The sequence below is a fragment of the Isoptericola sp. BMS4 genome, from assembly GCF_011634835.1.
Lineage (GTDB): Bacteria > Actinomycetota > Actinomycetes > Actinomycetales > Cellulomonadaceae > Isoptericola.
Genome location: NZ_SIRP01000001.1, coordinates 2,990,177 through 3,096,869, shown reverse-complemented (window position 1 = coordinate 3,096,869; position 106,693 = coordinate 2,990,177). Strand labels below are relative to the sequence as shown.

Genomic DNA, 106,693 nt, shown 5'->3' with positions numbered 1-106,693 from the left:
GGTACGCGGTCGACTTCGGGGCGATGTTCGCCGCCGTGGTCATCACCATCGTGCCGGTGCTCGTCGCCTACCTGATCTTCCAGCGCCAGCTCCAGGGCTCCGTCACTCAGGGGACGATGAAGTAGCCATGACCGACAACCCGAACGTCCTCGTGGTGTTCACCGACCAGTGGCGCGGCGACTGCCTGTCCGCCGCGGGCCATCCGGTGGTGGAGACGCCCTTCATCGACCGATGGGCCTCGACCGGGCGGCGCTTCACCCGCGCCTACTCGGCGAACCCGTCCTGCATCCCGGCGCGCGCGTCGCTGATGACCGGGCAGAGCGCGCGGACGCACGGGCGGGTCGGGTATCAGGACGGCGTCCCGTGGGACTACGAGACGACGCTCGCGGGCGAGCTCACCCGGGCGGGCTACCGCACGCACGCCGTGGGCAAGCTCCACACGTACCCGGAACGCCACGACCTGGGGTTCGAGTCGGTGGAGCTGCACGACGGGTACCTGCACTTCGCGCGGCGCCACGCGACCGACCTCGCCGAGGTGGACGACTACGTCCCCTGGCTGCGCGCCGTCACGGGGCGGGACGACGCGGACTACGCCGAGCACGGCGTGGACTGCAACAGCACCGTCGCGCGACCGTGGGACAAGCCCGAGTGGCAGCACCCGACGAACTGGGTCACCCAGCGCGCGGTCGAGTTCCTGCGGACGCGCGACCGCGACCGGCCGTTCTTCCTCTTCGCCTCGTACCACCGCCCGCACCCGCCGTACGACCCGCCGGCCTGGGCGTTCCAGCAGTACCTGGACGCGCCCATGCCCGACCCGCCGGTCGGGGACTGGGCACCGGAGATCTGGGGGTCGGCCGGCGACCCGGCCGACCCCGCCTCCCCGTACCTGGAGCTGCCGCCGCGGCAGTCGCGGCGCACCCGCGCCGGCTACTACGGCCACATGACGCACATCGACCACCAGGTCAACCGGCTGCTGGAGGTGCTGGGCGAGGAGCAGAGGGACGACACGGTCATCGTGTTCGCCTCCGACCACGGCGAGATGATGGGGGACCACCACCTCTACCGGAAGTCGCTGCCGTACGAGGGGTCCGCACGGATCCCGTTCGTCGTGAGCGGGCCCGGCGTCGAGCCGGGCGTCGACGACCGGGTCGTCGAGCTGCGCGACGTCATGCCGACGCTGCTCGGCCTGGCCGGGGTGGAGGTCCCGCCGGGCGTCGAAGGCCTGGACGCGCTCGCCGGGCGGCGGCGGTCCTGGCTGCACGGCGAGCACACGGTGCATGTCCCGGGCATGGGCGGGAGCGTCCAGTGGCTCACCGACGGTCGCTGGAAGTACGTGTGGCGCAGCGAGGACGGCCGCGAGCAGCTCTTCGACCTGGCCACCGACCCCGACGAACTGCACGATCTCGCCGACGGTGGATCCCCGGTGCTCGCCGAGTGCCGGGCCGAACTCACCGCACGGTTGCGCGACCGGCCCGAGGGCTTCGTCGCGGGGGACGAGCTGGTGCCCGGGCGCCCCGTGTCACCCGTCCTTCCCGCCTGACCGGGGCTCCGGCTCCGCGACGATCACCTCGACCTCGGCCGCGGCGAGCTCGTCGGCCACCTCGGCCGGGACGGGCCCGTCCGTGACGAGGGTGTCGACATCCGTCAGCGGGCAGATCCGCGCGAAGGTCGACCGGCCGAGCTTGGTCGCGTCGGCGGCGACGACGACGCGCCGCGCCGCCGCGGCGATCCTCCGGCTGGCCTCGGCCTCGCCGTCGTGGACGGTCGTGGCACCGAAGCGTCCGCCGAGGCCGTCGACGCCGAGGATCGCGAGGTCGAGGGAGACGTCGGCGAGGGTCGCCCCGACGAGAGGCCCTACCAGCTCGTAGGACAGCCGCCGGGGCACGCCGCCCGTGACGACGATCCGCACGTGCTCGCGCACCGAGAGCTCGTAGGCGATGTTCAGCGCGTTGGTCACGATGGTGACGCCGGGGACGTCGCCGGCGCTGGGCAGGTGCTCCGAGCGTCCGATCTCCCGGGCGACCTCGCTGGTCGTGGTGCCGCCGTTGAGCCCGACGGTGCTGCCCGGGGTGACGAGCTCGCAGGCGGCCCGGGCGATGGCGCGCTTGGCGTCCGCCTGGCGCCCGATCTTGTACTGCAGCGGCAGCTCGTACCCGGAGCCGAGCGCGGTCGCCCCGCCGTGGGTGCGGGTGACGAGGCGCTGGTCGGCGAGCGCGTTGAGGTCGCGCCGGGCGGTGGCCACGGAGACGCCGAGGTCGTCGCAGAGCTCGGCGATGGAGACGCTGCCCCGCTCGCTCAGGAGCTCGAGCACCTGGTTGAGACGCTGCTGCTGGGTCATCGTGGGTGTGGCCTCCTCGGGCACGTCCGGCGGTCGGTGCGATCACGGCGCCCGCGCGCGTCGACGCGCGCGGAAGTCCTGATCATCGCCCATCCGCGCGGCCGGCACCAGGCAGCGAGGCCGCGTCGCGCCGCACGAGGCGTTGCATGGAATGATGCGTTAAGCGGAAACACGCTCACTTTCGCTCACCAGTGTGGCAGGATGGGATCTGCGAGACTCACCATGACCCCGAAGGAGAACGATGACTCAGGCACCATCGACCGGGCACGTTCCCGGCGCTCACATGGCGGCCGAGCTGGCCAGCCAGCCCGAGACCTGGGAGCAGGCGGCGGCCATGGTGGCCGCCGGCGGGGCGGCGCCCACGGCGGGCGAACGCGTCGCCGTCGTCGGCTGCGGGACGTCGTGGTTCATGGCGCAGTCGTACGCGGCGGCGCGTGAGACCGCCGGGCAGGGCGTCACGGACGCCTTCGCCGCGTCCGAGGCCGCTCCGGACGCCCTCGTCGGGCGCGGGTACGACGCCGTCGTCGCGATCACCCGCTCGGGAACGACCACCGAGGTGCTCGAGCTGGTCGACCGCCTGCGCGGCCGGGTGCGCACCCTGGGGGTCCTGGGCGCCGTCGGGACCCCGTTCGCGGACCTCGTCGACGACGTCGTCGCCCTGCCGTTCGCCGACGAGCGCTCCGTGGTGCAGACCCGGTTCGCCACGACGGCGCTCGCCTACCTGCGCGCCGCGCTCGGCCAGGATCTCGCCCCGGCCGCCGACGACGCCCGTGCCGTGCTGGGCGAGACCCTGCCGGACGTGCTCGTCGACGCGGAGCAGTACACGTTCCTCGGCTCCGGCTGGACCGTCGGGCTGGCGCACGAGGCCGCGCTGAAGATGCGCGAGTCGTCCCAGTCGTGGACCGAGTCGTACCCGGCGATGGAGTACCGGCACGGGCCCATCGCGATCGCCGCGCCGGGCCGCGTGACGTGGGGCTTCGGAGCGATGCCCGCCGGGATCGACCAGGACACGACGGCCACCGGGGCGCACTTCGAGCACCGCCGGGCCGACCCGCTGGCGGAGCTCGTGCGCGTGCACGCCGTCGCGCTCGAGCGGGCACGTCGCCGCGGCCTCGACCCCGACCGGCCGCGTCACCTGTCCCGGTCGGTCGTGCTCGAGGGATCGTGAGCGACGACGGGGGCGCCGCCGCCCCGGCGCTCGGGCCCGGGCCGGCCGTGCTCGCCGTCGACGTCGGCGGCACCGACACCAAGAGCGCGCTGGTCGACGCCGACGGCGTCGTGCGTGCCGTGGTGCGGCGCCCGACGCCTCGCGACGGGGACCGGACCGGGCAGCGCGTCGTCGAGGAGGCGGCCGCCGTGGCGGCCGAGCTCGCGGAGCGGCACCCCGACGTCGCCCCCGCCGCGCTCGGGCTCGTGGTGCCGGGCGTGGTGGACGACGCCGCCGGGGTGGGCGTCTGGTCGGAGAACCTCGGCTGGCGGGACATGCCGTTCGCGGCGGCGGCCACCGCGCGTCTCGGCCTGCCCGTCGCGGTGGGGCACGACGTCGCCGCCGCCGGGTGGGCCGAGCTCCGCTGCGGCGCGGCCGCCGGGTTCCGCGACGCCCTCGTGGTCACGCTCGGCACCGGGATCGCCGCGGCGGTGCTGCTCGACGGGCGGCCCTACCGCGGCGGCGGGATGGCGGGCGAGATCGGCCACGCGCGCGTGGCCGACGGCCCGGGCTGCGTCTGCGGCGGGCGCGGCTGCCTGGAGGCGGTCGCGTCCGCGGCCGCGATCGCGCGCCGGTACACCGCCCGCACCGGCACGCACGTGCCGGGGGCCCGGGAGGTGCTGGCGGCCGTCGAGGCCGGGGACGCCCCGGCCGCGGCCGTCTGGGACGAGGCGCTGGACGGCCTCGCCCTCGGGCTCTCGCACGCCGTCGCCCTGGTCGCGCCCCAGGTGATCGTCCTCGGCGGCGGGCTGTCGCACGCCGGCGACGCGCTCCTCGTCCCCCTGGGCGAGCGCCTGGACGCCCTGCTGACCTACCACCGGCGGCCCCTCCTCGCCCCCGCGCAGCTCGGCGGCGACGCCGGGGTGCTGGGCGCCGCCCTGCGCGCCCGGGAGCTCCTCACGGAGGACCACGGATGATCGTCACCGTCACGCCGAACCCCGCCGTCGACGTCACCTACGTCGTGCCCGCGCTGACGTCCGGCACCTCGCTGCGCGTCGACGCGCCCGGCATCCGCGCCGGCGGCAAGGGCGTCAACGTCGCCCGGGTGCTGCGGCAGGACGGGCACGACGCCCTGGCCGTGGTCACCGCGGGCGGCACCGCCGGGCGGGACCTGGTCGCCGACCTGGACGCCTCCGGCCTGCCCTACCGCGCCGTCCCGGTGGGCGCCGAGACGCGCCGCAGCGTCGCGATCGTCGACCGCGCGGCCGGCGACACCACGATCCTCAACGAGCACGGCACGGCCCTCGCGCCGGGAGAGCTCGCCGGGCTGCACGCGGCGGTCGCCGCGAGCCTGGACGGCGCGACGTGCCTCGTGGCCTCCGGCAGCCTGCCGCCCGGCGCGCCCGCCGCCTTCTACGGCGACCTCGTCCGCCGTGCGCACGAGGCCGGGGTCCCCGCCCTCGTGGACGCCGTCGGCGAGCCGCTGCTCGCCGCCTGCGCGGCCGGCGCCGACCTCGTCAAGCCCAACCGGGACGAGCTCGCCGCCACCACCGGCACGTCCGACCCGGCTGTCGGCGCGAGGGCCCTGCTCGACGCGGGCGCGCGCCACGTCGTCGTGACCCTCGGCGGCGAGGGGATGCTCGCGGTGCGCGCGGAGCGGCCCGACGCCGTCGTCCGCGCGCGCCTCCGCGACGGTGCTGGACCCCTGAAGGGCAACCCCACGGGCGCCGGCGACGCGGCCGTCGCGGCGGCGGCCGTGACGCTGTCGGCCGCGAGCGGGGCGCCCGGTCCCGACGACATCGGCGACACCGCCGGCGACGCCGCCCTGCGGGCGCTGCTGCGCCGTGCCGTCGCCTGGTCCGCGGCCGCCGTGCTGGCGCCCCTCGCCGGCGAGCTCGCCCCCGGCTACCGCGAGCTGGCCCGCGACGTCGTCCTCGACCCGTCCTGACCCGGCGGCCACCGGGGTCTCCCCGCGTCCCGCCCCCACCACGACCGACCCGAGGAGCCCTCGATGCCCCTGACCCCCACCGCCGACCTCCTGGACGCCGCCGTCGCCGAGGGCACCGGCCTGGGCGCGCTCAACGTCGTCCACCTGGAGACCGCCGAGGCCCTCGTGGCCGCGGCCGAGCAGGCCGGCCGGCCCGTGGTGCTGCAGGTGTCGCAGAACTGCGTGGCCTACCACGGTGCGCTCGAGCCGCTCGCGCTCGCGTGCCTGGAGCTGGCCCGCGGCTCCGCGGCCCCCGTGGCCGTGCACCTGGACCACGCCGAGGACGAGGACCTCGCGCGTGCCGCCGTCGACCTCGGCTTCGGCTCGGTGATGTTCGACGGCTCCACCCTGGACTACGCCGAGAACGTCGCTGCCACCGCCCGCGTCGTCGCGCACGCGCGCACCGCCGGGGTGGCCGTGGAGGCGGAGCTCGGGAGGATCGGCGGCAAGGACGGCGCGCACGCGCCCGGCGTGCGCACGGACCCCGGCGAGGCCGTGCGCTTCGTCGCCGACACGGGCGTGGACGCCCTCGCCGTGGCCGTCGGCTCGTCCCACGCGATGACGGAGCGCACCGCCGCCCTCGACCTCGGCCTCATCGGTGAGCTGCGCGACGCCCTCGACGTCCCGCTGGTCCTGCACGGCTCCTCGGGCGTCCCCGACGACGTGCTCGCGGCCGCGATCCGTGCCGGGATGACCAAGATCAACGTCTCCACGCAGCTCAACAAGACGTTCACCGCGGCCGTGCGCGACCACCTCGCCGCGCACCCCGACGTCGTCGACTCGCGGAAGTACGTGCGCGCCGGCCGCGACGCCGTCGCGGCGGAGGCCGCCCGGCTGCTGCGCCTCTTCGCGGGGGAGTGACGTGCGTGTGCCCCGGGACCGAGCCGGTCCCGGGGCACACGCCGTCGTCACGAGCGCTGGGTCACGAGGCGCTGTGCTCCCACCGCTGCGTGGCGTCGTCGGTGGGCTCGACCTGCACGGCCGCGCCCGACCCGTCGACGCTCAGCACCAGCCCGCTGTGCTTGGCGGCGAGCGTCAGCGCGCCGTCGTCCGCGGTCACGGTCCAGCTCTGGTTCGGGCCGCCCGAGCACGAGTACTGCCCGACGAGAGCGCCCGCCTCGCGCGAGCTCCAGAACACGTCGAGGCACTGCCCGCTGGCCGCGTTGCGCACCTCGTACGAGCCGTCGTCCCGCCGCTCCAGGATCCACTTCTGCGTGGCGTCGGTCGACGCCTCGGCGGTGACCACCTGGGTGCTCTCGTTGCCGGGCGCGGCGAGGGACAGGCCGGTGCCGGCGTTCGTGAGCCGGTACTGGCCGTCCGCGACCGGCGGCGGGGCGAACTCCGTGGTCCCGACGTCGAGCGCGAACACGTGCACCGCCGCGTTGCCCGGCAGGGTGACCGCGACGACCTCCTTGGTCTCGTCGACCTGGATCGCCGAGGTGTACACCCGGTACTCGACGCTCGGGTAGGCCGGGCCGTCGGGGGTGTTCTTGCCCAGCGTGCGGATCACGGTCTGCGACCCGTAGCTGTCCTGCGCCAGGCAGCACCAGTTCGCGAACCCGAGGGTCCCGGTGCTCGTGGAGCCGTCCGCGTAGTGCACCGTGGCGGTGCCGGCGGCGGACCCGCTGGTGCCCGTGCCCAGGAACGCCAGGGCGTTGCCCTGCCCGGAGACCCGCACCGTCTGGCCGGACGACGCGACGTTGTCCGGCGTGCCGGGCGTGACGTCGGGCCAGGTGAAGTCGAACCCGTCGAACGTGAGCTGCGCCCCCGGGGTGGCGCCCTGCTCGGCGAGCCTGCCGGCGAGGAAGCTGGACCCTCCGCCGTCGATGTCGCCCGGCGCGGGGTCGTCGGCGGTCGTGATGCCCACGTTGTCGAACGCGTCGGCGAGCTCGCCGTGCGCGACCGTCGTCGACGTCTTCGCGCCAAGGGTGCGCACCGTGTCGCGCACGACGTAGTCCGCCGTCGCCGCGAGCTCGACGGAGCCGGGTTCGACCTCGTCCGGCGGCGTCACCTGGAACGTGACGGTGGCCGTCCCGCCGTCCGGCACGTCCTCGACGGCGGCGGGCTCGGGGCCCGTCACCGCCCAGCCCTCCGGCGCGGTGAGCGCGGCGCCGGTGACGTCCAGCGGCTTGCCGGTGCCGTTGCCCAGCGTGGCGGTCACGGCCAGCTCCTCGCCGGCCGCGGCGATCGCGGGCGCGTCGAGCCCGAGGTCCACGGCACGCTCGCCCGGGTGCGTGCCGCCGACGGCGGCGGCACCCGTGATCCGGACCGTCGCGGCGGCGGACGTGTCCAGCGCCGGCGTGGTCACGTGCACGACGCCCGTGGCGGCGTCGTACCACCAGCCCGTGCCGTCGCGCTCGGGATCGCCGAGCTCGGGCAGCGCGTCCCGCCCGAGCCGCACCGTGTCCGGCGACTTGTCGGTGTGCACGGTGAGCCCGTAGGTCCGGGCGTCGGGCCGGCCGGCGTAGTCGCCGTCGAGCGCCCCGATCGTCACCTCCACGGGGCCGGCGCCGATCTCCGGCGCGGAGACGTCGAAACGCTGCCGCGCCGACGCGCCGTCCGCGTGCTCCTGGGAGCGGCCGTCGTCCTCGTAGGCCGTGAACGTCGAGTCGCCCTGCGGGTAGACGTCGAGGTCCAGGTGGCCCGACTCCTTGCCCTGCGCCCAGTCGAGCGTGCCCTCGTCGAACATCGGCACGATCGCGCCGGCGCGCACGAACAGGGGCAGCGTGTCGAGCGGCGCGTGGTACCCGTCGAGCGTCTGCTCGCCGTCGTAGACACGTCCGGTCCAGTAGTCGACCCAGCGCCCGGCCGGCAGGTAGATGCCGTCGCGGGTGGTGGAGTCCTCGTAGACGGGGGCGACGAGCAGGTCGTCACCGGCGAGGAACTCGTACTTCACGTCGTCGCCCCAGGTCTTCGGGTCCTCGGGGTAATTCACGTACAGCGGGCGGGTGGCGCCCAGCCCGGTCTTGTGGCCCTCGGCCACGTACGTGTACAGGTAGGGCAGCAGCCGCTCGTGCAGCTGCAGGTACGTGCGGTTGATGGACGTGTACGGCTCGCCGTACCGCCACGGCTGCTTGTCGCTGGCCGCCCAGCCGCTCATCGCGTACGTCATCGGCAGCAGCATCTTCCACTGCAGGTCGCGCACGTACGTCTCGGGGCTGCCGCCGAAGATGCCGTCGACGTCGCCCGTCGACGTGGGCTGGCCCGAGAGCGACGTGCCCGCGTACGTCGGGATCTGCCAGCGGATGTACTCCCACGACCCGGACTGGTCGCCGCTCCACACGGCGCCGCAGCGCTGCGTCCCGGCCCAGCCCTCGACGGTCAGCACGGTGGACCGGTCGGCGCTGAAGTCCGTGATGCCGTCGGACGCCTGCTCGCAGGCGTCGAGCGCGAACCGGTAGCCGGGGCCGACCCAGGCGACGTCCGTCTTGCGCACGCGGACCCCGGCCGCGACCTCGGACTCCTGCTCCGTGAGGTCCGACTCGGTCCACAGGCCGAGCTCGGCGCCGTGGTCGGCGAGCATGTCGCCGGTGGCGCCGAGGTCCTCGTAACCGCAGCCGTAGCCGTCGTTGACGAGCATCCAGCCCAGCGGCATGTCGTGCTCGCGGTAGCCGTCGGCGACGGCGGTGGCGTCGCGCAGGGTCTCGCGCTCGCCGCGGTTGGCGTTGTGCAGGTAGCAGTCGGCGTCGCCCAGCTCCATCGCGTACATCGGCAGCATGGCGGGCCGGCCGGTGAGCGCCGTGAGGTCGTCGAGCACCTCGCGGGTGTCGCCCACGAAGAGGTACGCGTCGTAGCGCTGCTCCTCGTGCGTCGTGCGCACCGGCGCGTCGAAGTCGTAGGTGCCGGGCGCGAACGTGTGCCGCAGCACCCCGTAGCCGTGGCTCGACAGGTAGAACGGCGAGGCGTTCGGGTTGCCGCCGTCGTCCCAGTTGTAGTCGCGGGAGATCGTGATCTCCTCGCCCCGGTGGCTGAACCGGCCGTTCTGCATGCCGCCGCCGAAGAACTGCTCGTCCGCGCCGCGGGCGAGCGACTGGGTCGTGCCGTCGGCGGACCACGACAGCGGCGCCGTCTCGGACAGCAGCGTGGTGCCGTCGGCGTCCGCGAGGTGCAGGGTCGCCGGGTCCTTCGTCACCGTGAGCGTGGCCGCGTCGGTGGCCAGCAGGTACGCGTCGTCGGTCTCGGTGAGCGTGGCCTCGGCGCCCTCGGGCTCGCCGACGACGATGTCGGCGTCGGGCGCGTCCGGGTCCTCAGGGTCGGCGTCGGGGTCGGTGAACTGTCCGTCGGGCGCCATCTCGACGTGCAGCACGTCGTCGGCGGCGACGGTGACGCGCAGCGCGGCGTCCCCGGCGGTGAACGTCCAGGTGTCCCCGTCGGCGGCCACGTCCGTGATCGGGCCGAGCGAGCTCGCGTCGGCGGCGGCCGCGCCGTCCTGGGCGGTGTCCGCCGCGGCCGTGGCGGGGACGGCGAGCGCGGCGGCCACGAGCGCCGCGGCGCCGCCGCCCGCCAGCCGGCGTCGTGCGGGGGGTGACCCGTGACCGGGCCTGCGGTGATCGGATCTCATCGAACTGTGCTCCTTTGCGTCAGTAACGATCAGCCAACGTTCCGCACGCTAGAGCATGGCGCCACCGTGCGCCAGGGGCGGGCGCGGTGGCGTCGAGGGGCTGAGGGCAGGCCGACGGCCCGCCCCGGGTGTCCGGGTCGGGCCCGCGGGGCGTCGTCGGGCCGGTGCCGACGGCGGGGTCAGGCCGTGGGGGAGCCGGGCCAGTCGAAGCCCGTCACCGTGGTGAGCAGGAACGCCGCGTCCGTCAGGGCCCGGACGGCGTGCCGGTCGTGGGTGAGCACCCGCAGCTCGCCGACGCCGACGTCCTCGTCGCCGGCGTCGAGCGCGGTCACCCGCACCCGTCCGTGCAGCACCTGGACCGACGCGGCCGGCGGGGAGTTGTGCTCGCCGAGCTCGACGCCCGCCGCCAGCGCGATGACCGTCTGGCGCAGCGGGCCGTCGTGGACGAGGATCTCGGCGCTGCGGCCGTGCTCGGCCGACCGTGCCGTGGCGAGATGGGTCTCGGTGAGCTGGTCGAGGTTCGCCATGCGTCCTCCTGGTGGGCGTCCGGCCGACGTCGTCGTCGGTGGGTCGGCACGGTGGGTCGGGTCGCGGGTCAGCTGCTCCTGCCGGGGATGCTAGCGGCATCGAGCAGCCCCAGCCGCTCGAAGGCGAGAGCGACGCCGTGACCCGCGGGGCCGGGGACCAGGAGGTCGGCCGAGGCCAGGAGCGCGGGCGGCGCGCCCTCCACGGCGACGGCGTGGCCCGCGTAGGCGAGCATCTCCGTGTCGTTGTGCCCGTCGCCGACGGCGACCACGTCGGCGGCGGTGAGGCCGAGGTGCGTCACGACGGTCTCGACGCCGACTGCCTTGTGCACCCGCGAGAGCTGGATCTCGCCGGCGTGCGCCCCGCCGTCGGCGTACGAGCTCGGGAGCACGTCGACCTCGGGGCCGAGCCGGTCGCGCAGGGCGTCGAGCGTGAGCGGGGCGTCGAAGTAGCTGATCTTCGCGAACTCGACGTCGCTCAGGTCCCCGGGCATGCGCAGGACGTCGAGGATCTCGGACGGGGCCGCGTCGCCGCGGACGACGAGTCGGTCGTCGAGGCCGACGGGTCCGTAGACCGCCTCGGGCGTCTCGAGCAGGTAGGCGATGCCGTGCTCGTCGAGCACACGCACGACGTCGGCCGCGAGGCCCGCCGGGAAGCGCCGGTCGGCGAGCACCTCGCCGTCGAGCCGCACGTAGGCGCCCGCCGACGCCACGACGCCGTCGAAGCCGGCGTCCAGGAGGGGGTCCGGCAGCATCGACGCGGGGCGGCCCGTGCACAGCAGCACCCGGTGCCCGGCGCGGCGTGCGCTGCGCACCGCCTGCACGTGCGCCTCGGGCACCACGCCTCGGTCGGCGTAGGTGCCGTCCACGTCCAGGAAGATCGCCAGCGTCCTCGAGCCAGTCACGTGCGCCAGACCTCCAGTGCTTCGACGGCGCGGGACGCCCAGCCTAGCCGCCGCCGCGGGACGGTCCGGCGGCCGTCCCACCGGCCGGGCTCAGGTGACGGCGCCGAGCTGCCAGGGCACGAACTCGTCGGCGCCGAGGTCGAGCTCCTCGGAGACGGTCTGCTCGCCGGACGCCACGGCGAGGATCATGGCGAAGAGCTCGTCGCCGACCTCCTCCACCGAGGCGCCGGTCTCGACGATCCGGCCCGCGTCGAGGTCCATGTCCTCGCTCATGCGCCGGTAGGTGTCGGAGTTCGTCGCGACCTTGATCGACGGGGTCGGCTTGCAGCCGAGCACCGAGCCGCGCCCGGTGGTGAAGACGACGACGGTCGCGCCGCCGGCGACGATGCCGGTCACGGAGACCGGGTCGTAGCCGGGGGTGTCCATGAACGTCATGCCGCGCTCGGTGACGGGCTCGGCGTACTCGTGCACGGCGACGAGGTCGGCGGTGCCGGCCTTGGCCACGGCCCCGAGGGACTTCTCGAGGATCGTGGTCAGGCCGCCCGCCTTGTTGCCGGGCGACGGGTTGTTGTCGAGCGTGCCGCCGCCGGCCGCCGCGTAGTCCTGCCACCAGTCGAGGCGGTCCAGCAGCCGCCGGCCCACGTCCTCGGACACGGCGCGGCGCAGCAGCAGGTGCTCGGCGCCGAAGACCTCCGGCGTCTCCGCGAGGATCGACGTGCCGCCCTGCGCCACGAGCCGGTCGGACGCGTGCCCGAGCGCCGGGTTCGCCGTGATCCCGGAGAACCCGTCGGAGCCGCCGCAGTTGAGGCCCAGCACCAGCTCGGAGGCCGGAGCCTCGGTCCGCCGCAGGGCGTCGATCTCGGGCAGCATCTCGGTGATCGCGGCCACGCCCGCGCGCACGGTCGCTCGGATGCCCCCGGTCTCCTGGATGGTCAGGGTCCGCACCGGCAGGTCGTCGCGCAGCGCGGCGCCGTCGAGCACGGCGCTGCCCGGCAGCATCTCGCAGCCCAGCCCGACGACGAGCAGCCCCGCCATGTTCGGGTGCGTCGCGTAGCCGCGCAGCGTGCGCAGCGTCACCTGGGCGCCCTCGGACGTCGGCACGAGCCCGCACCCGGTGTCGTGGGTGAGCGCGACGACGCCGTCCACGTGCGGGTATGCGTCGAGCACCGGCCCGCGGAACTGGTCCGCGATCAGCCGGGCGGTGGACGCCGAGCAGTTCACCGAGGTGAGGATGCCGACGTAGTTGCGCGTCCCCCAGCGGCCGTCGGAGCGGCGGTAGCCGGCGAACGTGTCCCGGCGCGCGGGCGCGGGCAGCGTCGTGCGGGTGGTGCCGAACTCGTAGGCGCGCGCGCCGTCGTCCATGCCGAGGTTGTGGGCGTGCACGTGCTCGCCGGGCGCGATGGCGCCCTTCGCCCGCCCGATCGACTGCCCGTACTTGTGCACCTCGCCGCCGCCGGGTACGGCGCGCACGGCCAGCTTGTGGCCGCGGGGCAGCGTGCCCGTCGTCGTCACCGTCGTGCCGTCGCCGAGCCGCACCGCGGTGCCCGCGGGGACCTGCCGGGTCGCCACCGCGACGTCGTCGTCGGGGCGCAGCAGCAGCGCGACCTCGGCGAGGTCCACGACGCCGGGCAGGGGCGCCTCGTCGCCCGCGGCGACCGCCGCGGCGACGGGGCTCAGGGGCAGCAGGGGGCGACTGGGGGTGATGCTCATCGGATCACGACCTCGGGATCGGCGGTGCGGGTGGGGGAGGAGCCGGCGGGCGCGGGTGCCGTCGAGGCGCGGACGACGAGCTCGACGGGCAGTCGGCGGTGCGCGGGCGGCGCGTCCGGTATCGCGCCCGCGCCGAGCAGGTCGACCGCCTCGCGCCCGGCGCGGGCGAGCGGCACGGCCACCGTGGTCAGCGCCGGGGTCACGAGGGCGGCGGTGGCGACGTCGTCGAACCCGACGACGGAGACGTCCTGGGGGGTGCGCGCCCCGCGCGCGTGCAGGCGCGCCAGGACGCCCAGGGCGACCAGGTCGTTGAAGCACAGCACCGCGGTCGCGCCGGCGGCCAGCGCGAGGTCCGCGGCCTGGACGCCTCCGCCGTGGGTGGGCCGGAAGCTGCCCAGGTCCAGCACGTCGCCGGTGCCGCCCCCGGTGACGCCCGCCAGCGCGGTGCGGCGCTCGGCGTCCGACCAGGACGAGCGCGGCCCGCCCGCGTAGGCGACGTCGCGGTGGCCGAGGGCGCGCAGGTGCGCGACGGCCTGGCGGACGCCGTCGGCGATGTCGAAGGAGATCGACGGCGCGCCGGGCGCCTCGCGGTTGACCAGCGCCACCCTGCCGCTCGCGGCGTGCGTCGCGAGCGCGTCGGACGGCATGCGCGGCGAGCAGAGGACGAGCCCGTCGACGCGCGCGCCGAGCCGCCCCACGACGTCCTGCTCGAGCGTGGCGTCCTCGTCCGTGTCGGCGACCAGCACCTCGCGGCCCGTCTCGCGGGCGCGGGCCTGCACGCCCTTGGCGACCGCGGCGAAGAAGGGGTTGGCGAGGTCCGGCACGACGAGCCCGACCGTGGCCGTGCTGCCGGTGGTCAGCGAGCGGGCGGCGTGGTGCGGGCGGTAGCCGAGCTCGTCGGCGGTGCGGAGCACGTGCTCGCGGTTGCCGGCCGAGACGTGCGGGGCGTCGCTCAGCGCCCGGGAGGCCGTGGCCAGGGACACGCCCGCCGCCCGCGCGACGTCGCGCAAGGTGACCATGCGTCCTCCCGAGGCAAAGTCTGGAACCGGTTCCAACTCGTTCCAGACTACCGCACCGTCACGCCGGGTCCTGCGGCAGCCAGGCGAACCACTCCGCCGGCACCTCCTCGTCGAGGCGGCGCACCTCGTGGTCGGCCAGCACGTCCGCGCGGTGCAGCCCGGTGGCCACGATCCGCGCGATCGCGCCGGCACCGGGCGGGTTGAAGTGCGTGTTGTCCTTGCGGCCGTCCGGGGCGTGCAGGAAGTACTCCGCGGTCGTCCGCGGGCCGAGCTCCTGCCACAGGGCGAGCGAGGCGCGCTGGACGTCGACGAGCGGCACGTCGAGGTCGTCCGCCACCGACCGCATCGCGTCCGGGTACTCCCCGTGGGACGGCAGCGCCCAGCCGTCGTCGTCGAAGCTGCGCCGCTCGACGGGCGTCGCCAGGACGGCGACGGCGCCCGCGTCGCGCGCCCGGGCGACGTAGTCGCGCAGGTTCGCGGCGTAGGTCGACCACGGCTCGGTGAAGCGCTCCGGGTCGGACTCCTTGGCGTCGTTGTGCCCGAACTGCACGAGGAAGACGTCGCCCGGCCGCACGGCGTCGAGGGCGGCGTCCAGGAGGCCCTGGGCGGCGAAGCTGCGCGTGCTGCGGCCGTTGCGCGCGTGGTTCGCCACCGCGACGCCGTCGGCGAGGTAGTAGCCGAGGGCCATGCCCCAGCCGGTCTCGGGCGCGGCGCCCGCGCCCTTGGGGGCGGCGGTGGAGTCGCCGACGACGTGGACGCTGCGGGCGGGGGAGTCGGGCACGGTGTTCCTCCTGGGGGGGCGTCGGGAAGCGCTTGCCGTGCACCCTAGCGTCCCGGACGGACTGGCGCGCCGGGACGACGACGCGCGCGCACCCGGCGCCCGGGCGTAGCGTCGGGCTCGTCCGACACCCTCGGCGGGCCCACCGTCCCGCCGCAGGTCACCCCGGCCCGAGGAGGTCCCGTGCCCCGCCCTCCGATCCCCGCCCGCCTCCTGGAGGCGCCGCCCCGGCCCGCCGTCGTCGACGAGGTCCACCGGGAGCGCGCGGAGCACCTGCGGGGCGCGCCGCGCGGGGGCCACGCCGACCCGCTCTGTACGGACGGCTGAGGCCCGCCGTGCGCCTGGGCGCGCCCCGCGCCGCCGGGTCCGACCCCCGGCTCGCCGCCGTCACCCCCGAGGCCGCCGGAACCCTCGCCGACCTCGGCTACGAGGTGCTCGTCGAACGCTCGGCCGCCGGGACCGTGGGCCCGGCGGCCGAGCGCGACGCGTACGACGCCGCCGGGGCACGCCTGGTCGGCCCGGCCGAGGCCTGGGCGGCGGACGTCGTCGTGACGCTCGACCCGCCCGGCGCCGACGAGCTCGACCTGCTGCGGCCGGGCGCCGTCCTCGTCTCCCGGCTCGCCCCGGCGGCCCGCCCCGAGCTGCTCGCCGCGCTCGCCGCGCGCGAGGTCACCGCGCTCGCCCTGGACGCGGTGCCCCGCATCTCCCGGGCCCAGTCGCTGGACGTCCTGTCCGCGCTGTCCAACGTGGCCGGGTACCGGGCCGTCGTCGAGGCCGCCGAGGAGCTCGACAGCATGTTCGCCGGGCAGGTCACCGCCGCCGGGACGACGCCGCCCGCCCGGGTGTTCGTCATCGGTGCCGGCGTGGCCGGGCTGGCGGCGATCGGCACGGCGGTGAGCCTCGGCGCCGAGGTGCGCGCCTTCGACGTCCGGCCCGAGGCCGCCGACCAGATCGAGTCCCTCGGCGCCACGGCCGTGCGGGCCGCCGACGCCACGCAGACGGTCAGCGCCGACGGCTACGCCGCGGCGCTCACCGACGAGCAGGAGGCCGCCGCGCTGCGCGTCTACGCCGACGAGGCGTCCGCGGCCGACGTCGTCGTCACCACCGCGCTCGTGCGCGGCACCGCGCCGACCACCCTCACGCGCGCCGCGGTCGAGGCCATGCGACCGGGGTCCGTGGTCGTGGACCTCGCCGCCCCCGGCGGCGGCAACTGCGAGCTCACCGTGCCCGGGGAGCGCGTCGTCACCGCCGGCGGCGTCGTGGTGCTCGGGTACACCGACCTGCCCGCGCGGCTGGGCCGGCACTCGTCGCGCCTCGTCGGCGGGATCGTCGTCGGGGTGCTCACGCTCCTCACCCCGGGGCGGGACGGGCGGCCCGTCCTGGACGCCGACGACGTCGTCGTCCGCGGCATGACCGTGACCGCCGGCGGCGAGGTGACGTGGCCGCCGCCCCCGGTCACGGTCTCGGCGGCCCCGGCCCCGGCTCCGGCCGCGGAGCACGAGACGCCCGGCACCTCGTCCGCGCCCGCAGCGCCGGCCCCGGCGCCCCTGCGGAGCCGTCGCCGCGCCGTGCTCGCCGGCCTCGGCGCCGTGGCCGTCGCGCTGCTCGCCGCCGCCGCCCCGCCCGACGCCGTCGGGCACCTCACCGTGTTCGCCCTCGCCGTCGTGGTCGGCTTCTACGTGATCTCCCACGTGACGCACGCCCTGCACACGCCCCTGATGTCCCAGACCAACGCGATCAGCGGCATCATCCTGGTCGGCGCGCTGCTGCAGATCGGCGACGACTCGCCCCTCGTCACGACGCTCGCGGTGGTCGCCGCGACGCTCGCGAGCATCAACGTGTTCGGCGGGTTCCTCGTCACCCGGAGGATGCTCGGCATGTTCCGGGCGGGCGGTGACGGGCCGTGACCGCGACGTCCGTCGCCCAGGCGGCCTACCTGGTGGCGGCGCTGCTGTTCGTCGGGTCGCTCGCGGGCCTGTCCGCGCAGACCACGGCCCGCCGCGGGACGGTGCTCGGCATGGTCGGCATGGCGCTCGCGATCGTCGCCACGGTCGCGCTCGCCCTGGAGCGCTCGGCCCGCCCCTGGCCCGTGACCGCCGGCCTGATCCTGCTGGTGCTCGTGGTCGGTGCCGCCGTCGGCACGTGGCGGGCCCGCCGCGTCGAGATGACGCAGATGCCCGAGCTCATCGCGCTGCTGCACTCCTTCGTCGGGCTCTCGGCGGTGCTGGTCGGCTACGGCTCGTACCTCACGGCCCCGGCGGGCGACGTCGTGCACCGGGTCGAGGTGTTCCTCGGCGTGCTCATCGGCGCCGTGACGTTCACCGGGTCGGTGGTGGCGTTCGGCAAGCTCTCCGGGCGGCTGCCCTCGGCACCGCTCACGCTGCCCGCCCGCAACGCCCTCAACCTGCTGGTGCTGGTGCTGTGCGCGGCCCTGCTGGCGTGGTTCGTCGCCGGCGGGGCGGGCGTCGCGCCCCTCGTGGCGATGACGATCCTCGCCCTCGCGCTCGGCTGGCACCTCGTCGCCGCGATCGGCGGCGGCGACATGCCCGTCGTGGTGTCGATGCTTAACTCGTACTCCGGCTGGGCCGCGGCCGCCGCCGGGTTCACGCTCGGCAACGACCTGCTCGTCGTCACCGGGGCCCTCGTCGGCGCGTCCGGCGCCATCCTCAGCTACCTCATGTGCCGGGCCATGAACCGGTCGTTCTGGTCCGTCGTCCTCGGCGGGTTCGGCGCGACGGGCTCCGGCCCCGGAGCGGGCGCCGCCGGCGCCGAGGGCGAGGTGCACGAGACCTCTCCCGACGCCGTCGCGGGCCTGCTCACCGCCGCGCGGTCCGTGGTCGTGGTGCCCGGCTACGGGATGGCGGTGGCCAAGGCCCAGCATCCGGTCGCGGAGCTCGCCGAGCGGCTGCGGGCGCGCGGCGTGGAGGTCCGGTTCGCCGTGCATCCCGTGGCCGGGCGGCTGCCCGGGCACATGAACGTGCTGCTCGCCGAGGCGCGGGTGCCGTACGACGTGGTACTCGGCATGGACGAGATCAACCCGGACCTGCCGACGACCGACGTCGTCCTGGTGGTCGGCGCGAACGACACCGTCAACCCCGCCGCGCAGGACGACCCGGCGTCGCCCATCGCGGGGATGCCGGTGATCGAGGCGTGGAAGGCGCGCGACGTCGTCGTGTTCAAGCGCTCGCTCGCCACCGGCTACGCGGGTGTGGCCAACCCGCTGTTCTTCCGGGAGAACACGGCGATGCTCTTCGGCGACGCGCGCGAGCAGGTGGACAAGATCGTCCAGGCCCTCTGAACCACCAGTTGTCAGACTCAGCGCGAGACATATGCCGCGCTCACTCTGACAACTCCCCAGCAGTGGTAGTTGTCAGGCCGAGCGCGAGGTATACCTGGCGCTCACCCTGACAACTCTGCGGGGCGGTAGGGGTCAGATGCGGGAGGAGGCCTGTGACTCGTACACCGAGGCGTCGAGGACGCCGTCGGCGTGCACGGAGGGCACCTCGGGCGCCGGAGCCGCGTCGAGAGTGCTGGCGTCGGCAGGCACGCCGTCCAGGCTCGGCATGACGCTCGCGAGCTCGGGGCGCCACTTGGTGAACCGCCACGGGAAGCACTTCTCGAGCACGTCCACCATGGCCGACGCCGCGGTCGACGCGCCGGGGGAGGCGCCGAGCAGGCCCGCGATCGAGCCGTCCTCCGCCGAGACGATCTCGGTGCCGAACTGCAGCACGCCCTTGCCGTCCGCGTCGCGCTTGATGACCTGCACGCGCTGGCCGGCGGTGATCTTCTCCCAGTCGCCGGGCTTGGCCGTCGGCATGAACTGCTGCAGCGCGGCGAACTTGGTCTCCGGCGCGGCGGCGAGCTGGCCGACGAGGTACTGGGTGAGGTCGAGGTTCTTCAGCCCCGCGCCGAGCATCGACGTGAGGTTGTGCAGCCGCAGCGACGTGACCAGGCCCAGGTACTTGCCCTTCTTGAGGTACTTGGGGCTGAAGCCGGCGTACGGGCCGAACATGAGGTACTGCCGGCCGTCGATGACGCGGGTGTCCAGGTGCGGCACGGACATCGGCGGGGCGCCGACGTCGGCCTTGCCGTAGACCTTGGCCTGGTGTCGGGCGACGACCTCGGGGTCCGCGGTGCGCAGGAACTCGCCCGAGATGGGGAACCCGCCGAAGCCCTTGATCTCCGGGATCCCGGCCGACTGCAGGAGCGGCAGGGCGCCGCCGCCGGCCCCGACGAACACGAACTTCGCGGTGACGGTGCTGGTGCGCCTCACGGCGTTCCAGGAGCGGTCCTTGACCTTCAGGCGCCAGCGCCCGTCCTTGGTCTTCTTGAGGCTCTTCACCTCGTGCTGCAGCTTCAGCTCGGCGCCCCCTTCGACGAGGCCGTCGACGAGCTGGCGCGTGAGGTTGCCGAAGTCGACGTCGGTGCCCGACGTGGCGCGGGTGGCGGCGATCGGCTCGTCCGGGTCGCGGTCGGTCGTGAGCAGCGGGGCCCAGCCGGCGATCGTGGACGGGTCGGTGCTGAGCTCGAGGTCGCGGAAGAGCGGGTGCGCGCTGAGGGTCTCGTGCCGGCGGCGCAGGTAGTCGACGTTATTCTCGCCGCGCACGAACGTCATGTGCGGGGTGCGGGACAGGAACGAGTCGTCCTTGAGGCGCCCCGTGGCCACGAGGTGCTGCCACAGCTCGCGCGAGGTCTCGAACTGCTCGTTGATCGTCACCGCCTTGCTGATGTCGATCGACCCGTCCGCCTTCTCCGGCGTGTAGTTGAGCTCGCAGAGCGCGGCGTGCCCCGTCCCGGCGTTGTTCCACGGGTTGGAGGACTCCTGGGCGACGTCGTCCAGGCGCTCGTAGATGCGGATCGACCACGACGGCTCCAGCTGCTGGAGCAGCGTGCCGAGCGTGGCGCTCATGATCCCGCCGCCGATGAGGACGACGTCGACGTCGGATCCCAGCGGGGTCCCTGGTGTCGTTTCGCGAGGAGTCACGCCCGCCATGCTACGACGCGCGTGAAAACTGTCACAAACAATGAGAGCAACCTCACACGGCGCGCTGACCTGCAGTGATGTACGTCACAGCTGCTCCGGACGACGGTGCAGGTCAGCGCGTCCGCGTCATCGCGGCGAGGGTGCGGACGGCCACGGGGCGAGGTCGGGCAGCGGGACGGCGGACCCCTCCCTGACGGCCTCGACGGGCCCCGCCGGCTCGCGCCCGGCGAGCCACGCCGCCACGTCGCGCCGGTCGCCGACCAGCTCCAGCCCCGCGCCGTAGTCGGGCAGCCGCACCGCGAGGAAGTCGCGCAGGTGCGCGCAGAACGCGTCGTCCCACGTGTTGAGCCCCAGGCCGACGAGGGCGTCGACGGCGTGGATCCGGGCCTCCCGCCACCAGGCGAGCGCGACGTCGGCCAGGACGCCGTCGCGGTACGCCACCGGCGCGGACCACAGGGCGTCGCCCGGGGCCGGCCACGCCGCGGCCAGCCGCTCGCGCGCCGTCTCCAGCGCGGCGACATGCTCGCCGGTCGCGCGGGTCGCGGCCGCCTCGATCGCGGCGTCACGTCCCGGCCTGCCGCCGTCGTACGGCTCGATCCGCTCGCCGCGGGCGGCGTACTCGGCCTGCCGGGCCAGGGCGGCGGCCACGTTCGCGACGTGCGCGAGCACGTGCCCGCGCGTCCAGCCCGGCAGGGCGGACGGCGCCGCCCCGGCGTCGGCGGGCAGGTCGCGCACGGCCTCGGTCAGCGTGCCGAGCGCGGCGTCCGCGTCGTCCAGCGCGTGCGTGAGAGCGGGGGAGTCGGTCATGGCCACAGGAGCTCCTTGGTCCAGGCGGTCGGGGTGGTGCTCGGGTCCTTGCGGTACCGCAGGCGGGCCTGCCCGCGGTCGTCGCTCGCCTGCCAGAACTCGACCTCCACCGGGTCGAGCGTCCAGGCGGTCCATGCGGGGGCGACGGCGTCGGGGTCGCGCCGGGTGCGGTCCAGCTCGGCGGCGAACGCCGACCAGTACTCCTCGCGCGAGCCCAGCGGCTCGCTCTGGTGGTCCACGAGGCCCGCGGCGCGCGACCCCTCGGGGCGTGCGCGGAAGTCGGCCGCGCTCGCCTCCGGTCCGCCCGAGGTGGCGGTGCCCGCCACCCGGACCTGGCGGCCGAGCTCGCGCCAGAGGAACACGAGCGCGGCGTGCGGGTTGGCGGCGAGGTCGCGCCCCTTGGGGCTGGTCGCGTGCCCGGCGAACCACCATCCCGTGTCCGTGACGTCCTTGAGGACCACGGTGCGCGCGTGCACGGCGCCGTCGGGGCCGGCGGTCGCGAGCGTCGTCGCGTGCGGGGCGAGGAGGGCGGCGGCCAGGGCGTCGTCGAACCACGCGGTGAAGAGCTCCTGGGGTGTCCGCGGTGCGCTGTCGAGGTCGTCGAGGTCGACGCCGAAGGGCGGCAGGCCGGGCGGGAAGCTGGGCAGGGCGCGCAGCCGGTCGCGGAACGTCATGCGGTCTCCTGTCGGTCGGGGGCGAGGCCGGTGGTGAGCACGTGGACGAAGCCGCGCACCGCGGCGCGCATCGCGTCCGGGTCGCCCGTGGCGCGGGCGAGCACGTAGCCGCCCTGCACGATCGCGACGGCGGCGTGCGCGCGGTCCCGGGCGACGTCCTCGGGGAGGTCCGCCTCGCGCAGGGTCGCGGTCACGGCGTCGAGCAGGCGGACGAAGTAGGCGGTGACCACGTCGTGCAGGGTGCCGTCGTCCATGACGGCCTGGTCGCTGGTGAGCCGCCCGATCTTGCAGCCGGCGAGCGCCTCGCGGGGGCGCTCCAGGTAGGCGACGACGCGGGCGACGGGATCGTCGTCGGCGTCCGGGCCGGGGTCCAGGTCGCGCCGGGCGGCGGCGAGCGCGTCGTCCACGGTGGCGCCGACGGCGGCGGCGGCGAGGTCGTGCTTGGTGGGGAAGTGGTGGTAGAGGCTGCCCTGTCCGACGCCGCTGGCCCGTAGCACCTGGCGCGGGCTGGTGGCGCCGACGCCCTGGGCGGCGATGAGCTCGCGCGCCGCGGTGACGAGGCGGGCGCGCGCGTCGGTGTCGGTGGCCATGCGACCACCATACCTACCTCTAGGTATGGTGGCCAGCGCCGGTGCCCGGACGGGCAGGACGTTCAGGGCGCTCAGTCGCGGGGTGGACGGGCGCGTCGTGCGCCCGGGCGCGAGACCGCGCGCAGCACGAGCGCGCCCACCACCGCCCCGAGCGCGGCGCCGCCCGCGCGACCGGACGCGGATCGGGACGCTCGACGGCCGTCAGAAGTAGTCGCGCACGTGCACCTGACGGCCGCCCCACAGGGCGTCCCAGACGGCGTCGTGCCTGGCCGGCCCGGTGAGGTCGCCCGCGAGCCGCAGGTTCGCCGTCGACTGCGCGCCGGCGTACGACTGGGCCAGCCCGGCGGAGGTGAACGTCATCCGGTCTCCCGGCACCGCGCCGTCGTCCGGCGTGACGCCCACCCGGGCCCCGGCGGCCTCCAGCACCCAGGCTCCCTCCAGGTCCGGCGTCCGCGGGTCGACCACGGCGAACGGCACGCGCGCGGTCACCGGCGCGACGACGGCGGCACCGAGGGCTCCCGGCACGTCGAGCAGGCGCAGCATGTACGGGCGAGGCTCCGAGGACGCGGCGTGGTCCGGCAGCACGAGGCGCGCCGGGTCGAGACCCGACCAGCCGCCCGACGTCGAGACCTGCACGGACCCGGCGACGGCGGCGAACGAGCCGAGCAGGCGCCACAGCACCCGGGCGGCGTCCGGCGTCAGGGCGACGAGGTCGTCGACCTCGAGGGCGTTCGTGCGGTCGTAGCCGGCGCCGCGGGACCAGCTCGCGAAGCCGAGCACCCGCTCGTCCGGCCCCGCACCGGTGACCGCCAGCGTGACGCCGGTGTACTCGGCGTCCGGGCCGACCATCTCGTCCGGCTCCATCGTGAAGGGCGCCTCGGCGCGGGACAGCGGCCCGTTCTGCGCCGACGCCCAGTCCTCGTAGACGCGCCGGACCGCGGGCACGTCGGCCGCGGTGGCCCGCCGCGCCCGCACGTCGCCGGTGGGCGGGCGCACGGCGGCGAGCGCCGCCATCGGGAACCGCACGTCCTCGAAGGCGCCGACCACCTCGTATCCGAGCCCGCGGTAGATCCCCGCGGACGACGGGTACAGCGTCGAGACCAGGTCGCCGGCCTCGCGGGCCTCCGCCAGCGCGGTGTCGACGAGCGGGCGCAGCAGGCCGGAGCCGCGCCGCTCGGCCGCCACCGTGACGCCCGCCAGGCCCGCCGTCGGCACCCGGGTGCCGTGCCACCACGACGCGAACGCGCGCACCCCGAGCGCGGCGACGACCTCGCCGTCGTCGAGCGCGACCCACGGCCGGGTGTTCGCCGCCGGCCACGTGTCCGGCTCGGGCTCCGGCGGCGGGGAGTCGGGCACCCCGAACGCCTCGGCGCCGAGGCGGCGGGCGGCCGGGACGTCTGCGAGGCGGGAACGGCGGATCTCCAGGGTCACGGCGCGAGGCTAGCCGGGCAGGTGCCGCGCGGCACCCGGATATTCGCCCGCCGCCGGCGTGCCGACCGGATGGTCGAGCCCCCGGCCGCGCCGTAGCGTGTGGCGGGTGGACACCGTACGGCTGCGGCAGCGGGTGCTGCTCGTCGCGATCCTCGCCTCGTTCGTGTCGTTCCTCGACGGGACGGTGGTCAACGTCGCGTTGCCCGCGATCGCCGACGAGCTGGGCGGGACCGGCGAAGAACGCCTCAGCCTCCAGCAGTGGGTGGTCGACGGGTACCTGATCACGCTCGGGGCGCTGATCCTGCTGGCGGGGTCGCTCTCCGACCTGTACGGGCGGCGCCGCGTGCTCGCGATCGGGCTGGCGGGGTTCGGCGTCGCGTCGGTGCTGTGCGCCCTCGCGCCGACCGGGCCCGTGCTCGTGCTCGCCCGGCTGCTGCAGGGAGTCGCCGGCGCCTTGCTCGTCCCGAGCTCGCTGGCGCTGATCGTCGGGGCGTTCGACGGCGAGGCGCAGGGGCGGGCCATCGGGCGCTGGACCGCCTGGACCGGCACCGCGATGATCGTCGGCCCGTTCGTCGGCGGGGGGCTCGTCGACCTCGTGTCCTGGCGGTGGGTCTTCTGGATCAACGTGCCGGTGATCGTCGTGACGCTCGTGCTCCTGCGCGACATCCCGGGCGGCGCCGTGACGACGGGGCGGCGCCTCGACGTCCCCGGGGCGGCGCTCGCCGCGACGGGCCTCGCGGCGGCCGTGTACGGGCTCATCGAGGCCCAGTGGCTCGTCCTCGTGCTCGGCGTGGTGCTGCTCGGGGCGTTCGTGATGTGCGAGCGCGTCGTGACCGACCCGATGCTCCCGCTGCGGATGTTCGCCGCCCGCAACTTCGCCTGGGGCAACGTCGCCACGGTGGCCGTGTACGGGGCCCTCGCGTTCGGCGGCTTCGTGCTCTCGCTGTTCCTGCAGCAGGTGGCCGGGTACTCCGCCACGGAGGCCGGGGTGGCGCAGCTGCCGGCCACGTTCGCGATGCTCGCGCTGTCGTCCCGGTTCGGCACGCTCGCCGGGAGGTACGGGCCCCGGTGGTTCATGACGCTCGGGCCGGTCGTGGCCGGGTGCGGGTACCTGCTCATGCTCACGATGGACGCGGGCGCCACCTATCTGACCCAGGTGCTCCCGGGGCTGCTGGTGTTCGGACTCGGCCTGTCGATCACGGTCGCGCCGCTGACCGCGGCGATCCTCGGTGCGGTGCCGTCGGCCGACGCCGGGATCGCCTCCGCGACGAACAACGCCGTCTCGCGCGTGGCGGGGTTGGTGACCGTGGCGCTCGCGGGCGTGATCGTCGGCGGGGTGCTCGACGTCGCGTCGTTCCACCGGGCGCTGCTGGTGACGGCGCTGCTGCTCGTCGCCGGTGGCCTGGTGAGCCTGGTGGGGATCCGCGACCCGCGCGGCGCCCGCGGGGCCGCCGTCAGAGAGGCAGCTTGAAGCCCTCGTGCGACTGCGCGTACCCGAGCGAGCGGTAGAACCGGTGCGCGTCCGGGCGCTGCTTGTCGGACGTGAGCTGGGCCAGGGCGCACCCGCGCTCGCGGCCCCGGGCGTGGGCGTGCTCCATCAGCGCGCGGCCGAGCCCCTGGCCCCGCAGTCGCGCGTCGACCCGCACCGCCTCGACCAGCAGGCGGGTGGCGCCGTTCCGCGAGATCCCGGGCACGAACGTGAGCTGCATGGTGCCCACCACCTCGCCGTCCAGCTCGGCGACGACCAGCTCGTCGTTGGCGCTCGCCTCGATGGCCTCGAATCCCGCGAGGTGCGCCGGGCCGTACGAGCCCGTGCGCGCGGCGGCGACGGCGTCGTCGGCGATGAGCTCCACGACGCGGGGAAGGTCGTCGCGGGTGGCGGGCCGGAACGTGACGGGGGCGGGGGAGTCGGGCACGGCGGCGAACCTACCAGCGCGATATTCGCGGGCGGACGGCCTGCGGGCGGTGGTACCTTCGCGGCGCTGTGCAGCACGGCCGCGAGACCGCGGCACGACGAGCACGAGAACCGGGGGAGGTGAGACCGATCAGCACGAAGACAGGTCGGGGCTCCCTTCCTCACACGGCATAGGGAGCGCCCGCGGCACGACCACGAAGGTGGGTCCCCTCATGCGCTTTCACCTCGAACCCGCGACGTCGTCCGACGGCGTCCGCGAGCAGCACTTCTCCCTCGACGAGATCCCCGGCGTGCTGTGGTCGCCGGCATCCGCGTCCGGCCCCCGCCCGCTGATCCTGATGGGCCACGGCGGCGGCCAGCACAAGCGCGCACCGGGCGTCGAGGCCCGAGCGCGCCGGTTCGTCACGGACTGCGGGTTCGCGGCGGTCGCGGTCGACGTGCCCGGCCACGGCGACCGCCCGAAGGACGACGAGCTGGACGCTCTCGCCGCACAGAACCGCGCCCGCGCCGATGCCGGCGCCGACCTCTACCCGCTGATCGCCCGCTTCCAGGCGCTGGTCGCGGAGCGCACCGTCTCCGAGTGGCGGGCGGTGCTGGACGCGGTCCAGCGGCTCGACCACGTCGGCGACGGCCCGGTCGGCTACTGGGGCGTCTCCCTCGGCTGCGGCCTCGGCATCCCGTTCGTCGCGGCCGAGCCGCGCGTCCGGGCCGCGGTGCTCGGGCTCGGCGGTGCGCTGGCCTCGGCGCCGGCCGCCCGCCGGATCACCGTCCCGGTCCGGTTCCTGCTCCAGTGGGACGACGAACGCGTGCCCCGCGACGAAGGACTCGCCCTGTTCGACGCCTTCGGTGCGGCGGACAAGTCGCTGCACGCCCACCCGGGCGCGCACGCGGAGCTGCCGCGGCACGAGATCGGCAGCGCGGTCCGCTTCTTCGCCCGCCATCTCGGCAGGGCCGCCATCGCATGCTGACGTAGCGCCCGCTGTCCTTTCCGAGACGGGATGTGACAGCGAGCGCTACGTCGTCGGGGTCGAGCCGCGGCGACCGGGCGTCGAGCCACGCCTGGTCGCGACCGCCCGCGACGCCGTAGGACGCCTCGCGGAGCCGGGCGTCCTGCGTCGGGCCGGCGTCGAGGGCCGTACCGATCGCGTCCGCCGTCCGGGCGGTCCGTCGCAGGTCCGAGGTGACGACGGCGACGCGACGGTCCTGGTCGACGCGCCGGCGCAGCTCGGCCGCGATGCGGGCCGCGTCGGCGTGGCCGCGCGCGGTCAGGTCGGAGTCGAACTGACCGCCGACCAGGCCGTCGACGTGGTGGGTGGCCTCCGGGTGGGTGACCAGGTGGACCGTGCGGTCACGGGCGGGGACGACGCCGGGCACCGGCGCCGGCGGGTCGGGCTCGTCGGTGGTCATCGGGCGATCCTGCCACCCGCGCACGGCGCCGACCGGCCCGGTCGTGTCACGGTGGACCCATGACCAGCAAGCTCACGGAGATCGAGATCGACTGCGCGGACCCCGACGCGCTGGCGCGGTTCTGGTGCGCCGTCCTCGGCTACGAGGTGCAGGACGTCGAGGACGACGTCGTGACGATCGGGTCCCCGCAGGTGCCCGAGGGCAAGGACCGCCCCGGCCCCGTGCCGCCGGTGCTGACGTTCGCGCGCGTGCCGGAGCCCAAGGCCGTCAAGAACCGGCTCCACGTCGACGTCAACCCCGCCGACGCCGACCAAGCGGACGAGGTGCGCCGCCTGCTCGGCCTCGGGGCCACCCGCGCCGACGTCGGCCAGACCGGCGAGGAGAGCTGGGTCGTGCTCGCCGACCCGGAGGGCAACGAGTTCTGCGTGCTCGCGGGGCGCCGTCCCTGATCGCCGCCTCTGTCAGGGGCGGAAACGCGTGCGGCCGGCGCGGCCGGCACGGCAGGGTGAGCGCATGAGGCTCCTGGTGCTCGGTGGTTCGGTGTTCCTGTCCCACGCCGTCGCGGCGGACGCGGTGGCGCGCGGCCACGAGGTCGTCGCGGCGAACCGCGGCCGCTCCGGCCCGGTGCCCGACGGCGCGCGGCACGTCGTCGTCGACCGCGACGGGCCGTTCCCGGAGGCGCTCGCGGCCGGCGGGTTCGACGCCGTCGTGGACGTCTCCCGCACCCCGTCGCACGTGCGCAAGGCTGTCGCCGCCCTCGGCGACGCGCACTGGGTCTTCGTCTCCACGATCAACGTCTACGCCGACGACGCCGACCCGGCCGGCCCCGGCGCCGGCCGCCTGCGCGAGCCCGAGCCGGACGACGTCCCCCTCGGCACGCCCGAGGCGTACGGCGCGATGAAGGTGGCGTGCGAGCGGATCGTGCTCGACGGTGCGGCCGGCGCGGCCGTCGTCCGGCCCGGGCTGATCGCCGGGCCCGGGGACCCGTCCGGCCGCTTCACGTACTGGCCGTCGCGGATGGCGCGCGTCCGCGACGACGGGACGGCCGACGTGCTCGCCCCGGGGGACCCGGCCGACCCGGTGCAGCTGGTCGACGTGCGCGACCTCGCCACCTGGATCGTGGACCTCGCCGAGCGTCGGGAGGGCGGCGTGCTCGACGGCGTCGGCCCGATCACCCCCGTCGGGGACGTGCTCGACGCCGTCGCGCGCGGTTGCGGCGCCGCGCCGCGCTGGCGCTGGGCGTCGCGCGCCGAGCTCGAGGGCTCCGACGTCCGCCCCTGGGCGGGGGAGCGGTCGCTGCCGCTGTGGCTGCCCCGGCCCGAGTACGACGGGCTGCCCGCGCACGACGCCGGGCCGGCGCTCGCCGCCGGGCTCCGGCCGCGGCCGGTGGAGGACACGGCGCGCGACACGCTCGCGTGGCTGCGCTCGACCCCGGGCGCCGACGTCACGGGACTGACCGCGGACGAGGAGGCGGCGGTGCTGCGCGACCTGCGCGGCTCGGCCGACTCCGGGCCAAAGCCGACCGAGTGAGTGGTTTTCGTCACGATCCCGCGCCGACGGGCCGTGGCGGCGTTACGGTCGAGAGGTCAGCGCCCCGGCCGGCACGGCTCGGGGCGGTCCGTCCGCCGCCGCTCGGGCACGTCGCTCCGCGTCACACTCCGTCCCGCGTCCTCCTGCCCGACAGGGGCGAGGTGCGAAGGAGTGAAGATGGCGTTCGGTGGATTCGACGGCAAGGTGGCGCTCGTGACGGGCGGCGGCTCGGGAATCGGTGAGGCGATCAGCAAGGAGCTGGCCGCGCACGGGGCGAAGGTCGTCGTCACCGACATCCGTCTGGACGCGGCGCAGCGGGTGGTCGACGAGATCACGGCCGCCGGCGGCGAGGCCGCGGCGTTCCAGCAGGACACCGGGGTCAAGGAGGACTCCGTCAAGGCGGTCGAGTTCGCGAAGGCGACGTTCGGCGGGCTGAACTACGCCGTCAACAACGCCGGCATCGGCGGCAAGCAGGCTCCGGCCGGCGAGACGGACCTCGACGACTGGGACCGTGTCATCGGGATCAACCTCAACGGCGTCCTGTACGGGATGCGCGCCCAGATCCCGGCCATGCTCGAGCAGGGCGCGGGGGAGAGCGCCATCGTCAACATGGCCTCGATCCACGGCACGGTCGCGGCGCTCGGCAACGGTGCCTACACCGCCGCCAAGCACGGCGTCGTCGGCATCACCAAGAACGCGGCCGCCGAGTACGGCCCGCAGGGGCTGCGCATCAACGCCGTCGGCCCCGCCTACATCAAGACGCCGCTCGTCGAGTCGAGCCTGCCCGCCGAGGCGCGCGAGGCGCTCGTGGGCAAGCACCCGCTCGGCCGGCTGGGCGAGCCGGAGGAGGTCGCCCGGGTGGTGCGGTTCCTCCTGTCGGACGACGCCTCGTTCGTCACCGGCGCGTACTGGCTCATCGACGGCGGGTACACCGCCGTCTGACCGCCCGCGAACGCCCGACGGCGCCCCCGCCCCGGACACCGGGCGGGGGCGCCGTCGCGCCCGGGTGCGTCAGTCGGCGGTGCCCAGGGTCGCCGCGACCTCGTCCGCCAGGTCGAAGCCTTCCTGCATGCCGGCCTCCATGCCGGAGTCGACCATCGCGTCACGGACCTCCCTGCTCGGGGCGCTCGTGACGAGCGTCAGGGTCGTGCGCCCGTCGTGCTCGGTGAACGTCGAGGTGTTGAGGGTCGCCGCCGACTCCCCGTCCGGCATGCCCTCGAAGACCTCCGTGTGGACCAGCCGGTGCGGGGCGGCGACCTCGCGGAACTCGCCGTGGAACGCGACCTCGAACCCTTCGTTCGCCTGCATGACGTACCGGTAGGCGCCGCCGACGCGGAGGTCGATGTCGATGCTCGTCACGGTGCCCTGCCGGCCCGCCCACCAGCGGGCGACGAGCTCGGGCTCGGTGAACACACGCCACACGTCGGCGGCGGGCGCCGCGAACTCGCGGACGACCTGGATGTCGGTGTCGTTCGGCAGCGTCACGACCGCGCTGCCCTTCTGCGGTGACCGGGTGTTGCTGATCATGGGAACTCTCCTCATCGGTGGGGTGGCTCGTCGAGCCCGCCGGCGAGCAGCTCGTCCACGAGCTCGAACCGCTCCTCCCAGAACCGTTCGTACCGGCCGACCCAGGCGTGGATCTCCCGCAGGGGCCGGGCGTCGGTGCGGTAGAGGCGACGACGACCGTCGTCGCGGACCTCGACCAGCCCGACCTCCCGCAGCACCCGCAGGTGCTTGGAGACGACGGGCTGGGCGACGTGGAGCAGCTCGACGAGCTCACCGACGCTGCGTTCGTCCTGCGCCAGGGCGTCGAGGATCTCGCGGCGCCGGGGCTCGGCCACCGCGTTGAACGCGTCCGTCGTCGTCGCTGCTCGTGCCATGGATCAAACATATACCCATATCGGCATGCGTCAAGGGGTCGGGTTGCAGCGGGCCGCCATCGTCGCGACGAGCCCGACGTCCGGCCGCCACAGCTCGAGGTTCCACGTCGCCTTGTCGGGCGCACCGATCGCGTGGCACTCCAGCTGGTCGCGCATGGTCGCCGTGTCGACGTCCGGGTCGCCGCCGACCAGCTCCGACCAGACGACGTCCGTGCCGGCCTTGCCCGCGCCGCGCGCCCAGCCGGTCGGCTCGACGGCGAGCGAGCGGCCGCCCTCCCGCTCGCCCCAGGCGGTGCTCGCGACGCCGTCGGTGCCGAGCGTGACCGTGACCTCGCCCGGGGCCGTGGCGCCGTCCGCGACGTCCGTGGCGGCGCGGACCTCCAGGTGGGTGTCGTCGACGGCGACGAGCCGTGCGCCGTCCGGCGCGGCCAGCCCGCCGAGCGCCCGGTCACCGTCACGCACCGTCACGCTGCCGTCGCGGTGCACGGCAAGCGCCCCCGCCGACGTCAGGGTGATCCGCGGCGGCCCCGCCCACCCGGGGTCGTCCTCGTCCAGCGCCGCCGGTCCGACGGTCAGGGTGGCGGTGGACGTGGCGGGGTCGGGGGAGGCGTGCACCCGCGGCGCGTCGCTCGCGCCGGGGGCGGACACCTCGAGCGTCACCTCGCCGGCCGTCAGCGGCACCCGCGTCACCGTCGGTGCCGGCGACGTCGCGGCGGTGCGTGACGGCTCTGCCGGTGTCGGCGTGTCCGTGCCCGGTGCCCCGTCCGGCGACGAGCACGCGCCGAGGAGCGCGAGGGCGGCGACCGCGAGCGCCCCCGCGGGGCGGACCGGTGCGGGGCGTGGCGGGCGGCGGTGGGGCACGTGCCCAGTGTCGGCCACGAGGGCGCCGCGGGCGCGAGGGTGCGGCGCCCTGGTCCGCGAGAGGCCTGGCGTTCAAAGGTGAGGTTCGCCTAACCTTAGTCGCGTGAGCACCTACGCCCCTCGCAAGCCGGTCGACCCGCACGTCCTCGTGGCCGAGGTGGTCACCACCAAGCAGGTGGGCCCGCACCTGCGGCGGGTCACCCTCGGCATCGACGACATCGACCGCCTCACGCTGGTGGGCGACGACCAGTGGTTCCGGCTCTTCCTGCCGCGGGCCGGGCAGGACACGCTGCGCCTGCCGACCCGCACGTCCAGCCTGGGCTGGTACGCCCAGTACCTGGCCACCCCGCGGTCCCGCCGCCCGCTCGTGCGCAACTACACGATCCGCGCCGCGCGGCCGGAGCTGCGGGAGATCGACGTGGACTTCGTGCTGCACGGGCACGACGAGGACGACACGGGCGGCACGGTCGCGCCGACCGGCCCCGGCGCCGGCTTCGCCCTCACGGCCCGGCCGGGGGACCAGGTCGGCATCCTCGACCAGGGCGCATACCACCGGCCCCGCCCCGGCTGCGCGTGGACGCTGCTCGTCGCCGACGAGAGCGGCCTGCCCGCCGTCGCCGGCATCTGCGAGTCGCTGCCCGACGACGCCCGCGGGGTCGCCGTCGTCGAGGTGCCGACCGCCGACGACCGGCAGGACTTCCGCGTGCCGGACGGCGTCGACCTGCGCTGGGTGGAGCGCGACCGCGCGGCGTCCGCGGACCCCGCGCTCGGCGGGGTCCCGGGCCGCGCCTCGCTCGCCGTCGTCCGCGACGCCGGGCTGCCCGCCGGCGACGGCTACGCGCTCGTGGCGGGCGAGCAGGCGCTCGCCGCGGGGGTGCGCCGGCACCTCGTGAACGACCGGCGATGGCCCAAGGCGCACGTCGACTTCGTCGGCTACTGGAGGCACGGCAAGGCGTCGCCGAGCTGACGGCCGCCGAGGGTCCGGGAACCGGTAGCATTCCCAGATCGCATCCGCTCGACTCGTGCCACAAGGACGTCACATGTCACAGCCTCGGTCCCGTCTCCTCGCCGCCGGTCTCGGCGTCGCCGCACTGCTCGCCGTTGCCGCCTGCTCCTCGGACGGCGGGACGGGCGACGACGGCGGAAGCGCCGACCAGGCGTCGGTCGGCGTGCTCCAGTTCGTGCAGCACCCGGCGCTGGACGCCGCGACGCAGGGGTTCAAGGACGCCCTCGCCGACGCGGGCGTCGAGGTCGAGTACGACGACCAGAACGCGCAGGGCGAGGTGCCGAACACCAACACCATCGCCACGACGTTCGCGAACGACGACCTCGACCTGGTGCTCACGGTCGCGACGCCGGCGGCGCAGGCGGCCGCGCAGGCGATCACCGACACCCCGGTGCTGTTCACCGCCGTCACCGACGCGGAGGCGGCCGGCCTGGTGGACTCGAACGACAGCCCCGGCGGGAACGTCACGGGCACGAGCGACCTCAACCCGGTGGCGGACCAGCTGGAGCTGCTCGCCGAGATCGCGCCGGACGCCAAGAACGTCGGGATCGTCTACAGCTCGGGCGAGGTGAACTCCGAGGTGCAGGTCGAGCTCGCGAAGGAGGCCGCGGAGGGTCTCGGGATGACGATCTCCGAGGCCACCGTGTCGAACTCCGCCGAGGTGCAGCAGGCGACCCAGTCGCTCGGGGACGTCGACGCGATCTACGTGCCGACCGACAACACCGTCGTCTCCGGGATCGCCGCCCTGATCCAGGTCGCCGAGCAGAAGCAGATCCCCGTGGTCAGCGGCGACGCCGGCCCCGTCGAGGGCGGCGCGATCGCCACCCTCGGGATCGACTACGAGAAGCTCGGGTACCAGACCGGCGAGATGGCCGTGAAGATCCTGCAGGACGGCGCGGACCCCGCCGAGATGCCGGTCGAGACGTCGAACGACGTCGAGCTGATCGTCAACCCGGGCGCGGCGGAGCGCATGGGCGTCGAGCTGCCCGCGTCCGTGACGGACCGCGCCGACCGCACCGTCGAGTGACCTCATGATCGGAGCGGTCGAGCTCGGGCTCCTCTACGGGGTCATGGCGCTGGGCGTCTACCTGACGTTCCGCGTGCTGAGGTTCCCCGACCTCACCGTCGACGGCAGCTTCACGACGGGCGCCGCGGTGGCGGCGTCGATGATCGTGGCGGGGCAGAGCCCGGTGCTGGCGACGCTCGCGGGCGCCGGCGCGGGGCTGGTCGCCGGCGTCGTCACGGGTCTGCTGCACACCAAGGGGCACATCGACGGGCTGCTCGCGGGCATCCTCACGATGATCGCCCTGTGGTCGGTGAACCTGCGCATCATGGGCGGCGCGAACGTGCCGCTGCTGCGCGAGGACACCCTGATGACGCCGCTGCGCGACGCGGACCTGCTGGGCGGCACCTGGCTCGGCGCGCTCGCCTTCCTCGGCGGCGTGCTCGTGCTCAAGCTGCTCGTCGACTGGTTCCTGGCCACCGACCTGGGTCTGGCGATCCAGGCCACGGGGAACAACAAGCAGATGATCAAGAGCCTGGGCGTCGACACCGACTTCACGACGATCCTCACGCTCGCGCTCTCGAACGGCCTGGTCGGGCTGTGCGGCGCGCTCGTCGCGCAGTACCAGGGGTTCGCCGACATCAGCATGGGCATCGGCCTGATCCTCGTCGGGCTGGCCTCCGTGATCCTCGGCCAGGCGGTGCTCGGCCAGCGGGTCATCTTCATGGCCAGCCTCGCCGTGGTGCTCGGCGCGGTCCTCTACCGGATCATCATCTACGTCGCGCTCCAGGTCGGGCTGAACCCGAACGACATGAAGGCCGTCACGGCGGCGCTCGTCGTCGCCGCGCTGCTGCTGCCGCGGTGGGGGCCGCTCAAGCGGGTCCCGTCGTGGCGCGACCTGCGCGGCGGCCGGGCCAACGGTCGTGCCGCGGCCCCGGTGGCCGAGGACGCGCCGGCCCCCGCCCAGAAGGAGGCCTGAGGATGCTCACGATCGACGGCGTCGGCAAGACGTTCTTCCCGGGCTCCGTGAACGAGCGCCGGGCCCTGACCGACCTCGACCTGCGGCTCGACGAGGGCGACTTCGTGACGGTGATCGGGTCGAACGGCGCGGGCAAGTCCACCCTGCTGAACGCGATCGCCGGCCGCATCGGCGTCGACACGGGGCGCATCGACATCGACGGCACGACCGTGAACCGCCTCCCGGAGCACCGCCGGGCGCGGTACGTGGGCCGGGTGTTCCAGGATCCGATGGCGGGCACGGCGCCCGACCTCACGATCGAGCAGAACCTGTCGCTCGCCCTGCTGCGCGGCGAGCGTCGCGGGCTGGGCCGGGGCGTGACGAAGAAGCGGCGCGAGCGGTTCGTGGAGGAGCTCCGCTCCCTCGAGCTCGGGCTGGAGGACCGGCTGAAGGCCAAGGTCGGTCTGCTGTCAGGCGGGCAGCGTCAGGCGCTCTCGCTGCTGATGGCCGGCTTCACGCGGCCCCGCATCCTGCTGCTCGACGAGCACACGGCGGCCCTCGACCCGCAGCGCGCCGCGCTCGTCACGTCGCTCACGGGCAGCATCGTCGCCCAGGGTGGTCTCACGACGCTCATGGTGACGCACAACATGCAGCAGGCGATCGCGCTGGGCAACCGGCTGATCATGATGCACGAGGGGCGCATCGTGTTCGAGGCCGACGACGCCGCCAAGCGCAAGCTCACCGTCGAGGCGCTGATGGCCGAGTTCGGCAAGGTGAAGGGCGCGAGCTTCGACGACCGTGCGATGCTCGGCTGAGGTCACTCCACGACGACGACCTCGTGCGGGGAGGTGTTGAGCCGCATCGCCGCTCCCGGCGCGTCGGCCAGTCCGGGTACGCCGCTCGGGAAGGCGACGACGATGTCCTCGATCCGTACGCCGAGCTCGCCGGGCAAGTAGATCCCGGGCTCGACGGAGAAGCACATGCCCGCCTCGACCGGGGTCTCCTCGCCGGAGACCATGTACGGCGGCTCGTGCGTCGTCAGGCCGATGCCGTGCCCGGTGCGGTGCACGAAGTGCTCGCCGAACCCGGCGTCCTCGATGACGGCCCGGGCGGCGCGGTCCACGTCCTGGCAGGTGGCGCTTGGCCGGACCGCGTCGACGCCCGCCTGCTGCGCGGCGCGCACGACGTCGTGCACGTGCTGCTCGCGGTCGGTGAGCGGACCGACGTGCACGGTGCGGGTGGTGTCGGAGCCGTAGCCGTCCGCCAGCCCGCCGAAGTCCATGACGACCATGTCGCCGGAGCGGATCACGCGGTCGCCCGGCTCGTGGTGCGGGTCGGCGCCGTGCTCGCCCGCGCACACGAGGGTGAAGTCCACCTGCTCGTGCCCGTGCTCGCGCAGCAGAGCGTCGAGGTCCGCGGCGACGTCGCGCTCCCGGCGGCCGGTGAACGGCCGGGGCACGATCTCGTCGAAGACGGCGTCCGCGCCCGCCCCGGCGGCGGCGAGGCGGGCGACCTCCTCGGGCGACTTCACGGCGCGCAGCAGGGGCAGCACGGTGGTGACGGCCGCGTACGACGACGCGGGCAGCGCCCGCTGCAGGCCGAGGACGTGCAGGGCCCAGGCGGCGTCGCTGACGGCGTAGCGTCCCTCCGGTCGGAGCAGCCGCCCGGCCACGGCGTGCTCGTCCTCGCCGTCGGACCAGGCGAGGGTCTCGATGCCGCCGACGGCGCCGAGGTGCATGTCGTGCTCCTCGAGCCGCGGCACGACCGCCACGGGGTCGCCCGCGCCGTCCGCCGCGGCGGGGATCGCCAGCATCGTCAGGCGCTCGGTGTCCGCGGCCGGGGTGTAGCCGAGGAAGTACCGCAGGTCGGGGCCGGGAGTGACGAGGATCCCGTCGAGGCCCGCCGCCGCGGCCTGCGCGGCGGCCCGGCGGCGGCGGTCGGCGTACACGGCGGCGTCGAAGGGCGTCATGTGCCCAGCCTGCCACCGGGGCCGCCCGTCGGGTCGGCAGTCCGTCCCCGGGTCGGCACGGATGTCTGCCGACCCGGGGACGGACTGCCGACCTGGGCGGCTCAGACCCGCACGACGATCTTGCCGCGGACGTGCCCCGTCTCGCTGGCCCGGTGCGCCTCGGCGGCGTCGGCGAGGTCGAAGACCTGCGCGACCTCGACGGCGACCTGGCCGTCGTCGATCAGCGCGCCGAGGGCCTCCAGGTCGGTCGTGGACGGGCGCACCCACACGTACTGGCCGCCGCGCTCGTCGCGGGCGCGCGGGTCCGCGATGGAGGCGATCGTGCCGCCGTCGGCCAGCACCGCCGCGCTGACGTCGACGGCGTCGCCGCCCACGTAGTCCAGCGCGACGTCGACGCCGTCCGGCGCGACCGCGCGCACGCGGTCGGCCAGGCCCTCGCCGTAGGTGACGGGCTCGGCGCCGAGGGAGCGCAGGAAGTCGTGGTTGCCCTCGCTCGCCGTCCCGACGACGCGGGCGCCGAGCGAGCGGGCGATCTGCACGGCGAACGTGCCGACGCCGCCGGCGGCCGCGTGCACGAGCACCGTCTGCCCCGCGCGCACCCCGGCGCGCCGGATCGACTGGTATGCCGTCAGCCCGGTCAGGGGGACGGCCGCGGCCTCGGTGAAGCTCAGCGACGCCGGCTTGCGGGCCAGGGTGCGCACCGGGGCGGCCACGAGCTCCGCGAACGTGCCGCCGTGCACCCAGTCCTTGCGCACGTAGCCGTACACCTCGTCGCCCACGGCGTACTCGGGGGTGTCCAGGCCGACCCGCTCCACGACGCCCGCCACGTCCCAGCCCGGGACCACGGGGAACTGCGTCTCCAGCACGCCGTCGAGGTAGCCCTGCCGGACCTTCCAGTCCACCGGGTTCACGGAGGCGGCCTTGACGCGCACCACGACGACGTCGGCGCCGGGGTGGGGGTCGGGCTGCTCGGTGAGCTCGAGGACGTCGGCGCTGCCGTACCGGCTGTAGGTGATCGCTCGCATGCCTGGGTCAACCAGGGCGGGGCCCCGCTGCTTCCCGGGAACCGGCCCCGACCGGTGTGACGTGGGCGTCAGCCCATCGTGTTGACGATGAGCCCGATGTGGGTGAAGAAGTTCATCGCCCCGAAGAGCAGGAACGCGGCGCCGGCCAGCCCCTAGGCCCAGCCGATGACGGCGCGCAGGCCCCGGGCGGCGCGGTCGCGCAGGGCGAGCGGGAACAGGACCGCGCCCACGCCGACGAGGGCGATGAGCCCGGACATGAAGATCGCCTCGACCAGCGGGTACGCGGCGAAGGCGCCGGAGATGGGCTCCTCGGGCGGGGCGGCGAACAGCTGGTAGGTGACGCCCGCGAACGCGATGGCGATCAGGCCGAGCCCCATGCCGAGCACGAACACCGAGACCGGGCGGGCGACGGCGCGCAGGTGGTCGGTGGCGTCCTCGCGGGCCAGCGCGTCCTTGCCGCGGGTCCACAGGTAGAACGCGGCGGCGAGCAGCAGGACGCCGAACGCGAGGCTGGTCTCACCGAAGACGATGTTGTCGAACGGGAAGCCTCCGGCCGCGAGCGGCCAGGTGAGCGTCATGTGCAGGCCGGTCGCCGTGAGGATCAGCCCGAGCACGCCGAACGCGAGGGACCAGCCCTCGACGACGACGGTCCGCGGGGAGCGCAGCAGCTCTCGCCCCAGCCAGACCAGCAGGATCAGTCCGGCGCCCACGGCGACGGACATCACGGTGTTGTAGGTGGGCATCTGTGCCCAGTCGATCACGAGCCCTTCCGTGGGCATGGTCGGTCATCTCCTCGGTGTCGTGACGCCGTCGGCGTCCTGTCAGTCCTTTAAACCATACGGCAGTATGAATAATTCCCCCGCGGCGGCGGGGACGGCGCCGCATACGATGGGTGCCGTGACCCTGACCGAGCCCGACCCCGGGCGCCACGGGCCCGCCGGGGCCGCGAAGGACGGGCCGCGCCGCCGACGGATGGTCCAGGGACGTGGTGCCGACAAGCAGCGCCGCATGGTGGAGGCCGCCGCCGCCCTCCTCATCGACGACGGCTTCGCCGCGGTCACGCACCGTCGCGTCGCCGAGGCGGCGGGGCTGCCGCAGGGCTCGGCGTCGTACTACTTCCCCAGCAGCGCCGCGCTCGTGGCCGCGGCCGTCGAGGCGGCCGAGGACGTCCGTGCCACGGCAGCGACGGAGCGTGCGGGTGCGCTCGCGCACCGCCACCGCTCGGCGCTGACGGTGGCGCGGCTGCTCATCGAGGTCCTCTACGCACCGCACGTCGACGACACGGTGGTGACCCGGCGGCTCGACCCGATGACGACCGCGATGCGCGACCCGGCGCTGCAGCCGATCATGCGGCGTTCGCGGCCCCGCCTGCTCGCCGCGGTCCGGACGGTGCTGGAGGCGTCCGGGTGCGCGCCGGCGGAGCCGGACGACGTCGACCTGCTGGCCCACCTGGTGGACGCGGCGCTGCTCACGGCGGCGTCCGCGGGTTCCGCACGGGTGCTCGACCGGGCCGCGGCCACCGTGGCCCGGCTGCTCGAACGATGGCGCTGACGGGGAGCGCTTGACCTTGCCCCAGGGGGAGACGGTCGGGTAGGGAGCGACCCGTCCGACACGCGGACGGGGACGGTGCTGAGGGAGGACGACGATGACGGTATTCACGGTCGAGCAGCGGCCCGAGCGGCCCTGGGTGGGCGTGTCGACCACGGGCGAGCTCGCGCACTGGGACCGCGTGAACGCGCACGTCCCGCGGGTCTACGGTGCGCTGGCCGCAGCGGGAGCGGTTCCGCAGGGCGGGCCGATCTATCAGTACCACCGGCTGCGGACCGCCGCCGACCCGATGGACCTCACGGTGGCGGTCCCCGTGGCCGATCGGCTCGATCTCGGCGACGGCTTCGCCACCGGCGCGCTGCCGGCCGGGCGCTACCTGGTCGCGCGTCCCGAGGGCGGCCCCGACGTCCTCGCGCGCACGCACCGGGAGATGTGGGACTGGGCGGGCGTGCAGGGGCTGGAGCTCGCGGTCGACGAGCGGGCCGACGGGATCCACTGGGCGGCGCGGACGGAGCAGTTCCTCACCGACCCGCAGTCGGAGCCGGATCGCAGCAGGTGGGAGGTCGAGGTCGCATACTTGCTGAGGTGAGCGCGACCGACGACCGGCTGTCCATCGGGGAGTTCAGCCGTGTCACGTGGCTGTCGCCCAAGGCCCTGCGCCTGTACGAGCGGCGCGGGCTGCTCCTGCCGGACGTGGTCGACGCGTACACCGGCTACCGGTACTACCGGCCGTCGCAGGCGGAGCGCGCCCGCACGATCGCGCTGCTGCGCCGGGTGGGCATGCCGCTCGAGCGCATCGGTGCGATCCTCGACGCTTCCGAGGGGGAACGGCGGGGGCTCGTCGCCGCCTACCGGACGGAGATGATCCGTGCGCACGACCGCGCGGTGGCGCTGCTCGACGGTCTCGCCGACGGGCCGCCCGCCGCCACGGACGAGGGGCCCCCGGTCCGGGCCCGGGACGTGCCCGCCCGGGCGTTCGTCGCCGGCACGGTCCGCACGACCGCCGCCGACCTGCCCGGGCACGTCGAGCGGGTCGCGGCCGCCCTCGCCCAGCGCGCGGGGGCCGCGACCGACCGGTCGCAGCCGCTGGTCGTGGTGTACCACGGCGAGGTGAGCTGGGAGTCGGACGGGCCGGTCGAGGTGCAGGTCCCGGTCGGGCATGGTGCCGAGAGTGCCGACGCCGCCGACGGCGTCGAGCCCGCCGGGACGGAGCTGTACGTCGACGTCCCGTACGCCGAGGTGCAGTTCCCCACGATCCTGCGCTCGTTCGACGCGGTGCGCCGGGCCGCCGCGGGCCCGGGACGGCGGCCGTCCGGCGCGCCCCGCGAGCTGTACCTCGACGGCGACCCCTTCCGCTGCCAGGTCGCGCAGCGCTACGAGGGGGACGGGCCCGCGGGCTGAGCGGGCCGGGCCTCCGCGGTCAGACGAGCGCCTCGCCCTCGCGCGCGACGACGCGGCCCGCGGCGAGCACGAGCTCGCGCCGCGGGGCACGCACCACGGCGTCGGGCACGTTCTCGGCGTCGACGAGCACGACGTCGGCCGGCGCGCCGGCCACGAGGTCGTGCACGGGCCGGCCCACGAAGTGCGCGGCGTCCGCCGTCGCGACCCGTGCCGCGGTCACCAGCTCCGCGTCGTGCCGGAAGCCGGACAGCCGGGCGAGCTGGGTCGTCAGCGCCAGCAGGTCGCCCGTGCCGTACGGCGACCACAGGTCGCGGATGCCGTCGGTGCCGAGGCCGACGGCCACGCCGGCGTCGCGCAGCGCGTGCACCGGCAGGGGAGCGGCGCCGATCGGGGCCACCGTCGTCATGGTGATCCCGGCCTCGCCCATCGCGGCGACGAGGTCGGTCTGCCGGGAGGCGGGGAGCTGGCCGACGGCGAAGCCGTGCGCCACGTTGACCCTGCCCTGCAGCCCCGCGCGCACGGTGCGGTCGATCATCAGCTCGATCTGGAACGCGCCCAGCTCGCCGCCGTCGTGCAGGTGCACGTCGATCCCGGCGCCGTGCTTCTCCGCGATCGCGAACAGCCCGTCGAGCTGGCCCACGGGGTCGCGGTCGATCGACGCCGGGTCGAGCCCGCCGACGTGCTCCGCGCCCGCCGCGGCGGCCTCCTCCAGCAGGCCGAGCACTCCCGGCCGGCGCAGCACGCCGTCCTGCGGGAACGCGACGATCTCGGCGTGCACGGCGCCGTCGAGCGCGGCGACGGCCTCGCGCACCACCTCGATGCCGCGCAGCCCCAGGCCCAGGTCGACGTCGACGTGCGTGCGCACCGCCGTCGTGCCGGTGCGCACCGACTGACGGAGCACGGCGAGCGTGACCTCGACGCCCGGGATGCCGAGCTCGTCGCGGTGCGCCCGCTCGTGCGCGATGCGTCCCTGCGTGCCGCCCTCGCCGCCGTAGCTGACCCACGGCTTGCCCCACCAGGACTTGTCCACGTGGGCGTGGGCGTTGACCAGGCCGGGCAGCGCGAGCAGGCCTCGGCCGTCGAGGACGCCGGCGGTGGGGGCGTCGGGCACCGCGGCGGGGTCGTGCGGCACGACGGCGGTGATCACACCGTCGGCGAGGTGCAGGTCGCACCGCTCGCCGCCCCAGGGGCGCACGTCGGACAAGACGGAGGGGAGGGCGGCGTCGCTCATGGGCCGAGATGGTATCCCATTTCTGCGAGGTGGAGTCCTGGCAGGATGGCGGTCATGAGCACGTCGTCAGCCCGCGGCGCCCCGGTGCCGGCGACGGCCTTCGAGCCCGAGTCGGCCCGCGTCGCCCGCGTGGTGCGCGAGGAGATCGTCGACGGCACCCGCGAGCCCGGGAGCCGGCTCGTCGAGCGCGACCTCGCCGCGGAGCTCGGCGTGAGCCGCATCCCCGTGCGGGACGCGCTGCGCGTCCTCGTCGCCGAGGGCCTCGTCACCCCGCGCCCGCGGAGCTGGGCGGTGGTGCGCGAGTTCACCCCCGACGACGTCGCGCACCTGCAGGAGGTGCGCGACGCGACCGAGCCGCTGCTCTTCGCGCTCGCGGCCGCCCGCCGGTCCGCGGATCAGCTCGCCGCGCTCGACGAGTGCTGGCGGCGCGAGGACGAGGCGGCCCGCCGCGGCGACGGCGCCGACGCCCGGAGGGCGGCCGCCGACTTCCACGAGCGCGTGCTCGACGCCGCCGGCAACCCGGTGCTCGCCGAGGTGCACGCCGTCATCGCCAGCCGGGTGCGCTGGCTGCTCGGCCGGCACACCGACCTCGTCGCCATGGCGGAAGAGCACCGCGACCTCCTGGACGCCGTGCGGGGCGGCGACGAGGAGCGTGCGACCCGGCTGGCGCGCGCGCACCTGCGCACCAGCCGGGCGGCCGCGTCGGCGACGCGGGGCTGACTCCCGGACCGTCGGACGGGGCCCGCACGGGATCCGACCCATCCGCCGGCGCGCGTGCTCCGAACCCCGGTCAGATCGCGAGTGTCGTGATCTGACGACGAAGGGAACGATCATGAAGGCACGTACCCGTGCAGCGCTCGTCGCGCCCGCCCTGTCCCTGGCCGGCCTGCTGGCCGTGACCGGCTCCGCGGCCGCCGCCGACGGCACCACCTCGGGCGACCTCGCGCCGGTCCCGCTCAACGGCGTCGACGGCGGCGGCGACGCGATGGTGTGGGTGGACGGCACCACCCTCACGGTCGAGTTCGCCGCCTCGGGCCTGCTCGCCGGCAGCCCGCACGCCGCGCACCTGCACTTCGGTGCGGACGCGAAGAACCAGTGCCCGACCGAGGCCGACGACGCCGACGGTTCCGGCACCATCACCACCTCCGAGGGCGTGCCGTCCTACGGTTCCGTCCAGGTGTCGCTGACGACCGAGGGCGACACGTCGGCCGACTCGGCGCTCGCCGTGGACCGCTTCGACGCGGCCGAGGGCGGGAGCATCGACTACCAGCGCGGTGAGATCGAGGTGTCCCAGGACGTGGCCGACGCGGTCAGCGCCGGCGACGTCGCCCTGGTCGTGCACGGCGTCGACTACGACGGCAGCGGCGCCTACGACGGCGACACGAAGTCGGACCTCGACGAGTCGCTGCCCGCCGAGGCCACCGACCCGGCCCTGTGCGGCGTCCTGAGCGCCTCGCAGATGGACGAGATGCCCGCCGGCGGCGTCCAGACCGGCACCGGCACGACCGCCGGGATCGAGAACCCGGGCCTGCTCGCCGGCGGCGGCGTCGCCCTGCTCGCCGGGGCCGGCCTCGGCGCCGGTCTGCTCGCCCGCCGTCGTCGCACCGCCGCGCAGGACTCCTGATGCGACGCCGGCGCGTGGCCGCCGTCCTGTCCGCCGGGCTGGTGCTCGGCGGCGGGACGGCGGTCGCCGTCGGGCTCGGCACGCAGGAACCGGCACCGGTCACGGTCCCGGACCGGAGCGGTGCGGACGTCGGTGCGGTCCCTGGGCCGGCGGTCGACCCCTCGACGTCGTCGCAGCCGTCCTCACAGCCGTCCGCACAGCCGTCCGGGCCGCAGGACGGCACTCCGCCCGCCGACCCTGCCACCCGGGTCGCGCAGCCCGGGCGCGTGCGGATCCCGGCCATCGGCGTGGACTCCGGGCTGCTGCACCTCGGCCTGAACGACGACGGCACGATCGAGGTGCCCGCCGGCGAGGACATCGACAGCGCCGCCTGGTTCGACGGCTCGCCGCGCCCCGGGGCGGACGGGCCGGCGGTGATCGAGGGACACGTCGACAGCCCGAACGGGCCGTCGGTCTTCTACCGGTTGTCCGAGCTGGAGGCGGGGCAGCGGGTCCACGTCGACCGGGAGGACGGCTCGACGGCGACGTTCGTCGTCGAGCGGGTCGAGCAGTACTCCAAGAAGGAGTTCCCCACCCGGGAGGTCTACGCCAACACCGACGGCCCGGAGCTGCGGCTCATCACCTGCGGCGGCGAGTGGGACCCCGAGTGGGGGCACTACGTGGACAACACGGTCGTGTTCGCCCGACTCGCCTGAGCGGCGTCGCGCGGCCGCCGGGTCACTCGACCACCACGTCAGCGGGCGACTTGTCGGCCCGCCAGCCCCGCCAGACGGCGTGCCGCAGGCGCGGCTCGTCGGTGCCGTCGTCGCCCGCGTCGGCCGTCCAGTCGCCGTAGGAGACCTCGGCCACGCGGTCCGGGGCCGTCCACCGGGCGTGGACGGCCTCGGACCGCGGGACGCCGTCGAGCGGCGCGGAGTCCACCGGCGTGAGCGCCGCGACGACGTCCCGGCGCTCCGCCTCCCGGAACCCGGTGCCGACCTTGCCGACGTAGCGCAGCGTCCCGTCGCCGTCCGGGACGGCGAGGAGCAGCGACCCCGCGACCCGGGCGTCCTCGCGCCCGGTGCCGGCGTGCAGCGGCCGCCATCCCACGACGACCACCTCCTGGGTGCGGGCGTGCTTCACCTTGAGCCAGTCCCGTGACCGCCGGCCCGCACGGTACGGGGCGTCGCGGCGCTTGGCGACCACGCCCTCCAGGCGCAGGCGTCGCGACGCCTCCAGGGCCGTGCCCAGGTCGCCCTCGATGGCCGGCGGCACGTGCACCGGGCGCCGGGCCGCCACCGTGCGCCCGAGCGTCTCGCGGCGCTCGGTGTAGGGGCGGTCGGTGACGTCGTCCCCGGCGACCCGCAGCACGTCGAAGAGGACGAGGTCGACCCCGACACGGCGGCGCGCGTTCTCCACGTCGCGCGGCCGGGTGAGGTTGGCGCGCTGCTGCAGCCGCCGGAACTCCGGCCGGCCCTGGGCGTCGAGCGCGACCACCTCGCCGTCGAGCACCAGCGGCAGGTCGGCGGCGTCGACCATCTCTCCCAGCGCCGCCAGCTCGGGGAACGTCGGCGTGAGGTCCTGGCCGGAGCGGGACGTGAGCCGCACCCGCGGCGTCCCGCCGTCGCCGTCCGTCGTCACCTCCGCCAGGGCGCGGAAGCCGTCCCACTTGACCTCGAACGCCCACGCGTCCGGGTCCAGGCGCGCGAGCTCGCCCGGCGCGGCGGTGGTCGCGAGCATCGGGCGCGGGTCGTCGCGGCGACGGCCGCCCGCCGTCGCCCGCGCAGCCGGTGCCGACGGCGCACGCCGTGCCGACGACGGGGTGTCCGGCGCCGGCGTCGTCTCGGGTGCGGGGTGCTCGTCGTCGCCGGGCTGGGCCTTCGTGCGGTGGATGAGCCACGAGCTCTCGCCGCCGCCCGCCCCGCGACCTCCGGTGTGGATCAGCGCGAGGCGGCGCGACCCGCGCCGCTCGCTGTGCAGGGTGACGATGACCTCCGCGCCGTCGCGCCACTTCTCCAGGTCGTAGGTGCCGGCGTCCCAGATGGTCACCTCGCCGCCGCCGTACTCGCCCGCCGGGATGGTGCCCTCGAACGACCCGTACTCCAGCGGGTGGTCCTCCGTCTGCACCGCGAGATGGTTCTGCGCGGGGTCGTCCGGCTCGCCCTTGGGCAGCGCCCAGCTCACCAGCACGCCCTCGTGCTCCAGGCGGAAGTCCCAGTGCAGCCGGCGCGCGTGGTGCTCCTGGATGACGAACGTCGGGGCGTCGTCGTCGCCGGCGGGGGAGCCGGGGCCGAAGGGCTCGGGGGTCCGCTCGGGGTCGCGCTTGGCTCGGTAGGTCTCCAGCCGGTCCGACGGCGTCCGTCCGGGTGCCCGCTCGAACGTGGCCAGGCGCTCCGGCGTCGGCTCCAGCCGGTCGAGGTGCCCGGCGAGCAGGGGCGCCAGCAGGTCGCCGTCGCGCTCCAGCCGCTCCAGCACCTCGGTGTGGTCGAGGTGGCGCAGGCCCGGGTCGTCGAGCTCGGCCCACGTGCGCGGCGCGGCGACCGTCGGGTGGTCCCGGCCGCGCAGCGAGTACGGCGTGATCGTCGTCTTGTTCCCGTTGTTCTGCGACCAGTCCACCAGCACCTTGCCCGCGCGCAGCGAGCGCTTCATGTCCGAGACCACCAGGTCGGGGTGCTCCGACTCGAGGTGGCGGGCCAGCTCCTTGGCGACCGCCGTGACGGCCTCGGAGGTGAGGTCGTCGTGGGGGCGGGTCAGCGGCGCGTACAGGTGGATCCCCTTGGAGCCGCTGGTCACCGGCAGCGGATCGAGGCCCATACCCACGAGCACGTCCCGCGCGAGCCGGGCGACCTCGGCGCACTCGGGCAGCCCGGCCCCCGGCCCCGGGTCGAGGTCCAGCACCAGGCGGTCCGGCGGCAGCGGTGTGCCGGTCCGCCCGAACCGCCACTGCGGCACGTGGATCTCCAGCGTCGCCGTCTGCCCGAGCCACGTGAGCGTCGCCAGGTCGTTGACCAGCACGTAGTCGTTGGTGGAGTGCTTGTGGGCGATGGTGTGGCGCGGCACCCACGACGGGGTGGAGGCGTCGAGGTTCTTCTGGAAGAACGACTGCCCGGCGACGCCGTCCGGCCACCGCTTGCGGGTGGCGGGCCGGTGCGCGGCGTGGGGGAGCAGGGCGTGCGCGACCTGCGCCAGGTAGTGCAGCACCTCGCCCTTGGTGGTGCCGGTGGCGGGGTACAGCACCTTGTCGAGGTTGGTCAGCTGCAGGCGTCGCCCGTCGACGTCGACGATCTGCGGCGGACTCGACCGGGAGCGTGCCATACGTTCCATCGTCCCGCGGCGGGTGCTCGGGCGCGCGGGCGCGCGCCTGGACACCGGGCTCACGAGGGCGCGCCGATGCCCGCGCGTCGTAGGGTCACCGCCATGAGCGCCGCAACGTACCTGACCGACCTGTTCGCGCTGGACGGCCGTGTGGCCGTCGTCACCGGCGGCAGCTCCGGCATCGGCCGGGCGATCGCTGGTGCACTCGCCCGGGCAGGCGCGCGCGTCGTCGTGGTGGCGCGCCGCGAGAGCGAGCTCGCCGCGACGGTGGACGAGCTGACCGCCGACGGCTGCACGGCGGCCTGGGCGAGCGCGGACCTGTCGTCGCGCGACGGCGTCCGCGCGGGGGCGGAGAAGGCGGCGGCGCCCTTCGGCGAGCCCGACGTCCTGGTGAGCTCCGCGGGGATCAACCTGCGCCCGCCGCTGGACGAGCTCGACGAGGCGACCTGGGACGCCACGATGGCCGTGAACCTGGAGGCGCCGTTCCTGCTGGGGCAACGGTTCGGGCCGGGCATGGCCGCGCGCGGCTTCGGCCGGATCGTGCACGTGTCGTCGCAGCAGGCGCACCGGGCCTTCGCCACGTCGGGCGCCTACGGCGTGTCCAAGGGCGGGCTGGAGTCGCTGGCGCGCTCCCAGGCCGAGGCGTGGTCGTCCCGCGGGGTGACGTCGAACACCCTGGTGCCCGGCTTCGTCCCCACGCCGTTGAACACCCGGCTGTCGTCCGACCCGGCACGGGTGGAGGCGCTCGCCGCCCGCACGCTGACCGGCCGCAACGGCCGCCCGGAGGACTTCGCCGGGGCCGCGGTCTTCCTGGCGAGCGACGCGTCGGCGTACGTGACCGGGCAGTCGATCTGCGTGGACGGCGGCTTCTCCGTGCACTGAGCGGCCCCCGGTCCGCGGACGGAGCACTCACCCCCCGGGGGTATGGTGGCGGCCATGACGACGACCGAGGACATCAAGCGGCCGACCACCCTCACGATGTACGGGGCCACGTGGTGCGGCGACTGCCGCCGCGCCAAGCGTGTGCTGGACGCGCGCGGCACGGAGTACGTGAACGTGGACCTGGTGGCCGACCCGACGCGTGCCGACGACGCCGAGGCGATCAGCGGGCGCAAGAACATCCCGGTCGTCGTCTTCCCCGACGGCGAGTTCTTCGTGGAGCCGACCGACGCGGAGCTGACGGCCAAGCTCGACGCCGTCGGCCTCTGAGCCACTACTCCCAGCGGAACAGCCAGGCGGCCAGCGCACCCGGTACGACCGTCGCGAGGCTGAGTCCCAGCCACGACGACGCCGGCACGGCGACGCCTGCCCAAGCGGCGCCCAGGCCGTCGACCGCCGCCCCGAAGGGCAGGTAGCCACCGACCTGGGCGAGCACGTCGGGCAGGTTCTCGCGAGGACCGAACATCCCGCCCACGGCCGCGATCGCGAAGAACGCGACGAGCCCGAGCGCGACCGCTGACTGCGGCGTCGGCGCCACCGCCGCCACGAGCATCCCCACGCCGTACATCGCCGCGACGGTGAGTGCCAGCACCCCGACCGCGAGCCAAGGCGACGCGGGCGCCGTCGCGTCGAACGCCAGCGCGGCGACCACGCACGCCACGGCGATGCCGAGGGCGATCTGCACGACCCCGACCAGCGCCTGGGCGACCAGCACCATGGCGGGGGACGCGGGGGTGACCCCGAGGCGCCGCAGGATCCCGGTGCGCCGGTACGCGGCTAGGAAGCTCGGCATGTTGATCACCCCGACGGTCGCGACGACGAGCGTCAGCGTGAGCGGCAGCACGTACAGGCTGAACGCCGTGGCGCCCCCGGTCCCGGGGACGACCTGGCCGGTGTCGAACGCGACGCCGTTCATCACGAGGATCAGCACGGGCATGCCCAGCGGGACGACGAGCCCGCCCGTGTCCCGCGCGACCATCCGCGCCTCGGCGGCGACCATGGCGCCCCAGGCGCGCGCGGGTGGACGGGCGGGAGCCGGCATGTCGGTCGTCGTGGTGGTGCCCGTCGTCATCGGGTGGCCTCCGGGGCGTGTGCGGCCGCGGACGGGTGCCGGCGTTGCCCTCGGGAGGTCGCGCCCGTCGCGGCGCCCGTGAGGACGAGATAGGCGTCCTCCAGGCGGCCGTCGCGCGGCAGTCCCGCCTCGGCCACGAGGCCGGCGGGCGACCCGGACGCCACCACGCGGCCGGCGTCGAGCACGACGGCGCGGTCGCAGAGCCGCTCCACCTCGTCCATGTGGTGGCTGACGAGCAGGACGGTGACCCCGGCGGCGCGGATCCCCTGGACCATCGAGAGCATGCCGTGGCGCGCCTCCGGGTCGAGCCCGGAGGTCAGCTCGTCCAGGATCACGACCCGTGGGTCGCCGACGAGCGCCGCTGCGACCGAGGTGCGCTGCTGCTGCCCGCCCGACAGCTTCTCGACGCGGGTGTCGCGCGCGTCGGTGAGGCCGACGGCGTCGATGAGCTCGTCGGGGTCCCGGCCCGCGCGGTGGAAGCTGCGGTGCAGCCGCACGAGCTCGCGCACCGTCAGTGCGTCGTGCAGGCGCGGCTCCTGCAGCTGGACGCCCAGGACCCCGCGCACTCGGGCGCGGTCCGCCCTCGGGTCCAGCCCGAGGACGCGTACCTCGCCGCGGTCGGGCGTGCGCAGGCCCGCGACCGTCTCGACCGTCGTGGACTTCCCGGCTCCGTTGCGGCCGAGCAGCCCGACGATCTCGCCCTCGTCCACGGTGAGGCTCACGTCGTCGACCGCCACCGTCGTGCGCCGCCGGCGCCGGTAGGCCTTGTGCAGGTGGGTCACGCTGATCGCCGTCATGTCCTCGACGCTAGGAACGCGGGCCGGCCCGGCGCGCGTGCCGGACGTCACGACCCGCAGCCATGACCTCCGGCACGGGTCGGGTGTGCGGAGGGTGCCATACCGTGGTGACGTGCGACGACCGGGAGCCGAGACGATGGCCGGGATGAGCGTGCTCGTCGTGTGCGTGGCGGTGCTGGCGCTCGTGCCGGTCGTCGTCGAACCGCAGGTGTTCCTCGTCCCCGTCGCGGTGTGGGTGCTCGCCGCACTGGCCTACGTCGTCGTCACCGTCGTCGCCGTGCAGCAGCCGCGCGGCAGCGGCCGTGCGGTCGCGGGGATCGCGGCGCAGACGGCGCTCGCGGCGGTGCTCGTGGTCGGCGTGCCGGGGGCGGGGTGGCTGCCCATCCTGCTCGTCTTCGGCGCGGCGGCGAGCACGTACGTCGTGGCCTGGTGGGTGACGGGACTGGTGGTCCTGGCGAACTCCCTGGTCCTCGCGGCGAGCCAGGTCGTGGCGGCCGGGCAGCGGGGCGACGAGGTCGTCCCGTGGGAGGTGCTGTTCGGCACCGGCCTGTACCTGCTGCTCCAGGTGGGCTCGGCGTTCGTGAGCGCGGCCCTGCAGCGCGAGCAGCGGATGCGCACCGAGCTGACCGTCGCCCACGCCGAGCTCGCCGCGGCGGCGGTGCTGCGCGACGAGGCGAGCCGCGCGTCGGAACGCCTGCGCATCGCCCGCGAGCTCCACGACCTGATCGGCCACCAGCTCACCGTGCTCACGCTCGAGCTCGAGTCCGCCACGCACCGCGCCGGCGAGGACGGCCGGGAGCACGTGGCCCGGGCGCGCGGCGTCGCGCGCGAGCTGCTCGGCGACGTCCGCGCCACGGTGGGGGAGCTGCGCCGCCGTGCGCCGGACCTGCGCGAGGCGCTCGACGCCGTCGCGGCCGCCGTGCCGCAGCCGCGCGTGGAGGTCGCGGTCGACGACGACGTCGCCGCGGACGAGGAGCAGACGGCCGCGCTGGTGCGGGTCGCGCAGGAGGCGGTCACGAACTCCGTCCGGCACGCGCAAGGGGCGAGGGTGCTCCGCCTCGCCGTCACCGCGGCCGACGGCGAGCTGGTGCTGGTCGCCCACGACGACGGGCACGCACCCGGTGAGGTGCGACCGGGCCACGGCCTGCGCGGCATCACGGAACGGCTCGACGCCCTCGGCGGCCGGGTCCGGTACGACGGGCGGGCGGGGTTCCGGCTCGAGGCGACGTTGCCGCGGCGGGCGGCGTCGTGACGGGCGGGCCGGGCGAGGGCGGCGTGCTGCGGGTGGTGCTCGTCGACGACCAGACGCTGGTGCGCGAGGGCATCCGGAGCCTGCTCGAGATCGCCGGCGGCCTCGAGGTGGTCGCCGAGGCGGACGACGGGGAGGCGGGCGTGGAGGAGGTCGTCGCGCACGTCCCCGACGTCGTGCTGCTCGACCTGCGCATGCCCGGCCGTGACGGGCTGTGGGCGCTCGAGGAGCTCCGGGAGCGCGGCTGCCCCGTCCCGGTGCTCGTCCTGACGACGTTCGACGACGACGAGCTCGTGCTCCGTGCCCTGCGCGCGGGAGCGGCGGGCTACCTGCTCAAGGACGTCACCGTGGAGCAGCTGGCCGCCGCCGTGCGCACCCTGGCCGCCGGGGGCACGTACGTCCAGCCGGCCGTCACCGCCCGCCTGCTGCGTGCCGTCCGCGCGGGCGGCGCCCTGCCCGACGACGAGGCGTTCGTCCAGGAGCTCACCGCACGGGAGACCGAGGTGCTGCGACTCGTGGCCCAGGGCTGCTCAAACCGGGAGATCGCCGGGCTGCTGCACCTCGCGGAGGGGACCGTGAAGAACCACGTGTCCCAGGTGCTGCTGAAGCTCGACACCCGCGACCGTACGCGCGCCGTGCTGCGCGCCCTGCACCACGGCCTGCTGTCGTGAGGCACCCGCCCCCGGAGCCGCACTCAGGATCCGTTCAGGTTGCGTTCGTAGGTTCGCCGGTGTGAACGCACGCGCCACCGCGCGACCCGGCGACGGGCCGTCCGTCGCCGTCCCGCGGGACCTGCCCGACGACATGCGGCACGTGATGCTGCTGGCCAAGTTCGGCGTCGACGAGGTCATGACGAAGGTCTCGATCCTGCGTGACGAGCTCTACTTCGACCAGGAGCACAACCCGATCGAGCACATCAGCTCGCGGCTCAAGACGCCGGCGTCGATCCTCGCCAAGGCGGAGCGCAAGCGGATCCCGCTGACCGCCGACGCCATCCGCGAGCAGATGTGCGACCTCGCGGGCGTCCGCGTGACGTGCGGGTTCGTCTCCGACATCTACCGGGTGCGCGAGATGATCCTGCGCCAGCGCGACCTGGAGATCCTCGAGGAGCGCGACTACATCGCCACCCCCAAGCCCAACGGCTACAAGAGCCTGCACCTCATCGTGCGCGTGCCCGTGTTCCTGTCGGACCGCAGCGAGGACGTCGTGGTCGAGATCCAGCTGCGGACGATCGCGATGGACTTCTGGGCGAGCCTCGAGCACAAGATCTACTACAAGTACGACAAGGACGTGCCGCGCCACCTCGTGGACTCCCTCAAGCTCGCGGCCGACGTCGCCTGGTCGCTCGACACGTCGATGGAGCGGATCCACGACGAGGTGCACGCCCTCGACGACCCCGCCCGCTCGGCCGCCGACGGCCGGTACGCCGCGGTGCAGGGGCTCGGTGCCGTCGCCGAGGCGCTGGTCCCGGGCACGGTCGACGGTGCGCGATACTCGGACACGTGGAGCTCGGAATCCTCTGGTCCCTCGTCCTGATCGTCGCCGCCGTCTGGAACCTGGTCGTCTGGCCGCAGTTCTGGCGCCGCGTGACCAAGGACCCGCGTGCGCGCGACGACGCCGGCCGGCCGACGCGCTTCTACACCGTGCACGCCGTGCTGGTCGGCGTCTCGGTGGTGCTCGCGGTCCTCGTGGGCGTCGTGGGGGTGCTCGGACTCGTGGGTTGAGTCACGATGGAGCGATGAGGGCGATCTGGAAGGGTGCCGTGACGTTCGGCCTCGTCAACGTCCCGGTCAAGGTGTACAGCGCCACCGAGGACCACGACGTGCCCCTGCACCAGGTGCACGACGCGGACGGCGGGCGCATCCGCTACCGGCGCGTGTGCGAGCTCGACGGCGACGAGGTGCCGTACGAGCACATCGACCGCGCGTACCACGACGGCGAGCGCACCGTGGTGCTGACCCGCGACGACCTGCGCTCGCTGCCGGCGGAGACGAACCGGGAGATCGAGGTGGTCGAGTTCGTCCCGAGCGACCAGATCGACCCGATCATGTACGACCGCACCTACTACCTCGAGCCCGCGTCCGACAGCCCCAAGGCGTACGTGCTGCTGCGCCGCACGCTCGAGGAGACCGACCGCACCGCCGTCGTGAAGTTCGCGCTGCGTCAGCGCACCCGGCTCGCGGCCCTGCGGGTGCGCGACGAGGTGCTGGTGCTGCAGACGTTGCTGTGGGCCGACGAGGTGCGCGCCGCCGAGTTCGGCTCCCTCGACGGCTCCACGACGGTCTCGGACCGGGAGCTGGCGATGTCCGCGCAGCTCGTGTCGAGCTACGAGGCGGACTTCTCCCCGGAGGAGTACGAGGACGAGTACCAGGTGCAGCTGCGCCAGCTCATCGACGCCAAGCTCGCCGAGGGGGACACGGTCGACACCGCCGACACGTTCGGCGAGCAGCCCGAGTCGTCCGAGGCGGAGGTCATCGACCTCATGGACGCGCTGCGCCGCAGCGTCGAGGGCGCCAAGGGCGACAGGGGCGGCACCGAGGGCAAGGGCTCGTCACGGGGATCGAGATCGTCGTCCTCGAAGTCCGGCTCGAAGTCCGGTTCCAAGTCCGGTTCGACGTCGACGACGTCCGGACGGTCCGGCAAGTCGACGACGTCGTCCGGCAGGTCGTCGTCCCGCAAGAAGGGCGAGGAGAAGAAGACGGGCTGAGCCTGCGGCGGACGGGCGCTCTCAGCCGCGCCGCGGCGCGGGGGCGGCTCGTCGCGTCTCGGCGACCTGGGTGACGAGCGCCAGCAGGTCGTCCATGTCCGTCGGGTCCTGCGTCCCGGCGCCCACCGCGGCGAGGGAGTACAGACCCTCGCCGAGGAGGAAGACGGCGCGGGCCAGCACGGGGTCGTCGATCTCGTCGCGCACGGCCAGGGTCCACGCCTGGTGGGCCTCGTCGAGCACGGCGCGTGCCTGCGGGTACGGGCCCTGCGCGAGCCGGGTGATGGCGAGGTAGGTCAGCCCGAACTCCCCGTCGACGACGGTCGAGGTGCGCAGCAGGTAGTCCACGGCGCCGTCGGGAGCCGCCCGCATGGCGGCGACGTCGGCGGCGGTGAGCTCGCGCAGGTGCTCCATGAGGCCCTCGGCGAGCGCCTCCTTGGAGGGGAAGTGGTAGAGCAGGCCGCCCTTGGAGACACCGGCGAGCTCGGCGACGGCGTCGAGCGTGGCGGAGCGCTCGCCCGAGGACACGAGGAGCTCGGCGTACGCGTGCAGGACCTTGGCGCGGGCCGCGGGGGCGGGAGGCATGTCGACAGCCTAGTGCGACCAGTGTTACTGTACCGGCTGGACGGTTTGGAAGTTCGGCACCTCGTCCTTCGGTGCCGCCCCGGCCGCCCCGCCGTGTGAAAGGGCGCCCCCTGTGACCTCGACCCTCCTGACGACACCTCCCGTCGGCCCGGACGCGCGTCGTACCCCGACCGCCGGGACCCCCGACCGGTCGCCGGCCTGGCGCCGGTGGACGGCGCTCGCCGTCCTCATGCTCCCGGTGCTGCTGATCTCGATCGACAACACCGTGCTGAGCTTCGCGCTGCCGCAGATCTCCGTGGCGCTCGCCCCGTCGGGCACGCAGCTGCTCTGGATCGTCGACGCCTACTCGCTGGTGCTGGCCGGGCTGCTCGTGCCGATGGGCTCCCTCGCCGACCGCCTCGGCCGCCGCCGCATGCTGCTCGTCGGCGCGGTCGGCTTCGCCGCGGTCTCGGCGCTCGCCGCGTTCGCTCCCACGGCGGGCTCCCTCGTGGCCGCCCGCGCCGCGCTCGGCTTCTTCGGCGCGATGCTCATGCCCTCGACCCTGTCGCTGCTGCGCAACGTCTTCACCGACCGCACCGAGCGGCGCCTGGCCATCGCGATCTGGGGCTCCGCGTTCGCCGGGGGCTCCGCCGTCGGCCCGATCGTCGGCGGCGTGCTGCTCGAGCACTTCTGGTGGGGGTCGGTCTTCCTGCTGGCCGTCCCCGTCCTGGTGCTCCTGCTGGTGCTGGCGCCGATCTTCGTGCCCGAGTCCCGTGACCCGGCGCCGGGTCGCCTCGACGTGCTCTCGATCGTGCTGGTCATGGCCGCCATGACCCCCGTCGTGTACGCGATCAAGGAGCTGGCGAAGCACGGCCTCACCGTGGTCGCCGTCGGTTGCCTCGCGGTCGGCGCGCTCGCGGGCGTCGCCTTCGTGCGGCGCCAGCTGCGCCGCCCCGACCCGATGCTCGACGTGCGGCTGTTCGCCGTCCCCGCGTTCACCGGCAGCGTGCTGGTCAACCTGCTGTCCGTGTTCGGGATGATCGGGTTCATCTTCTTCGTCTCCCAGGACCTGCAGCTCGTGGCGGGCCTGTCGCCGGTGCGTGCGGGGCTGGTGCTGCTGCCGGGCACGGTCGCGATGGTCGTCGCCGGCCTCGCCGCCGTGCGCGTCGTGCGGCACGTGCGGCCGGCGCACGTGATCGCGGGCGGGCTCACGCTCTCCACGCTCGGCTACCTGCTCACCGCGGCGGTGGCGGGCCGGGACGAGGCGCTGCTCATCGGGGTGGCGTTCGTCGTGCTCGCGATCGGCGTCGGGGCCGCCGAGACGCTGTCGAACGACCTGGTGGTCTCGACGGTCCCGGCGGAGAAGGCGGGCGCCGCGTCCGCGATCTCCGAGACCGCGTACGAGGTCGGCGCCGTGCTCGGCACGGCAGTGCTCGGCGGCATCCTCACCGCCGCCTACCACGCGGCCGTCGTCGTCCCGGTCGGCGTGCCCGCAGTCGACGCCGTGACCGCCGCCGAGACCCTGGGTGGCGCCACCGAGGTGGCCGCGGGGCTGCCCGACCAGCAGGCGCAGGCCCTGCTGGACTCCGCCCACGCGGCGTTCACCGGCGGTGCCGCCCTCACCTCCGTGATCGGTGCCCTCGTGGTGCTGGCCGCGGCGCTCCTGGCGCTGCGGACGCTGCGCCACGAGCAGGGCTGACGTGCGACGTCGCGGACGCGGCGTCCCGAGGCCCGCCCGGCGAGGATGGTGGCGCCGCCGCGCGCGCTGAGTGAGAGTGGAGCCGATGACCGACTCCTCGACACAGCCCGCCGGCTCCTCGGCACGGCGCGCCCGGCACACCCCGCCCCGGTGGGTGCGCTGGACCCTCGTCGCCGTCACCGGTGCGATCGCGTGCGTCGTCTTCGGGGTGAGCACCGCCACGGCGGAGCTCGGCTTCGGCCCGCACGAGGCCGTCTACACCGTCGACAACGACGGCCTCGTGGTCGCCGACTTCGGCCCGCTCGGCACGCTCGAGATCGACTCGCCGCTCCCGCTGGGGCTCGGGGTCGACGTGATCGTGAAGGAGATCCCGGCCGACCTGTCCGCGGTCAACCCCTCGAGCACGCTCAACGCCCTCGAGGGCGACCTGGAGAGCTACCTGCAGTTCTTCTCCACCCCGGATGTCGCGGTCCGGTCCGTGGCCTGGGCGCTCGCGGTGGACGCGGCACGGCGCACGCTGCTGGCCGCCGTCGTCCTGGTCGTGGGCGGCTTCCTGGTGCGCTGGCTGCTCGGCCCGGGCCGGCGGCGCCAGCTCGCCGCCGCCTGGGCGCCGCGCACCTGGGAGATCACCGCGGGCGTCGCCGTCGTCGCCCTGGTGACCACCACCGTGTCCTCCGGCGGCCTCGCGCCGCCCACCCCGAGCCGCGCCGCGTCCCCGGTGTTCGCCGGCACGGCGCTCGAGGGTGCGCGGATCACCGGGCGGCTCGCCGGCGTGATCGACACCTACGGCGGGCAGCTCGTGGGCCTGTACGAGCAGAACGAGGAGTTCTACGCGGACGCGAACGACAGCCTCGACCGGGCGTGGGAGGCCTGGGAGGTGCGCCAGGCGGTCCGCGACGTGGCCGACGGCGCCGCGGCGGTCGGCCGGGCGCTGCCGTCCGGTCCGGCGGGGGAGCCCGAGCCTCCCGCCTCGGGGACGCCGTCGCCGTCGCCTTCTCCGTCGCCGGCGGACGAGGACCTCGTGACGATGCTCGTGGTGTCGGACCTGCACTGCAACACCGGCATGGCGCCGCTCATCGAGAACGTCGCGAACCGCTCCGGGGCGGATCTCGTGCTGAACGCCGGGGACACCACGATGAACGGCACCGCGGTGGAGAAGGCGTGCGTCGACGCGTTCGCCGACGCCGTGCCCCGCGGCGTGCCGATGGTGGTCTCCGACGGCAACCACGACTCGCAGATCACCTCCGCCCAGGAGGCGGCCCACGGGCAGACGATCCTCGACGGGTCGGTGGTCGAGGTGGCCGGCGTGCGGATCCTCGGCGACCGGGACGCGCTCGAGACGAGGATCGGGTCCGGCACGGCCGTGGCGCGCGAGACGACGCCGGAGGAGCAGGCCGCGCAGCTCGCCCGGACGGCGTGCGACGACGGCGACGTCGACCTGCTGCTGATCCACACCCCGCCGGTGGGCCTGGAGGCGATGGAGTCGGGCTGCGTGCCGTTCCAGGTCTCCGGGCACACGCACAAGCGCTCCGGGCCCGAGCAGGTGGGGCAGGGCATCCGCTACGTCAGCGCCTCGACGGCGGGCGCGGCCCCGAGCCAGCCGACGGTCGGCCCGCTGCGCGGCACCGCCGAGATGACGGTCCTGCGGTTCGACCCGGAGGCGCGCGCGTTCGTCGACTCGCAGGTGGTCGAGGTGGCCCCGTCGGGCGAGGCGACCGTGCGCGACCGAGTGGCCGTGCCCGAGGTCGTCCCGCCGGCCGAGGACGCGCTCTCCTCGTCCGCGGTGGTCCCGTCCGGACCGGCGACGCTAGAGGGGACGCCGTCGCCCGACGGGTCGCCCTCGCCGTAGGCTCGGGGGGTGCCCGACCTGGAACCCCGCGCCGACGCCACCGATCCCGAAGGGCTCGACGGTCTCGACCCCGCCGACCTGACGCCCGTCGCCCAGGACTACCTCAAGGCGGTCTGGTCCGCCCGTGAGTGGTCGGACGACGCCGTGACCACCGGCCTCCTCGCCGACCGGCTGGGCGTCGGGCCCTCGACGGTCTCGGAGACGGTGCGGCGCCTCGCGACCCAGGGGCTGCTGGAGCACGAGCCGTACCGGGGCGTGTGGCTCACGGACCTGGGGCGTCGCTACGCGCTGGTCATGGTGCGCCGCCACCGGCTGCTCGAGAGCTGGCTGGTGGAGGACCTCGGGTACCGGTGGGACGAGGTGCACGACGAGGCCGAGGTGCTGGAGCACGCCGTGTCCGACCGCCTGGTCGAGCGCATCGCCCTGCGGCTCGGGCACCCCGAGCGCGACCCGCACGGCGACCCGATCCCGTTCGCCGACGGCCGGGTGGCGCGTCCCGCCGCGGTCCCGCTGGTGGACCTGGAGGCCGGGTCGTCGGGCGTCGTGGCACGGATCTCGGACGCCGACCCCGACGCGCTGCGGTACCTGGCGGACCTGGGGCTCGAGCTCGACCTGCCGGTGGCCGTGACGCAGCGCCGCGAGTTCGCGGGCACGCTCGGCGTGGCGTGGCGGCGCGGGGGCGAGGATGTCGCGGTCGACCTGGGGCTGCTCGCGGCGTCGCGTATCTGGGTGGTCCCCGCGTAGGCTGTGCGGCGTTCCCGACGACGTGCGCACGCTTCCGTGCCGCGTCGTCGAATCGTTTCGAGCATGTGTCTCGGGGCCGCCGCGCCCCGAGAGCGGAGGCTGCCGTGACCCAGACGACCGAGCCCGCCGTCCCCACCGGGGCGACGTCCCCGGGGCCCCGGACCGCGCACGTGGGGGCGGCTCTGTTCGCGCTCGCCGTCGGCGGCTTCACCATCGGTACCACCGAGTTCGCCACGATGGGCCTGCTCCCGCAGATCGGCACCGACCTGGGCGTGAGCGACCCCGTCGTGGGGCACGCGATCACGGCCTACGCCGTGGGCGTGGTGGTCGGCGCGCCCCTGCTGACCGTCGCGGCGGCGCGGATGTCCCGACGACGGCTGCTGCTGTGCCTCATGGGCTTCTACACGGTGGCCAACGTGCTCTCGGCGGCGGCCCCCGGCATCGAGACCCTGGTCGCGGGGCGGTTCCTCGCCGGGCTGCCGCACGGCGCCTTCTTCGGCGTCGGCGCCGCCGTCGGTGCCGCCGTGGCCGGCCCCGGGCGGCGGGGGCACGCCGTGTCGATGATGATGACCGGGCTGACGATCGCCAACGTCGTGGGCGTGCCTGTCTCCACGGCGGTGGGGCAGCACCTCGGCTGGCGGGTCGCGTTCGTGCTCATGGGGGTGCTGGGCGCCGTCACGCTGCTCGGGATCTGGCGCTTCGTGCCCGAGCACGGGCCGGTGGACTCCAGCGTGCGGGCCGAGCTCGGCACCCTGCGCAACGGCCCGCTGTGGATCTCGTTCGCCGCCGGGGCCATCGGCTTCGGCGGGCTGTTCGCCGTCTACACCTACGTCGCCCCGACCGTCACGAGGGTCTCGGGCATGTCCGAGAGCGCCGTGCCGTGGGTGCTCGCCGTGTTCGGCGTCGGCATGACCGTCGGCACGCTCCTGGGCGGCCGTCTCGTCGACCGGGACGTGCTGCGCACCGTGGTCGGCGGGTTCGTCGCGACGGCCTGCTCGCTGGTGCTGTTCGCGCTGGTGGCCACGTCCCCGGTGCCCGCCGTGCTCGGCCTGTTCCTCCTCGCCGTCACGTCCCAGACGCTCGGCCTGGCGATGCAGACACGGCTCATGGACCTGTCGCCGCGGGCGCAGTCCCTCGGCGCCGCGCTGTGCCACTCCGCGCTGAACATCGGCAACGCGAGCGGGGCCTTCTTCGGCGGGCTCGTCATCGCGGCCGGGTACGGGTACGTCGCTCCCGCGTGGGTCGGGCTGGCCCTCACGCTCGTCGGCCTGGCGATGGTCCTGGCGTTCGGCCGCCAGCAGGTGGCCCGTCCGGCCTGACCGGGACGGCGCGGCTCGGCCACAGGCAGGTGCGGTACGGTCGCGCACGTGAGCCCCAGCGTGCGCGACGAGACCCACGACGACGACACCGACGGCGTCGCGGAGCAGGCCGTGCCCCCGGCCGGTCCGCGCGGCATGTCCGCGCGGACCTACGGGGTGCTGCTGACGGTGCTCGGCGCGATCGGGTTCGGCGGGGCGAGCTGGCTGGCGATCGAGGAGTATCTGAAGCTGCTGAACCCGGACCGGGTGACGAGCTGCAGCTTCAACGTGTTCCTCGACTGCGGTGTCGCGATGATGTCCTGGCAGGGCACGCTGCTCGGCTTCCCGAACCCTTACCTCGGGGTCGCGGCCTTCCCCGTGGTGATCACCACCGGCGTCGTGCTGCTCGCGGGCGCCCGCCTGCCGCGCTGGTACCACCTGAGCCTGCTCACGGTGACCGCGGTGGCGCAGCTGCTGATCTTCTTCCTCATGTGGTCGAGCTTCTACGCGCTCGTCCGCCTCTGCCCCGCCTGCATGGTCGTGTGGACGATCATGTGGCCGCTGCTGTGGTTCCAGGTCGTCCACGCGGTGCAGGAACGACACGTGCGCGTCGGCGAGGGCGTGCGGCGTGCGGTGGTGCGCAACCGCGGGATCGTCCTCGTCATCGGGTACGTCGTCGCCGTCGGCTGGCTGCTCCTCGCGGTCGGCCCGGCGCTGTTCGAGTCGTTCGGGATCTGAGGCGAAAACCGATCCGGTCGCCCGGCCCGACGTCGGTAGACTCTCGCGGGTGAGCACGCCCGAGACCACCTCCGCGCCCAGTCCCGCGTCGGCCACGCCGACCCACCGCTACACGCCCGCCCTCGCCCAGCAGATCGAGGAGCGCTGGCAGGACCGCTGGGAGGAGCGCGGCACGTTCCACGCCGCGAACCCGCAGGGCGCGCTCACCGACGGCGACGGCGCGAACGCCGGGGCCGGGCAGCCGTTCTTCATCATGGACATGTTCCCGTATCCCTCGGGCGCCGGGCTGCACGTCGGGCACCCGCTGGGCTACATCGCCACCGACGTCGTCGGCCGGTTCCGCATGATGTGCGGCGACAACGTGCTGCACGCGCTGGGCTACGACGCGTTCGGGCTGCCCGCGGAGCAGTACGCCGTGCAGACGGGCCAGCACCCGCGCACGACGACCGAGCAGAACATCGTCACCATGAAGCGCCAGCTGCGCCGCATGGGGCTGGCGCACGACGACCGGCGCACGTTCGCCACGATCGACCCTGACTACGTGCGCTGGACGCAGTGGATCTTCCTGCAGATCTTCGACTCCTGGTACGACCCGGACGCCGAGCGCCCGGGCGACACCGTGGGCACCGGGCGCGGTCGCGCCCGCCGCATCTCGGAGCTGCGCGACGAGCTGGCGGCCGGCGCGCGGCCGGTCCCCGGCCACGACGGCGACAACGCGGGCGGCGCGGTGTGGGCGGCGCTGTCCGAGGCCGAGCGGCGCGACGTGCTGGACGCCCAGCGCCTGGCGTACGTCGACTCGTCGCCCGTGAACTGGTGCCCCGGCCTGGGCACCGTGCTGGCCAACGAGGAGGTCACGGCCGACGGCCGGTCCGAGCGCGGCAACTTCCCGGTGTTCACGCGCCACCTGCGCCAGTGGAAGATGCGCATCACCGCCTACGCCGACCGGCTGACGGACGACCTGGCGCTCATCGACTGGCCCGACAAGGTCAAGGCGATGCAGCGCAACTGGATCGGCCGCTCGACGGGCGCCAACGTCCGGTTCGCCGTCGTCGGCACGACAGGCACCGACCCCGCGGGCGCCGGCGAGCAGGTGGAGGTGTTCACCACCCGGCCGGACACCCTGTTCGGCGCGACCTTCATGGTCGTGGCGCCCGAGCACCCGCTGCTGGACGAGGTGCCCGCCGACTGGCCCGACGGCACGCGCGACGCTTGGACCGGCGGGCACAGGAACCCCGCCGAGGCCGTCGCCGCCTACCGCGCCGAGGCCGCCGCGAAGACCGCCGTCGAGCGCCAGGCGGACGCCGGCAAGAAGACGGGCGTGTTCACCGGCCACCTGGCCGTCAACCCCGTCAACGGCGAGACGGTCCCCGTGTTCACTGCCGACTACGTGCTGATGGGCTACGGCACGGGCGCCATCATGGCCGTGCCCGGCGGCGACGAGCGCGACTTCGCGTTCGCCGAGGCGTACGACCTGCCGGTCGTGCACACAGTGGAGCCGGACGGCGGGTTCGCCGACGACTTCGCCGGCGCGTACAGCGGCGAGGGGCGGGCGATCAACTCGTCGAACGACGAGATCTCCCTGGACGGGCTGGGCGTCGCCGAGGCCAAGGAGCGCATCATCGCGTGGCTGGAGGCCAAGGGGGTCGGCGAGGGCACCACCACCTACCGCCTCAACGACTGGCTGTTCAGCCGACAGCGGTACTGGGGCGAGCCGTTCCCCATCCTGTGGGACTCCGAGGACCGCCCGGTGGCGATTCCCGCCGAGTTGCTTCCCGTGGACCTGCCGGACGTGCCCGACTACGCGCCGCGCACCTTCGACCCCGACGACGCGGAGTCGTCCCCGGAGGCGCCGCTGGGCCGCAACGACGACTGGGTGCACGTCACCCTCGACCTGGGCGACGGGCCGAAGACCTACCGCCGCGACACGAACACCATGCCGAACTGGGCCGGGTCGTGCTGGTACTACCTGCGGTACCTGGACCCGACGGATTCCACGGACGGTCCGGCGACCGGCACCGCCGTCGTCGACCCCGGCCTGGAGCGGTACTGGATGGGGCCGCAGCACAACGCCACGTCGGGGCCGGCAGGCGGCGTCGACCTGTACGTCGGCGGCGTCGAGCACGCGGTGCTGCACCTGCTGTACGCGCGGTTCTGGCACAAGGTGCTGTTCGACCTGGGCTACGTCTCGTCCCTGGAGCCGTTCGGCAAGCTGTTCAACCAGGGCTACATCCAGGCCTACGCGTACACCGACGACCGCGGCGCGTACGTGAACGCGGCCGACGTGACCGGCGACGAGCAGACCGGGTTCACGCTGGACGGCGTCCCCGTGCACCGCGAGTACGGCAAGATGGGCAAGTCGCTGAAGAACGTCGTCACGCCGGACGAGATGTACGAGGCGTACGGCGCCGACACGTTCCGCGTGTACGAGATGTCGATGGGCCCGCTGGACCTGTCGCGGCCGTGGGAGACCCGCGCCGTCGTGGGGTCGCAGCGGTTCCTGCAGCGGCTGTGGCGCAACGTCGTGGACGAGGAGACCGGCGCGCTGGTCGTCACCGACGACGCGCCGGACACCGCGACGCTGCGCGCGCTGCACCGCACGATCGCCGACGTGCGCACCGAGATGGAGAGCCTGCGCCCCAACACGGCGATCGCCAAGCTCATCACCTACAACAACCACCTCACGGGCCTGGACCGGGTGCCGCGTGCGGCCGTGGAGCCCCTGGTGCTCATGGTCGCGCCGATCGCGCCGCACCTCGCCGAGGAGCTGTGGGAGCGGCTCGGCCACGACCGGTCCCTGGCGCGCGAGCCGTTCCCGGCGGCCGACGAGCAGTACCTCGTGGAGGACACCGTGACCTGCGTCGTGCAGGTCAAGGGCAAGGTCCGCGGGCGCGTCGAGGTCTCCCCGTCCATCTCCGACGAGGACCTGCAGGCCGCCGCGCTGGCGGAGCCGAACGTCGTGCGGGCGATCGACGGCGCCGAGATCCGCAAGGTGATCGTGCGCGCGCCCAAGCTCGTCAACATCGTCGTGTGACCGCCGCTCGACACAGGGTCCGGGGCGTCCGCGGGGCGTCCCGGACTCCCCGGTCGCCGACCGCCGACAGAAGGGAACCGTGCCGCGGGTGACCTCACCGACCGCACGCCTGGAGGGCGCGCTCGCCCGGAGCGGGCGCGCCTTCGGCACGCCTGCGCTGGCCCTCCTGCACCGCAAGGAGGGCCCGCTCGTCGTCGCGCTGCTCTCGCTCATCTTCACCCCGGGCCGCGCGACGGTCGCCACCGAGCAGATGCACGTCGAGGTGGAGGACCTGCTGGCCGAGGCGCGCGCTGCCGGCCACGAGGTGCCCGACGAGCCGGCCCGCGCCCTCTGCGCTCGCTGGGTCGCGGGCCGCTGGCTGGTGCGCACGCTCGACGGCGACGGCGCGGAGCAGTACCACGTCAGCTCGTACGCGGCCGAGGCGCTGGCCTTCGTGGACCGCACCCAGGGCGGCAGGGCGCTGGTGAGCGAGTCGCGCATCCGCACGCTGCTCGTGGCCCTGGAGGGGCTGGCCCGCGACGCCCGCCCCGACCGGGACTCCCAGCGGGCTGCGCTGCGCGAGCAGATCGCCCGCTCCCGCGACGAGATCGCGGTGGCGGAGGCCGAGCTGGCCCGCCTGGAGGCGGGCGGGCCGGTCGCCGAGGTGCCGCGCGACCGCCTCGTCGAGCAGTTCGACAACGTGTCCGCGCTGGTGCGCGAGCTGCCCGCCGACTTCGCCCGGGTAGCGGAGTCGATCGCCGAGCTGCAGCGCAGCATCGTGACCCGCCTGCGCCAGGACGAGCGGGCGACGGGCGAGGTCCTGGGGGACTACCTGGACGCGTCGGACAGCCTCATGCGGCGCACCGCGGAGGGCCGGGCGTTCTCCGGCGCGATGGCGCTGCTGCGCGACCCGCACCTCCTGGCGCAGGTGGACGAGCGCGTGCGGGCGGTGCTGGCCCACCCGTTCGCCGACGACCTGCCGCCCGAACGGCGCGACGCCGTCCAGGCGCTGTACTCCCAGCTGCTCACGGCGGTGGACGCCGTGCTGGACGCCCAGGCCCGCGCGTCGCGCACCATCACCCAGCAGCTCAAGGTGCACAACCCGCTGCGCGACCGGGAGCTCGACATCGCGCTGCGCGAGGCGACCGCCGCGATGGCGGACTGGTTCCCCGGCTCCGGCCGCACGGCGCGCGTCGAGCCGCTGCGCTGGTTCGAACGGGCGCGCCTCGGCCGGTTCCGCACCCAGCTGCACGACCTGCGGCCCGACACCCCGCCGGAGGCGCTCGACGCGGCCGACGGCTTCGGGGACGACGACGTGGCCGGGGCGCTGGACGGACTGCTCGGCATGGGCGGCCCGCGGTACGCCGAGCAGACGGCGCACGCCGCGCGGGTGCTGCGCGAGCGCGGGGAGGCGACGGCGGACGAGGTGTTCGCCCTCGCCCCGCCGGAGCTGCGCCGGCCGGTGGAGCTCCTCGGCTACCTGGAGCTGGCGTCGCCCGGGGCTCTGGAGGACGTGCTGGGCGACGGCGACGTGCCGGCGTCGCGGCTGGGCCGGGTGACGGCGGTGCGGGCGGACGGCAGCACGCGGGACCTGGTGGTGCCGCGGGTCCCGGTCGAGGTGCCCGGCGATGCGTCCGGCGACGCACCCGGTGACGACGAGGAGGGGGAACGATGACCACGTCGACCGAGGCGACCGAGGCGACCGAGGCGACCGATGCGGTCGCGGCGACCGGGACGGACGCCGAGGAGGCGGGCGGGACCGGCGCGACCGGCACGTTCGTCGACGCCGTGGCGGTGGAGGACGACGACCGGGCGCTGTTCGCGGGCGACACCGGCGTGCTGCCCTACGAGGCGCGGCGCGCCCTGGCCCTGGTGATGCAGCGCCGCTACCTGTCCTCGTCGGCGCACCCGGCCGAGTGGCGGGCGCTGCTCGCGCACCAGACCGTGCTGGCCTCGCGCTGCCACGACCTGTTCGTCGAGCTGGTCGTCGACCGCGACTACGAGATCGCCTACAAGCGCCAGGTGCGCGAGCCCGGCCTGAGCATCCCCGTGCTGCTCAAGGACGAGCCGTACAAGCGGGTCGAGACCCTGCTCATGCTGTTCGCGCGCAACCGCTTCCGCCAGGAGCAGGGCGCGGGGGAGCGGGCCGCGCACGTCGACACCGAGGAGCTGGTGGACTACGCGCTCGGCTTCCTGGCCCCCGGGGAGACCAACCTCGCCGGCCGGCGGCGGGAGATCGACAACGCCGTCGCCACGCTCGTGCGCGAGCGGGTGCTCGTCGAGGTCGCGGCCGGCAGGTTCCGGATCGAGCCGGTGATCGAGGTGCTCCTGCCGGTGGAGCGGCTGCACGCGCTCACCGACTGGCTGCGCGGCGGCGGCACGGTCGCCCCCGACGAGCCGGGCGGCGCCGACGACGACCAGGACGACGACGAGGAGGCGACCGCGTGACCGTCACCGACAGCACGGCCGAGCGCGACGCCGGGCCGCGCATGCAGCAGTCCCTGTTCGGTCTGATCCCCGCGGCCTCCGACGGCCGCCAGTGGACCGCGCGGTCGGTGCAGCTCGTGAACTGGGGCGGGTATCACGGCTACCACGAGGTCCGGTTCGCGGGCACCACGACGCTGCTCACGGGCGCCTCGGGGTCCGGCAAGTCGACCCTCCTCGACGCCTACATCGCGCTGATGATGAGCCACACCACGCCGTTCAACGGGGCGTCGAACGGGGCGACGAGCGGCCGCGCCCGCGGCCAGGAGCAGCGCAACGTCCTCTCGTACGCGCGCGGCAAGCTCGACGAGCAGCGCACCGGGGACGCCGCGGCGTCCACCGACCGCGTGCTGCGCGGCGAGGCCTCGGACACGTGGTCGGCGATCGCGATGACGTGGTCCTCGCAGGCGGGGGAGCGGCTCACCGCGCTGCGCGCCTGGTACGTGCCGCGCGCCGCGACCCGCACCGACGAGACGACGCCGGTGCGCGCCGTCGTCGACGAGGCGTTCGACCTGCGCACGCTGGAGCCGCTCGCGGCGCAGCGCTTCGCCAAGCCGGGCCTCGTGGCCGCGGGGCTGACGACGTTCGACACGGACAAGGCGTTCGCGACCCGGCTGCACGCCGCGCTCGGCATCGGCGCGGCGGGCGACGGCGACAAGGCGATGCAGCTGCTGGGCCGCATCCAGGCCGGCCAGCAGATCACCACCGTCGACTCCCTGTACAAGGCGATGGTGCTCACCGAGCCGGAGACGATCCGGGTGGCGGAGCGTGCCGTCGAGCACTTCGACGAGCTGAGCGAGGTGCGCGCCGAGATGGACCGGGCGCAGCGGCAGGTGGACGTGCTGCGCCCCATGCTGGAGCACCGCACGGCGATCGACGACGCGGTCGCCGCCCGCCGGCTGGTGGACGACCTCGGTCTCGCGGGCGGCCCGGACGGCGCCCCCACCCCGTTCACGGCGTGGCGCGACCGGACGCGCCTCGACCTGCTCCGCGACGCCGAGACGCGGAACCGGGGGCAGCACAAGGCCGCCGCGGAGCGGGTCGCGGTCGCGGACGAGCGCATCGTCGACGCGGAGGCGGAGCTGGAGAGGGTGCGCGCCGACCAGCGCCGCAACGGCGGGGACGCCGTCGAGGCCGCCGAGCGCGAGGTGCGGGAGGCGGAGAAGCGGCTGGCCGAGGTGCGCCGTCTGCGCACCGAGCTGGACGGCCACCTGGCTCCCCTCGAGCGGCAGGTGGCGTCGCGGCGCGACCTGGAGGCGCTGCACGCCGACGCGACGGCGTACCGCGAGGACCGCGACCGCCACACGGACGCGCTGTCCGAGGCCGTCGTCGACGCCAGCACCCGGGAGAAGGAGGCCGGCCGCGCGCTGGCCGAGCTGGAGCGCGAGGAGGCGTCGCTGAAGGCGCGCCGGGGCAACGTCCCCCGCGAGCTGCACGAGGCCCGGGTGAACCTCGCCCGGGCGGCCGGCATGCGCCCCGACGACGTCCCGTTCGTCGGCGAGCTGCTCGAGGTGCGCGGCGAGTACGAGCCGTGGCGGGACGCGATCGGGCTGGCGCTCGGCGGCTTCGCCGTCACGCTGCTCGTCGACGACGCGCGCCTCGACGCGTTCCGCGCGGCGATCGACGAGGTCCGCTCGCCCGTGCGCGTCCGGTTCGAGGGGGTCCCGACGGGGCTGCCCCTGCACGAGGAGACCGACCGCGGCCTGCTGCCCGGGCGCCTGGAGGTCAAGGCCGGCCCGTTCGGCGGCTGGCTCGCCGGCCGGCTCGCGGAGCGCTTCGCCTACGTGTGCGTGGACGACCCGGCCGACCTCGCCCGGCACGACCTCGCGCTGACCCGGTCGGGGCAGACGGCCGAGGGGCGACGCGGTGCCCACGGCGGCGGGGGGCGCGCGTCCGTGCTCGGCTTCAGCAACCACCGGCGTCTGGAGCGGCTCGCCGCCGAGATCGAGGAGGCGCGCGCCGGGCTGCGCCGGGCCGCCGAGGCCCTCGCCGGGGCGCGGCTGCGGCAGAAGGGCGAGGCCGACCACTTCGTCGCGTACAGCCAGGCGCTGCGCGTGGCGTGGGAGGACGTCGACGTGGCGGGCGCCGAGGCCCGCCTCGCCGACCGGCAGGAGCGCCTGGCCACGCTGGTGGCCGGGTCGGACGTGCTGCGCGAGCTCAAGGCGGACGAGGAGAGCTTGCGGACGCGGCTGACGGAGCTGTACCGCGAGCGGGCCGACGCCCAGCACCGGGTGACCGAGCTGGCCGCCGCCTGGGGGGAGATCGGGGACCAGGTCGACCAGGTCACCGACGCCGTCGAGCGGGCCGACGCCGAGGGCGTCGCGCCGGACGGCGCCCAGGAGCGCCGGCTCCTGGAGCTGCTGGCCCAGGTGGGCTGGTCGGGCGCCGTGCCGGGCGGCCAGAGCGGCGGCCTGGTGGACCTCATGACGGCCGTGGCCGCCGTCGTCCGCGAGCTCGAGCACGAGCGGGACGCCGCCGTCGAGGCCGAGCGCAGCGCCCGGGCCGCGCTCGGGGCGCTGTTCGAGCGGTTCAACGACACCTGGCCCGACCCGAACCGGACGGCCGACCCGGACGCCGCGTACGCGGACTTCCTGCGGATCTACGAGGACCTGGAGTTCGCCCAGCTGTACCGGCTGCGGGACAAGTGGTCCGCGCACCTGCGGCAGATGTCCGGCGACCAGCTCACCCGGCTCAACAACGGCATCGCGCAGGCGGTCGCCGAGATCCGCGACCGCATGGAGCCGGTCAACGCGATCCTGGCGACCTTGCCGTTCCGCGACGACGCGCACCGGCTGCGCATCACCGCCACGCCCACGGAGGGCCAGGACGTCGCGTCGTTCCGCCGGCAGCTGCGCGAGCTCGCGACGGCGCCCGTCGGCGACGTGCCGCTGGCGGAGCACGAGCGCCGGTACGCGCGGATGACGAAGCTCATCGACCGCATCCGGCCCGACAGCCCCGAGCGGCGGCGCCTCGTGGACGTGCGCGACCACGTGCGCATCAGCGCCGAGTGCGTGGACCTCGAGGGCAACCACGTGAGCGTCTACGACCACATCGCCGGCAAGTCCGGCGGCGAGTCGCAGGAGCTCGTCGCGTTCATCGTCGGCGCGGCGCTGCGCTACCAGCTCGGCGATGCCGGGGCCGAACGGCCCCGCTACGCGCCGGTGTTCCTCGACGAGGCGTTCATCAAGGCCGACGCCCGGTTCGCCGGCCGCGCCGTCGGCGCCTGGCGCGGGCTGGGCTTCCAGCTGATCGTGGGTGCCCCGCTGGACAAGGTCAGCGCGCTGGAGCCGCACGCGGACGTCGTGCTGCAGACGATCAAGGACGCGACCGGCAGGTCGCGCCTGGTCACGCTGGTGGGGGAGTGACGTCGGCCGGGGCGGTCGCCAGCGGTACCAGGACCTCCTGGTAGAGCCGGTCGACGTCCTCGGGCGCCAGCGTCTGGCCGGCGACGACCTTGCGGTAGGAGATGAGCGCGGGCACGACGGTGCTCACGAGGTCGAGGTCGCGCTCCGGGGGGATCTCGCCGCGCTCGCGCGCCCGGACGAGGATCGCGTGGACCTGGTCGATCTTCGGCTGCACGATGGTCGCGTGGAAGCGTCGGGCGAGGTCGGGGTCGCGGCGCACCTCGGCCATGAGGCCGGGGATCAGATGGTCCGTGGCGGCCGACCGCCGTGAGCGCCGCAGGCGCTCGAGGGCGTGCAGGTCGCCGGCGAGCGAGCCGGTGTCCGGGACGTCGCCCGGGTCGATGGTGCCCATCGCGCACGTGACGGCCTCGACGGCGAGGTCCTCCTTCGACGTCCAGCGCCGGTAGAGGGTGGCCTTGCTCGCGCCGGCGCGAGCGGCGACGGCGTCCATGGTCGTGCCCTCGTAGCCCACCTCGGACAGCAGCTCGCGCGCGGCGTCGAGGATCGCCACGTCGCGCGAGGCGTCGCGCGGGCGCCCGCCCTGGGCGCGGCGGGTGGCGGGCGCAGGCTCGACGGCGGTGTCGGCGGCCTTCATGTCGGGCTCCTCGGGTCGTGCGGTGCGGGCCGGGGCCTGCGTCGGGGGGTGTTCGCCGTGAGCGAACAGGGGCCGTGTTCCGATACTGACCGGTTTCGAAACTGGCCGGTGTCGCCTAGCATCGATCGTACCGCCGGTCACCCGGCCCCGGGCGTGTCCCGCCCGGCGCGCACCTCGCGCCCCCGATCGCACACCGTCGTCCCTGCACCACGTCCTCGCTCCAGGGAGCCGCTATGACCTCGCTCGACCCCGCTGCCTCCGCCGTGCCCGCCGCGGCCGGGCCAGACCCGCGCCGGTGGCTCGTCCTGGCCACGGTGGCCATCGCGCAGCTCATGGTCGTCCTCGACGCCACCATCGTGAACATCGCCCTGCCCTCCGCCCAGGCGGAGCTCGGGTTCAGCGACAACGACCGCCAGTGGGTCGTCACCGCGTACGCGCTGGCGTTCGGCAGCCTCCTGCTGCTCGGCGGCCGGCTCTCCGACCTGCTGGGCCGGCGGCGCACCTTCCTGGTGGGCCTCGTCGGCTTCGCCGTCGCCTCCGCCCTGGGCGGCGCCGCGCCGACGTTCGAGATCCTCGTCGCCGCGCGCGCCCTGCAGGGCGTGTTCGCGGCCGTGCTCGCGCCGTCGGCGCTCGCCGTGCTGACCACCACGTTCACCGACCCCTCCGAGCGCGGGCGCGCGTTCGGGGTCTTCGGGGCGATCGCCGGCGTGGGCGGCGCCGTCGGTCTCCTGCTGGGCGGCTTCCTCACCCAGAACCTCGACTGGCGCTGGAACCTGTACGTCAACCTGTTCTTCGCCGCCGTCGCGCTGGTCGCCGGCCTGGTCCTGCTGCCGCGCAGCGCGGGGACCCGCCAGCACCTCGACGTGCCCGGGGTGCTGCTCGGCTCGGGCGGCCTGTTCCTGCTGGTCTACGGGTTCTCCCAGGCCGAGCCGCAGGGCTGGGACTCGGCGTGGACGTGGGGTCCGCTCGCCGTGTCGGTCGTGCTCCTCGTGGGGTTCGTCCGCCGGCAGCGCCGGGCTCCCGTGCCGGTGCTTCCCCTGTCGATCCTCACCGACCGCGACCGCGCCGGCTCGTTCTCCGGCGTCTTCGTCGCCGGGCTCGGCATGCTGGGCGTCTCCCTCTTCCTCACCTACTACCTGCAGACGACGATGGGCTACGACCCCATGCGCACCGGAGTGGCCTTCCTGCCGATGGTGCTCGCGATCGTCGTGACGGCGCAGGTCTCCACCAACGTGACGCTGCCCCGGTTCGGCCCCAAGGCCCTCGTCCCCGTCGGGCTGACCGTCGGCGCCGTCGCGATGGCCTGGTTCTCCCGCCTCGACGTGGACAGCACCTACGCGGGAGGGGTCCTGCCGGGCCTCCTGATGCTCGGCGTCGCCATGGGCTGCACCATGCCGCCGTCGATCCAGACGGCGACCGTCGGCGTCGAGCGGCGCTACGCGGGCGCCGCCTCCGCGATGGTGCAGACGTCCCAGCAGGTGGGCGGCGCCGTCGGGACGGCCGTGCTCAACACCCTCGCGACGACGGCCGCGACCGCGTACGTCGCCGACCACCAGCCGGCGTCGCCCGACGTCGCGGCGCAGGCGGCCGTGCACAGCTATGACGTGGCCTTCGGCTGGTCCGCGGGGATCTTCCTGCTCGGCGCGGTCCTGACCTTCGCGCTGTTCCGCACCCGGGCGGCGCGGGCGGCGATGCCGACGGCGCCCGCCGCCGTCGCGGGAGCCGTCGCCGCGCACTGACGGTCTGTGTACTGTCGAGGCGTGACCGAGACCACGCCTCTGATCACCAGCCCGGAGCGCTCCGTCGAGGGCTTCGTGCGCGAGTTCCTGCACGAGCTCAACTTCACGCAGGGCACGGTGCTGGAGCGCGCCACGGTGAACGACGAGTACCAGGCGCTCGCCCGCACGGTCCGGCACTACCTCATGTCGCGGTGGATGCAGACCACCGTGGAGCACTACCGGGCCCAGCCCAAGGCGGTGGCGTACCTGTCGGCCGAGTACCTGCTGGGCCGCCAGCTCGACAACGGCCTCGTCGCCACGGACCTGGAGGCGGTCGCCGCCGAGGCGCTGGCGAGCCTGGGCATCGACCTGGTGGATTTGCGCGAGGTCGAGGTCGAGCCGGGGCTGGGCAACGGGGGGCTCGGGCGCCTGGCGGCGTGCTTCGTCGACTCGCTGGCGACCCTCGGCGTGCCCGCCATCGGCTACGGCATCCGCTACGAGTACGGGATCTTCCGGCAGCGGTTCGGCGAGGACGGGCGCCAGGTCGAGGACCCCGACGAGTGGCTCGACCGGGGCTCCCCGTGGGAGTTCGCGCACCCCGAGCACGAGGTCACGGTGAGCTTCGCCGGCCACACCGAGCGGGTCGACGACGGCGGGCGGGAGCGCACGCGGTGGGTGCCCGGCTGGCAGGTGCTCGGCGTCCCGTACAACTACATGGTCCCCGGCTACCGCAACGGCATGGTGAACACGCTGCGGCTGTGGAGCGCCCGGGCGACGCACGCGTTCGACCTGCGGATCTTCAACCACGGCGACTACACCGAGGCGGTGCGCGCCCAGACGTTCGCCGAGAACATCACCAAGGTCCTGTACCCGGAGGACTCCACGCCGCAGGGCAAGGAGCTGCGCCTGCAGCAGCAGTACTTCTTCGTGGCGTGCTCGTTGCGGGACTTCATCGACCGGATGCTGCCGGAGGACTTCGACCTGCACCGGCTGCCCGAGCGGATCTGCTTCCAGCTCAACGACACCCACCCGGTCATCGCGGTGCCGGAGCTGATGCGGATCCTCGTGGACGAGCGCGGCTTCGAGTGGGACGAGGCGTGGGAGGTCACCCGCGGCTGCTTCGCCTACACGTGCCACACGCTGCTGCCCGAGGCGCTGGAGACCTGGCCGGTCGACCTGCTCGGCCGCCTGCTGCCCCGGCACCTGGAGATCATCTTCCGCATCAACGACGAGTTCCTCGCCCAGGTGCGCGAGCGCTCCGGCGACGACGAGCTGCTGGTGCGCCGCACGTCGATCATCGCCGAGCACCCGGTGCGCAGCGTGCGTATGGCGCACCTGGCCACCGTCGCCGCCACCCGGGTCAACGGCGTCGCCGAGCTGCACTCCCGGCTGCTGCGGGACAAGGTGCTGGCCGACTTCGCGCGGCTGTGGCCCGAGAAGTTCACGAACGTCACGAACGGCGTCACGCCGCGCCGGTTCCTCCGCCTCGCGAACCCCGCCCTGTCGGAGCTGATCACCGAGGCGATCGGGGACGGCTGGGTGACGGACCTCGACCGGCTGCGCGAGCTGGAGCCGCTCGCCGACGACGCCGAGTTCCGCCGCCGGTTCCGGGAGGTCAAGGCGGCGAACAAGGACCGGCTCGCCGCGCTGCTGGCCCGCCGCGACGGGATCGAGATCGCCCCGCGCACGATGCTCGACGTCATGGTCAAGCGGCTGCACGAGTACAAGCGGCAGACCCTCAAGGTGCTGCACGTGGTCACGGTGTACGACCGCATCGTCTCGGGGCAGGTGAGGGTCGAGGACGTCGTCCCGCGCACGGTCGTGCTCGGGGCGAAGGCGGCCCCCGGCTACGCGCTGGCCAAGGAGATCATCGCGCTGGTCAACCGCGTCGGGGCCGTGGTCAACGCCCACCCGGAGGTGTCCCGCGTGCTGCGGGTCGCCTTCCCCGCCAACTACAACGTCACCGTCGCGGAGGCCCTGATCCCCGCGGCGGACCTGTCCGAGCAGATCTCCCTGGCGGGCAAGGAGGCCTCGGGCACGGGCAACATGAAGCTGGCCCTCAACGGGGCCCTGACCATCGGTACCGACGACGGCGCGAACGTCGAGATCCGTGGGCTCGTCGGCGACGACCACTTCTTCGGCTTCGGACTGACCGAGCCGGAGGCGGCGGCCGTCGCCGAGGCCGGCTACCGGCCGGCGGCGTACTACGAGGAGAACGCGACGCTGCGCCGCGCGCTCGACCTCGTCGCGCGAGGGGAGTTCTCGGACGGCGACAGGTCGGCCTTCGAGCCCGTCGTGTCCACCCTGCTGGGGGAGGACCGGTTCATGGTGCTCGCCGACTTCCAGTCCTACCTGGACGCCCAGGACCGCGTCGACCAGGCGTACCGCGACCCGGACGCCTGGAGCCGCTCGGCCGTCCTCAACGTGGCCCGCAGCGGGTTCTTCTCGTCCGACCGGTCGGTGCGCGACTACCTCGACCGCGTCTGGCACGCGCGCCCGCTGGCCCGCTGACGGCGGACCGCGGCCGGTCCGTCCGCGTGGGCGTCCCCGCGGCTGTCCGGCCACGCCCTAGTATCTCGGGGTGATGTCCCGCCCCAGGCCCCCGGTCCGGGTGGTCACCGACTCGACCGCCTGCCTGCCCGTCCCGGACGCCACCGACGACGGCGCCGGCCCCGTCGTGGTGCCGTTGCGCGTGCTGGCCGGCGACGACGCGTGGCGCGAGGGCGTCGACGTCGAACCCGAGCAGGTGGCCGCGCGGATCGCGGCGGGCGACGTGCTCACGACGTCCCAGCCGCCGCCCGAGGACTTCGCCGGGGTGTTCCGCGACCTGGCCGCCGACGGCGCGGGCGCGGTCGTGTCCGTGCACCTGTCCGGCGCGCTGTCCGGCACGGTCGCGGCGGCCGAGGGCGCGGCGCAGCGGGCCATGGTGCCCGTGCGTGCCGTGGACTCCGGGACGGTCGCGATGGCGCTCGGCTTCGCGGCGCTGGAGGCCGCCCGGTGCGCGGCGGCCGGTCACGACGCCGCCGCTGTCGCGGACCGGGCCGTGCGGGTCGCGGCGTCGAGCCGGACGGTGTTCCTGGTGGAGTCGCTCGAGCACCTGCGCCGCGGTGGTCGCCTGTCCGCCCCGGCGGCGGCGCTCGGCACCGCCCTGGGGGTGCGCCCGATCCTCGAGGTCCGTGACGGGGGGATCGAGCTCGCCCAGCGTGTGCGCACTCGCCGGGCGGCCACCGACCGCCTGATCGACCTGGGCGTCCGCCACGCCGCGACGTGCGAGCGTCCCGGCGTGGCGGTCCACCACCTGGGCGTGGCGGACCGCGCGGAGGAGGTCGCCGCCCGGTTGCACGAGCGCACCGGGGTGGAACCGGTGGTCACCCCCGTGAGCGCCGTCCTCGGCGCGCACGCGGGCCCCGGGGCCCTCGCGGTCGTGGTGGCCGACCTCGGCGAGCACACGCACCCCGACACCTGGTAGGCGCCGAGCCTGCACCCAGGCGGTGGCCGTCCCCAGGGCGGGCGGAATCGGCGCACGCTCGTCGCGCCGGACCCTAGCGTCCACCGAGTGACCTCCCCGCCCCACGAACCGACCGCACCGGACCGCGCCCCGGCCGCCACGGGCACCGACGCAACCGCGGACCTCGACGCCGCCGCGGCGCGCCTGCACGCGTGGCACGCCGTCGAACGCACGGCCCCGCCGCGCGACCACCCGGCGGTCGCCGCCGGGCCCGGCGCGGGCGCCGCCGACGAGCTCGCCGCGCGGCTGCGCGAGCGCCGCTCGGCCCGCCACGTCGCCGCGGCGTACTCGGCGGTGCACGGTCACCCGCTCACCGCGGCGGACGACTCCGTCCCCGAGGGGCGGCGGCGCTGGGGTCTCGGCCTGCGCGCGGCCGCCGCGGCCGGTGCCGCCGTCCTCCTCGTGGCCGTCGGCGCCGCCGTCGTCGCGCTCGGCGGCGCCGGCGACGTCGTCTCCCTCGGGTCCGCCGGCGTGGCGGCGTCCGCAGGCCCCGGCGCGGTGCCCGGGCCCGGCGCCGACGGGGACCCGGGGGCCTCCGCGCGGAACTCGGCGCCGGCGACGACCGAGCCCGCGCAGGACGCGCCCCGGTCCGACCTGGCGGCGGCCGGGGCGACGCTCCCCGGTCAGGACGGCGGGGCCGCGGCGACCGGGGTCGGCGTCGCGGGCGCCGTGGTGGTGCACGTGGTCGGCGAGGTGCGGCGCCCCGGGCTGGTCTCGGTGCCCCCGGACGCCCGCGTGGCCGACGCTGTGCAGGAGGCCGGCGGGCCCACCGAGGACGCCGACACCGCCGGCCTCAACCTGGCTCGCGCCGTCGTGGACGGCGAGCAGATCCGCGTGCCCGCGCCCGGCGAGGACGTCCCGCCGCCGTCCACGGGCGGCGTCGGCGAGCCCGGCGGCGCCGAGGTCGTCGACCTCAATGCGGCGACGGCCGACGGGCTCGAGGCGCTGCCCGGCGTCGGCCCGGTGCTCGCCGAGCGGATCGTCGCCCACCGCGACGAGCACGGACCGTTCACCAGCGTGGACGAGCTCGCCGAGATCTCCGGGATCGGCCCGTCCGTGCTGGAGCAGGTGCGCGACCTGGCCCGCGTGTGAGCGGCGAGGGTGCGGCGCCCGGCCCGGGGGCAGACCTGCGGCTCGTCCCGGCCGCGCTCGCCGCGGTGGCGGCCGCGTGGTTGGTCACGGCCGGCCCGTCGGCCCCCTGGTCCGGCCCGCCGGCTGTCGCCGGGGCGGCCCTGCTCCTGGTGGTCGGCGCCGTCGGAGCCGTCCTGCTGGGTGCGCGCTCCTCCCGGGGCGGCCGGGCCCGGGGAGCCGCGGGGCACCTGGTCCTCGTGCCCGTGTGCGTCCTCGCGGTGTGCGCCGGGGCCTGGATCCAGTCCGCACGTCAGGCGCCGGTCCTGGAGCTGGCGACCGACGGCGCGCTCGTGCGCCTCGCCGGCCAGGTGGCGTCGCAGCCGCGGCCCGCGACGTTCGGCGACGGCCACCGCTGGGCGCTCGCCGTCGGGTCGGTGGACGGCCGCGGCGCGTCGTCGGCCGCCGCGGGGCTGGTCGAGGTGACCTCCCCGGGCCCCGCCCCGCGCTACGGCGCCACCGTCGAGATCTCCGGCGTGCTGCGTGCCGTCCCGGCCGGTGACGGCGTCGTCGCACGCGTCGCGTCGGCCGAGACGGTCCGCGAGCGCGCCGCGCCCGGCGCAGTGCTGCGCGCCACCCACACGCTGCGGTCGGCCCTCGCGGACGTCAGCGGGACGCTGTCTCCGCAGGCGCGCGCCCTGGTGCCCGGGGTCGCGGTGGGCGACACGTCGCGGATGCCCGACGACCTGGACACGGCCATGCGCACCACGAGCCTCACGCACGTCACCGCGGTCTCCGGGGGCCACTTCGCCATCGTGGTCGCGACCCTCACCGCGCTGTGCGCCGTCCTGCGCGCGCCGCGGGCGGTCCGCATCGGCGTGCTGGTGGTGGCCGCCCTCGGGTTCGTCGCCCTGGTGCGCCCCGAGCCGAGCGTGCTGCGCGCCGCCTGGACCTGCGCCCTCGGCCTCCTCGGCCTGGCCCTGGGGCGCCCGTCCGCGGGCCTCCCGGCGCTCGCCGCCGCGGCGACCGGCCTGCTCGTGGTCGACCCGTGGCTCGCGCGGTCGTACGGGTTCGCGCTGTCGTGCGCGGCGACGGCCGGGCTCGTGCTGCTGTCCGGGCCGCTGGCGCGCCGGCTCGCCCCCTGGACCGGCCGGCCGCTCGCGTTCGCGCTCGCCGTGCCGTGGGCGGCGCAGGCCGCGTGCGGCCCGGTGCTGGTGCTCCTCGACCCGCGCGTGTCCCTCGTGGCCGTCCCGGCGAACCTGCTCGCCGCCCCCGCCCTGGTGCCGGCGACCGTCCTCGGGCTGGTCGCCACCCTGCTCGCCCCGTGGGCGCCGGGCGCCGCCCACGTCGTGGCCTGGACCGCTGGGCTCGCGACGTCGTGGATCGCGGCGCTCGCCCGCTGGTTCGCCGCACTGCCCGGGGCGACGGTGCCGTGGCCGGGTGGCGTGGGCGGCGCGCTGGCGCTGGCGGCGCTGACCGCGGTCGCGCTGGCGCTCGTCCTGCGCCGTCCGCCCGGTGACGGGTGGGCGCGCACCTGGCGAGGCACCGGGCCCGGGCTCCGGTGGCCGGCCCTGCGCGGGCGGCCCGGGCCCGTGGTCGTCGGCGGCGTCGCGGGCGCGGGGGCCGTCGTCGTGGTGCTCGTCGCGTGGACGACCGGGCTGCCCGGGCCGCCCGGCATGGGCGGAGGCGGAGTACCGCCGGACTGGCGGGTCGTGGCGTGCGACGTCGGCCAGGGCGACGCCCTGGTCGTGCGCAGCGGGCCCGAGGCGGCCGTCGTCGTCGACGTGGGGCCGCCCGGCGGCGGCGCGGGAGCCTGCCTCGACCGCCTGGGGGTGGCGACGGTCGACCTGCTCGTGCTGAGCCACTTCCACGCCGACCACGTGGGCGGCCTCGGGCCGGTGCTCGCCGGCCGGCACGTGGCCGGGGCGCTGGTCTCCCCGCTCGATGCCCCGGCCGACGGCGCGGGCGCCGTCCGCGCGCGGCTCGCGGAGACGGGCGTGCCGGTGCGCGCGGCGTCGGCCGGTGACCGGGGCACAGCGGGGTCCGTGGGCTGGGAGGTGCTCGCCGCCGACCCGAGCGGCGGCGGCCGGGCGGGCGCCGCGAGCGACGAGGGCGACGGCGCGAACGAGGCGAGCGTCGCGGTGCGCCTGCGGACGGCGGGCGGTCTGGACCTGGTGGCGCTCGGCGACCTGGAGACGGGTGGGCAGGAGGCGCTGCTCCGATCGCTCGCCGGCACCGCGACCGCCGCGGACGTCGACGTGGTGAAGATGTCCCACCACGGCTCCCGGGCGCAGTCGGCGGCGCTGGCGCGGTGGCTGTCGCCCCGCGTGACCCTGGTCAGCGTGGGGGAGGGCAACACCTACGGCCACCCCACCGACGCTGCCCTGGACCTGTACGCGGGCGTGGGGTCGGCGGTCGTGCGCACCGACGAGTGCGGCACGGCGGCGCTGGTGCTGCGCGACAGCGAGATCGGGCTGTCCTGCGCCCGGGCCGGTCCGTGAGCGCGGTGCGCCCGCCGGCCCGTGCCCGGCCACGGCGACGGCGTGCACGAGGGCCGGCGCACGGTGTGGGCGGGCCGTGGCAGGCTGGTGCCCGTGCCCGCCGCGTCGTCCTCCCGTCAGTCCCGGTCCCAGGCGTCCCGCCGCGGCAGGTCCGCGGCCCACAGCAGGCCGTGGCACGACCCCACGCTCGCGCCCGTCGTCCTGGTGCGCGGCCCGGAGGGCCTGCTCGCCGAGCGGGCCGTGGACGGCGTCGTGGCTCTCGCACGCGAGCGGGACGCGTCGGTGGAGAAGACGGAGCTCGACGGGTCGACGTACGCGGCCGGCCAGCTCGCGGTCGCGGCGAGCCCCTCGCTCTTCGGCGAGGCGTCCGTCGTGGTGGTGCGCGGGGCCGAGGCCGCCACGGAGGACCTCGTGGCCGACGTCGTGGCCTACGTCGCCGCGCCGGACCCCGAGACCGTGGTCGTCGTGGTGCACGGCGGCGGGCAGCGCGGCAAGAAGATGCTCGACGCGATCGTGGCGAGCGGCTCCCCGGTGCTGGAGTGCGACGCGATCACCAAGGACGCCGACAAGGTCCAGTTCGTCACCGGGGAGTTCCGCGCGGCGCGCCGGCGCGCGGACGCCGCCGCCGTCCGGGCGCTCGTCGACGCGCTGGGCAACGACCTGCGCGAGCTCGCGTCGGCGTGCGCGCAGCTCGTCGCCGACACCACGGGGACGATCGGCACGGACGTCGTCGACCGCTACTACGGCGGCCGGGTCGAGGCGACGGGGTTCAAGGTCGCGGACGCCGCGGTCGCCGGCGACGTCGGGGGAGCGGTGGCGCTGCTGCGGCACGCGCTGGCGACCGGCGCGGACCCGGTGCCGATCGTCGCCGCCCTGGCGCTGCGCCTGCGCACGCTCGCGCGCGTCGCGGCGATCCGCGGCGGCACCGTCACGGCCCGTCAGCTCGGGCTGCAGGACTGGCAGGTCCGCAACGCGCAGCGTGACCTGTCGCGATGGACCCCGGAGGGGCTCGCCACCGCGATCGTCGCGGTCGCGCAGGCCGACGCCGACGTCAAGGGCGGCGGGCGCGACCCGGTCTACGCGGTCGAGAAGGCCGTGCTGACGATCGCCCGGGCCCGCGGGCGGTGACGGGCGGCCGGGGCACGGCTGCCGGCGGCCTGATACGCGGAACGCCCCTCCACGCCGTGGCGTGAAGGGGCGTTCGGTCGGCTCGGGCGGGTGCCCGCGCCGGACGACTCAGAGAGGACTCAGAGCGCGTCGACGGCCTTGGCCAGCGCCGACTTGCGGTTCGCGGCCTGGTTCGTGTGGATGACGCCCTTCGAGACGGCCTTGTCGAGCTTGCGCGACGCGGCCTGCAGCGCGGTGGTCGCGGCGTCCTTGTCGCCCGCGGCGACGGCCTCGCGCACCTTGCGCACGTAGGTCTTCAGCTCGGACTTGACGGACTTGTTGCGCAGGCGCGCCTTCTCGTTCGTCTTGATGCGCTTGATCTGGGACTTGATGTTTGCCACTGGTGGACTTCCTGGTGTGTTCGCCTGATGGCGAGCGGATAGGTCGTAGAGGGCGGCCACAGCTCCGGGACTGGGGTGGGGAACCCGTGGAGAGGAACTGTGGCTGTGCCCGCCGACCTGGGCGGACACGCAGCGCACCACTTTACCAGAGGACATGCTGGGAACGGCGCGGCCTGGCACGATGTCGGGGGGGGCGCCCGGACCGGGGGCGCCGATCGTCGCGAGGAGGCCCACCCGATGCTGGCCGTCAACGGCCCCGAGGTCGTGATGCTGACGCTCTGGGTGCTCGGAGTCGTGGGCGCCGTGTACGGGGCCGCCGACCCCCGGGGGAGCACGGTGCGAAGGGCCGTCGTGGTCCTCGTCGCCGTCCTCGTCCCGGTGGTCGGGTCGCTGGTCGGCCTGGCGTCGGCCGTGGTGCGGTCCCGGCGAGGGCATCGGGCCGGCTCCGATGACGGTTGGACGGTCCGCTGACGGGCTGACGGTCCGTGTGGCTACCGGGTCTGCGGCATCGCGGCGACCACACGGTCGAAGCGCGCCCTGTCGAGCACGGCTCCCTCGCGGCGGACCTTCGCCGGGTCGACGCGGACGACGCGGTTGAGGCGCACCTCGCTGGGGCGGCCGCGGGAGTCCCAGGGGCCGGACCCGATGTCCATCCAGAGGCGCCCGTGGCGGGCCTCCTGCGCGGCGTCGAGGTCGTGGTCCTTGCTCGTGAGCTGGAGCGCGAGGAGCCAGGGGCCGTCGCGGCCGACGAGCAGCACGGGGCGGTCCTTGCCCTGGGCGTGGTCCTCCTCGTAGGGGACCCAGGTCCACACGACCTCGCCCGGGTCCGGGTCGCCGTCCAGGCGCGGGGAGTACGCCGGGACGACGGTGCCGGTGAAGTCGCCCGGGTAGCCGCCGGGCGCCGTCCTGCCGCGCGGACGGGGCGGGGCCGTGCGACGGGCCCCGCCCCCCGAGGTCGCCGCGCGCAGCACGTCCCGGATCAGTCTCAGCCAACGGTTCGCCACGGCGACACCCTATGCGCGAGGCGCGCCCGGGACGCGGCGTCCGCCCCGCTCAGGTCGTGAGGAACGTCGCGAGCCGCCGCGCCATCGACTCGGGCTCCCACGTGTGCCCGGCGCCGGGGAGCTGCTCGGCGGTCCCGTCGGGCACCACGGAGGCGATCCGCTCGGCGGCCTCGGGCATCCCGGGGAACGTCTCGGCGCCGTAGGTCGCGAGCACCGGGACGGGCGGCGCGAGCGCGGCGTCGTCCAGCGCGCGCTGCGCCCAGGCGAGCGCCTGCGCGTCCGCGCGCTGGCTGACGACCGAGGCGGCGATCCGGCCCCAGTCGGGGGACGCCTTGGCCCCCGCGAGCCACTCGGGCGGCATGTCCTTCATGAAGTGCTCGGTGGCACCCGCCAGGTCACAGGCGTCGATGCGGCGCTCGATCTCGTCCGCCCAGTCCTGGGTCTCCTCCGCGGTGGACTCCAGCGGCGCCTCCCACAGGGCGAGCGCCGACACGCGCTCGCCCGCCGCGCCGGGCCGGGTGGCGGCGCGCAGGGAGATGGCGCAGCCCGACGAGTGGCCGCAGAGCGCGGCCTTCCCGCCGACGACGTCGATCGCCGCGTCGACGGCCGCGAGCTCGCGGTCGAGGTCGAGGCGGCCGGTCGCGGGCGACTCGCCGCGGCCGAGGCGGTCGAAGACGAGGGTGGTCACCCCCAGGGCCGCGGCGCGCTCGGCGGTCTCGGTGGTCACGGGGTCGGTGGCGCGGAACGGGCCGGCGCCCGCGACGAAGACCAGGGCGGTGCCGCCGGCCGTGCCGGAGGGGTACAGGTCGTAGGCGACGCGGTCGCCGGTGGCTGTGGTCACGAAGTCGGTCATGCGCGTCAGACGCCGGCGGGTCGTCGAACTCATCGGCCCCCGGGCGGACGGGTCATGGCACGATCGGCGACGCGAGCACCTCCGCGACGACATCGGCGTCGCCGTCGACCTCCAGGCCGGCCTCCCGCGTCGTCAGCCGGCCCCAGAGCACGAGGGCGAGGTCCCGGGCGGGCCCGGCCACGGCGGCGGCGGGCCGTGCGGCGGCGCGGCCGTCCTCGTGCGCGCCGAGCACCCGCCGGTCGCCGGTGTCCGTGGCGTCGAGGGCGACGGTCGCGGGCAGCGGCGCGAGCCTGCCGAGCCGCACCTGGCGGGGCTGGAACAGGGTGACGACCTCGTCCACGGCGTCGGCCCACACGGCGGCCGGGACGTCGACCGGTCGACGCCGGGCGACGGCGGGCCCGGAGCCGAGCCCGGCGACCCGCAGGTCGTGCAGGTGCACGAGCGTCTCGTGCACCTGGCGCCGGTGCCAGAACTCCGCGGTCCCGTCGCCCAGGAGCGTCCACGCCGCGGCGGACAGCGGCGTCGACCCGAGGGTCTCCCGCAGCTCGGCCGCGGCGGCCGTGTAGGTGTCGTGCAGCTCGTGGTCCGGCGCCTCGACGGCGTCGGGCACACGTTCCCGTCGTGCCATGCCGGCGGCCCAGCGGTGGACGCCCGCCAGGTGCACGACGAGGTCGCGGACCCGCCAGTCCCCGCAGGCGGGGACCCGTGCGTCGGGGGCCGTGCCGAGCACGTCCTGGGCGAACGTCTCCTGCAGCCGCTCGAGCAGCGGCAGGAACGCGGGGAGGTCGGGGCTCTGGCCGGCGGGCCGGTCGGTGGCGGTCACGGTGCGCAGGCTAGCGCCCGGGCCCGACGGCGGGGCGGGCGCCCTCAGCCGACCAGCGCCGCTTCGACCTCACGCAGGAAGTCGTGCAGGTCGTCGGGGGTGCGCGAGGTCACCAGCGGGAACCCGGCGCCCGAGTCGCGCACCACGGCACGGTCCACCCAGGTGCCGCCGGCGTTGCGCACGTCGGTGGCCAGCGACGGGTACGACGTGAGGGTCGCGCCGGCCACCCGGCCGGCCTCGACGAGCGCCCACGGCCCGTGGCAGATGGCGGCCACGGGGCGCGCGCCGGCGGCGAACTCGTCGACGATGCGGATCGCGGCGGCCTGCAGGCGCAGGGAGTCGGCGTTGAGGGTGCCGCCCGGCACGAGCAGCAGGTCCGCGGCCGCCGTGTCGGCCTCGTCGTAGGTGGTGTCCACGGGGACGGTGCGCCCCGGGTCCTTGTCGCCGACGAGCGTGCGGACGTCGCCCGGCCCGTCCGACGCCACCGTCACCGTGGCGCCGGCGGCGCGCAGGTGCTCGAGCGGGACCACCAGCTCGTCCTGCTCGACGCCGTACCCCGTCACGATCACCAGCACTCGCTTGCCCGTCAGGTCCGTCATGGTCCGGCTCCTCTCGTCGCGTGCGGTGGTGGACGACGTCGTCCGCACCGACCGTACGCAGGCGGCGCCGGGGCACGCACGCGGGAGCGGGCCCCGGTCGTGGGAGAATGACGGCGCCCTGGCCGAGAGCCCCAACGACCCTGACGGAGCGAGATCGAGTGCCCATCCCCGGACCCGCGCTGACCGCGCGCATCGAGCCCAACGCCACGGCGCCCGAGCTGATCCGCAACTTCTGCATCATCGCGCACATCGACCACGGCAAGTCGACGCTCGCGGACCGCATGCTGCAGCTCACCGGCGTCGTGCAGTCGCGGGACATGCGCGCCCAGTACCTCGACCGGATGGACATCGAGCGCGAGCGCGGCATCACGGTCAAGTCGCAGGCCGTGCGCATGCCGTGGGCGACCGCCGACTCCGACGGCGTCGAGACGCCGCACGCGCTGAACATGATCGACACCCCGGGGCACGTCGACTTCACCTACGAGGTCTCCCGGTCGCTCGCCGCGTGCGAGGGCGCCGTGCTCCTCGTCGACGCGGCGCAGGGCATCGAGGCGCAGACCCTCGCCAACCTGTACCTGGCGATGGAGAACGACCTGGAGATCATCCCGGTCCTCAACAAGATCGACCTGCCGGCCGCCCAGCCGGAGAAGTACGCCGAGGAGCTCGCGAACCTCGTCGGCGGCGACCCGGCGGACGTGCTGAAGGTGTCCGGCAAGACGGGCGAGGGCGTCGAGGCGCTGCTCGACCGCATCGTCGAGCGGGTCCCCGCGCCCGTCGGTGACGCCGACGCCCAGCCGCGCGCCATGATCTTCGACTCCGTGTACGACACGTACCGCGGCGTCGTGACGTACGTGCGCGTCGTGGACGGCGACCTGAGCCCCCGCGAGCGCATCCAGATGATGTCCACCCGGGCGACGCACGAGCTGCTGGAGATCGGCGTCATCTCCCCGGAGCCGTACAAGACGAAGGGCCTGGGCGTCGGCGAGGTCGGCTACCTCATCACCGGCGTGAAGGACGTGCGCCAGTCCAAGGTCGGCGACACGGTCACCAACGCCGCCAAGCCCGCCGACGAGCCCCTCGGCGGCTACGACGACCCCAAGCCGATGGTGTTCTCCGGGCTCTACCCGATCGACGGGTCCGACTACCCGACGCTGCGCGACGCGCTCGACAAGCTCAAGCTCAACGACGCCGCCCTGAACTACGAGCCGGAGACGTCGGTCGCCCTCGGCTTCGGGTTCCGCGTCGGGTTCCTCGGGCTGCTGCACCTGGAGATCGTGCGCGAGCGCCTGGAGCGGGAGTTCGACCTCGACCTCATCTCGACCGCCCCGAACGTCGTCTACGACGTGACCCTGGAGGACGGCACCGAGGTCAAGGTCACCAACCCGAGCGAGTTCCCCGGCGGCAAGATCCGCGAGGTGCGCGAGCCGGTCGTCAAGGCCACGGTCCTGACCCCGAGCGAGTTCGTCGGCGCCGTGATGGGTCTGTGCACCGACCGGCGCGGGCAGATGGAGGGCATGGACTACCTGTCCGAGGACCGCGTCGAGCTGCGCTACACCCTGCCGCTCGCGGAGATCGTGTTCGACTTCTTCGACAACCTCAAGTCCCGCACCCGCGGGTACGCGTCGCTCGACTACGACGCCACCGGCGACCAGGCCGCCGACCTCGTCAAGGTCGACATCCTGCTGCAGGGCGAGCAGGTCGACGCCTTCAGCGCGATCGTGCACAAGGACGCCGCCTACGAGTACGGCGTGCGGATGACCGCCAAGCTCAAGGAGATCATCCCGCGCCAGCAGTTCGAGGTGCCGATCCAGGCCGCCGTCGGCGCGCGCGTCATCGCGCGCGAGACCGTGCGCGCCATCCGCAAGGACGTGCTCGCCAAGTGCTACGGCGGCGACATCAGCCGCAAGCGCAAGCTGCTGGAGAAGCAGAAGGAGGGCAAGAAGCGCATGAAGAACATCGGGTCGGTCGAGGTGCCGAAGGAGGCGTTCATCTCGGCGCTGTCCTCGGACGCCGGCGGCGCCAAGGAGTCCAAGGACAAGAAGAAGTAGTGCCCGCGCTGCCTGACGGCGAGCCGGTTCCCGACGACGGGACGCTGCCGGCCTGGGTGGCACCCGCCGCGGCCGACGCCGCCGGCGAGCGCCCCTTCGGCGTGTACGTGCACGTCCCGTTCTGCTCGGTGCGCTGCGGCTACTGCGACTTCAACACGTACACGGCCGCGGAGCTCGGCGGGGGCGCGTCGCAGTCGCAGTACGCGTCGACGGCGCTGGACGAGGTGGCGCTCGCGGCCCGCGTGCTCGACGGCGCCGGGCTCGGCTCGCGGCCCGTGTCCACCGTGTTCTTCGGCGGTGGGACGCCGACGATGCTCCCGGCCGAGGACCTCGCGCGGGTGGTGCGCGGGATCGAGCGGACGTGGGGCCTGGCCGACGGCGCGGAGGTGACCACCGAGGCCAACCCGGACTCGGTGACGCCCGAGTCGCTGCGGGTGCTGGCCGACGCGGGGTTCACGCGCGTGTCGTTCGGCATGCAGTCGGCGGTGCCGCACGTGCTCGCCACCCTGGAGCGCACCCACGACCCGCGCCGGATCCCCGACGTCGTCGCCTGGGCGCGCGACGCGGGGCTGGGCGTGTCGCTGGACCTCATCTACGGCACCCCGGGCGAGTCGCCGGCCGACTGGCGGGCGTCGGTCGAGTCGGCCCTGGCGACGGGCGTGGACCACGTGTCCGCGTACGCGCTCGTCGTCGAGCCGGGCACCAAGATGCACGCCCAGGTACGCCGCGGCCAGCTCACCCTGCCGGACGAGGACGACCAGGCGGCGAAGTACGAGCTGGCGGACGACCTGCTGACGGCCGCCGGCCTGGGCTGGTACGAGGTGAGCAACTGGGCGCGTGGCCCGGAGCACGCCTGCCGGCACAACCTGGCCTACTGGCGCGGCGACGACTGGTGGGGGATCGGCCCCGGGGCCCACTCGTACGTGTCGGCGGGCCGTGGGGCGGCCGGGGAGCACGCGGGGGTGCGCTGGTGGAACGTCAAGCACCCGCGGCGCTACGCCGCGCTGCTCGCCGAGGGCCGGTCGCCCGGCGCGGGCCGCGAGCTGCTGACCGCCGAGGAGGCACACCTGGAGCGGGTGATGCTCGGGGTGCGGCTGCGCGAGGGGCTCGACCTCGCGGTGCTCGACGACGCGGGTCGCCGCGCCGTGGCGGGCCTGGTCGCCCGCGAGCTGCTGGACGGCGTCGCCGCCCTGCGGGGGCGTGCGGTGCTGACCCGGCGCGGCCGACTGCTGGCGGACGCCGTCGTGCGCGAGCTCACTGCCTGAGGGACGTCGTGGGCGCGATCTCGGCCCTGTCTCGTCGGAGACGGCGCCGAGAGCGCGCCCACCACGCTCGAGGGGTCAGCTGATCATGCGGATGTTGACCGGGTACCGGTACGGCTCGTGCCGGTTGACGGCGACGGCGGCGAGGATGCCGAAGACCAGGGCCGCGATCCACACGACCGGCAGGATCACGAGCCCGATGAGGACGAAGATCGTGATCCAGCCGATGGCATAGCCGATGAGCAACGTGATCTGGAAGTTGAGCGACTCCTTGGCCTGCTCGCCGACGTACGCGCTGCGGTCGCGCAACGCGAGCCACACGATCAGCGGGGTGAGGAAGCCCAGGACGCCGAAGCTCAGGAGGGACAGCACCGGGGGGCCCAGGTGGGCGACGATCGCCCACGTCCGCTCGTCCGACGGGGACAGCGGCCGCGGGCCGTAGGCCGGCGGCGGGTACGGCGGCTCGCCGCCATAGGGAGGCTGGCCGCCGTAGGGAGGCTGGCCACCGTAGGGCGGCTGCTGGGGCGGAGGTCCGCCAGGTGGGGCACTCATGTCTCCATCTTGGCGCATCATCGGTCGTCACGGCAGGTCGTGCCGTCCGTCACCGGCGTGTGGGGTGGCGCCGCCCCGGCGGCCGCACGAGAGTGGAAGCCTCGGGCGCCCCGCGTCCGGGGACGCGGAGAGGGAGCAGATGGACGACAGCACGCCGGGCCCGCAGGAACGCGACGCCGACCGGCCGCCGGCGTACGGGCAGTACGCGGGCGAGGGGTACCGCCCGCCGACGCCACCGCCCGGCCCGCGGCCGGCCGCGGGTCCCGGCCCGGGGCCCTCCGGTGACCGGGTCTCGGTGGGGCGGGCGCTCGGGTGGGCGTGGGCGAGCTTCGCCCGGGGCGCCGGCGCCTGGATCGGCGCGATGCTCGTGGTGCTGATGATCGGCGTCGCCGCGACAGTGCTGCTCACGCCCGACCTGCGCGTCGTGCTGGAGAGCTACGACGACCCGGACGCCGTCCTCGACCTCGTGCAGGCGGGCGCCACGGTCACCGACATCCTCCTGACCTCGCTGCTGGCGGTCGTCGAGATCGTGCTGGGCGCGGTGCTCGCCCACGGCGCGCTCGCCGCCACCCGGTCCGGGCGGGCCGCGTTCGGCGACTTCTTCGCGCTGCGCAACGTCGGGGGGATCGTCGCCCTGGGTGTGGTGAACGGGCTCCTGACCCTGCTGCTGGCGTTCGTGCCGCTGCTCGGCCCGCTGCTCCGCCTCGTGATCGCGTTCTTCCTGTCCGCGGCGCTGTTCTACGTGATCGACGCCGAGCAGGACGCCGTCACCGCGATGCGCTCCAGCGTCGACCTCGTGCGCCGCAACCTGGGCGTCGCGGTGGCGACGGTCGTGACGGTGGTGCTCCTCGGCCTGGCCGGCTTCCTGCTGTTCGTCGTCGGCGCCTTCGTCACCGTGCCGGTCGCCGTGCTGACGGGCGCCTTCGTGTACCGACGCCTCGTCGGACAACAGGTCGCGCCGCCCGGCTGACAGCGTCCCGACGTCGTGGCCCCACCGCCCGCCACCCATCCCAGGGAGGAACGATGAGCGAGAACCCGCAGCAGCCGCCGCAGGACGGCCCCGACGGGCCGCCCGGTCAGCAGCCCGGTCAGCAGCCTGGTCAGCAGCACGGGCACCAGCCGTATGGTCAGCGGCCGCCCCCGCAGCACGGGCACCAGCCGTACGGTCAGCAGCCCTACGCCCACCAGCCGTACGCCCAGCACCCCGGAGGCCAGGACCCGTACGGCGCCCGGCCCGGACGGCAGCAGGACCCGGGGCTGCAGGACCCGGGCCTGTACCCCGGGGTCGAGCAGCCGCCGAGCCGCGTCGCCGCACTGCCGACCCGCGGCGGGGAGAGCTTCTTCTCGGCGCTCTTCGACTACTCGTTCCACCGGTACATCACGCCCACCATCGTCAAGGTGGTGTACGTGGTGATCACGATCCTCGTGGCGCTGGGCTGGCTCGGCGCGCTCATCGCCGCCTTCCAGGGTGGCTGGCTGCCGGGCGTGCTGTTCCTGCTCTTCGGCTGGATCGTCGCGCTCGTGTACCTGGCGGTCGCCCGGATCGCCCTGGAGTTCGTCCTGGCCGTGATCTCGATGTCGCAGCAGGTCAATCGCTACGCGGAGCGCGACGGGCTCGCGTGAGGCGCCCGGCTCAGGCGGTGACGAAGTCGATCAGCTCCTCGACCCGGCCCAGCAGGGCCGGGTCGAGGTCGCGATAGTCCCGCACGCGGCCCAGGATCCGTTGCCACGCGCGGCCGACGTCCTCGGTGGACGAGGCCGGCCAGCCGAGCTCGCGCAGGATGCCGCGCTTCCACTCCGTGCCGCGCTCGATCGTGGGCCACGCCGCCAGGCCCAGCCGCTCGGCCTTGACCGCCTGCCAGACGTCGACGTACGGGTGCCCGAGCACCAGGACCGTGCCCCGGGGCACCGTGCGCAGGGCGGCGTCGGCGAGCCGCTGCTCCTTGGCGCCGGGGACCAGGTGGTCCACCAGCACGCCGACGCGGCGCTCCGGCGAGGGCTCGAACTCGGCGAGGGCGTCGGCGAGGTTGTCGACGCCGTCCAGCATCTCCACGACGACGCCCTCGACGCGCAGGTCGTCGCCCCAGACCTTCTCGACGAGCTCGGCGTCGTGCTTGCCCTCCACCCAGATGCGACTGCCGCGCGCCACCCGGGCGCGCTGCCCTCGCACCGCCACCGACCCGGAGGCCGTGCGGGTCGGTGCCGCGGGCGCGCGGGACGTGACCGGCGCGGTGAGCTCCACCGGCTGCCCGTCGACCCAGAAGCCCGGCCCGAGCGGGAACGACCGGGTGCGCCCGCGCCGGTCCTCCAGCACCACGAGGTGCACGCCGCCGGACTTCTCGATCCGGACGACGGCGCCCACCCAGCCGGTGGTGACCTCCTCGACGACCAGGCCCCGCTCGGCGGGCCGGGGCGCGGAGACGGGCCGGCGCCGGTGGTGCGCGGAGCCGTCGGGCGCGCCGGGGCGGCGGGCGGAGGCGGGGGCGAGGACGTCGGAGCCGTAGCGGTCGTGCACGACGGCGAGCCTACGGCCGCCGTCGCTCGCGTGGTCGAGCCGACACGCGCGCTGCCCGGGGCAGGTTTCACTCGGCAGTCCGGTACTCGGTCGGCACCTGCCGGGACCGAACGAGTACCGGACTGCCGAACGAGACCGGCCAGCGCGTGGTCAGCGGGGGAGGTGGGCGGCCTGGACGGCGGCCTCGGTGCGGCTGGTCACCCCGAGCTTGCGCAGGATCGCCGAGACGTGCACCGACGCCGTCTTGCGGGAGATGAACAGGCGCTCGGCGATCTGCCCGTTCGTCAGCCCCTCCGCGACGAGGTCGAGCACCTGGCGCTCGCGGTCGGTGAGGCCCGCGGCCGGGCTGCGGCGGCGCGTCCCGGCCAGCCCCGCACCGGAGAGCAGCTCCGTCGCCCAGGCGGACACGAGCCCGGCTCCGATCGCCTCGGCGGCGTCGACCGCGGCCGCCAGCCGGTCGCGCGCGGCGGCGCGGTCGCCCGCGGCCAGGAGCGCCCGCCCGTCGCGGAACAGGGCGTAGGGGCGCAGGTGGGCGGGTCCGCCGGCCTCCACGACGGCGGACCAGGGGCCGTCGCCGAGCTCCGCGGCGACGACGGCGGCCCACGCCGGGTAGGTGGGCCAGTCGGCGCAGCGGGCGAGCGCCGCGCGGTAGGGCGCGTCGTCGACGGGCCTGCCGAGGTCGCGCGCGTGCGCGAGCACCCGCGCCGCGACCCCGAGGAGGGGGAGCAGGTAGGACGGCGCGAGGTCGTCCGGGTCGGTGGCGAGCCGCACCTGGTCGAGCGCGTCGTCGACGTCGTCGCGCTCGAGGGCGAGCTCGGCGAGCGTCGGCGCGACCCGCGCGCGGATCTGCGCCTCGAGGCGACCGAACCGCAGCCAGGTCTCGCGCTGCGCCCGACCTACGCGCTGCGCCTCGTCGACGCGTCCTCGCCACAGCATCAGCCAGGCCCGCCGCTCGCCCAGGTACACCGCGTAGTCGCTGGGGTCGACCAGCGGGACGGAGCGCTCGTACCAGGCCTCGGCCTCCGCCCAGCGGCCCAGCCCGACGAGCGCCTCGGCGACGTTGCCCTCGAGCATGGCGCGGCTGGCCCACCCGGCACCGCGCTCGCGGGCGCGCGCCGCACCGACCTCGGCGATCTCCCGGGCGGCGTCGAACTCCCCGAGCTTGATGTGCAGGTCGGAGGCGTTGGTGTAGTAGTGGCTCAGCGGGTACCAGTCGTCTCCCGCGAGCTCGCGGGCCCGCTCCATGTCGGCGAGCCCGTCGCGGTCGCCTCCGTCGACGCGGCCGATCGCGCGCATGTTCAGGCACACCGACGCGTTCGCGGTGTCGCCCGCGGCCACGGCCGTCTCGTAGCCCCGGGTGGCGGTCTCGACGGTCTCGGCGTCCCGGCCGTCGATCATGGCGTTGCGGGCCTTGACGCGCAGCAGGACGGCGCGGCCCGCCAGGTCGTCGTCGGGGACCGTGGCGAGCGCCTCGTCGGTGATGGCCTCCGCCTCGGGGCTGCCGGCCTTGGCGACCACGTTGGCGAGGGTGGCCAGGGCGCGTGCCTTGCCCGACGGGTCGTCGGCGGGCCACAGGGCGACGGCCTCGCGGGCGAGCGCCTCGGCGCGGTCGAGGCGTGTGGCCTGCTGCAGGGCCGCGGCGACCCGCCGCGTCATCTCGGCCCGGCCCACCCCGGTCAGGCCCTCGGCGTCGGGCACGAGGTCCCACAGCTCGAGCGCACGCTCGCCGAGCGCGACCACCGTGGACGTCGCTCCCGTGGCGTCGTCGGCGGTGACGGCGGCGGACGCCGCGACGAGGGCGCGGTCCGGCACGCGGGCGCGCCACCAGTGGTCGGCCGCGGCGGCGCGGTCGGCCAGGGTGCGCCCCGTGCTCTCCAGGGTCTCGGCGTAGGCCGCGTGCAACCGCCGCGCCTCGCCGGGCAACAGCTCGTCGGCGACGGCCTCCTGCATCAGGGCGTGCCGGAACCGGTAGCCGTCGACGTTCGCGAGCAGCACGTGCGCCTCGACCGCCTCGCGGGCGGCGGTCTCGGCCTCCGCGAGGTGCTCGTCGCCCAGGACCGCGCGCAGCAGCTCGTGCGGCGCGTGCTGGCCCGCCGCGGCGACCGCGCGGCAGAACGCCTGCGCGCCGGGGGACAGGGCGCCGTAGCGCAGCAGCAGCACGTCGCGCAGGGTCTCCGGCAGTCGGGTGCCGGCCGACCCGCCGACGAACTCGGCCAGCTCCTCGACGTAGAACGGCACCCCCTCGCTGCGCTCGACCAGGTCCTGCAGCACGCCGCCGGGCAGGGGCGAGGGCGCCGCGCCCGGGCGCAGCAGGGTCCCGGTCAGCTCGACGACCTCGCCGGGCTCGAGCCGAGGCACCTCCACGGTGGTCACCAGGCGGGCGCGGGCGAGCTCCGTCAGCACGCCCCGCAGCGGGTGGCGTCGCCCGACCTCGTCGCTCCGGTAGCTCACGACCACCAGGACGGGCGCGCCGGGCACGCTGCGCGCGAGGCGGGACACGACCGTGCGGGTCACGTCGTCCGACCAGTGCAGGTCCTCGACGACCACGACGACCGGCCGGCGCCGCGACAGGGCGAGCACCAGGTCGGACAGCACCTCGGGCAGGCGGCCCGTGTCCACGTCGCGGCGTTGCGAGACCAGCCCGGGCGCGATCGCGCCGAGGGCGTCGGCGGCGGGCCCGGCGGCCTCCAGGGTCGCCTCCGCGCCGATCTGCGCCACGGCGTCCGCCACGAGGCCCGCGAGGCCCGCGTACGGGACCGGGCCGGACCCCGAGTCGGCGCACTGTCCCCGCAGGACCAGCGGGGCCGCGCCCGGGGAGCCGTGCTCGGCCGCGAGCGTCTCCTCGACGAGGCGGGTCTTGCCGATGCCCGCCTCGCCCGCCACGACGACCGCGCGGCCGCGGCCCACGCGGGCGTCCGCGACGGCGTCGCGCAGCAGCGCGAGCTCGTGGGAGCGGCCCACGAGCGGGGTCGGTGCAGGGGTCGAGACGCTCACGTCGTCATCGTGCCAGGACAGGGCGGGTCCTGCCGGTGCCCGACCGGTGGGCGGGCGGTCCGCGACGACGAGGGTGGCGTCCCCGCTCACGCGGAGGCGTGGGGCGTGCCGGCGGGCACGCCCCACGCGCCGGCCCCGCCGGTGCGGGACCGACGGTCGCGGCGGGCCCGGCGGCTCGCCGCCGGGGCGGTGGCGTGCCGCGCGTCCGCCCGGCGCTCGGCGACCTCGCGGCGGCGGCCGGCGTCGCGCGCCAGCTCCTCGGTGCGCAGGCGGTGCAGGTCCAGGTGGAGGTTCGCGTCCATGGCGGTCTCCTTCGTCGGGGCCGGTTCGCTCGCGGCCCGGTGGGCCCGGTGCGGCCCGATACGTCTCAGCCTGCGCGTCTGAGGTACCCCGGCGGATCGGTCGACCGCCCTATCTTTCGCGCCCTCCGTCGGGCAGATGTCGGGCAAGGCGTCGGGACGGGCGCCCAGGCCGACGTGGCGGCCCGTCCGCACGCCGGGGCCCGGCCGGGGGTGACGTGGACGACCCCGGCGGGGTGCCGTCGTCGTCCGCCGCGCCGCGTAGGATGGCACTCAGAGCACGAGAGTGCTAAGGATGGGTCGCCCCTCCCGGGCGACCTCGCAGGCACGGGAGGACCGACGCGACGAGGGGAGGACCCGTGAGCGACGAGCGTCGCCTGGCGGTGCTGCGCGCGATCGTGGAGGACTATGTCCAGACGCGCGAGCCGGTCGGGTCGCGCATGCTCACCGAGCGGCACGGCCTCGGCGTCTCGCCCGCCACCATCCGCAACGACATGGCCGCCCTCGAGGACGCCGGCTACATCGCCCAGCCCCACACGTCGGCGGGCCGCGTCCCGACCGACAAGGGCTACCGGCTGTTCGTGGACCGCCTCGCCGAGGTGCGCCCGCTGACGAGCCCGCAGCGGCGCGCCATCGAGACGTTCCTGTCCGAGGCGGTCGACCTGGACGACGTCCTCGGGCGGGCGGGGCGGCTGATCGCCCAGCTCACCGGGCAGGTCGCGGTCGTGCAGTACCCGTCCCTGCGGCTGTCCGGGCTGCGGCACCTCGAGCTGGTCCCGGTCGGCGGCTGCCGCCTCCTCGTCGTCGTCATCACGGACACCGGCCGGGTCGAGCAGCGCTACCTCGACGTCACCGACGCCCCCGGCGAGGAACCCGCGGTCGCGACGGTCGAGGCCCCCGAGGACGGCGCGGCGGCCCCGGTGCTCGACGAGGGATCCCTCGGGGAGCTGCGGGCGCGCCTCAACGCCGCCGCCGCCGGCAAGCGCCTCTCCGAGCTGCCGGCCGCGTTCGCCCGCGTGGTCGCGGGGGTGGCGCCCGACCTGGCTCCGCTGGCCCGCGGGGTGGCCGACCTGGTGGTCGACACCCTCGGCACGGAGGGGGAGGAACGCATCGTCCTCGCGGGCACCGCGAACCTGGCGCGCGCCGACATGCCGTTCACGCACGGGCTCAGCCCGGTCCTCGAGGCTCTCGAGGAGCAGGTCGTGCTGCTCGGGCTGCTCACCGAGATGGTCGGCGAGCCGCGCGGCCGGCGCGGCGACGGCGCCGGCGACGAGCAGCCGTGGGGCGAGGGCGTCGGCGTCCGCATCGGGCACGAGAACCGGCTCGACGGGCTCACCGAGGCCTCGGTCGTCGCCTCCGGGTACGGCAGCGACGGCGACACGGTCGCGCTCCTGGGCTCGATCGGACCCACCCGGATGGACTACCCCGGCACGATCGCGTCCGTCCGCGCGGTCGCGCGCTACCTGTCCCGCGTGCTGCCCGGCTGACCCGAGACCTCCCACCCGACACCCGACCCCTGTCCCGACCACCGCACCACCGCCGTGCACGCCACCGACTCGTCACCGAAGAGAGACCTGTGACCGACTACTACGAGACCCTGGGCGTCGCCCGCGACGCCTCGGCCGAGCAGATCAAGAAGGCGTACCGCAAGCTCGCCCGCGAGCTGCACCCCGACGTCGCCGGGGAGGCCGGCGAGGAGAGGTTCAAGGACGTCGCCCGCGCGTACGAGGTGCTGTCCAACCCGGAGAAGCGCCAGCAGTACGACATGGGCGTGGACCCGACGTCGCCCGGCGGCGCCGCCGGCGGCGGGTTCGGCCAGGGCTTCGGCTTCCAGGACATCTTCGAGACGTTCTTCGGCGGGGGCGGTCAGCCCTCCGGCCCGGTCCCGCGCGCCCGTCGCGGCCAGGACGCCCTCGTGCGCATGGACGTCGACCTGGCTGAGGCCGCGTTCGGCGCCAAGCGCGAGCTGCAGGTCGACACCGCCGTGGTGTGCGGCACCTGCGGCGGCGACGGCTGCCGGCCCGGCACGGACGTCCGGACCTGCGAGGTCTGCCACGGCCGCGGCAACGTGCAGCGGGTGGCGCGCTCCTTCCTCGGGCAGGTCATGACGACGGCCCCGTGCGCCGCCTGCCAGGGCTTCGGCACCGTCATCCCCGAGCCGTGCCCCGACTGCTCCGGCGAGGGGCGGGTGCGCTCGCGCCGGACGCTGACCGTCAACGTGCCCGCCGGCGTCGACACCGGCACACGCATCAAGCTCACCTCCCAGGGGGAGGTCGGCCCCGGCGGCGGCCCCGCCGGCGACCTGTACGTCGAGATCCGCGAGAAGCCGCACGAGACGTTCGTGCGGCGCGGCGACGACCTGCACTGCACGCTGCCCGTGCCCATGACGGCCGCCGCGCTCGGCACCGTGCTGGAGCTCGACACCCTCGACGGCCCGCAGGAGATCGACCTGCGCGCCGGGACGCAGCCGGGGCAGATCGTCACCCTCAAGGGCCTGGGCGTCGGTCACCTGCACTCCGGCGGCCGCGGCGACCTCAACGTGCACGTCGAGGTCCAGGTGCCCACGGCCCTGGACGACGAGCAGACCGAGCTGCTGCGCTCGCTCGCCGAGCTGCGCGGCGAGGAGCGGCCCGAGCCGCGCCTCGCGGCGGCGCACCCGGGCGTCTTCTCCCGCCTGCGCGACAAGCTCAGCGGGCGCTGACGGTGCGGGGGTGCGAGGGGAGCACGGCGTGAGCGCGCCCGTCTTCCTCGCCGACGGCGAGGACCTGGGCGCGCTCGCCGCCGGTGACGTCTACGTGCTGGACGGCGCCGAGGGCCGGCACGCCGGTGTGGTGCAGCGGCGCGGTCCGGGGGAGCGGCTCGACGTGGTCGACGGCGTGGGCACGCGGCTGAGGTGCGTCGTCGACCATGTCGAGTCGTCGGGCCGACCCGAGGTCCACCTGCGGGTCGACGAGGTCGTCGTCGAGCCCGAGCCGCCCGTCGTCCTCACCCTCGTGCAGGCCCTCGCGAAGGGCGACCGGGACGAGCTCGCCGTCGAGGCGGCCGTCGAGGTGGGCGTGGACGCCGTCGTGCCGTGGCAGGCCGAGCGCTCGGTCGTCGTGTGGCGCGGGCAGCGGGCCGCGAAGTCGCACGCGAAATGGGTGGCCACGGTGCGCTCGGCGGTCAAGCAGGCGCGGCGGGCGTGCCTGCCGCCCGTCGCCGAGCCCGTGACGACCCGCCGCCTCGCGGACCGTGTGCGCGACGTCGTCGCGGCGGGCGGCACGGTCGTGGTCCTGCACGAGGACGCGACGACGCCGCTCGCCGACGTGGCGCTGCCGGCGGCGCCCGGCGGGCCGGAAGGCGCACGCCCGGAGCTCCTCGTCGTCGTGGGGCCCGAGGGCGGCATCGCGGACGCCGAGGTCGGCCTGCTGGCCGAGGCCGGTGCGGTCCCGGCCAGGCTCGGCCCGCACGTGCTGCGGACCTCCACCGCGGGTCCGGTCGCCGTGGCGCTGCTCAGCGAGCGGCTGGGGCGGTGGGCGCCGTGACCGGGCGGTAGCGTGGCCGCCATGACGAGCGACGACGTGAACGACTGCCTGTTCTGCAAGATCGTCGCCGGCGACCTGCCCGCCGACGTGGTCGACACGTCGGACCGTGTCGTGGCGTTCCGCGACATCGACCCGAAGGCGCCGGTGCACGTGCTGGTCGTGCCGAAGGAGCACCACGGCGACGTCTCCGTGCTCGCGGCCGCGGACCCGCAGCTGCTCGCGGAGGTCGTCGAGGTCGCCGACCGGGTGGCCCACGACCTCGCCGACGGGCAGTACCGGTTCATCTTCAACTCGGGCCCCCGCGCCGGGCAGAGCGTCTTCCACGTGCACGGGCACGTCATCGCCGGCACCCAGCTCGGCTGGACGCCGGCCTGAATCTCGTGGCGACCGTCGGTGGGGCCTCGATAGACTGACCGTGGGCGGCGGGCCGCTGCCCGCTCGACCGACGAAGGAGTGCTGCGGCGCCAGCCGGACCATGACATCCCTACCCCACGCCTCTGCCACCCATCCCTCCGCCGAGCACGAGCGCACCAGCGAGCACCGCATCGTCGTCCCGGCGCACGTGCCGATGGTCGCCCTCCTCGGCAGCGAGGACGCCGTCCTGCGGGCCGTCGAGGAGGGCTTCCCGGGCGTCGACGTGCACGCCCGCGGCAACGAGATCGCCGTGCACGGGCCCGCCGGCGAGGTCGCCCTCGTCTCGCGGCTGCTCGACGAGCTGGTCGAGGTCGTCGAGGCCGGGACGCCGCTGACCCCGGAGGTCGTCACGCGGTCCGTGCGGATGCTCACGGCCACGACCGCGCAGCGCCCGTCCGAGGTGCTCACCTTCGACATCCTGTCCAGCCGGGGCCGGACGATCCGCTCCAAGACGGTGGGGCAGAAGCGCTACGTCGAGGCGATCGAGGCCAACACGATCACGTTCGGCATCGGCCCCGCCGGCACCGGCAAGACGTACCTGGCGATGGCCAAGGCCGTGCAGGCGCTGCAGTCCAAGCGGGTCAACCGGATCATCCTCACGCGCCCCGCCGTGGAGGCGGGGGAGCGGCTCGGCTACCTGCCGGGGTCCCTGAGCGACAAGATCGACCCGTACCTGCGGCCGCTGTACGACGCGCTGCACGACATGATGGACCCCGACGCGATCCCCAAGCTCATCGAGGCGGGGACGATCGAGGTCGCACCCCTGGCGTACATGCGTGGAAGGAGCCTCAACGATTCTTTTATCGTTCTTGACGAGGCGCAGAACACGTCCACCGAGCAGATGAAGATGTTCCTCACCCGCCTCGGGTTCGGCTCCACGATGGTCATCACGGGCGACGCCACGCAGGTCGACCTGCCCGGCGGCACGACCTCGGGGCTGCGGGTGGTCGAGGACATCCTCACCGGCGTCGACGACGTGGAGTTCTGCCGCCTCACCTCGTCCGACGTCGTGCGGCACCGGCTCGTGTCGGACATCATCGACGCCTACGCCCGCTGGGACGTGGCGTCCGGGACCGACGGACGCGGGGACCGGCAGCGCCGGCCGGGCCGGCCGCCGCAGGAGCGGAGGGCCCGGTCGTGAGCATCGAGGTCAACAACGAGTCGGGCGCCGAGGTCGACGAGGCCGAGTTCGCGGCGCTCGGTCGTTTCGTGCTGGACACCCTGCACGTGCACCCGCAGAGCGAGCTGTCGATCCTGTTCGTGGACACCGAGGCGATGACCGAGCTGCACGTGCAGTGGATGGACGAGCCCGGCCCCACCGACGTGCTGTCGTTCCCCATGGACGAGCTGCGGCCCGGCAGCGAGGCGGAGGAGACCCCGCCCGGCACGCTCGGCGACGTCGTGCTGTGCCCCGAGGTCGCGGCCCGGCAGGCCCAGGTGGCCGGACACTCCACGGTCGAGGAGATGCTGCTGCTCACGACGCACGGCATCCTGCACCTGCTGGGGTACGACCACGCGGAGCCGGAGGAGGAGAAGGAGATGTTCGCGCTGCAGCGCCGCCTCCTGCTCACCTTCCTCGCGGGTCGATGAGCGGCCGATGAGCGGCTTCGTCGACGCCCCCGACCTCCTGGTGGTCCTGGTCGGCGCGGTGGCGCTGGCCCTGGCCGGGATGCTGTCCGCCGGGGAGGCGGCGGTGCTGCGCGTCACGCGCGCGGCCGTCGCCGACGCGGTCGCCGAGGCGGAGACGTCCGACCGGCTCTCGGAGACCGCGCGCCGCACCCGCCTCGCGCGGCTGCGGACCGTGCAGACCCTCGTCGCCGACCCGCCGGCCGCGGTGGCGGCGTTCGCGCTCGTGCGCCTCGCCGCGGAGGCGGTCGCCCTGGCCGCGGTGACGCTCCTGCTCGTCGACTGGTTCGACACGTGGTGGGAGGTGCTGCTCGCCGCCGCCGTGATCGGGCTGCTCGCCGGTGTCGTGTTCGTCCGGCTCAGCCCGCGCGCGCTGGGGCTCCGCCGCCCCGTGCCGGTCCTCGCCGCCCTCGCGGGGCCGTTGTCGACGGTGCACCGCGGCGCGGCATGGCTGACCCAGCGCACGACCGAGCGTGACCAGGACGCGCCGGCCGCCGACGACGCCCTGCGCGAGGTGGCCGAGCGGGTCCGCGAGAACGAGGCCATCGAGGACACCGAGACCGAGCTGATCCGTTCCGTGGCCGAGCTGGGCGGCACCCTCACCCGTGAGGTGATGGTGCCCCGCACCGACATGGTGACCGCCGCCGCCGGCACCCCGTTGCGCAAGGTGATGCGGCTGTTCCTGCGCTCGGGCTTCTCCCGCGTGCCCGTCGTGGGCGACGACGTCGACGACCTGCGCGGCGTCGCCTACCTCAAGGACGTCGCCCGGGTGCTCGACGCCGACCCCGCCGACGCCGACCGGCCCGTGTCCGAGGTGGCGCGCGGCGCGGTGTTCGTGCCGGAGTCGAAGCCCGCCGACGACCTGCTGCGCGAGATGCAGTCCTCGCGCTCGCACATCGCCGTCGTCGTCGACGAGTACGGCGGCATCGCGGGCCTCGTCACCGTCGAGGACGTCATCGAGGAGCTCGTCGGCGAGCTCACCGACGAGCACGACACCGTGGCCGAGACGGAGCCCACCGACCTGGGCGACGGGGTGTTCCGCGTCCCGGCCCGCATGCCCGTCGACGAGCTCGGCGAGCTCTTCGACATCCGGCTCGACGACGACGACGTGGACACGGCCGGCGGGCTGCTCGCCAAGGCGCTCGGCAAGGTTCCGCTCGCGGGCGCCGCGGCCGACGTCGGCGGCCTGCACCTCGAGGCCGAGCGCGTGGAGGGCCGGCGCAAGAAGCTCGCGACCCTCGTCGCCCGCCGGGCGCCGCGCCCGTACGACCCCGCAGAGCACGACCCAGCAGCCGGCGACGTCGTCGCCCGGCCGGACCAGAAGGACGCCCCCGCATGACCACCGAGACCTCCGAGCCGACCCCCGACCCCGCCGGGACGCCCGGCCCCCACCGCTCCGGCTTCGCCTGCCTCGTCGGGCGCCCCAACGTCGGCAAGTCCACCCTCACCAACGCGCTCGTGGGCGACAAGGTCGCGATCATGTCCGCGCGCCCCCAGACCACGCGGCACACCATCCGCGGCATCGTGCACCGCGACGACGCGCAGCTCGTCCTCGTGGACACGCCGGGCCTGCACCGGCCGCGCACGCTGCTCGGCCAACGCCTGAACGACCTCGTCTCCGACACGCTCAGCGAGGTCGACGTGGTCGCGTTCTGCCTGCCCGCCGACCAGAAGGTCGGCCCCGGCGACCGCTTCATCGCCCAGACGTTGGCGCCCCTCATGACGGGGCGCCGCGCGGTGCCCGTCGTGGCGGTCGTGACCAAGGCGGACCTGGTGGACCGCGGGCGGCTCGCCGAGCACCTCATCGCCGTGGACCAGCTCGCCCGCTCCCTGGACCGCGAGTGGTCCGCCATCGTGCCGGTCTCGGCGCGCGACGGCTACCAGGTGGGCGAGCTGACCGACGTGCTGGTCGAGCACCTGCCCGAGGGCCCCGACCTGTACCCCGGCGGCGAGCTCACCGACGAGCCCGAGCAGGTGATGGTCGCCGAGCTGGTGCGGGAGGCGGCGCTGGAGGGCGTGCGCGACGAGCTGCCGCACTCCCTGGCGGTCGTGGTCGAGGAGATCGTCGAGCGGGAGGGGACGGGGGACGTCGAGCAGGGCCGCCCGGCGCTGCTCGACGTGCGCGTCAACCTCTTCGTGGAGCGCGAGTCCCAGAAGGCGATCGTCATCGGCAAGGGCGGCTCCCGCCTGCGCGAGGTCGGCACCACCGCGCGCCAGGGGATCCAGAAGCTGCTCGGCACCCGCGTGTACCTGGACCTGCACGTCAAGGTCGCCAAGGACTGGCAGCGCGACCCCAAGCAGCTCCAGCGGCTGGGCTTCTGAGGCGACGGGACCTCGGGACCGGCTCGCCGGGCCACCGGCGCCGGTGCTCCCGGGGGGACGTCCTCCGAGGCCGCGGGGGGTGCACGGGGGCGTCCCGTGGCGGTGGCGCCGAGTAGCATCGCTGCGTGGTGTTCCGGAATATCGCGACGACCGCGGCGATCCTCGTCGGCCTGGCGCTCACGGGCGCCGTCGCGGGACCCCAGTGGGACCCTGTGCCCGTGACGGACCACCTGGTCCCGGCCAGTGCCGACACGGCGGTCCGAGGTGCGACGGGCGAGGTCGACGCCGTGGGGGCGTTCGAGGTCAGCGAGACGCCGGTGACGATCCCGCTGGACGGCACCGAGGTGGGCGGTCTCCTGCGCCGGCCCCTCGGCGACGACGGACGCGTGCTCGCCGACCGCCCCGGCGTCGTGTACGTGCACGGCGCGGGCACGGGGAAGTCGAGCGAGGCGTTCACCGAGTCCGCCACGGCGCTGGCGAGCGCGGGCGTGGTCACCCTGGTGCCGGACAAGCGCCTGGACACGTACACCACCCGGGACCGCGACTACGTCGCGATGGCCGCGGACTACGAGCACTCGGTCGACTTCCTGCGCGGCACCACGGGCGTCGACGCGGAGCAGGTCGGCGTCTACGGGGAGTCCGAGGGCACGTGGATCGTGCCGGTCATGCAGGCGAAGGACCCGGCGATCGCGTTCACGATCCTCGTGTCGGCGCCCGTCGTGCCGCCGCGGCAGCAGGCGGCCTTCGCGGTCGACAACTACCTGCGCAACACCGGGGTGCCCGACCAGGTGTTCCGGGCGATCCCGCGTGCGGTCGGGATGCAGCTGCCGGGCGGCGGCTTCGAGTACGTGGACTTCGACGTGCGGCCCTGGCTGGAACGGCAGACGGCGCCGGTGCTCGTGGTCTACGGCACCGCGGACCCGTCGATGCCGATCGAGCAGGGCGCCCGGCAGGTCATCGCCGACACGGCGGTGAGCGGTGCCGACGCCCCCGTGACGGTGCGCTACTACGCCGGGGCCAACCACGGCATCAACGTGCCGCGCGACGGGGGCCTGCACCTGCACGAGGACTTCGGGCGCGACGTGGCCACCTGGGTGCAGGGCCTGCCGGGCACGGCGGACGCGTCGCCCCGCATCGCGGGGGACACGCCCAACCAGCTCTACCTCGCCTCCGCGGTGCCGCAGCCGCAGTGGTGGGGCAACGGCGACATCGTGCTCGGCGGCGTCGTCGCCGGCGCCGGCCTCGTCGTCCTCGGTCCGCTCGTGTGGGCGGTGCACACCGGCGTGCGGCGCACCGTCCGGCGGAGGTCGCCCGCCCCCGCCCCGCGGCTCGCCGCGGGGCTCGGCCCGGCCCTCGCGGGGCTCGGCGTCGGGTCGCTGGCGACCATGGTCGCCCTGGTCGCCTACCTCCTGGCCGTGGCCCGGCTGGCCCTCGACTACCAGAGCGACGACCTCGTGGTGCAGGGCGGCTGGGTCGGCGTCCGCCTCCTCGGCGTCGCGACGGCCGTGGCCGGGGCGCTCGTGGTGCGCCGGGTCGCGGACGCCCGCGCCGCACGCCGGACCGCCGCCGCGGGCCGGACCGACGTCGAGGCGCAGCCGGACGACGTTCCCGACGCCGCCGGCACGCGGATCGACGCCGAGGCGGGCGTCGTCGTGCGCGGCTGGCCCGCGCACGTGACCCTCTGGAGCGTGCTGGCCGGGTCCGTCTCGCTGCTGTTCACGCTCGCGTACTGGGGCGTCTACCAGCTCGGCATCTGAGTCGGCGGCCGGACCGGTCCCTGCCCAGGTCGGGGCGCCCACCCCACCGGATGCGCTCCGCGGAGGCTCGTGAAAGCCTCGGCGCAGACGGGCGTGAGGGAGGCGGAGTGAAGGTCGAGGGCACCGACGTCGCGCAGGAGGTCTCGACGGGCACGTTGCCCGGATGGGACCGGGTGGAGCACCTCGTCACCGACGCGCACGACCGTTTCCGCGACGACGCGGACGGCGAGGTCGCCGACTACATCCCGGTGCTCGCCGAGGCCGACCCGGGGTGGTTCGGCGTCTGCGTCGCGGAGTCGGGCGGGGACGTGCACGTGGCCGGGGACACGGACGTCGAGTTCTCCGTCCAGTCGATCTCCAAGGCGTTCGTGTACGCCCTGGTGTGCCAGGCCTTCGGGCACGAGGGCGTGCTCGAGCGCATCGGCGTCAACAACACCGGGCTCCCGTTCAGCTCGGTGATGGCCGTCGAGCTCAACAGCGGGCACCCGATGAACCCGATGGTCAACGCGGGCGCGATCGCGACGACGGCGATGATGCCCGGCTCGACCTCGGCCGAGCAGTGGGAGAACGTGCGGCGCGGTCTGTCGGCGTTCGCGGGCCGGCCGCTCGAGCTCGACCGGGCGGTCTACCGGTCCGAGTCCGGGACCAACATGCGCAACAAGGCGATCGCGCGGCTCCTGGAGAGCTACGGGCGCCTCCCGGTGGACCCGCTCGAGGCCGTCGACGTCTACACGCGCCAGTGCGCGCTGCGGGTGGACGCCCGCGACCTCGCCGTCATGGGCGCCACGCTGGCCGACGGCGGCGTCAACCCGGTCACGGGTGAGTGCATCGTCTCGGCGCAGGTCTGCCGGGACACCCTCGCGGTGCTCGCGTCGACCGGGATGTACGAGCGCTCCGGGGAGTGGCTGTTCGAGATCGGGCTGCCCGCCAAGTCGGGCGTCTCGGGCGGCATCGTCGCCGTCGCGCCGGGCAAGGGCGCCATCGGGACGTTCTCGCCGCCGCTCGACGACGCCGGCAACAGCGTCCGCGGCCAGCGCGCGACCGCGTACCTGTCCCGCGCGCTCGGGCTCAACGTCTTCGCGTCCGCCGCTCGCGTCCCCCGACGTGGGGCGGACCATCAGGTGAGCCGGCACGGGACGGGGACCGCATGACGACGACCGCACGAGACCCGGGCACGGCCGCCGGCGCCGAGGAGCGCCGGTCCTGGGTGCCGATGGTGGGCCTGTTCCTGGCGCAGGTCCTCATGTCGTTCAACGTCGCGGCGCTGCCCGTGTCGATCGGGGGGATGGTCGCCGACTTCGGCGTCCCGCCCACGGTCGTGAGCTCGACGATCGTCGTGTACGGGCTCGCGGTCGCGGCCCTGGTGATGACGGGCGCCAAGCTGGGGCAGCGGATCGGGTGGGTCGTCGTCTTCCGGTCCGTCGTGGTCGTCTTCGCCTGCTCCGCACTGCTGATGATCCTCTCGCCGACCGTCGGGTGGGCGATCGCCGGGCAGGCCCTCGCGGGCGCGTCCGCGGCGATCATCGTGCCCGCGCTCGTCGCGCTCATCGCCGAGAACTACCGGGGCGCGCAGCAGGCGACGGCGATCGGCTCCCTGGGCTCCGCGCGCGCCATCTCCGGGGTCAGCGCGTTCTTCGTCGGCGGCGCGCTGGGGACCCTGGTCGGGTGGCGGCCCGTGTTCGGCATCGTCCTGGCGCTCGCCGTCGCCGTCTTCGTGCTCAGCTTCCGCCTGCGCTCCGACGGCGGCGACCCGGGGATCCGGATCGACCTGGTCGCCGCGGTGCTCATCGGCGCGGCGATCGTGACGCTCACCCTGGGCTTCAACAACCTCAACGCCTGGGGGCTGTTCTACGCGAGCCCGGACGCGCCGTTCGACGTCCTCGGGATGTCGCCGGCCCCGGTGCTCGTCGTGGTCGGGATCGTCCTCGGGCAGGTGTTCTTCGCCTGGACCCGGCGCCGCATCGCGGCGGGGAAGGTGCCGCTGGTCGACCTGAGCGTGCTGGGGCGGTCCAGCGAGCGGGCCGCCGTGTACGCGATGTTCGTCGTCGTGGCGCTGGAGGCGGCGCTGAACTTCACGGTGCCGCTGTACATCCAGATCGTGCAGGGCCGCACGCCGTTCGACACGTCGCTGGCGATGATGCCGTTCAACCTGACCGTGTTCGTCACGGCCACGCTGATCGTGCGCTTCTACAAGCGCTACCCGCCCCGCACCATCGGGGTGTTCGGGTTCGTCCTCACGACCGTCGCCCTCGTCTGGCTCGCGTTCGTCGTGACGAACAACTGGGAGACGCTCCCGACGATCCTCGGCCTCTTCGTCTTCGGCGTCGGGCAGGGCGCGCTCGTCACCCTGGTGTTCAACGTCCTCGTCACGGCCGCCCCCACGCGGCTCGCCGGGGACGTCGGATCGATCCGCGGGACGACGCAGAACCTCGCCTCGGCGGTCGGCACCGCCGTCGCCGGAGCCCTGCTCGTCACGATCCTCGGCGTGAGCGTCGGCAGGGCCGTCACCGAGCATCCCGAGCTGCCGCCGTCGCTGGTGGCCCAGGTCGACCTCGACAACGTGAACTTCGTCAGCAACGACGACCTGCGCGACGTGCTCGAGGCGACGGACGCGAGCGACGCGCAGGTCGACGCCGCCGTCGAGGTCAACGAGGAGTCGCGCCTCGGCACGCTGCGGCTCGGGCTGCTGATCCTCGCCGGCGTCAGCGCGACCGCCGTCCTGCCCGCGAGCCGGCTTCCCCGGTACCGTCCCGACGAGATCCCCGACCCGAGTCCCGCGGCAGGTCCCGACCCGAACCCGTGACGGTGCGGGTCGTGGCCCGATGATGTGGCGGTGTGATGAAGACGGGTGCGCCTCGTGTGTCGTACGGGCCGGGTCTCGGGTAGAAACGTGGCGGGCCCGTCCTGGGCCCACGCACCTTGGACCGAGGAGACCGCACGTATGACCGACACCGCCGCCTCCGACGTCGGGCGCTCGCCGTTCGAGGGCGTGCCGCCGCGCGCCCTCGTGCGCGACGTGCTCGCCGTCGTCGGCATCCTCGTGGCGCTCCCGATGCCGTGGGACCTCACCCACCGCGGCAGCGACCGGCTCGAGGTGGTGCTCGTCTCCGTCCTGGCGCTGCTGACCGTCGTCGTGCCGTACCTGCGGCGCGCGGGCCTCGGAGCCCCCTCGTGGGACGCCCTGACGTCGCCGCGCGCCCGGCTCGTCGGCTGCGCGCCCTACGTGGTCGTCGCGGTGGCGTACCTCGTGCTCGACGGAGTCCGGCCGGCCGGCGCGGACGGCGCCGTCGGCGCCGGCGTGGTCCTCGGGCTCACCGGAGCCGTGCTCGCCGTCGCGCCCACCTGGCGCCTGACGCTGCCCGTGGTCGCGGGCGTCGTGGCGCTCGGCGCGCTCGCCACGCCCGTCGTCTCGCTGATCCAGGGCGCGCCGTGGCCGGACACGGTCGTGGGCGTGCTCAACGCCGCCGTCGTGCTCGGGCTCCTGTGGCTCACCGCGGTCGACTTCTGGCGCGGGAACCTCGTCGGCGGGCTGCTGCTCCTCGCGCTGGGTGGCGGGGTGGCGCTCGAGCTCGTCCTCTTCGCCGGGGGCGAGGAGAGCCCGTGGTTCGAGACGGTCCACGGCCAGCGTCTGGGCCTGCTCCTGCTCCCCGTCGTCGCGGCGTGCGGGGCCCGCCCCGTCCTGGAGGCCGCAGGCGCCGTCGCGGCCGAGCCGGAGCACGAGCGGGCCGCCCGGTGGGTCTCGGTGGCGGTGCGGTCGCTGGACCTCGTGATGCTGGTGGCCGGCTTCGTGGCGCTCGTCGGGCTCGTCCGCCTCGTGGGGGACGGCGTCGCCGTGAGCTTCGTGCTGCGCCTCGTGACGGGTGCGCTCATGGTCGCGGTCGCGTTCGCCGCCCGCCGGGCCCTCGAACGCGACCCGCGGACGGGGCACACCACCGCCGTCGGGGCCGCCTTCGTCCTCGTCGTGCTCGGCCTGGTGATCGTCGTGGCGCGCTCGGGCCTCGGCACCCGCTCCAGCGTGGAGGAGCTCCTCGTCACCTTCGGGCTGCCGGCCCTCGCCCTCGTGGCGCTGCTCGTGCCCCCGTCGGTGCGGGCACTCGTGGCGAGCGAGCCGGAGCCCGAGCCCCAGCCCGAGCGCGAGCCGGAGCCCGTGGCCGCGACCGCGCCTGCGACCGGCCAGGTGCCCGCCGCCTCCTGGACCGTGGCGGCGCCGCAGCAGCCGGGCTCCCCGACGGCGGTGGGCTACGCCCCGAGCGGGGCGACGCCGGTCGCGACGGCGCAGGCGCCGATCGACGCGACGCAGCAGATCGCGCCGGTGCGCGACACGCCGTCCGGCGCGACGCCGTCGACCTCGCCGCGGGCCGTCTCGGCGCAGGCGCCGATGGACGCGACGCAGCAGATCGCGCCGGTGCGCGACACGCCGTCCGGCGCGACGCCCGTCGTCGACGCCGGGCCGGTCGCGGGTGCGGCGCCGGCGGGCGCGTCGCGCGCCACCGAGCCCGTGTCCACGGGGCCGTCCGGGGGCGACCCGACGCAGTCGCTGCCGCC

The 106,693-nt window shown here is 75.1% G+C and carries 96 protein-coding genes and 2 pseudogenes (1 of these 98 only partly in view); 63 read left to right on the top strand and 35 right to left on the bottom strand.

The genetic code is table 11. The features are described from left to right. Positions 1–125 (top strand): annotated as a pseudogene (locus EYB28_RS20385) (carbohydrate ABC transporter permease); the annotation flags it as partial. 2 nt (positions 126–127) lie between these two features. Further along, entirely contained in the window at positions 128–1,540 is a 1,413-nt protein-coding gene (locus tag EYB28_RS14020; protein ID WP_166849034.1) for an arylsulfatase, read from the top strand. Here the strand turns inward: EYB28_RS14020 and EYB28_RS14015 are convergent. Further along, positions 1,520–2,338 (bottom strand): DeoR/GlpR family DNA-binding transcription regulator, encoded by an 819-nt coding sequence (locus EYB28_RS14015; protein WP_166849032.1) that lies wholly within the window; start codon positions 2,336–2,338, stop codon positions 1,520–1,522. The two genes, EYB28_RS14020 and EYB28_RS14015, sit on opposite strands and share 21 nt — an antisense overlap. 241 nt (positions 2,339–2,579) lie before the next feature. On the opposite strand from EYB28_RS14015, the gene EYB28_RS14010 reads away from it, so the two are divergent. The 4 genes from EYB28_RS14010 to EYB28_RS13995 all read left to right on the top strand — a co-directional run bounded on the left by EYB28_RS14010 (position 2,580) and on the right by EYB28_RS13995 (position 6,333). Beyond that, a complete protein-coding gene (locus tag EYB28_RS14010; RefSeq protein WP_166849030.1) occupies positions 2,580–3,506 on the top strand; it encodes an SIS domain-containing protein in 927 nt (308 codons plus the stop codon). Next, positions 3,503–4,462, top strand: a complete 960-nt coding sequence (locus tag EYB28_RS14005; protein ID WP_240930565.1) for an ROK family protein — start codon at positions 3,503–3,505, stop codon at positions 4,460–4,462. The genes EYB28_RS14010 and EYB28_RS14005 overlap by 4 nt, the downstream gene beginning before the upstream one ends. Next, positions 4,459–5,433, top strand: coding sequence for a 1-phosphofructokinase family hexose kinase (locus EYB28_RS14000; protein ID WP_166849027.1), 975 nt, complete (start codon positions 4,459–4,461; stop codon positions 5,431–5,433). Before EYB28_RS14005 ends, EYB28_RS14000 begins: the two co-directional genes overlap by 4 nt. Before the next feature lie 63 nt (positions 5,434–5,496). Continuing rightward, a complete protein-coding gene (locus tag EYB28_RS13995) occupies positions 5,497–6,333 on the top strand; it encodes a class II fructose-bisphosphate aldolase (protein ID WP_166849025.1) in 837 nt (278 codons plus the stop codon). A 61-nt stretch (positions 6,334–6,394) separates the two neighbouring features. Here EYB28_RS13995 and EYB28_RS13990 read toward each other — a convergent pair whose 3' ends face one another. The 6 genes from EYB28_RS13990 to EYB28_RS13965 all read right to left on the bottom strand — a co-directional run bounded on the left by EYB28_RS13990 (position 6,395) and on the right by EYB28_RS13965 (position 14,972). After that, on the bottom strand, positions 6,395–10,033 hold the full coding sequence (locus tag EYB28_RS13990) for an RICIN domain-containing protein (protein WP_166849023.1): 3,639 nt from the start codon (positions 10,031–10,033) through the stop codon (positions 6,395–6,397). Between the two features lie 179 nt (positions 10,034–10,212). Further along, entirely contained in the window at positions 10,213–10,560 is a 348-nt protein-coding gene (locus EYB28_RS13985; protein WP_166849021.1) for a cupin, read from the bottom strand. A gap of 68 nt (positions 10,561–10,628) precedes the next feature. Then, positions 10,629–11,462: an HAD family hydrolase gene (locus EYB28_RS13980; protein ID WP_166849018.1), complete on the bottom strand. Its 834-nt coding sequence runs from the start codon at positions 11,460–11,462 to the stop codon at positions 10,629–10,631. A gap of 90 nt (positions 11,463–11,552) precedes the next feature. Next, on the bottom strand, positions 11,553–13,172 hold the full coding sequence (locus EYB28_RS13975; protein WP_166849016.1) for a UxaA family hydrolase: 1,620 nt from the start codon (positions 13,170–13,172) through the stop codon (positions 11,553–11,555). After that, the gene (locus tag EYB28_RS13970; protein WP_166849014.1) at positions 13,169–14,191 is read right to left on the bottom strand and encodes a LacI family DNA-binding transcriptional regulator; all 1,023 of its coding nucleotides are present in this window, start codon (positions 14,189–14,191) and stop codon (positions 13,169–13,171) included. The genes EYB28_RS13975 and EYB28_RS13970 overlap by 4 nt, the downstream gene beginning before the upstream one ends. A 58-nt stretch (positions 14,192–14,249) precedes the next feature. Continuing rightward, positions 14,250–14,972: a rhamnogalacturonan acetylesterase gene (locus EYB28_RS13965; protein WP_166849012.1), complete on the bottom strand. Its 723-nt coding sequence runs from the start codon at positions 14,970–14,972 to the stop codon at positions 14,250–14,252. A 180-nt stretch (positions 14,973–15,152) separates the two neighbouring features. Here EYB28_RS13965 and EYB28_RS13960 point away from each other — a divergent pair, with 180 nt between their 5' ends. From EYB28_RS13960 to pntB, 3 genes are read left to right on the top strand one after another with little or no spacing between them, the layout of a single operon-like run. Next, complete coding sequence (locus EYB28_RS13960) at positions 15,153–15,296, top strand: hypothetical protein (protein WP_166849010.1); 144 nt, start codon at positions 15,153–15,155, stop codon at positions 15,294–15,296. Between the two features lie 8 nt (positions 15,297–15,304). After that, the gene (locus tag EYB28_RS13955) at positions 15,305–16,876 is read left to right on the top strand and encodes a Re/Si-specific NAD(P)(+) transhydrogenase subunit alpha (RefSeq protein WP_166849008.1); all 1,572 of its coding nucleotides are present in this window, start codon (positions 15,305–15,307) and stop codon (positions 16,874–16,876) included. After that, a complete protein-coding gene (gene pntB, locus EYB28_RS13950; RefSeq protein WP_166849006.1) occupies positions 16,873–18,267 on the top strand; it encodes a Re/Si-specific NAD(P)(+) transhydrogenase subunit beta in 1,395 nt (464 codons plus the stop codon). Before EYB28_RS13955 ends, pntB begins: the two co-directional genes overlap by 4 nt. Before the next feature lie 132 nt (positions 18,268–18,399). Here pntB and mqo read toward each other — a convergent pair whose 3' ends face one another. The 5 genes from mqo to eis form a co-directional block, all read right to left on the bottom strand. Next, on the bottom strand, positions 18,400–19,962 hold the full coding sequence (gene mqo / locus EYB28_RS13945) for a malate dehydrogenase (quinone) (protein WP_166849004.1): 1,563 nt from the start codon (positions 19,960–19,962) through the stop codon (positions 18,400–18,402). 117 nt (positions 19,963–20,079) lie between these two features. Beyond that, positions 20,080–20,760, bottom strand: coding sequence for a maleylpyruvate isomerase family mycothiol-dependent enzyme (locus EYB28_RS13940; protein WP_166849002.1), 681 nt, complete (start codon positions 20,758–20,760; stop codon positions 20,080–20,082). Next, complete coding sequence (locus EYB28_RS13935) at positions 20,757–21,434, bottom strand: pyridoxal 5'-phosphate synthase (RefSeq protein WP_166848999.1); 678 nt, start codon at positions 21,432–21,434, stop codon at positions 20,757–20,759. Before EYB28_RS13935 ends, EYB28_RS13940 begins: the two co-directional genes overlap by 4 nt. Further along, the gene (locus tag EYB28_RS13930) at positions 21,431–22,024 is read right to left on the bottom strand and encodes a TetR/AcrR family transcriptional regulator (protein ID WP_166848996.1); all 594 of its coding nucleotides are present in this window, start codon (positions 22,022–22,024) and stop codon (positions 21,431–21,433) included. Before EYB28_RS13930 ends, EYB28_RS13935 begins: the two co-directional genes overlap by 4 nt. A 201-nt stretch (positions 22,025–22,225) precedes the next feature. Further along, complete coding sequence (gene eis / locus EYB28_RS13925) at positions 22,226–23,455, bottom strand: enhanced intracellular survival protein Eis (RefSeq protein WP_166848993.1); 1,230 nt, start codon at positions 23,453–23,455, stop codon at positions 22,226–22,228. Between the two features lie 106 nt (positions 23,456–23,561). Here eis and EYB28_RS13920 point away from each other — a divergent pair, with 106 nt between their 5' ends. Then, on the top strand, positions 23,562–24,926 hold the full coding sequence (locus tag EYB28_RS13920) for an MFS transporter (protein WP_205710923.1): 1,365 nt from the start codon (positions 23,562–23,564) through the stop codon (positions 24,924–24,926). Here the strand turns inward: EYB28_RS13920 and EYB28_RS13915 are convergent. Continuing rightward, positions 24,910–25,371, bottom strand: a complete 462-nt coding sequence (locus EYB28_RS13915) for a GNAT family N-acetyltransferase (RefSeq protein WP_166848991.1) — start codon at positions 25,369–25,371, stop codon at positions 24,910–24,912. The genes EYB28_RS13920 and EYB28_RS13915 overlap by 17 nt on opposite strands. Positions 25,372–25,582: 211 nt before the next feature. On the opposite strand from EYB28_RS13915, the gene EYB28_RS20380 reads away from it, so the two are divergent. Beyond that, the gene (locus EYB28_RS20380) at positions 25,583–26,338 is read left to right on the top strand and encodes a dienelactone hydrolase family protein (RefSeq protein ID WP_166848988.1); all 756 of its coding nucleotides are present in this window, start codon (positions 25,583–25,585) and stop codon (positions 26,336–26,338) included. A gap of 79 nt (positions 26,339–26,417) precedes the next feature. Here the strand turns inward: EYB28_RS20380 and EYB28_RS20375 are convergent. Continuing rightward, a pseudogene (locus EYB28_RS20375) lies at positions 26,418–26,777 on the bottom strand (histidine phosphatase family protein); the annotation flags it as partial. Between the two features lie 59 nt (positions 26,778–26,836). On the opposite strand from EYB28_RS20375, the gene EYB28_RS13900 reads away from it, so the two are divergent. The 3 genes from EYB28_RS13900 (at position 26,837) to EYB28_RS13890 (ending at position 29,249) form a co-directional block, all read left to right on the top strand. Next, positions 26,837–27,226 carry a VOC family protein gene (locus EYB28_RS13900; RefSeq protein ID WP_166848986.1) on the top strand — a complete coding sequence of 130 codons (390 nt, stop codon included), beginning with the start codon at positions 26,837–26,839 and terminating at the stop codon, positions 27,224–27,226. Between the two features lie 64 nt (positions 27,227–27,290). After that, positions 27,291–28,307, top strand: a complete 1,017-nt coding sequence (locus tag EYB28_RS13895) for an NAD-dependent epimerase/dehydratase family protein (protein WP_166848984.1) — start codon at positions 27,291–27,293, stop codon at positions 28,305–28,307. 177 nt (positions 28,308–28,484) lie between these two features. Beyond that, entirely contained in the window at positions 28,485–29,249 is a 765-nt protein-coding gene (locus tag EYB28_RS13890) for an SDR family NAD(P)-dependent oxidoreductase (RefSeq protein WP_166848981.1), read from the top strand. Between the two features lie 69 nt (positions 29,250–29,318). On the opposite strand, the gene EYB28_RS13885 is transcribed toward EYB28_RS13890, so the two are convergent. Genes EYB28_RS13885 through EYB28_RS13875 form a run of 3 tightly spaced genes read right to left on the bottom strand, consistent with a single transcriptional unit; the run spans position 29,319 to position 31,048 of the window. After that, on the bottom strand, positions 29,319–29,834 hold the full coding sequence (locus EYB28_RS13885; protein WP_166848979.1) for an SRPBCC family protein: 516 nt from the start codon (positions 29,832–29,834) through the stop codon (positions 29,319–29,321). Between the two features lie 11 nt (positions 29,835–29,845). Next, positions 29,846–30,187 carry a helix-turn-helix transcriptional regulator gene (locus EYB28_RS13880; RefSeq protein WP_166848977.1) on the bottom strand — a complete coding sequence of 114 codons (342 nt, stop codon included), beginning with the start codon at positions 30,185–30,187 and terminating at the stop codon, positions 29,846–29,848. Positions 30,188–30,217: 30 nt separating this feature from the next. Then, a complete protein-coding gene (locus tag EYB28_RS13875; protein ID WP_166848975.1) occupies positions 30,218–31,048 on the bottom strand; it encodes a DUF2599 domain-containing protein in 831 nt (276 codons plus the stop codon). A 103-nt stretch (positions 31,049–31,151) separates the two neighbouring features. Here EYB28_RS13875 and EYB28_RS13870 point away from each other — a divergent pair, with 103 nt between their 5' ends. The 4 genes from EYB28_RS13870 (at position 31,152) to EYB28_RS13855 (ending at position 34,830) form a co-directional block, all read left to right on the top strand. After that, positions 31,152–32,015, top strand: coding sequence for a siderophore-interacting protein (locus EYB28_RS13870; protein ID WP_166848972.1), 864 nt, complete (start codon positions 31,152–31,154; stop codon positions 32,013–32,015). Positions 32,016–32,088: 73 nt separating this feature from the next. After that, positions 32,089–33,081, top strand: coding sequence for an ABC transporter substrate-binding protein (locus tag EYB28_RS13865; RefSeq protein WP_166848970.1), 993 nt, complete (start codon positions 32,089–32,091; stop codon positions 33,079–33,081). 4 nt (positions 33,082–33,085) lie between these two features. Next, positions 33,086–34,036, top strand: coding sequence for an ABC transporter permease (locus EYB28_RS13860; RefSeq protein ID WP_166848967.1), 951 nt, complete (start codon positions 33,086–33,088; stop codon positions 34,034–34,036). A 2-nt stretch (positions 34,037–34,038) separates the two neighbouring features. After that, positions 34,039–34,830: an ABC transporter ATP-binding protein gene (locus EYB28_RS13855; protein ID WP_166848964.1), complete on the top strand. Its 792-nt coding sequence runs from the start codon at positions 34,039–34,041 to the stop codon at positions 34,828–34,830. Positions 34,831–34,832: 2 nt separating this feature from the next. Here the strand turns inward: EYB28_RS13855 and EYB28_RS13850 are convergent, their stop codons facing one another. The 3 genes from EYB28_RS13850 to EYB28_RS13840 all read right to left on the bottom strand — a co-directional run bounded on the left by EYB28_RS13850 (position 34,833) and on the right by EYB28_RS13840 (position 37,788). Next, complete coding sequence (locus EYB28_RS13850; RefSeq protein WP_166848961.1) at positions 34,833–35,984, bottom strand: aminopeptidase P family protein; 1,152 nt, start codon at positions 35,982–35,984, stop codon at positions 34,833–34,835. A 101-nt stretch (positions 35,985–36,085) separates the two neighbouring features. After that, on the bottom strand, positions 36,086–37,009 hold the full coding sequence (locus EYB28_RS13845) for an NADP-dependent oxidoreductase (protein ID WP_166848958.1): 924 nt from the start codon (positions 37,007–37,009) through the stop codon (positions 36,086–36,088). A gap of 152 nt (positions 37,010–37,161) precedes the next feature. Further along, positions 37,162–37,788, bottom strand: coding sequence for a DUF981 family protein (locus EYB28_RS13840; RefSeq protein WP_240930564.1), 627 nt, complete (start codon positions 37,786–37,788; stop codon positions 37,162–37,164). A 118-nt stretch (positions 37,789–37,906) separates the two neighbouring features. Between EYB28_RS13840 and EYB28_RS13835 the strand changes: the two genes are divergently transcribed. The 3 genes from EYB28_RS13835 (at position 37,907) to EYB28_RS20125 (ending at position 39,958) form a co-directional block, all read left to right on the top strand. Beyond that, positions 37,907–38,560 (top strand): TetR/AcrR family transcriptional regulator, encoded by a 654-nt coding sequence (locus EYB28_RS13835; RefSeq protein ID WP_166848954.1) that lies wholly within the window; start codon positions 37,907–37,909, stop codon positions 38,558–38,560. Between the two features lie 94 nt (positions 38,561–38,654). Then, a complete protein-coding gene (locus tag EYB28_RS13830; protein ID WP_166848951.1) occupies positions 38,655–39,146 on the top strand; it encodes a GyrI-like domain-containing protein in 492 nt (163 codons plus the stop codon). Continuing rightward, on the top strand, positions 39,143–39,958 hold the full coding sequence (locus tag EYB28_RS20125; protein WP_205710921.1) for a MerR family transcriptional regulator: 816 nt from the start codon (positions 39,143–39,145) through the stop codon (positions 39,956–39,958). Before EYB28_RS13830 ends, EYB28_RS20125 begins: the two co-directional genes overlap by 4 nt. A gap of 19 nt (positions 39,959–39,977) precedes the next feature. On the opposite strand, the gene EYB28_RS13820 is transcribed toward EYB28_RS20125, so the two are convergent. After that, entirely contained in the window at positions 39,978–41,189 is a 1,212-nt protein-coding gene (locus EYB28_RS13820) for an amidohydrolase (protein ID WP_166848948.1), read from the bottom strand. Positions 41,190–41,243: 54 nt separating this feature from the next. Between EYB28_RS13820 and EYB28_RS13815 the strand changes: the two genes are divergently transcribed. The 3 genes from EYB28_RS13815 (at position 41,244) to EYB28_RS13805 (ending at position 43,508) form a co-directional block, all read left to right on the top strand. Continuing rightward, positions 41,244–41,909, top strand: coding sequence for a GntR family transcriptional regulator (locus tag EYB28_RS13815; RefSeq protein WP_166848945.1), 666 nt, complete (start codon positions 41,244–41,246; stop codon positions 41,907–41,909). 112 nt (positions 41,910–42,021) lie between these two features. Beyond that, entirely contained in the window at positions 42,022–42,813 is a 792-nt protein-coding gene (locus EYB28_RS13810) for a hypothetical protein (RefSeq protein ID WP_166848942.1), read from the top strand. Then, positions 42,813–43,508 (top strand): class F sortase, encoded by a 696-nt coding sequence (locus tag EYB28_RS13805; RefSeq protein ID WP_166848939.1) that lies wholly within the window; start codon positions 42,813–42,815, stop codon positions 43,506–43,508. The genes EYB28_RS13810 and EYB28_RS13805 overlap by 1 nt, the downstream gene beginning before the upstream one ends. Positions 43,509–43,530: 22 nt before the next feature. Here the strand turns inward: EYB28_RS13805 and EYB28_RS13800 are convergent, their stop codons facing one another. Further along, positions 43,531–46,116 (bottom strand): ATP-dependent DNA ligase, encoded by a 2,586-nt coding sequence (locus EYB28_RS13800; RefSeq protein WP_370459484.1) that lies wholly within the window; start codon positions 46,114–46,116, stop codon positions 43,531–43,533. A gap of 93 nt (positions 46,117–46,209) precedes the next feature. Here EYB28_RS13800 and EYB28_RS13795 point away from each other — a divergent pair, with 93 nt between their 5' ends. Further along, the gene (locus tag EYB28_RS13795; RefSeq protein WP_166848934.1) at positions 46,210–46,989 is read left to right on the top strand and encodes an SDR family NAD(P)-dependent oxidoreductase; all 780 of its coding nucleotides are present in this window, start codon (positions 46,210–46,212) and stop codon (positions 46,987–46,989) included. A 54-nt stretch (positions 46,990–47,043) separates the two neighbouring features. Then, positions 47,044–47,316 carry a glutaredoxin domain-containing protein gene (locus EYB28_RS13790; RefSeq protein ID WP_166848932.1) on the top strand — a complete coding sequence of 91 codons (273 nt, stop codon included), beginning with the start codon at positions 47,044–47,046 and terminating at the stop codon, positions 47,314–47,316. 4 nt (positions 47,317–47,320) lie between these two features. Here the strand turns inward: EYB28_RS13790 and EYB28_RS13785 are convergent, their stop codons facing one another. After that, positions 47,321–48,118, bottom strand: coding sequence for an ABC transporter permease (locus tag EYB28_RS13785; protein WP_166848930.1), 798 nt, complete (start codon positions 48,116–48,118; stop codon positions 47,321–47,323). Beyond that, positions 48,115–48,915, bottom strand: a complete 801-nt coding sequence (locus tag EYB28_RS13780) for an ABC transporter ATP-binding protein (RefSeq protein ID WP_166848928.1) — start codon at positions 48,913–48,915, stop codon at positions 48,115–48,117. The genes EYB28_RS13785 and EYB28_RS13780 overlap by 4 nt, the downstream gene beginning before the upstream one ends. 112 nt (positions 48,916–49,027) lie before the next feature. Here EYB28_RS13780 and EYB28_RS13775 point away from each other — a divergent pair, with 112 nt between their 5' ends. The 5 genes from EYB28_RS13775 (at position 49,028) to EYB28_RS13755 (ending at position 52,871) form a co-directional block, all read left to right on the top strand. Then, positions 49,028–50,167, top strand: coding sequence for a sensor histidine kinase (locus EYB28_RS13775; protein ID WP_166848926.1), 1,140 nt, complete (start codon positions 49,028–49,030; stop codon positions 50,165–50,167). Beyond that, on the top strand, positions 50,164–50,835 hold the full coding sequence (locus EYB28_RS13770) for a response regulator (protein ID WP_370459483.1): 672 nt from the start codon (positions 50,164–50,166) through the stop codon (positions 50,833–50,835). Before EYB28_RS13775 ends, EYB28_RS13770 begins: the two co-directional genes overlap by 4 nt. Positions 50,836–50,896: 61 nt before the next feature. After that, entirely contained in the window at positions 50,897–51,700 is an 804-nt protein-coding gene (locus EYB28_RS13765; protein ID WP_240930563.1) for a GTP pyrophosphokinase family protein, read from the top strand. After that, a complete protein-coding gene (locus tag EYB28_RS13760; protein WP_166848924.1) occupies positions 51,667–51,888 on the top strand; it encodes an SCO4848 family membrane protein in 222 nt (73 codons plus the stop codon). The genes EYB28_RS13765 and EYB28_RS13760 overlap by 34 nt, the downstream gene beginning before the upstream one ends. A gap of 14 nt (positions 51,889–51,902) precedes the next feature. Next, positions 51,903–52,871: a Ku protein gene (locus tag EYB28_RS13755; protein WP_166848922.1), complete on the top strand. Its 969-nt coding sequence runs from the start codon at positions 51,903–51,905 to the stop codon at positions 52,869–52,871. A 21-nt stretch (positions 52,872–52,892) separates the two neighbouring features. Here EYB28_RS13755 and EYB28_RS20540 read toward each other — a convergent pair whose 3' ends face one another. Beyond that, positions 52,893–53,453: a TetR/AcrR family transcriptional regulator gene (locus EYB28_RS20540; RefSeq protein WP_166848920.1), complete on the bottom strand. Its 561-nt coding sequence runs from the start codon at positions 53,451–53,453 to the stop codon at positions 52,893–52,895. A 112-nt stretch (positions 53,454–53,565) separates the two neighbouring features. Between EYB28_RS20540 and EYB28_RS13745 the strand changes: the two genes are divergently transcribed. The 9 genes from EYB28_RS13745 (at position 53,566) to EYB28_RS13705 (ending at position 68,619) form a co-directional block, all read left to right on the top strand. Then, positions 53,566–55,131, top strand: coding sequence for an MFS transporter (locus tag EYB28_RS13745; RefSeq protein WP_240930562.1), 1,566 nt, complete (start codon positions 53,566–53,568; stop codon positions 55,129–55,131). A gap of 85 nt (positions 55,132–55,216) precedes the next feature. Beyond that, the gene (locus tag EYB28_RS13740; protein ID WP_166848918.1) at positions 55,217–56,980 is read left to right on the top strand and encodes a metallophosphoesterase; all 1,764 of its coding nucleotides are present in this window, start codon (positions 55,217–55,219) and stop codon (positions 56,978–56,980) included. Between the two features lie 18 nt (positions 56,981–56,998). Next, the gene (locus tag EYB28_RS13735) at positions 56,999–57,724 is read left to right on the top strand and encodes a metal-dependent transcriptional regulator (RefSeq protein ID WP_166852421.1); all 726 of its coding nucleotides are present in this window, start codon (positions 56,999–57,001) and stop codon (positions 57,722–57,724) included. 104 nt (positions 57,725–57,828) lie between these two features. Further along, on the top strand, positions 57,829–59,043 hold the full coding sequence (locus EYB28_RS13730; RefSeq protein WP_166848916.1) for an MFS transporter: 1,215 nt from the start codon (positions 57,829–57,831) through the stop codon (positions 59,041–59,043). Positions 59,044–59,091: 48 nt separating this feature from the next. Further along, entirely contained in the window at positions 59,092–59,760 is a 669-nt protein-coding gene (locus EYB28_RS13725) for a vitamin K epoxide reductase family protein (protein WP_240930561.1), read from the top strand. 49 nt (positions 59,761–59,809) lie between these two features. Continuing rightward, positions 59,810–62,791: a leucine--tRNA ligase gene (gene leuS, locus EYB28_RS13720; protein WP_166848912.1), complete on the top strand. Its 2,982-nt coding sequence runs from the start codon at positions 59,810–59,812 to the stop codon at positions 62,789–62,791. An 88-nt stretch (positions 62,792–62,879) separates the two neighbouring features. After that, on the top strand, positions 62,880–64,445 hold the full coding sequence (locus EYB28_RS13715) for a DUF3375 domain-containing protein (RefSeq protein ID WP_166848909.1): 1,566 nt from the start codon (positions 62,880–62,882) through the stop codon (positions 64,443–64,445). After that, the gene (locus tag EYB28_RS13710; protein ID WP_166848906.1) at positions 64,442–65,218 is read left to right on the top strand and encodes a DUF4194 domain-containing protein; all 777 of its coding nucleotides are present in this window, start codon (positions 64,442–64,444) and stop codon (positions 65,216–65,218) included. The genes EYB28_RS13715 and EYB28_RS13710 overlap by 4 nt, the downstream gene beginning before the upstream one ends. After that, on the top strand, positions 65,215–68,619 hold the full coding sequence (locus tag EYB28_RS13705) for an ATP-binding protein (RefSeq protein ID WP_370459482.1): 3,405 nt from the start codon (positions 65,215–65,217) through the stop codon (positions 68,617–68,619). Before EYB28_RS13710 ends, EYB28_RS13705 begins: the two co-directional genes overlap by 4 nt. On the opposite strand, the gene EYB28_RS13700 is transcribed toward EYB28_RS13705, so the two are convergent. After that, positions 68,600–69,253, bottom strand: a complete 654-nt coding sequence (locus tag EYB28_RS13700; protein WP_166848903.1) for a TetR/AcrR family transcriptional regulator — start codon at positions 69,251–69,253, stop codon at positions 68,600–68,602. The genes EYB28_RS13705 and EYB28_RS13700 overlap by 20 nt on opposite strands. 233 nt (positions 69,254–69,486) lie before the next feature. Here EYB28_RS13700 and EYB28_RS13695 point away from each other — a divergent pair, with 233 nt between their 5' ends. The 6 genes from EYB28_RS13695 (at position 69,487) to holA (ending at position 79,176) form a co-directional block, all read left to right on the top strand. Then, positions 69,487–70,992 (top strand): MFS transporter, encoded by a 1,506-nt coding sequence (locus tag EYB28_RS13695; protein ID WP_166848900.1) that lies wholly within the window; start codon positions 69,487–69,489, stop codon positions 70,990–70,992. A gap of 21 nt (positions 70,993–71,013) precedes the next feature. Beyond that, positions 71,014–73,482, top strand: coding sequence for a glycogen/starch/alpha-glucan phosphorylase (locus EYB28_RS13690; protein WP_166848897.1), 2,469 nt, complete (start codon positions 71,014–71,016; stop codon positions 73,480–73,482). Positions 73,483–73,555: 73 nt separating this feature from the next. Next, positions 73,556–74,440, top strand: a complete 885-nt coding sequence (locus EYB28_RS13685) for a DegV family protein (RefSeq protein ID WP_166848894.1) — start codon at positions 73,556–73,558, stop codon at positions 74,438–74,440. A gap of 87 nt (positions 74,441–74,527) precedes the next feature. Next, on the top strand, positions 74,528–75,571 hold the full coding sequence (locus EYB28_RS20360; RefSeq protein WP_166848891.1) for a ComEA family DNA-binding protein: 1,044 nt from the start codon (positions 74,528–74,530) through the stop codon (positions 75,569–75,571). Further along, positions 75,568–78,048 (top strand): ComEC/Rec2 family competence protein, encoded by a 2,481-nt coding sequence (locus EYB28_RS13675; protein WP_166848888.1) that lies wholly within the window; start codon positions 75,568–75,570, stop codon positions 78,046–78,048. Before EYB28_RS20360 ends, EYB28_RS13675 begins: the two co-directional genes overlap by 4 nt. Positions 78,049–78,141: 93 nt before the next feature. Further along, positions 78,142–79,176 (top strand): DNA polymerase III subunit delta, encoded by a 1,035-nt coding sequence (gene holA / locus EYB28_RS13670; protein WP_166852411.1) that lies wholly within the window; start codon positions 78,142–78,144, stop codon positions 79,174–79,176. 119 nt (positions 79,177–79,295) lie between these two features. On the opposite strand, the gene rpsT is transcribed toward holA, so the two are convergent. Then, entirely contained in the window at positions 79,296–79,556 is a 261-nt protein-coding gene (rpsT, locus tag EYB28_RS13665; protein WP_166848886.1) for a 30S ribosomal protein S20, read from the bottom strand. Positions 79,557–79,793: 237 nt separating this feature from the next. Between rpsT and EYB28_RS13660 the strand changes: the two genes are divergently transcribed. Next, the gene (locus EYB28_RS13660) at positions 79,794–80,027 is read left to right on the top strand and encodes a hypothetical protein (protein WP_166848883.1); all 234 of its coding nucleotides are present in this window, start codon (positions 79,794–79,796) and stop codon (positions 80,025–80,027) included. A gap of 20 nt (positions 80,028–80,047) precedes the next feature. On the opposite strand, the gene EYB28_RS13655 is transcribed toward EYB28_RS13660, so the two are convergent. The 4 genes from EYB28_RS13655 to EYB28_RS13640 form a co-directional block, all read right to left on the bottom strand. Continuing rightward, complete coding sequence (locus tag EYB28_RS13655) at positions 80,048–80,560, bottom strand: type II toxin-antitoxin system PemK/MazF family toxin (RefSeq protein WP_166848880.1); 513 nt, start codon at positions 80,558–80,560, stop codon at positions 80,048–80,050. A 49-nt stretch (positions 80,561–80,609) separates the two neighbouring features. Then, positions 80,610–81,401, bottom strand: a complete 792-nt coding sequence (locus EYB28_RS13650) for an alpha/beta fold hydrolase (RefSeq protein ID WP_166848877.1) — start codon at positions 81,399–81,401, stop codon at positions 80,610–80,612. A 64-nt stretch (positions 81,402–81,465) separates the two neighbouring features. Continuing rightward, entirely contained in the window at positions 81,466–82,236 is a 771-nt protein-coding gene (locus tag EYB28_RS13645) for a maleylpyruvate isomerase N-terminal domain-containing protein (protein WP_240930560.1), read from the bottom strand. Positions 82,237–82,280: 44 nt separating this feature from the next. Further along, on the bottom strand, positions 82,281–82,835 hold the full coding sequence (locus tag EYB28_RS13640; protein WP_166848874.1) for a DJ-1/PfpI family protein: 555 nt from the start codon (positions 82,833–82,835) through the stop codon (positions 82,281–82,283). Positions 82,836–82,993: 158 nt separating this feature from the next. Between EYB28_RS13640 and lepA the strand changes: the two genes are divergently transcribed. Beyond that, a complete protein-coding gene (gene lepA, locus EYB28_RS13635; RefSeq protein ID WP_304599247.1) occupies positions 82,994–84,883 on the top strand; it encodes a translation elongation factor 4 in 1,890 nt (629 codons plus the stop codon). Further along, positions 84,883–86,148, top strand: coding sequence for a radical SAM family heme chaperone HemW (hemW, locus tag EYB28_RS13630; protein WP_166848871.1), 1,266 nt, complete (start codon positions 84,883–84,885; stop codon positions 86,146–86,148). Before lepA ends, hemW begins: the two co-directional genes overlap by 1 nt. Positions 86,149–86,223: 75 nt before the next feature. Here hemW and EYB28_RS13625 read toward each other — a convergent pair whose 3' ends face one another. Then, on the bottom strand, positions 86,224–86,697 hold the full coding sequence (locus tag EYB28_RS13625) for a DUF4870 domain-containing protein (protein WP_166848868.1): 474 nt from the start codon (positions 86,695–86,697) through the stop codon (positions 86,224–86,226). A 139-nt stretch (positions 86,698–86,836) separates the two neighbouring features. On the opposite strand from EYB28_RS13625, the gene EYB28_RS13620 reads away from it, so the two are divergent. Continuing rightward, positions 86,837–87,667, top strand: coding sequence for a hypothetical protein (locus EYB28_RS13620; RefSeq protein WP_166848865.1), 831 nt, complete (start codon positions 86,837–86,839; stop codon positions 87,665–87,667). Positions 87,668–87,720: 53 nt separating this feature from the next. Beyond that, a complete protein-coding gene (locus EYB28_RS13615) occupies positions 87,721–88,320 on the top strand; it encodes a DUF4282 domain-containing protein (protein ID WP_166848862.1) in 600 nt (199 codons plus the stop codon). A 10-nt stretch (positions 88,321–88,330) separates the two neighbouring features. Here the strand turns inward: EYB28_RS13615 and EYB28_RS13610 are convergent, their stop codons facing one another. The 3 genes from EYB28_RS13610 to EYB28_RS13600 all read right to left on the bottom strand — a co-directional run bounded on the left by EYB28_RS13610 (position 88,331) and on the right by EYB28_RS13600 (position 92,508). After that, complete coding sequence (locus EYB28_RS13610; protein ID WP_166848859.1) at positions 88,331–89,212, bottom strand: DUF3097 domain-containing protein; 882 nt, start codon at positions 89,210–89,212, stop codon at positions 88,331–88,333. A gap of 150 nt (positions 89,213–89,362) precedes the next feature. After that, the gene (locus tag EYB28_RS20535) at positions 89,363–92,206 is read right to left on the bottom strand and encodes an AAA family ATPase (RefSeq protein WP_166848856.1); all 2,844 of its coding nucleotides are present in this window, start codon (positions 92,204–92,206) and stop codon (positions 89,363–89,365) included. 86 nt (positions 92,207–92,292) lie between these two features. Next, positions 92,293–92,508 (bottom strand): hypothetical protein, encoded by a 216-nt coding sequence (locus EYB28_RS13600; RefSeq protein WP_166848853.1) that lies wholly within the window; start codon positions 92,506–92,508, stop codon positions 92,293–92,295. A gap of 356 nt (positions 92,509–92,864) precedes the next feature. Here EYB28_RS13600 and hrcA point away from each other — a divergent pair, with 356 nt between their 5' ends. The 12 genes from hrcA to EYB28_RS13540 form a co-directional block, all read left to right on the top strand. Continuing rightward, the gene (gene hrcA, locus EYB28_RS13595; RefSeq protein WP_166848848.1) at positions 92,865–93,992 is read left to right on the top strand and encodes a heat-inducible transcriptional repressor HrcA; all 1,128 of its coding nucleotides are present in this window, start codon (positions 92,865–92,867) and stop codon (positions 93,990–93,992) included. A gap of 89 nt (positions 93,993–94,081) precedes the next feature. After that, on the top strand, positions 94,082–95,206 hold the full coding sequence (dnaJ, locus tag EYB28_RS13590) for a molecular chaperone DnaJ (protein WP_166848845.1): 1,125 nt from the start codon (positions 94,082–94,084) through the stop codon (positions 95,204–95,206). A gap of 28 nt (positions 95,207–95,234) precedes the next feature. Further along, positions 95,235–96,029 carry a 16S rRNA (uracil(1498)-N(3))-methyltransferase gene (locus tag EYB28_RS13585; RefSeq protein WP_166848842.1) on the top strand — a complete coding sequence of 265 codons (795 nt, stop codon included), beginning with the start codon at positions 95,235–95,237 and terminating at the stop codon, positions 96,027–96,029. 21 nt (positions 96,030–96,050) lie between these two features. Beyond that, on the top strand, positions 96,051–96,404 hold the full coding sequence (locus tag EYB28_RS13580) for an HIT domain-containing protein (RefSeq protein WP_166848839.1): 354 nt from the start codon (positions 96,051–96,053) through the stop codon (positions 96,402–96,404). 100 nt (positions 96,405–96,504) lie between these two features. After that, positions 96,505–97,584, top strand: a complete 1,080-nt coding sequence (locus tag EYB28_RS13575; protein WP_166848836.1) for a PhoH family protein — start codon at positions 96,505–96,507, stop codon at positions 97,582–97,584. Next, the gene (ybeY, locus tag EYB28_RS13570) at positions 97,581–98,033 is read left to right on the top strand and encodes an rRNA maturation RNase YbeY (RefSeq protein WP_166848833.1); all 453 of its coding nucleotides are present in this window, start codon (positions 97,581–97,583) and stop codon (positions 98,031–98,033) included. The genes EYB28_RS13575 and ybeY overlap by 4 nt, the downstream gene beginning before the upstream one ends. Before the next feature lie 7 nt (positions 98,034–98,040). Then, entirely contained in the window at positions 98,041–99,408 is a 1,368-nt protein-coding gene (locus tag EYB28_RS13565; RefSeq protein ID WP_166848830.1) for a hemolysin family protein, read from the top strand. Then, complete coding sequence (gene era, locus EYB28_RS13560) at positions 99,405–100,391, top strand: GTPase Era (protein WP_166848827.1); 987 nt, start codon at positions 99,405–99,407, stop codon at positions 100,389–100,391. The genes EYB28_RS13565 and era overlap by 4 nt, the downstream gene beginning before the upstream one ends. Positions 100,392–100,516: 125 nt before the next feature. Continuing rightward, a complete protein-coding gene (locus EYB28_RS13555; protein WP_166848824.1) occupies positions 100,517–102,148 on the top strand; it encodes a S9 family peptidase in 1,632 nt (543 codons plus the stop codon). 107 nt (positions 102,149–102,255) lie between these two features. Next, positions 102,256–103,299: a glutaminase A gene (glsA, locus tag EYB28_RS13550; RefSeq protein ID WP_240930559.1), complete on the top strand. Its 1,044-nt coding sequence runs from the start codon at positions 102,256–102,258 to the stop codon at positions 103,297–103,299. Beyond that, complete coding sequence (locus EYB28_RS13545; protein WP_166848819.1) at positions 103,296–104,951, top strand: MFS transporter; 1,656 nt, start codon at positions 103,296–103,298, stop codon at positions 104,949–104,951. The genes glsA and EYB28_RS13545 overlap by 4 nt, the downstream gene beginning before the upstream one ends. A 138-nt stretch (positions 104,952–105,089) precedes the next feature. Beyond that, on the top strand, positions 105,090–106,693 hold the 5' portion of the coding sequence (locus EYB28_RS13540) for a hypothetical protein (protein WP_166848816.1). Its footprint extends 208 nt past the window's final position; only the first 1,604 of its 1,812 coding nucleotides appear in the window; it begins with the start codon at positions 105,090–105,092; its stop codon lies off the right edge, out of view.

Coding starts and splice junctions, on each gene's coding strand:
- EYB28_RS14020 (WP_166849034.1), top strand. CDS start 128: ATGACCGACAACCCGAACGTCCTCGTGGTGTTCACCGACCAGTGGCGC.
- EYB28_RS14015 (WP_166849032.1), bottom strand. CDS start 2,338: ATGACCCAGCAGCAGCGTCTCAACCAGGTGCTCGAGCTCCTGAGCGAG.
- EYB28_RS14010 (WP_166849030.1), top strand. CDS start 2,580: ATGACTCAGGCACCATCGACCGGGCACGTTCCCGGCGCTCACATGGCG.
- EYB28_RS14000 (WP_166849027.1), top strand. CDS start 4,459: ATGATCGTCACCGTCACGCCGAACCCCGCCGTCGACGTCACCTACGTC.
- EYB28_RS13995 (WP_166849025.1), top strand. CDS start 5,497: ATGCCCCTGACCCCCACCGCCGACCTCCTGGACGCCGCCGTCGCCGAG.
- EYB28_RS13990 (WP_166849023.1), bottom strand. CDS start 10,033: ATGAGATCCGATCACCGCAGGCCCGGTCACGGGTCACCCCCCGCACGA.
- EYB28_RS13985 (WP_166849021.1), bottom strand. CDS start 10,560: ATGGCGAACCTCGACCAGCTCACCGAGACCCATCTCGCCACGGCACGG.
- EYB28_RS13975 (WP_166849016.1), bottom strand. CDS start 13,172: ATGAGCATCACCCCCAGTCGCCCCCTGCTGCCCCTGAGCCCCGTCGCC.
- EYB28_RS13970 (WP_166849014.1), bottom strand. CDS start 14,191: ATGGTCACCTTGCGCGACGTCGCGCGGGCGGCGGGCGTGTCCCTGGCC.
- mqo (WP_166849004.1), bottom strand. CDS start 19,962: ATGGCGGGCGTGACTCCTCGCGAAACGACACCAGGGACCCCGCTGGGA.
- EYB28_RS13940 (WP_166849002.1), bottom strand. CDS start 20,760: ATGACCGACTCCCCCGCTCTCACGCACGCGCTGGACGACGCGGACGCC.
- EYB28_RS13935 (WP_166848999.1), bottom strand. CDS start 21,434: ATGACGTTCCGCGACCGGCTGCGCGCCCTGCCCAGCTTCCCGCCCGGC.
- EYB28_RS13930 (WP_166848996.1), bottom strand. CDS start 22,024: ATGGCCACCGACACCGACGCGCGCGCCCGCCTCGTCACCGCGGCGCGC.
- EYB28_RS20380 (WP_166848988.1), top strand. CDS start 25,583: ATGCGCTTTCACCTCGAACCCGCGACGTCGTCCGACGGCGTCCGCGAG.
- EYB28_RS13900 (WP_166848986.1), top strand. CDS start 26,837: ATGACCAGCAAGCTCACGGAGATCGAGATCGACTGCGCGGACCCCGAC.
- EYB28_RS13895 (WP_166848984.1), top strand. CDS start 27,291: ATGAGGCTCCTGGTGCTCGGTGGTTCGGTGTTCCTGTCCCACGCCGTC.
- EYB28_RS13890 (WP_166848981.1), top strand. CDS start 28,485: ATGGCGTTCGGTGGATTCGACGGCAAGGTGGCGCTCGTGACGGGCGGC.
- EYB28_RS13885 (WP_166848979.1), bottom strand. CDS start 29,834: ATGATCAGCAACACCCGGTCACCGCAGAAGGGCAGCGCGGTCGTGACG.
- EYB28_RS13880 (WP_166848977.1), bottom strand. CDS start 30,187: ATGGCACGAGCAGCGACGACGACGGACGCGTTCAACGCGGTGGCCGAG.
- EYB28_RS13865 (WP_166848970.1), top strand. CDS start 32,089: ATGTCACAGCCTCGGTCCCGTCTCCTCGCCGCCGGTCTCGGCGTCGCC.
- EYB28_RS13860 (WP_166848967.1), top strand. CDS start 33,086: ATGATCGGAGCGGTCGAGCTCGGGCTCCTCTACGGGGTCATGGCGCTG.
- EYB28_RS13855 (WP_166848964.1), top strand. CDS start 34,039: ATGCTCACGATCGACGGCGTCGGCAAGACGTTCTTCCCGGGCTCCGTG.
- EYB28_RS13850 (WP_166848961.1), bottom strand. CDS start 35,984: ATGACGCCCTTCGACGCCGCCGTGTACGCCGACCGCCGCCGCCGGGCC.
- EYB28_RS13845 (WP_166848958.1), bottom strand. CDS start 37,009: ATGCGAGCGATCACCTACAGCCGGTACGGCAGCGCCGACGTCCTCGAG.
- EYB28_RS13840 (WP_240930564.1), bottom strand. CDS start 37,788: ATGCCCACGGAAGGGCTCGTGATCGACTGGGCACAGATGCCCACCTAC.
- EYB28_RS13830 (WP_166848951.1), top strand. CDS start 38,655: ATGACGGTATTCACGGTCGAGCAGCGGCCCGAGCGGCCCTGGGTGGGC.
- EYB28_RS13820 (WP_166848948.1), bottom strand. CDS start 41,189: ATGAGCGACGCCGCCCTCCCCTCCGTCTTGTCCGACGTGCGCCCCTGG.
- EYB28_RS13815 (WP_166848945.1), top strand. CDS start 41,244: ATGAGCACGTCGTCAGCCCGCGGCGCCCCGGTGCCGGCGACGGCCTTC.
- EYB28_RS13810 (WP_166848942.1), top strand. CDS start 42,022: ATGAAGGCACGTACCCGTGCAGCGCTCGTCGCGCCCGCCCTGTCCCTG.
- EYB28_RS13805 (WP_166848939.1), top strand. CDS start 42,813: ATGCGACGCCGGCGCGTGGCCGCCGTCCTGTCCGCCGGGCTGGTGCTC.
- EYB28_RS13800 (WP_370459484.1), bottom strand. CDS start 46,116: ATGGAACGTATGGCACGCTCCCGGTCGAGTCCGCCGCAGATCGTCGAC.
- EYB28_RS13795 (WP_166848934.1), top strand. CDS start 46,210: ATGAGCGCCGCAACGTACCTGACCGACCTGTTCGCGCTGGACGGCCGT.
- EYB28_RS13790 (WP_166848932.1), top strand. CDS start 47,044: ATGACGACGACCGAGGACATCAAGCGGCCGACCACCCTCACGATGTAC.
- EYB28_RS13785 (WP_166848930.1), bottom strand. CDS start 48,118: ATGACGACGGGCACCACCACGACGACCGACATGCCGGCTCCCGCCCGT.
- EYB28_RS13780 (WP_166848928.1), bottom strand. CDS start 48,915: ATGACGGCGATCAGCGTGACCCACCTGCACAAGGCCTACCGGCGCCGG.
- EYB28_RS13755 (WP_166848922.1), top strand. CDS start 51,903: ATGAGGGCGATCTGGAAGGGTGCCGTGACGTTCGGCCTCGTCAACGTC.
- EYB28_RS20540 (WP_166848920.1), bottom strand. CDS start 53,453: ATGCCTCCCGCCCCCGCGGCCCGCGCCAAGGTCCTGCACGCGTACGCC.
- EYB28_RS13740 (WP_166848918.1), top strand. CDS start 55,217: ATGACCGACTCCTCGACACAGCCCGCCGGCTCCTCGGCACGGCGCGCC.
- EYB28_RS13710 (WP_166848906.1), top strand. CDS start 64,442: ATGACCACGTCGACCGAGGCGACCGAGGCGACCGAGGCGACCGATGCG.
- EYB28_RS13700 (WP_166848903.1), bottom strand. CDS start 69,253: ATGAAGGCCGCCGACACCGCCGTCGAGCCTGCGCCCGCCACCCGCCGC.
- EYB28_RS13695 (WP_166848900.1), top strand. CDS start 69,487: ATGACCTCGCTCGACCCCGCTGCCTCCGCCGTGCCCGCCGCGGCCGGG.
- EYB28_RS13685 (WP_166848894.1), top strand. CDS start 73,556: ATGTCCCGCCCCAGGCCCCCGGTCCGGGTGGTCACCGACTCGACCGCC.
- EYB28_RS13660 (WP_166848883.1), top strand. CDS start 79,794: ATGCTGGCCGTCAACGGCCCCGAGGTCGTGATGCTGACGCTCTGGGTG.
- EYB28_RS13640 (WP_166848874.1), bottom strand. CDS start 82,835: ATGACGGACCTGACGGGCAAGCGAGTGCTGGTGATCGTGACGGGGTAC.
- EYB28_RS13625 (WP_166848868.1), bottom strand. CDS start 86,697: ATGAGTGCCCCACCTGGCGGACCTCCGCCCCAGCAGCCGCCCTACGGT.
- EYB28_RS13620 (WP_166848865.1), top strand. CDS start 86,837: ATGGACGACAGCACGCCGGGCCCGCAGGAACGCGACGCCGACCGGCCG.
- EYB28_RS13615 (WP_166848862.1), top strand. CDS start 87,721: ATGAGCGAGAACCCGCAGCAGCCGCCGCAGGACGGCCCCGACGGGCCG.
- EYB28_RS13600 (WP_166848853.1), bottom strand. CDS start 92,508: ATGGACGCGAACCTCCACCTGGACCTGCACCGCCTGCGCACCGAGGAG.
- EYB28_RS13580 (WP_166848839.1), top strand. CDS start 96,051: ATGACGAGCGACGACGTGAACGACTGCCTGTTCTGCAAGATCGTCGCC.
- EYB28_RS13575 (WP_166848836.1), top strand. CDS start 96,505: ATGACATCCCTACCCCACGCCTCTGCCACCCATCCCTCCGCCGAGCAC.
- EYB28_RS13565 (WP_166848830.1), top strand. CDS start 98,041: ATGAGCGGCTTCGTCGACGCCCCCGACCTCCTGGTGGTCCTGGTCGGC.
- era (WP_166848827.1), top strand. CDS start 99,405: ATGACCACCGAGACCTCCGAGCCGACCCCCGACCCCGCCGGGACGCCC.
- EYB28_RS13545 (WP_166848819.1), top strand. CDS start 103,296: ATGACGACGACCGCACGAGACCCGGGCACGGCCGCCGGCGCCGAGGAG.